Source organism: Agromyces litoreus (assembly GCF_040496015.1).
GTDB lineage: Bacteria > Actinomycetota > Actinomycetes > Actinomycetales > Microbacteriaceae > Agromyces > Agromyces litoreus.
The window spans coordinates 1-113,699 of sequence record NZ_JBEPKA010000001.1 but is presented as its reverse complement, the minus strand read 5'-3'; the positions used below and the strand labels follow the sequence as shown (position 1 = coordinate 113,699).

The window sequence follows — 113,699 nt, the reverse complement described above, 5'->3', positions numbered from 1 at the left end:
CCGGCACGGGCGCCCCGAAGTCGTAGATGCCGCCGTAGGACTGGCCGCCCGAGTAGCCGGGGCCGTGGATGGTGCCGAAGATCTCGTTCGGCAGGCGTCCGACGTACTCCATGATGTCGATCTCGCCGGTGTGCGGCCAGCCGACCTCGCGGAAGTCGGTGCCGAGCGACCACACCGCCGGCCAGATGCCGCTGCCCTCGGGCAGCTGCACGCGCGACTCGATGCGTCCGTACTCGAACTCCTGCTTCTGCTCGGTGATCAGGCGGGCCGACGTGTACTCGCACGGGCCGTACCAGCAGTCGAGGCCCTCCGCCTCGCCGTCGACCTCGCGGGCGGTGATGACGAGGTTGCCGTCGCCGTCCAGCGCCGCGTTGTCGGTGCTGTCCGTGTAGTACTGCAGCTCGTCGTTGCCCCAGCCCCAGCCGCCGGTCTCGTAGGTCCAGTTCTCGGGATCTGCGGGCGCGCCGGCCGGGCCGTCGAACTCGTCGCTCCACGCGAGCTCCCAGGTGTCGGGGCCGGCGTCGGGAGCCGGGTCGTCCTGGATGCCGACCGTGATGCGCGTCGGCTTCCCGGTGCCGTTGACCATGAAGCTGATGCCGTCGGCGTCGGACCAGTCCTGGCCGCCGGCGAACTCCCGCGTCATGGTGGCGGTGCCGCGGTGCGTGAAGTCGGCGACACCCTCGTACGCGCCCTGGCCCGGCACGGCGTCCGAGTCGCCTTCGGCGACCTCGCGAGTCGTGAGGGTCGCGTTCGCGGTGGTGTCGAACCGCCACGGCTCCGACTCGAAGTCGTCGATGAGCGCCGGGTCGATCGGGTCGTCGTCCTGGATGCTCACCGTCGCCACGCGCACGAAGCCGAACTCGGCACCCTGCGGGTCGGACAGGCGCACGATGAAGGTCTCGTCGACCTCGTGCTTGCCGTCCTCGATGGTCGGCAGCTCGATCGTGGCCTCGCGCTCGCCGGCCGGGATCACGACGGTCCCGCTCACGGGCGTGAAGTCGCGGTCGGCCGTCGCCGAGAGGTCCTCGGTCGCGGTACGCGCCTCGGTCGCCTCGGCGGCCCAGTCGACGCTGACGTCCGTCTCGGCCACTCGGTTCAGGCGGATGACGCCGGTCGCCGTCTCGCCCTCCTCGACCTCGTAGCCGGACCGGTCGAACCCGACCGCGAGCGCCGGCGGCTCGGCCTCGCCGTACACGAGGACGTCGTCGTAGAGGAAGGTCTGCGGCGTCGTGGTGCGCAGCGATCCGAACGCGTACCCGTGCATGTCGGTGAGCGTCAGCCCGTCGTTCGGGGCGCCGTTGCCGATGTTCTTGCGCGAGAACTCGTCGAAGTCGAACGTGAGGAACTTCCAGCCGCGCCAGTCGTCGGAGAACGAGACGACGAAGCGCTCGGCGTCGTCGGTCGTCGAGCCCGGGTTGCGGTTGTCGAGCAGGTCGAGGAACAGGTCGGTGCCCGATCCGTTGCCGTACATCCAGAACCCGATGCCCTCGTAGGTCGACCAGTCCTCGGTCGTCCACGCGTCGGCCGCGTCGTTGGTGAAGTTGCGCACGACCACGCCGAAGCTGGTCACGTCGAAGTCGGCCTGCAGGGCGTGGTTGCCCTCGGGGGCGCCGGGGACGGGTGCCGGAGGCGCGTCGGTGCGCTCGAAGCCGACCGTGCTGCTCGGGTCCTGCGCCTCGAACCAGCCGACGGGGATGCCCCCCGCGTCGCCGCGGACGAGCGGGTCCTCGTGGTCGTCGACGATCGCGGTGCGGCCGCTCGGCGGCCCGACGACCTCGCCGTCGTCGTCGAGGATCGTGACCTCGAGCGCGGTGAGCGATCCCAGCTGGGCGCCGGAGGGCGCGGTGAGCTGGAGCGTGAAGGTCTCGTCACCCTCGTCGGCGTCGTCGGCTCCGGTGGCGACCCGGATGGTCTGGAGCGTCTCGCCCGGCGCGAACTCGACGGTGGTCGACGGGTCCACGTAGTCGGCGTCCGCGAGCGTCGCGGTGCCGTCGACGGCGCCGAGTTCGACGGTCACCGGGGCCGCGGAGGCGAGGTCGAGCCGCACCTGCACGTCGATCGCGTCGCCTTCGATCGCCGAAGCCGCCGCGGTCGAGAACGACACCGACGGCGTCAGGTCCGCCTCGGAGTACACGACGATGTCGTCGACCCGGATGGTGTCGGCACCGTTGACCGCGGGGATCGCGTAGCCCCACAGCGAGGTCAGTCCCAGGCCGTCGTCGGGCGCGCCGCCGGGCTGGAAGTCGGTGGCGCGGGTGAACGCCGACCACGGCAGGTCGACCTGCTTCCAGCCGTCGGTGTCGTCGACGATGTCGACGTCGAAGCGCTCGGAGCCGTCGGCGTTGGGGCCGCCGTCGAAGAGCTCGAACTGGTAGACGGCGCCGCTGCCCGAGCCGTCGACGAGGAAGCTCACGCCCTCGAAGGCGCTGACGTCGCGCGCGGCCGCGAAGGTCTGGCCGACGCCGCCGAACGAGCCGGGCGCGGTGACGTCCCAGCCGTACGAGACGACCTTGGTCGGCTCGCTCTGGCCGGGCTTGGCGTCCGGTGCGTCGGCGGCGATGTCGACGATGCCGAAGCCCGCGGCGCCGTACGAGAAGAAGCCGTCCGGTGCGCCGCCCTCGAAGTCGGCGAGGACGGAGACGCTTCCCGCGGCAGACGCCGGGACGGAGGCGAGCAGCGGCACGGCGACGACGGCACTGGCGACCAGTGCCCCCGCACTTCGTGAGAGCGCTCTCATTTTCGAGTCCATTTCGTGCTCCATTGCAGTCGGGGAGGATCGACCGAGGTGGTCCGGGACAGGGTAGGCAGGTTCGGCCGCATTTGACAAGACCCCTGTGAACAAGCGGGAGAATCGACGCCCTGCGCGTCCGTTGCGGTATAGGGGTTGACGGGACGTCGTACGCGGCCGTAAGTTGAGAGCGCTCTCACCGTGCGTGAGCGGACTCGAGCCGGCCGCCCCGCCGTGCCCTGCGGACGGCCGCTCGGGTCGTCCGCTCCCGGGTGCCCGCGACGAGGCCGACCCGCGGTCGCGGAGTCGCTCCGCCCCTCCCGCCGACGCGCGGTCCGGGTCGAGCCGCCGACGGCATGTCCGGTCCCGCGCCGCCCTGCCCGCATCCGCTCACGTCGATCCCTCGCGGACGCCGTCGCGGCGCGCGCGAGAATGGCGGCATGCCGATCCTCAACAAGGACATGCAGGTCTGCATCTCGCTCTCGGGCCGCCCGTCGAACCTCGGGACCCGGTTCCACAACTTCCTCTACGACGAGCTCGGCCTGAACTTCCTCTACAAGGCGTTCACGACCGACGACCTGGAGGGCGCGGTCCGCGGCATCCGGGCGCTCGGGTTCCGCGGCTGCTCCGTCTCCATGCCGTTCAAGGAGGCCGTGATCCCCCTCGTCGACCGCATGGAGGACTCGGCTGCGGCGATCGAGTCCGTGAACACGATCGTGAACGACGGCCGCCGGCTCACGGCATCCAACACCGACTACGAGGCGGTGGCCCAGCTCATCGCCGAGCACGGGCTCGACCCCGCCGCCCGCGTGATCGTGCGCGGCTCGGGCGGGATGGCCAAGGCGGTCGTCGCGGCGTTCCGAGGCACCGGGTTCGACGACCTCACCGTGCTCGCCCGGAACCCCGAGGCGGGCCAGGCCCTCGCCGGGAAGTACGGCTACGCCTGGGTCGCCGATGAGCCCGAGGCGTCCTTCGACGTGATCGTCAACGTGACGCCGCTCGGCATGCAGGGCGCGGATGCCACGACGCAGGCCTTCGACGACGCGTTCATCGAGCGCGCCACGACCGTGTTCGACGTGGTCGCCTTCCCCGCTGAGACGCCGCTCATCGCCGCGGCGCGCGCCGCGGACACCGCGGTGATCACCGGCGCCGAGGTGGTGGCCCTGCAGGCCGCGCGCCAGTTCGAGCGCTACACCGGCGTCGCGCTCACGCGCGACCAGGTCGAGCGGGCGGCGGCGTTCTCGCGCGCCGAGCCCTGACCGGAACGCCGTTCACCTTTCTCAGGAGCGACCGCCCCGCGCCGCGTGTTTCTCAGGAGGACACGCCGCCGACGGACGCGACACGCCGGATGACTCCTGAGAAACGCGAGGGGGCCGGGGAGCCCGGCGACCGGCGTGCTCACGTGAGCACGCCGGGTAGACTCGGTGCGACCGGCATCCGCCCGCGGCATCCGTCTCGCCGCCGTTTCCAGGAGCTCGCCACCCGTGACTGACGCACCCGCCACGACCCCTGCGCCGACCACGGCTCCCTCGACGCCGGTGCTCGACACCGTCGAGGTCGCCGCCGCGACGCCCGAGAAGGAGCAGCCGTACGCGGCGCTGGGCGTGAAGCCCGACGAGTACGAGCGGATCCGCAACATCCTCGGCCGGCGCCCCACGAGCGCCGAGCTCGCCATGTACTCCGTCATGTGGAGCGAGCACGCGTCGTACAAGTCGAGCAAGGTGCACCTGCGCCAGTTCGGCAAGAAGGTCACGCCCGAGATGAAGCAGCACCTCATGGTGGGCATCGGCGAGAACGCCGGCGTGCTCGACATCGGCGAGGGCTGGGCGGTCACGTTCAAGATCGAGTCGCACAACCACCCGAGCTTCATCGAGCCCTTCCAGGGTGCCGCGACCGGCGTCGGCGGCATCGTGCGCGACATCATCTCTATGGGCGCGCGCCCGGTCGCGGTCATGGACGCCCTGCGGTTCGGCGCCATCGACGACCCCGACACCGCACGGGTCGTGCACGGCGTGGTCGCCGGCATCAGCTTCTACGGCAACTGCCTCGGCCTGCCGAACATCGGCGGCGAGACCTGGTTCGACCCGACGTACCAGAAGAACCCGCTCGTCAACGCGCTCGCCGTGGGCGTGCTGCGCCACGAGGACCTGCACCTCGCGAACGCGAAGGGCGTCGGCAACAAGGTCGTGCTCTTCGGCGCCCGCACCGGCGGCGACGGCATCGGCGGCACGTCGATCCTCGCGTCCGACACGTTCGCCGAGGGCGGCCCGACCAAGCGCCCCGCCGTGCAGGTCGGCGACCCGTTCGCCGAGAAGGTGCTCATCGAGTGCTGCCTCGAGCTGTTCCAGGGCGACCTCGTCGAGGGCATCCAGGACCTCGGTGCGGCCGGCATCTCGTGCGCCACGAGCGAGCTCGCGGCCAACGGCGACGGCGGCATGTCGATCGTCCTCGACGACGTGCTGCTGCGCGATCCCTCGCTCACGCCCGAGGAGATCCTCATGTCGGAGAGCCAGGAGCGCATGATGGCGATCGTGCGTCCCGAGAAGCTCGCCGGCTTCATGGAGGTCGTGCAGAAGTGGGACGTCGAGACCAGCGTGCTCGGCGAGGTCACCGACACGGGCCGACTCTCGATCACGTGGCGAGGCCAGGAGATCGTGAACGTCGACCCGCGCACGGTCGCGGTCGACGGCCCGGTGTACGAGCGGCCGATGCGGGTGCCGTCCTACCTGGAGGCGCTGCAGGCCGACACCGCCGCGGCGCTCGACCGCCCCGCCGACGACGCGGGCGACGAACTGCGCGCGCAGTTCCTGCGGCTGGTCGGCTCGCCGAACCAGGCGGATGCCGCGTGGATCACCAACCAGTACGACCACTACGTGCTCGGCAACACCGCCCTCGCCTCGCCCGACGACGCCGGCATGATCCGCGTCGACGAGGGATCGGGCCTCGGCGTCGCGGTCGCAACCGACGCGAACGGCCGGTACTGCCAGCTCGACCCGCGTGCGGGCGCGCAGCTCGCGCTCGCCGAGGCGTACCGCAACGTCGCCGCGACCGGTGCCACCCCGATGGGCATCTCGGACTGCCTGAACTTCGGCAGCCCCGAGAACCCCGAGGTCATGTGGCAGTTCGCCGAGGCGGTCACGGGCCTCGCCGACGGATGCCTCGAGCTCGGCATCCCCGTCACGGGCGGCAACGTCAGCTTCTACAACCAGACCGGCGACGTGCCGATCCACCCGACGCCCGTGGTCGCGGTGCTCGGCGTGATCGACGACGTGGCGCGCCGCATCCCGTCCGGCTGGCAGGACGACGGCCACAACATCTACCTGCTCGGCCAGACGTACGCCGAGCTCGACGGCTCGGCCTGGGCCGACGTCGTGCACGACCACCTCGGCGGCACTCCGCCGTTCGTCGACCTCGGCCGCGAGCAGCGGCTCGCCGAGCTCCTCCGCGCCGCGGCGCTCGAGGGCCTCGTCGACTCCGCCCACGACCTGTCGGACGGCGGCCTCGCGGTCGCGCTCGCCGAGGGCGTCGGCCGCTTCGGCGTCGGCGCACGCGTGTTCCTCGGCGAGGTCACCGAGGACGCCGGCATCGACCTCGCGACGGCGCTCTTCTCGGAGTCGACGGGCCGTGTGATCGTGACCGTGCCGCGCGAGGACGACGTGCGCTTCCGCGGGCTCTGCGAGGGCCGCGGGTACCCGGTGCGCCGCATCGGCGTGACGGATGCCGCGTCGGGCGCGCTCGAGGTGCAGGGCGCCTTCACGGTGCCGATCGACGAGCTGCGCTCGGTCAACCGCGCCCCGCTGGCCGACGCGTTCGGCCCGGTCGTCGGGTACTGAGCCGGTCGCGAGGACCCACCGGAACGGACGGATGCGGATGCCGGGCGGCGAGCGCCAGACGTACTCGGAGGAGTACGCCGCGGCTCACGGCACCTTCGCGCTGATCCCGGCCGCGTACGTGTTCCTCGTCGACGGTGATCGCGTACTGCTGCAGCGGCGCGCGAACACCGGCTACTACGACGGGTGGTGGGCCGCCTCGGCTGCGGGCCACGTCGACCCCGGCGAGTCGGTGCTCGCGGGCGCCGTCCGCGAGACGCGCGAGGAGACCGGCGTCGACGTCGCCGAGGCCGACCTCGAGCCGATCACCGCGATGCACCGGACGGCGCCGACCGGCCTGCCGATCGACCAGCGACTCGACGTGTTCTTCGTGACGCGGCGCTGGCATGGCGAGCCGGTGCTCGCGGAGCCGGACAGGGCGAGCGCGCTGGAGTGGTTTCCGATCGCGGCCCTCCCGGACGACGTCGTGCACCACGAGCGGTTCGCGCTCGAGGGCTGGCGCGACGGCGGACTGCCCGCCGTGACGGCGTTCGGGTTCTGATGCAGGCCGTGGCCGGGGCCGTCGGCAGGTTCGACGACCGACCGGACCGACCGGCCTGACCGATCTCAGGCGCCCTGCGGCGGATGCACGAGCAGGTCGACGCGTTCCGCGAGGTAGGCGTCGAGCGGCAGCATCGCGTCGGCGAACGCCGGGTTCCAGCGCACCCCGACGACCGGCGTGCCGTCCTCGCCCCGCACGAGTCGCAGCGGCCCCTCGCCTGCGGCGAGTGCGGCCGCGTCGAGCGGCAGCGGCTCGGCGTCGAAGACGACCGTCGCGCCCTCCGGGACGCCGCCCTTGATCGCGGCGGCCCGGTACGCGCGATGCTCGGCGACCGACTCGGCGGTGATGCTCTTGCGGACCGCCCGCTCGGCACGCACGACGCGGCCCGTCGCGAACAGGCCGCCCTCGGCGTCGAGCAGCAGCACGCCGAGCCGCCAGACCGGGCCGACGACGTGCATGCGCGGCGCACGGGGCACGCCGAGCACGCGCCGGCCGGGGACGAACTCGGCGAGGGTCTCGGTGCGGGCGGATGCCGCGCCGAGCGCCTGCACGGCCCGTGCGACGGCCTCGCGTGCCCGCTCGACCGCCGCCGCGGCATCCGCATCATCCACGTGCCCGAGCCTACGCACGCCGGGCCGGGCGCACCGCGTCACACCCGCACCGGGACGCCGAGTGTCCATGAAGTGCCGCTCGACCGAGCGGGTACCCGGCATCGGCTGGACACTCGACGCCCGGCGCCACGTGGGTGGAGGCACGGGTGGGCAGCGGGCGACGCTCAGCGGGTGCGCGCGATGAGGGCGAGCAGTGCGAGGCCGTAGGCCTCGGCGGCATCCGGGTGCTCGAACGCGAGGCGCTCGCCGCCGACCTCGATCTCGACCTCGAACGCGTCGGGCAGCCGCCGCAGCGCGCGGAAGGTCGCGCGGAGCAGCTCGCGCAGCTGGTCCTCGCGCGGCAGCCAGATCGCGTCGCCGAGCGCGACCGAGTCGAGCGCCCACTCGGTCGTGCCGTTGAAGCCGAGGATCGTGCCCGTGCCGTGCTCGTGCGTCTCGATCGTCATCTCGCTGACCGTGAAGGTGTCGGCCTCCGCCTCGGCCTCGACGTTGCTCGGCAGGTCGAGCTGGAAGCGATCGCCCGACTGCGGATGCCAGGCGAGGCCGGCGTCGCGCAGCTGCTGGGCGAGGTCCCTGCTGATCATGCGGCCACGCTACGCGGTCACCGCTCCTCGCGCCGCTTGCGGATGCGGGCCGGGCCCATCCCCGCGCCGAGCCCGACGATGATGATGCCGGCGAAGAGAAACCCGTAGCGTCCGCTCAACACGCCGAAGAGGCCCAGCACCACGCCGATCACGACGACGACTCGGGCGATCCGGATCCGCACGCCCGGACGCGACCACCATCGCGACATCGCGTCGCGGATCATGGTCGACCGGCCGGGATCTCGAAGACGCGCGCCGTCGCCTCCTCGGCCGCGGCCCAGGTGCGGGCGCCGATCCGCGCATCGCGGCTCGTGCGGGTCGTGCCGGCGAGCGCGGGTGGTCCCTTGACGAGGCCGCGCGGGCCCCAGTACTGGCCGCCCTCGACGTCGTCGGCCGTGACCGCGTGCACGATCGGCTCGGCCCCGCGGTGCTTGCCCTGCGCCCACGCCGCCTGCAGCGCGTCCGCGAAGCGGTCGGCGCGCCCGGGCTCGTTCACCCCCGGCACGCGAGGCGTCCGCCCCGAGATCGAGTAGCCGGGGTGCGCGACGATGCTGTGCACGCGGGGCGTCGCGGACGCCGCCCCGACGGCCTCGGCAGCGTCCGTCGCGGCACGGCGCAGCCGCCGGTCGAGCTCGAACGCGAGCGACGTCGCCGCGATCTTCGACTGGGCGTACGCACGCCACGCGTCGTACGACCGGGTGAGCTGCAGGTCGTCGACGCGGTACGTCGAGAGCCGCATCGACAGCGAGCCGAGCGTCACCACCCGGGCGGACCGCGCCAGGTCCGGCAGGATCCCCTCGAGCAGCGCGAAGTGGCCGAGCACGTTCGTCGCGAGCACGAGCTCGTTCCCGTCGACGGACTCCTCGCGTCGCGACGGCGTGTGCACCATCCCCGCGTTCAGCACGACCGCGTCCAACGGTGCCCGATCGAGCAGCCGGTCCACGCCCGCGCGCACGGAGTCGAGCGAGGCGGTGTCGATGACGAGGGTGTCGACGGCCGCGCGCGGCACCCGCTCCCGGATCGCGGCGACGGCGGCCGCGAGGCGCTCGGGGTTGCGACCGGAGAGCGTCACGCGGGCGCCCGCGCGGGCGAGGCGCGCCGACGTGAAGAAGCCGAGCCCGGCGTTCGCGCCCGTCACGAGCACCTCGCGTCCGTCCTGGGGCGGCACGGCCGTGGGATACCAGCTCACGCGCGCTCCGACCCGTCGGCGAGCTCCTCGTGGTGGCGGATGACCTCGGCGACGACGAAGTTGAACCACTTCTCGGCGAAGGCGGGATCGAGGTGCGCGTCTTCCGCGAGCGACCGGAGTCGCGCGATCTGGCGCCGCTCGCGGTCGGGATCGCTCGGCGGCAGCCCGTGGCGGGCCTTCAGCCGACCCACCTGCTGGGTGAACTTGAACCGTTCGGCGAGGAGGTGGATGAGCGCCGCGTCGATGTTGTCGATGCTGGAGCGGATGCCGAGCAGCTCGGCGATCGCGGCGTCGCGCTCGTCGACGTCGTCGGAGCCGGACGCGGCGGGGTCGCGGTCGGGGGTCGCGGCGGTCATGCTTCGACCCTAGGCGACGCGGGCGGCCGTGCCGACCGCCGGCGTCACGACCCGGGCGCCGACGGGCGGAACGTGCGCAGCCGCAGGCTGTTGCCGACGACGAACACGCTCGAGAACGCCATCGCCGCACCGGCGAGCATCGGGTTCAGCAGTCCGAGCGCGGCGAGCGGGATCGCCGCCACGTTGTACGCGAACGCCCAGAACAGGTTCCCCCGGATGGTGCCGAGCGTGCGCCGCGACAGGCGGATCGCGTCGACGGCGGCGAGGAGGTCGCCGCGCACGAGCGTGAGGTCGGCGGCCGCGATGGCGACGTCGCTGCCGGTGCCCATCGCGATGCCGAGGTCGGCCTGCGCGAGCGCGGCGGCGTCGTTCACCCCGTCGCCGACCATGGCGACGGTGCGCCCCTCGCCCTGCAGGCGCGCGACCACCGCGACCTTGTCGGCCGGGAGCACCTCCGCGACCACGCGGTCGATGCCGACCTCGTCGGCCACGCGGCGCGCGACGGTCTCGTGGTCGCCCGTGAGCAGGACCGGGTCGAGTCCGAGCCGGCGCAGCCGCGCGACCGCATCGGCGCTCGTGGGCTTCACGGCGTCGGCGACGCCGAGCGCGCCGCGGACCCGACCATCCCAGGCGACGACGACCACGGAGCGGCCGGCCTGCTCTGCCTCCGCGACGAAGGCCGCCACGCCCGCGTCGGGCTCGACGGCCCGGCCGGCGAGCATCGCGGGCCGACCGACGAGCACGACGCGCCCCTCGACCCGGCCCCGCACGCCGAGCCCCGGCACGTTCTCGAAGGACTCCGGGGCGGGCAGCGCACCGATCCGAGCGGCCGCGCCATCCGCGATCGCCCGGGCCACCGGATGCTCCGACGCGTGCTCGAGCGCCCCGGCGACCCGGAGGAGCTCGGTCTCGTCCACGCCGTCGGCGGGCCGCACGCCGACCAGCGACATCCGCCCGGTGGTCACGGTGCCGGTCTTGTCGAGCACGATCGTGTCGACGCGACGGGTCGACTCGAGCACCTCCGGGCCGGTGATGAGCACGCCGAGCTGCGCCGCGCGCCCGGTGCCGACGAGGAGCGCGGTCGGGGTCGCGAGCCCGAGCGCGCAGGGGCACGCGATGACGAGCACGGCGACCGCGGCGGTGAAGGCCGCCGTCGCGGGGGACCCGGTCGCGAGCCATGTCACCAGCGTGCCGGCCGCGATGGCCAGGACGATGGGCACGAACACGGCGGCGACGCGATCGGCCAGCCGCTGCACCTCGGCCTTCCCGGACTGCGCGGCCTCGACGAGGGCGGCCATCTGGGCGAGCTGCGTGTCGGCGCCGATGCGCGTCGCCCGCACGACCAGCCGCCCGCCGACGTTGACCGTCGCCCCGATCACGGCGTCGCCGACCTCGACCTCGACCGGCACCGACTCGCCGGTGACCAGCGAGGCGTCCACGGCGCTGCGACCGTCGACGACCTCGCCGTCCGTCGCGAGCTTCTCGCCGGGACGGACCACGAACACGTCGCCGACGACGAGTCGGTCGACCGGGATCCGGGTCTCGATGCCGTCCCGGAGCACCGCGACGTCCTTGGCGCCGAGCTCGAGCAGCCCGCGCAGGGCCGCGCCCGCCGCACGCTTCGAGCGCTTCTCGAGGTATCGGCCGAGGAGCACGAACATGGTCACGCCCGCCGCGACCTCCAGGTAGAGGTTCGCCGCGCCGTCGCCGCGGGCGACCGTGAGCTCGAAACCGTGCACCATGCCGGGCATCCCGGCGGTGCCGAGGAACAGGGCGTACAGCGACCAGCCGAACGCGGCCGCGACGCCGAGCGAGACGAGCGTGTCCATGGTGGCCGCGCCGTGACGGAGGTTCACGAGCGCGGCACGGTGGAACGGCCAGGCCGCCCACGTCGCGACCGGCGCCGCGAGCGCGAGCGAGGCCCACTGCCAGGAGGTGAACTGGAGCGCCGGGATCATCGCGAGGAGGATCACGGGGACCGAGAGCACGATCGAGCCGATCAGCCGGGTGCGCAGCGATCGGAGCTCGGCGTCGGCACGCGACCGGCCGCGGCCCTCCACCGCGGCCCCGTCCGACGCCGCGTCGTCCGACGCCGGCACCCGGGCGGGCGGCGGCGGGAGCTCGGCGCGATAGCCGGCCGCCTCGACGGTGGCGACGAGCTCGGCCGAGTCCATCGCGTCCGGTGCGGTGACGTGCGCCGTCTCGGTCGCGTAGTTCACGGTGGCGGTGACGCCGTCGAGCCGGTTGAGCCTCTTCTCGATCCGCATCGCGCACGACGCGCAGGTCATGCCGCCGATCTCGAGGTCGACGACGCGTTCGCCGGCGGCGGGTGGCACGAGCTCGGTCATGCGGTCAGGCCCGCACCGCGACGTAGCCCGCCTCGTCGACCGCGGCGATCACGGCGGCGTCGTCGAAGTCGGCGGGCGCGGAGAGCGCGAGCGTGCCGTCGGCGGCCGAGACGCGGATGTCGCCGACGCCCGCGAGCTGCTCGACCTCCTCGCGCACGGAGCGCTCGCAGTGCCCGCAGGTCATGCCCGTCACCTGGTATTCGCGCTGCGTCATGGGGGTGCTCCTCGTCTGGATCAGGTCGATGCGAGAGTACCCCAGCGGGGTACCGACTTCCTGAACAATATACCCCCTGGGGGTACTAGGCAAGCGGGCCGTCGGGCACGTCCGGCACCTCGGCCCCGGCCGGCCGTTCGCGCTCCCACCACGCGGCCAGCGCGAGCACCTCGCGGTCGGCGAACCGCGGACCTGCGACCTGCAGCGCGATCGCCCGCCCGTCGGCGGTCGTGCCCGCGTTCACGCTCGCGGCCGGCTGGCCCGACATGTTGTACGGCACGGTGAAGGCGATGTGCGCCATCCCGAGGTCGTCCTCCCCCCACGGCATCGGCCACTCGGCGGGGAAGGCCGCCATCGGCGCCACGGGCGAGAGCACCGCGTCGAATCCCGCGGTCGCGAGCACCGTGCGGTGACGCAGCTCGCCGATGTCGTCGTACGCGGCGAGCGCGTCGGTGCCGGACAGCGCGCCGCCCGGCGCGACCCAGCGCGCGATGTAGGGCAGCACGCGTGCGCGGGCCTCGGGTGCGAGTTCGTCGAACGTGCGACGGAACCGGATCCGCCAGAAGCGGTCGACCTGGGCGAGCAGCCGATCGTCCATGAACGGGGCGAGCTCGACGATGTCGGCACCCGCCGCGGCGAACCGCTCGGCCGCCGCACCGACGACGGCGGCGATCTCCGCATCCACCGGCATCCCCGCGCCCGCATCCAGCTGGAGCGCGATGCGCAGGCCCCGCACGTCGACCTCGAGGTCCGCCCAGTCGATCGCCTCGTACGGGAGCGACGTGTGGTCGCGCACGTCCGGGCGGCAGACCGCGGCCATCGCCGCCGCCAGGTCGGCGACCCGCCGCGCGATCGGACCACCGGCCCGTCCGAGGTAGGGCGGATCGACCGGCACGCGGCCCGCGCTCGGCTTGAGGGCGGCGAGGCCCAGCCACGCCGCCGGGAACCGCACGGAGCCCCCGATGTCGGTGCCGAGGTGGATGGGGCCGAGCCCCGCCGCGGCCGCCGCGCCGGCACCCGCACTCGACCCGCCGACCGTGAGCGACGCGTCGAGCGGGCTGCGCGTCACGCCGTGCAGGCTCGAGACCCCGGACGAGAGCATGCCCCAGTCGGGCATCGTGGTCGAGCCGAGGATCACGGCTCCGGCCTCGACCAGCCGCGCCGGGATCGGCGAGTCGACGTCGGGCACGACCGGCTCCGTCGCGGCGGAACCCGACCGGGCAGTCACGCCGGCACGCGTCATGTTCTCCTTGACCGTCACCGGCACCCCGTCGAGCGGACCGAGCGGGGCACCGCGGCGGAACCGCTCCGCGCTCGCCGCGGCATCCCGTCGCACCTGAGCGGGGTCGTGGTCCGAGAACGCGTTCACCACCGGCTCGAACCGGGCCAGGCGGGCGAGGGCGTCGTCGGCGACCTCGACCGGCGTGGTCCGGCCGTCGCGGTAGGCGGCGGCGAGGTCGGCCGCCGAGGCGGTCGCATCGATCGGGTCGCGCCCGAGGATCGGGGAGCTCGTCACGAGCCCACCCAAGCACATCGCGCCCGGAGCGCACCGGATGGGATCAGTCGGCGGCGTCGCGGACTCGGGGACGCGGCATCCGCACCCGGCCCTGGGCGAGCAGGATGCCGACCATCACGACGAGCGCGCCGAGCGGCTCGTTCCACGAGAGCGGCTCGCGCAGCACGAGCACGCCGAGCGCGACGCCGACCACCGGGGTCACGTAGGTGACGGTCGAGGCGTTCGTCGGACCCCAGTCGCGGATCACGCCGATGTTCCACACGTACGCCAGGCCCGTGCCGAGGACGCCCAGCGTCACCAGGCTCGCCACGATCGGCAGGTCGAGCGAGACGGGTCCGGCCGCGAGGAACGGCGTGAGCACCAGCATGACCGCGGCGCCCATGCCGACCTGCAGGAACGCGAACGTCGTCTGCGCGATCGGCCGGCCGCTCAGGAACCGCTTCGTGTAGCCGAACATCACGCCGTAGCATGCGGTCGCACCGAGGCAGGCCAGCTGGCCGGCGAGGCTCCCCGCGAGCTCGGAGCGCCACGGCGCGATGATCACGACGACGCCCACGATGCCGACGACGACGCCGAGCCAGCGCGACGCGTCGAGCCGCTCGACGCGGAACGCGAGCGTCGCGATGAGCGCCGTCATGATCGGCGTCGTGGCGTTCAGGATGCTCGTGAGCGTCGAGGTCACGCTCTGCTGCGCCCACGAGAACAGCAGGAACGGGATGACGCAGCCGACCGTGCCGATGACGAGGAAGTGCAGCCAGACGATCGGGTCGCGCGGCAGCACCGGCCCGCCCCCGACCCTCGGCCGGACCGCGAGCAGCACGAGCCCGAGCGTCAGGCCCCCGAGCACCGTTCGGGTCCAGGCGACCTGGGTGAACGAGACACCGCCGAGCGCGACGGTCATGAACAGGAAGCTCGCACCCCAGACGAGGCCGGCCGCGAGGAACTGGGCCCACGTGCGCAGGCCCGCCCGACGGCGTGCGACGGGGGCCGCGACGACCCCCGCGGCAGCACCCGCGGGGGCGGTCTCGCTCGACGGCGCGGACTCGGAGGGGATGGTCACGGCGGCTACGGTACGGCCGCCGCGACCCGGCCGCGAGGGGTGCGGAACGCGGTGTCCGGAACCCGCCGAAGGATGGCAGTGCCGCAGCGGACCCGGTGCCGATCGGCGCCCGCCCGCCTAGGCTTGCGCCATGACCACCCACTTCGACGTCATCGTCCTCGGCGCGGGACCGGGCGGCTACGTGGCCGCCATCCGCGCCGCCCAGCTCGGCCTGAAGGTCGCCGTCATCGAGGAGAAGTACTGGGGCGGCGTGTGCCTCAACGTCGGCTGCATCCCCTCGAAGGCGCTGCTGCGCAACGCCGAGCTCGCCCACATCTTCCACGCGCAGGGCAAGACCTTCGGCATCTCCGGCGACGTGCAGTTCGACTTCGGCGCCGCGTACGACCGCAGCCGCCAGGTCTCCGAGAAGCACGTCAAGGGCGTGCACTTCCTCATGAAGAAGAACGGGATCACCGAGTTCGACGGGCGCGGCTCGTTCACCGGCCCGAACGGCATCGACGTGGCCAAGGGCGACGGAACGATCGAGTCCCTGACCTTCGACCACGCGATCATCGCGACCGGCTCCAAGGTGCGCCTGCTGCCCGGCGTCGAGCTCTCCGACAACGTCGTCACCTACGAGACGCAGATCCTCACCCGCGACCTCCCCGGCTCGATCGCCATCGTCGGCGCCGGCGCCATCGGCATGGAGTTCGCCTACGTCCTGCGGAACTACGGCGTGGAGGTGACGGTCATCGAGTTCCTCGACCGCGCCCTGCCGAACGAGGACGCCGAGGTCTCGAAGGAGATCACCCGCCAGTACCGCAACCTCGGCATCCCGATCCTGACCTCGACGAAGGTCGAGTCGGTCAGCGACCAGGGAACGAAGGTCACCGTCAGCTACACCGGCGCCGACGGGCAGCCGGGCTCGCTCGAGGTCGACAAGGTGCTGATGGCCGTCGGGTTCGCCCCGAACGTCGAGGGCTTCGGCCTCGACGCCACGGGCGTGCAGCTCACCGAGCGCGGCGCCATCGCGATCGACGAGCGCATGCGCACCAACGTGCCCCACATCCACGCCATCGGCGACGCGACCGCGAAGCTCATGCTCGCGCACGTCGCCGAGGCGCAGGGCGTCGTCGCGGCCGAGACCATCGCCGACGCCGAGACGATGGAACTCGGCGACTACCGGATGATGCCCCGCGCCACGTTCTGCTCGCCGCAGGTCGCCTCGTTCGGCCTCACCGAGCAGCAGGCGCGCGACGAGGGCTACGACGTCATCACGGCCAAGTTCCCGTTCACCGCGAACGGCAAGGCGAACGGCCTCGGCGACCCGGTCGGCTTCGTGAAGCTCGTGGCCGACAAGACCCACTACGAGCTGCTCGGCGGCCACCTCATCGGCCCCGACGCCTCGGAGCTGCTGCCCGAGCTCACGCTCGCCCAGAAGTGGGACCTCGGCGCGCTCGAGCTCGCCCGCAACGTGCACACGCACCCGACGCTCTCGGAGGCGCTGCAGGAGGCGTTCCACGGCCTCACGGGGCACATGATCAACATGTGACCCGCACCCAGGTCGCCGCCGTCCTCAGCGCTCCGCGCCCACGACGGCGGCGGCGACCTGCTCCCGACGGGCGAACGCGAATCGGCCGACCGCAGCGACCTGACAGGCCGCGAGCAGCACGCCGGCACCGAGGTAGTACGGTCCCGCACCCGATGAGGCGAAGGGCGACACCGCGACGAGCATGCCGACGAGGATCCAGGTGGCGACCCACGCCCACGTCTCGGCGCGAGCGTATCCGGTGAGCAGCACCGTCACCGCGTAGACCCCGGTCGCGCCGAAGAGCAGGAACGCCAGGCCGACGTCGCCGGCGTAGAAGAAGTAGCCGACGATGGCGTTGAGCACGCCGGCCGCGGCGACGACCGTGAGGATGGCCAGTGCCGCGAGGAACGGGATCCGGCGTGCCGCCGACACGGACCGGGCGTCGGCGCGGACCGTCGCGGACCGTCCGTCGCGGAACCCGGACCAGGCGACCGCCTGCGCGATCGCGAGTCCCGCGGCGACGACCAGGTACCAGACGCCGACCTCGCGACGCGGGAGGAGCAGTCCGACCGCGGCGAAGCCGATCGGAAGCAGCCACGTGAGCACCCACGCCCATCGGAGACGCCGACGATACGGGGACACGAGCACCGCCGCACCGTAGAGGCTGAGCCCGATGAGGGTGACCAGCGTCAGCTCGGAACCCTGCGCCCCCACGACCACCCACAGCGTGACCATGCTGAGCGCCATGCCGAACGCGGACGCGGCGAGCAGCCCCCACGCGAGCCGGAACACGATCGACCGGGTCCGGACCCGACCACGTTCGTCGACCGTTCCGGGTCCGGAGTCCTGATGCGTCGACATGTGCCCCACCACCTTGTGTCACAGTTATGACATGGATAGCATAACTATGACATGACGACAAGAGACCGACACCTGGATGCCACCCGGAGCGCCATCCTCGAGGCCGCGCACGAGTTGCTCGTGGAACGAGCCGGCACGGACTTCTCGGTGCAGGCCGTCGCCGACCGTGCGGGGCTCACGCACCGAACGGTCTACCGCCACTTCCCGTCGCGCGAGGAACTGCTCATCACCGCCGCCGTCCGCAAGGTGTTCGCGACGCCATCGGGGCCGGCATCCCCGTTCACGAGCCTCGACGGATGGATCGACTCGCTCGCCACGCGGTTCGCGGAGGCCGAGGCGAATTTCCGGATGCTGCGGCAGGTGCTCGGCGCGGTCCTCGCCTCCGACCTGTATCGACCACGCGAGGGCGAACCCGCCGGCCGATTCGACCACGAGTTCGGGCTCTTCCGCCGCGAGTTCCCGATGCTGCCTCCCGACGAACTCCGCGAGGAGTTCGCGATCTTCCGCCAGCTCGGATCCACGATGACCTACATCGCCTTCCGCACCGACTTCGGGCTCTCCCCGGAACACGCCACGACCACGATCCAGGGCACCCTTCGCGCCATCGCCTCCCGGCTCGCCGCCGTCGCCCCTCCAGGCGGCCCCGACGGGAGCGCGGCGCGATGACCTCCGCGCGCACGATCCCGCTCGACGACCCTCGAGCCACGGATCGGCGCGTGGTCGGCCAGAAGGCGGCGACCCTCGCCGCGCTCCGACGCGGCGGGATGGAGGTTCCCCCGGGCTGGGTGGTGCCCGCCACGTCGAGTGCGCCGGATGCCGCGCTGGCGGCCGAGCTGCGCAGCGCGAGCGGGGATGGCCACGCGTGGGCGGTTCGCTCATCAGCCGAGGCGGAGGACCTCGACGAGGGGTCCGCCGCCGGACGGTTCCTGACGCTGCTCCACGTCGCCGACGCTGAGCTCGCCGACGCCGTCGCGCGCGTCCGACGCTCGTCGCCCGCCGGCACGCCCATCCCGGTGCTGATCCAGCCGATGGTCGCCGCCGCCGCCGCCGGGGTCGCCTACACGGCCGACCCTCTCACCGGCGACCCGCGCATCACCGTGATCGAGGCGACCCGCGGTCTCGGCGACCGGGTCACGGGCGGGAGCGCCGAACCCGAACGCTGGACGGTCGGCCCCGATGGGGCCGAGTGCCACACCGACGACCCCCGCGCCCTCGGGGCGGACGACGCGCGCGCCATCGCGCGAAGCGCGGCGCACGCCGCCGAGCACGCGGGCGCGCCGCAGGACGTGGAGTGGGCGCTCGAAGGCGGGAAGGTCGTCCTGCTCCAGGCGAGGCCGATCGCCGTCTCGGACCCGGCCGCGTCCGAACCCCGCTCCGCCGACGACGGGAGCACGTGGCTGCTGGACGGAGGTCACTTCCCGGAGCCGGTGTCGCCGATGGGGAGCGAGACCGCGCGGTGGGTCGAGCACGCGCTCCCCATCGCCTTCTCCGAGTTCGGCGTCCTGCTGAGCGGCATCCGTGCCCGGCCCATCGGATGGCGCATGTACATGCAACCGGTCCCGCTGGCTCCCGGCACCGACGTTCGGCGCCGTGCCGCCGCTGCGGCGCGCGCCCGCGCGACGAGACTGGACCGCCAGTACGTGGAGCGCTGGCACCGGGAGTGGCACACGTCGATCCGGGAGCGCATCACGCGGCATCGAGCGATCGACCTGTCCGACCTTTCCGACATGGAGCTGGTCGACGAGCTCGACGCACGGAACGAGCTCGGGGCTGAGCTCGCCGTCATCCATTTCCGCCTCTTCGTCCCGCATGCGCTGGCCGTGCACCGGTTCGTCCGCTTCTGCGGGCAGCACCTCGGCTGGAGCGACGAGGAGACCGCTCGACGCCTGGCGGGACTGTCGCCCGGCACCCGGACCCAGGTCGACGACCTGATGCCGGTCGTCGAAGCGATCCGCGAGGCACCGGAACTGCGTGCCCGCTTCGACGGCGGCCTCCCCGAACTGGCGGACCTGACCGCCGACGCGCGTCTCGGCGCGGCGATCGAGGCGTACCTCGATGTCTACGGCCTGCGCACGCCGGCGCTCGACATCCTCGAGCCGTCCCTCGACGAGACCCCGCACCTGCTCGTCGCCACGATGGGCCGGCTCCTGCGCGCCGATGCGACGCGGGAGACGTCGCGACGCGAGTTCGCGAGCGAGGCGGCGGATCGGCTGGATCGCGCCGCTCCACCCGGGCGACGCGGGGCAAGGTACCGCGAGCTCCTCGCCGACCTTCGTCGCGCGTACGCCGTCCGCGACGCGAACCTGCTGTGGACCATCGACCTCCCACTCGGACTCTGGCGGCGCGTCGCCCTCGAGATGGGCGCACGACTCCACGCCCGAGGTGCGCTCGAGCGGGCCGCAGACGTCGTGTTCCTGTTCACCGATGAGGCACGAGGTGCCCTCCTGGGGGACGCGGAGGTCTCTCGGGTCGCGAGGCGTCGACGGGCCGAGCATCGATGGGCCCGCACGCACCCCGCACGCCCGTTCCACGGCCCACCGCCGACCCCGCCGCCCAGCCTCCGCGGAGCGCCGCCGGCCGCGCGCGAGGTCACCGAGGCGATGCGCTGGATCACCCGGAACGACACGCAGGCCCGAACGGCCGGCGACGGCGTGAGCGGGGTCGGCGCGTCCGCCGGGGTGCACCGAGGGGCCGTGCGCATCGTCACGGGCGAGGGCGACTTCCGCCGGGTGGGCCCGGGCGACGTCATCGTCGCGCCCGTCGCGAATCCGGCCTGGTCGCCGCTGTTCACCATCGCCGGCGCGCTCGTCACCGACACCGGCGGCATCCTGTCGCACGCCGCCATCCTCGCGCGCGAGTTCGGGCTGCCGGCGGTCATGGGAACCGGGGATGCGACCCGGCGCCTCGCCGAGGGCGAGATCGTCACCGTCGACGGCGTCGCGGGCACCATCCGCGTCGAGGATGCGACATGATCGACCTGTCAGCCGACCCGGTGCTGCGGCACCGGCATGGAGAGGACGGTTCGATGAACCTGCTCATGATCATCGTCGGCGCGGTGCTGGCCGTCGCCGGCACCGTCTGGGCCCTCCAGGGCGTCGGGATCCTGCCCGGTTCGGTGATGTCCGGGGTCACGATGTGGGCCGTCATCGGCCCGATCGTGGCGATCGGCGGGATCGCCCTGCTGTGGGCGGGTCTCGCCCGCCGTCGCCGCGCGCGCTGAGCACGCGCCACGCCGTCGCCACGACCCCGCGCTCGAGCACGCGGACGCAGCGCAACGGGGGCGGATGCCGGGCCGTGGGCCCGGGGCATCCGCCCCCGTCGTGCCGGCGACGAGGCCAGGGCAGGCGTTCCCGCCCCGTCGCAGTCGTGTCCGGCGGCCGCCGCCTCCCCGTCGCGGGCGGCCGCCGGAGCTCCTAGTGGTTCACCGCCTTCTCGGCGCCCAGGCCGGTCAGCGAACGCACCTCCATCTCGGCCTGCTTCTCGGGGCTCTCGACCGTCCGGTCGAACACGCTCACGATCCAGCCGAGGAGGAAGGCGAGCGGGATCGAGATGATGCCCGGGTTCGACAGCGGGAAGATCGCGAAGTCGATCGCCTCGGTCTTCAGCATCGACGTCTCGGAGCCCGAGACGACCGGCGAGAAGGCGATGAGCACGATCGCCGAGATCAGGCCGCCGTACATGCTCCAGAGGGCGCCCTTCGTCGTGAAGCCCTTCCAGAACAGCGAGTAGACGATCGTCGGCAGGTTGGCGGACGCGGCGACCGCGAACGCCAGTGCGACGAGGAACGCCACGTTCTGCCCGTTCGCGCCGATTCCTCCGATGATCGCGACGATGCCGATGATGACGACCGTGCGACGCGCCACCTTCACCTCGGCGCCCGGCTCGGGCTCGCCCTTCTTCACGACCGACGCGTAGATGTCGTGCGCGAACGAGGCCGCCGCGGTGATCGTGAGGCCGGCGACGACCGCGAGGATCGTCGCGAACGCGATCGCCGAGATCAGGCCGAGCAGCACCGGACCGCCGAGCGCGAAGGCGAGCAGCAGGGCCGCCGAGTTCGGGCCGCCCGGAGCACCCGCGATGACGGACGGGCCGACGAGGGCCGCCGCGCCGTAGCCGAGCACGAGCGTGAAGACGTAGAAGATGCCGATGAGCCAGATCGCCCAGACCACCGACTTCCGAGCCTCCTTGGCCGTCGGCACGGTGTAGAACCGCATCAGCACGTGCGGCAGGGCCGCGGTGCCGAGCACGAGGGCGAGGCCCAGCGAGATGAAGTCGATCTTCGTGGTCTCGGATGCGCCGTACTTCAGGCCCGGGTCGAGGATCGCCGGGTTCTCGGCGACCGCCACGGCCTGGTCGAGCAGGGCCGAGAAGTCGAAGCCGTTCAGCGCGAGCACCCAGACCGTCATGACCCCGGCGCCGGCGATGAGGAGCACGGCCTTGATGATCTGCACCCAGGTGGTGCCCTTCATGCCGCCGACGAGCACGTAGAGGATCATGAGCGCGCCGACGACGGTGATGACGACCGCCTGGCCGACCTGGTCGCCCACGCCGAGCAGGAGCGAGACCAGGCCGCCCGCACCCGCCATCTGGGCCAGCAGGTAGAAGAAGCAGACGACGAGCGTGGTGGTGGCCGCCGCGATGCGGACCGGACGCTGCTTCAGGCGGAAGCTCAGCACGTCGGCCATCGTGAACTTGCCGGTGTTGCGCAGCAGCTCGGCGACGAGCAGCAGCGCGACGAGCCAGGCGACGAGGAACCCGATCGAGTAGAGGAACCCGTCGTAGCCGTTGATCGCGATCGCTCCGACGATGCCGAGGAACGACGCCGCCGAGAGGTAGTCGCCCGCGATCGCCGAGCCGTTCTGGCCGCCCGTGAAGGACCGGCCGGCCGCGTAGTAGTCGGCCGCCGTCTTGTTGTTCCGGCTCGCGCGGAAGACGATCACCATCGTGATCGCCACGAAGGCGCCGAAGATGCCGATGTTGAGCCAGGGGTTGCCCGGTGAGCTGGAGGCCGCTTCGAGGTGGAACATCAGCGCACCACCTCCTCGGTCTCGAAGTCGCCGGACTCGATCTCGGTGCGGATCTTCTCCGACCGCGGGTCGAGCCGCCGGTTCGCGTAGGAGACGTACCACATGGTCACGGCGAACGTGGTGACCACCTGTGCCAGGCCGAGCAGCATCGCCACGTTGATGTTGCCGAAGACCGGGGTCGACATGAAGTCGACCGCGTACACGGCGAGCAGCACGTAGGCGAAGTACCAGACCAGGCACGCGCCGAGGACGGGGAACACGAAGCTCCGGTGAGTCCGGCGGAGCTCCTGGAACTCCGGTGATTGCTGCACTGCGCGGTAGTCGACGTGACTCAGGTCGTGCTCCGCGCTCAGGGCGTCGTTGCCCATGGCGTCTCTCCTTCGAGGGGATGCGGCGGGGCCCGGGGGCCGCGTCGCTGCGGTCGCGATGCGTCCATGCTCGCCAGCCGGGCAGGTCGGCGGACGGCCCGGCCGCTCGTCGTCGGTGAACGGCGGCGACCGTGCGACGAACGGCGCGGGGCGGCGACGAACGACGGCTACAGTGACCTGCATGCCCGAGTCGATGCTGCTCGCCGCTGCCGCCGGCGTCGTCGCGGGCGTGCTCGCCGTCGGCGTCGTACTGCTGCTGCGCCGACTCGCGGTGCAGTCGCGGGAGCTCGGCACCGACGCCGAGCGCGCGACGTACGAGACCCTCCACCTGGCGTCGCGAGCCGCGAAGCACCTGCGCGGCGACATGACCGAGGCGGATGCCGCGCGCGCCGCGCGGCACCTGCGGGCGATGCTCGGCGCCGACACCCTCGCGCTCGTCATGACCGACGGGGCGGTCGCGGTCGACGGCGACGAGACGATGGTCGGGACCGCCGAGCGGCTCGCCGCCGAGGCGATCGGCTCGGGTCGGCCGAGGCTCGAGCGGCAGGTCGCGACGCCCTCGGGCGAGGCGGACGCGATCGCGGCGCCGATCCTCGCCGGCGATGCGCCGGTCGGCGCCGTCGTCGCCTTCAACGCCCGCGTCCGCGCCGGACTCATCCGGGCGACCGGGGAGGTCGCCGAATGGGTCGCGGCCCAGGTCGAGCTCGGCGAGCTCGACTCGTCGCGGGCGGCGCTCGCCGAACTGGAGGTGCGGGCGCTCCGCGCGCAGATCAGCCCGCACTTCATCTACAACTCGCTGAACGCGATCGCGTCGTTCATCAACACCGACCCCGCGAAGGCCCGCGAGCTCGTCCTCGAGTTCGCCGACTTCACCCGGTACTCCTTCCGCCGCCACGGCGACTTCACCACCGTGGCCGAGGAACTCCGCTCGATCGACTCGTACCTCGAGCTCGAACGCGCGCGCTTCGGCGACCGGCTCGCCGTCACGCTGCAGATCGCCCCGGAGGTGCTCTCCACGGTCGTGCCGTTCCTGTCCATCCAGCCGCTCGTCGAGAACGCGGTCCGGCACGGGCTCGAGGCGAAGGAGGGCGGCGGCCGGATCACGATCACCGCGGAGGATCGCGGCGCCGACGCCGAGATCACCGTCGAGGACGACGGCGTCGGGATCGACCCGGAGGTCGTGGCCGAGGTGCTCGCCGGCGGCACGCCGGGTGAGCACGTGGGGCTGCCCAACGTCGACGCCAGGCTGCGGCAGGTCTACGGCGACGAGCACGGTCTCGTCGTCGAGACGAACGTCGGTGCGGGCACGCTCGTGCGCATGCGGGTGCCGAAGTCGCAGCCCGGCCGCTCGGCGGCATCCGTCGACCCGGCCGGCCGAACGGGGAGGCTGGTCCAGTGATCACCGTGCTCATCGCGGACGACGAGCGGCCCGCCGTCGACGAACTCGCATTCCTGCTCGGCCAGGACCCGCGCGTCGGCCCGATCCACCGCGCGACCTCCGGCGCCGAGGCGATCCGGATCCTCACGCGGGAGCCGGTCGACGCCGCGTTCCTCGACATCCACATGCCGGGGCTGTCCGGCTTCGACCTCGCCCGGGCCCTCCAGCGCTTCGAGCGCCGACCGGCGTTCGTGTTCGTCACCGCCGACGAGGAGGGCGCGCTCGAGGCGTTCGACCTCGCCGCGGTCGACTACCTGCTGAAGCCCGTCCGCGCGGAGCGACTGCGTCGCTCGGTCACGCGGGTCGTCGACGCGATCGGCCAGGCCCAGGCGACGGATGCCGCGGCGGAGCGGCCCGAGATGATCGCCGTGACCCTCGGCGGCACGACGCGGATGATCCGGCGCGATGACGTGCGCTACGTGCAGGCCCAGGGCGACTACGCGCGACTGCACACCGACGAGGCCAGCTACCTCGTCCGGGTGCCGATGTCCGACCTCGAGCGGCAGTGGGCCGACGCGGGCTTCGTGCGGGTGCACCGGTCCTACCTCGTGGCGCTCGGGCACGTCACCCGGGCGCGACTCGGCGGCGAACGGCCCACCGTCGTCGTCGGGCAGGCCGAGCTCCCCGTCAGCCGCCGGCTGCTCCCGGGGCTTCGCGAACGGCTCGAGGCGGCGACCCCGCGGGCGCGCCCGTGAGCGACCGGCACGAGGGCGACCGGCACGCGGGCCTCGACGGCGCCGCGGGCGTCGGGGCGGGCGCCGACGGCACGCGACCGGCGCCCGCGCGCATCCGGGTCACCGCGCCGCGCGCCGGCTCCGCCGACCGCTCGGCGGGCGCCCGTCGCGGCACGGTGCTGCCAGGCCCGCCCGGAGCCGGCGTCGAGCCCGAGGGCGACGTCCGCGACACCTACGTGCGCTCGCTCATCCGGTCCCAGCTGCGCCTCGCGCTGACCTGCGCGGCCGGGTGCGCGCTCGCGACCGTCGCCTTCGTCCTCGCGATCACGCTCACCCCGGTGCTCGACGAGTCGTACGTGGCGGGCGTGCCGGCCTCGTGGCTGCTGCTCGGCTTCGGGATCTACCCGCTGGCGATCACGGTGGCCGTCCTGTTCGTCCGTGCGGCCGCCCGCAACGAGGCCCGGTACCGGTCGCTCGCGGAGGAGTCGTGAACCCGGTGGTCGGCTACGTCGCGATCGCCGTCGTCGCGCTCGTGTCGGTGCTCATCGGCGTCTACGGCCTGCGCATCTCGCGCACGACCGGCGACTTCTACGTCGCGAGCCGGACGGTGCGCCCCTGGTGGAACGCGTCGGCGATCGGCGGCGAGTACCTGTCGGCGGCCTCGTTCCTCGGCATCGCCGGGCTCATCCTGCTCACCGGCTCGAGCGCGATGTGGTTCCCGATCGGCTACACGGCCGGGTACCTCATGCTGCTGCTCTTCGTCGCGGCGCCGCTGCGCCGGTCGGGCGCCTACACGATCCCGGACTTCACCGAGGCCCGGCTGGAGTCGGCATCGGTCCGGCGGGTGACGAGCGTGCTCGTCGTCGTCATCGGATGGCTGTACATCGTGCCGCAGCTGCAGGGCGCCGCCCTGACCGTCCGGATCACGACCGGCCTGCCCAGCTGGGTCGGCTCGGTGGCCGTGGCGCTGCTGGTGGCCGTCGTGGTCGCCGCGGGCGGCATGCGCTCGATCACGTTCGTGCAGGCGTTCCAGTTCTGGCTGAAGCTGGCCGCGATCGCCGTGCCGGTGATCGCGCTCCTCCTCGTGACCGGCACGGTCGAGCCCGAACTCGCGCCGCCGCAGGCGTTCCCGATCGACCACGGCCCCGGCGCGCTCGACGCCTACCGGACGGTCTCGCTCATGGTGGCGCTGCTGCTCGGCACGCTCGGGCTCCCGCACGTGCTCGTGCGGTTCTACACGAACCCCGACGGGCCGACCGCGCGGCGCACGACGGTCATCGTGCTCGTGCTGCTGTCGGTCTTCTACGCCTTCCCGACGCTGTTCGGGCTCCTCGGGCGCGCCTTCGCGCCGGACCTGGCGGTCGCCGGCGACGCCGACGCGCTGGTGCTGGTCCTGCCCGACCGCCTCGTGCCCGGGGTGTGGGGCGACCTGCTCACGGCGCTGGTCATCGGCGGCGCGTTCGCGGCGTTCCTGTCGACCTCGTCGGGGCTCGTCGTCTCGGTCGCGGGCGTGATCTCGCAGGACCTCCTCGGCGGCAGCGTCCGCGGCTTCCGCATCGCAGCCTTCGCGTCGACCGCCGTGCCGCTCGCCGTGGCGTTCCTCACCGAGCCCGCGGGACTGGCCGGCAGCGTCGGGCTCGTCTTCGCCTTCACGGCGGCGACGCTGTGCCCCGTGCTGCTGCTGGGCATCTGGTGGCGGGGGCTGACGGCGCGCGGTGCGATCGCTGGCATGGCCGTCGGCGCCGTGCTCTCGGGCGCCGCCATCCTCGGCGGCCCGCTCGTGGCGGCCGCCGACGTCGCCCCCGCGGTGCGGGCGCTCGTGGAGCAGCCCGCCGCGTGGTCGGTCCCGATCGCCGTGCTCGTCACGGTCCTCGCCTCGCGCGCGGATCGACGCCGGATGCCGCGAGGCGCCGACGCGTTCCTCGCGAGGCTGCACCTGCCCGAACGGCACGACCGCGCGACGCGCGAGCGTCGCTGAGCGCGGCGGCGGATGCCGCGGTCAGGCCTCGGGCGGGCGGGCCGGGGCACCGAGCACGACCGGACGGTCGCCCCACGCGGCCAGCCGCGCCTCGAGCCCGGCCCGCACGTCGGGCCACTCGTCGACGAGGATCGAGTAGACCGCGGTGTCGCGCCAGGAGCCGTCGGGGCGACGCATCGCGCGTCGGTGGATGCCCTCGAACCTCGCGCCGAGCTTGGCGATGGCCGCGCGCGAGCGCGCGTTCACGGCATCCGACTGCAGCCTGACCCGGCCGAACCCGTGGTCGAACGCCAGCCCGAGCATGAGCAGCTTCACCTCCGGGTTCACCGCGGTGCCCCAGACGCGCGGGTCGAAGCCCGTCCAGCCGATGTGCGCCGCCTCGTTCGGCAGGTCGAGGTCGCCGAGCTTGCTCGCCCCGACGAGCGCGCCGTCGTCGGGGCCGCCGCGCAGCCGGACCGCGAACGGGATCGCGTCCGGCGCGGGCGTGTAGGAGGCCCGGGCGAACCGCGCGAACGCGGCCTCGTCGGCGGGCAGGCCCGACGGTCCCCCGCCGAATCCGCCGGCGAAGACCTCGGGTCGGCCGATCGCGGAGCGCAGCGCCGGCAGGTCCGCCTCGGCGAGCGGCGTCAGTGCGACGTGGCGCCCCTCGAGCGCGTGGACGAGCGGGCGGCGCGCAGGCATCCGCCAAGTCTGGCACGCACCGCGCGCCCCGACGCGTCAGTCGAGCAGGTCGTGCAGCTGCACGATCTCGTCGCGACCGGGGCCGACGCCGATCGCCGAGAACCGCGCACCCGACATCGCCTCGAGCTCGCGCACGTAGCTCTGCGCGTTGGCGGGCAGGTCCTCGAAGGAACGCGCGGCCGAGATGTCCTCGGTCCAGCCGGGGAACTCCTCGTACACGGGCCTGGCGTGGTGGAAGTCGGACTGCGAGACCGGCACCTCCTCCATGATCACGCCGTCGACGTCGTACGCGACCGCGACCGGGATGCGGTCGAGTCCGGTCAGCACGTCGAGCTTGGTGAGCACGAAGTCGGTGACGCCGTTGATCCGGGCGGTGTAGCGCGCGATGGGCGCGTCGTACCATCCGGTCCGGCGACGGCGGCCGGTGGTCGTGCCGAACTCGTGGCCCTTGTCGGCGAGGAACTCGCCCCACTCGTCGAACAGCTCGGTCGGGAACGGTCCCGAGCCGACGCGCGTCGTGTACGCCTTCACGATGCCGATCACGCGGTCGATCCGGTTCGGGGCGATGCCGGAGCCGGTCACGGCGCCGCCCGAGGTCGCGTTCGACGAGGTCACGAACGGGTAGGTGCCGTGGTCGACGTCGAGCATCGTGGCCTGGCCGCCCTCGAAGAGCACCGTGTCGCCCGCGTCGAGCGCGCGGTGCAGCAGCAGGGAGGTGTCGGTCACCATCGGCTGCAGGCGGTCGACGTAGCCGAGCAGCTCGTCGACGACCTCGTCGACCTCGATGGCGCGCCGGTTGTAGACCTTCAGCAGCAGGTGGTTCTTCTGGTCGAGCGCGCCCTCGACCTTCTGGCGCAGGATGTTCTCGTCGAAGAGGTCCTGCATCCGGATGCCGACCCGGTTGATCTTGTCGGCGTACGCCGGCCCGATGCCTCGGCCGGTCGTGCCGATCTGGCGCTTGCCGAGGAACCGCTCGGTGACCTTGTCGAGCGTGCGGTGGTACTGCGTGATCACGTGGGCGTTCGCCGAGATCTTCAGCTGCGAGGTGTCGACCCCGCGCGACTCGAGCCCCTCGATCTCCTCGAAGAGCACCTCGATGTCGACGACGACGCCGTTGGCGATGACCGGCGTGACGCCGGGGGTGAGGATGCCGGAGGGCAGCAGGTGCAGGGCGTACTTCTCGTCGCCGACGACGACGGTGTGCCCGGCGTTGTTGCCGCCGTTGAACTTGACGACGTAGTCCAGGCGCGAGGAGAGCAGGTCGGTGGCCTTGCCCTTGCCCTCGTCGCCCCACTGTGCTCCGATCAGCACGACCGCGGGCATGTCAGTCCTCTCGTGCCGCACCCGGCGCGGCGGAATCGTCGGACGGGTCGTCGGGGGTCGCCTCGGGCGAAGCCACCGGCGGCAGGGGATCCGTGATGACGCCGATGACCTGGGTGGGCGTGAACTCCGAGGCGATGCGCGCGGGCGCCTGCGCATCGGCCTGCTCCAGGTCGGCGGCCGCGCGGGCGGCCCGGGCGGCGAGCCCGAGTCGCGCGGCGGCCCGGCGCTCGGCGTCGAGCGCGCGAAGGTAGGCGCGGTTGGGCTCGTCGGTCCACGGAACGGGTGCACCGGGCTCCCAGCCCGCTCGCAGCAGCTCGTCGCGGGCGAGCCCGACGGCGGTGACGGCGTACGCGAAGGCATCGAGGTCGCGGCCCTCGGAGTCGGCCAGGTCGGCCAGTTCGGCCCAGGCGAGCGGCGACGACGGGTGGGTGCCCACGACGCCGGGCAGCGACGCGCGGTCGGCGGCATCGAGCGCGCGCCGGACCTCGGGTTCATCGGCGAGCAGCGCCTCGTTCCCGCTCGGGTTCTGCTCCTGAGTCACACTCAACCGTAACGCATGGGCATTCCGCCACCCCGGAGCGCTGGGCACCGGGTTCAGGACCGGCTCAACCGACGCGGACCGCGGGCACCACGCCGGCGAGCGCCGGCCCCAGCCCGAGGTCGACGAGCACCACGTCGCCCGCGAGCCGGGCCGCCGGCTCGAGGAGGAGCCCGGCCTTCACTGCGCCCATCGTGACGGTGACGTCGGCCGGCAGCACGACCGGATCCGGGACCGACCCGTCGTCGGGCGAGATGCCGCTCGGCAGGTCGACCGCGACGACGAGCGGATGCCGCGTGCCGCGCCCCGCACGCTCCACCCACTCGGTCCCGAGCAGCGCGCGCACCCGCTCCACGACCTCGCGGGCACGCCCGCGCAGCGCGGGGCTCGCGGCTGCCCCGATGCCGAGGATGCCGTCGACCAGCACGTCCGCCGCGCGGATCACCGCGTCGACGCCCGCGGGCGCGGTCTCGACGTCGAGGCCGGTCGCGCCCGCCTCGTGCGCCGCGGCGAGGCCGGCCTCGTGGATGCGCGAGCCGACGGCGACGATCCGCACGTCGGCGCCGCGCCTGGCCAGGTGCGCCCCCGCGAACAGCGCGTCGCCGCCGTTGTCGCCCGAGCCTGCGATCACGACGACGAGCGGACGTCGCGGCGCACGCGGGCCATCCGATTCGTCCGCGTCGTCCGGCCGGGCCGCTCGGCGCTCGAGCAGCCGCCCGATCTCGTCGGCCAGTGCCGCGGCGGCGCGCTGCATGAGCGCCTCCCCCGCCTCGAGCAGCGGACGTTCGGCCGCGCGCACCTGCGCGGCCGTGTACCCGTCTCGCGGCGACGGCGCGACCTGCCCGACTCCCCCGCTCACGCGCCCGAGCCTACGCCGTGGCATCCGCATCGCCCCGGCCCCGGCCCCGGCCCCGGTGCACGCCTCTCAGGAGGAGTCGCTCGAATCGACCCGCTTCTCAGGAAGACACGCCGGGCGCGGCATCGACACGCCGGATGACTCCTGAGAAGAGGGAGCACGGGGCCGCGCGGAGACGACGAAGGGGCCGGGCCCGCAGGCCCGACCCCTCACGGTCGATCGCTCAGCGCGTCACTGGACGACGTTGAACGCGTTGACGTTGCCGGCTCCGTAGAAGCCGTTGCGCTCGCCGCCCGTGCAGGTGGCGGTCCAGCCGGGACGCGGCTCGTAGACGCCGTCCGGGCACTCCAGCGGGGTCGCCGTGCGCTCCAGGTACGACGCGAGCTGGCCCGGCTTCATGCCCGGGTGGGCCGAGAGCGCGAGCGCCGCGACGCCGGCCGCGTGCGGGCCGGCCATCGAGGTGCCCTGCGAGAAGCCGTAGCCGCCGGGGACGGTCGACAGGACCGCGTCGGTGATGGTCGACGACGCGCCGCCGGTGCGGAAGCGCGTGTCGCCGCCGGGAGCCGTCACGTCGACGACGCCCTGCCCGTAGGAGGAGTAGTAGCTCTTCTGCTCGGTCGGGCCGACCGCCGACACCGTCACGACGCCGGGCGCCTCCGCCGGGAGGTCACGGCAGGCGCCGTTGATGGTGCGGTCCTCGACGGGGTAGCTGCCGTCGTTCGGGCTGCCGTCGTCGACGAACTTGTGCTGCAGGTCGACGTTGCTGTTGCCGGCCGACGCGATGGTCAGCGTGCCCTTCGACTGCGAGTAGTTCAGCGCGCGCTGCACGGCCAGCCACACGGGGCGCTGGCGTGGGTCGTTCACGCAGTTGAACTCCCACGGATCGATGTAGTAGCTGTTGTTCGTGACCGGCATGCCGTGGTCGGCCGCCCAGAGGTACGCGCAGACCGCGGCCTCGGGGTAGATGTAGCCGTCGTCGTTCACGACCTTGACCGACGCGACCTTCACGCCGGGCGCGACGCCGGCGATGCCGACCCCGTTGATCGCCGCGGCGATCGTGCCGGCGACGTGCGTGCCGTGCGACGAGGTGGTGTTCTTCCAGGCCGCCGGGTCGGTGTCGGCGACGCCGCCGAGGCACGAGGCGCTCTGGTCGAACGCCACCTGCGAGGCGAGGTCGGGGTGGGTCCAGTCGATGCCGGAGTCGAGCACGCCGACGACGACCGACGGGTCGCCCGTGGTGACCGCGTGCGCCTCGGGGACGTCGATCTGCTCCATGTCCCACTGGTATCCCCAGTAGGGCTCCGCGGTCGGGTCGCCCGACGCGTCGAGGGCCGACTCGTCGAGCACCTCGATCGCCTCGTCGTCGATCAGGGTCGTGCCGAGCCCGTCGGTCGACGCCACGGACTGCACGCCGCTGCCGACGACCGACGCCTCGAACGCCGTGTTCGTCGACGTCGCGACGAGCACGCCGATCTGGTCGTAGCTGGCGACGACGGTGCCGCCCGCGGACGCGACGCGCTTGGCCGCGGCCTTCGTGTTCGCGCCCTGCGGCGCGAGCACGAGGTAGGTGTGCTCCGGCCCGGTGGCCGCGGCGGGTGCCACGGCGGTGCCGACCAGGCCGACGGCGAGGGCGACGGCGGATGCCGCGCCGATCACCTTGTGGTTCCTCATCCTGTCTCCATTCGAATGGGTGGAGTCACCGCCGACCGTGTCGATCGGCGGCCGGCCCGTCCAATGGATGCGACGACGCGACAGGGTGTGCCGCGCTCAGGCCGGTCCGGCGAGCCTATCCACGACCCCCGTCCGGGGGATAGACCCTCCCGCTCACTCCGCTCCGGCATCCGTCCGTCGTCGCGCACGCGCACGCGCAAGTAGGCTTGAACGCATGTCCAAGGTCCTCACGAGCCTCCCCGTCGGCGAGCGCGTCGGCATCGCGTTCTCGGGAGGTCTCGACACCTCCGTGGCGGTCGCCTGGATGCGCGAGCAGGGCGCCGTGCCCTGCACGTACACCGCCGACCTCGGCCAGCCGGACGAGCCCGACGTCGAGGCCGTCCCGGGCCGCGCGCTCGAGTACGGCGCCGAGCTCAGCCGCCTGGTCGACGTGAAGTCCTCGCTCGTCGAGGAGGGCCTGGTCGCGCTGCAGTGCGGCGCGTTCCACATCCGCTCCGGCGGGAAGACCTACTTCAACACCACGCCCCTCGGCCGCGCGGTCACCGGCACGCTGCTCGTGCGCGCGATGCGGGAGGACGACGTCGACATCTGGGGCGACGGGTCCACCTACAAGGGCAACGACATCGAGCGGTTCTACCGCTACGGCCTCCTGGCGAACCCCCGGCTTCGCATCTACAAGCCGTGGCTCGACAGCGCGTTCGTGCGCGAGCTCGGCGGGCGCACCGAGATGAGCCAGTGGATGCAGGCGCGCGACCTGCCCTACCGCGCCTCGGTCGAGAAGGCGTACTCCACGGATGCCAACATCTGGGGCGCCACGCACGAGGCGAAGAAGCTCGAGGACCTCGATGCGGGCATCACGATCGTCGAGCCCATCATGGGCGTGCGGTTCTGGGACGAGTCGGTCGCGATCGAGGCCGAGGACGTCACGGTGCGCTTCGTCGAGGGGCGCCCGGTCGCGCTGAACGGCGTCGAGTTCGACGACCCGGTCGAGCTCGTGCTCGAGGCGAACCGCATCGGCGGCCGCCACGGCCTCGGCATGAGCGACCAGATCGAGAACCGCATCATCGAGGCGAAGTCGCGGGGCATCTACGAGGCCCCCGGCATGGCGCTGCTGCACATCACGTACGAGCGCCTGCTCAACGCGATCCACAACGAGGACACGGTCGCGAACTACCACAACGAGGGCCGCCGCCTCGGCCGCCTGATGTACGAGGGCCGCTGGCTCGACCCGCAGTCGCTCATGCTGCGCGAGTCGATCGTGAAGTGGGTCGCGTCGGCCGTGACCGGCGAGGTCACCCTCCGCCTCCGCCGCGGCGACGACTACACGATCCTGAACACGGACGGCCCCGCCCTCAGCTACCACCCCGACAAGCTGTCGATGGAGCGCGTCGGCGACCAGGCGTTCGGCCCCGAGGACCGCATCGGCCAGCTCACGATGCGCAACCTCGACATCGCCGACTCGCGCGCTCGCCTCGAGCAGTACGCGCAGCTCGGCATGGTGGGCGGCGCGACGGCGGAGCTGGTCGGCGAGATCGCCGCGGGCCAGGCGGCCCAGATCCTCGCGGGCGAGGCCGAGACCGACCTCGACGCGGCGACGGATGCGGCCAACGAGGCCGCGGCGTTCGACCTCGGCACCGACTGACCCGCGCCCGCCCTCGCGCCCGGATGCCGCGCGGTGCCATACTCGGCGTCATCCGCGCGCAGCGGTGACGCCGCGCGCCTCGCGACCGTTCGGGGAGGCGGCGATGGACGACCGGATCGACCGACAGGACGTGCAGCCGTGAGCGGCGGCGAGTGGGCGGCGATCGTCGGGGGCCTCGTGGTGCTCGTCGACCTCGCCATCCGGATCACCGCGCTCATCATCATCCCGCGCGACCGGAAGCCGACGGCGGCGATGGCGTGGCTGCTCGCGATCTTCCTGATCCCGTTCGTCGGGATCCTGCTGTACCTGCTCATCGGCAACATCCGGCTCCCGAAGCAGCGGATGGAGCGCCAGCGGGAGGCCGACCGGATGATCGCCGAGCGGGCCGACGCACTCGACCTCGTCGCCGACCACGGGGCGTGGCCGGCCTGGTTCGCGACGGCCGTGGCGCAGAACCGCCGCCTCACCGGGATGCCCGCGACCTCGGGCAACCGGGTGAGCCTGATCGACGACTACCAGGGCTCGATCGACGCGATGGCGGCGGACATCGCGGCCGCGACGCGCTTCGTGCACGTCGAGTTCTTCATCGTGGCGTTCGACGACACGACCCGCGGGTTCTTCTCGGCGATGGAGGACGCGGTCCGCCGCGGTGTGCGCGTCCGCCTCCTCATGGACCACATCGCGTCGTCGAAGGTGCCGCTGCACGCGGCGACGATCGAGGAGCTCGACCGCATCGGGGTCGAGTGGCGCTACCTGCTGCCGGTCCGGCCGTTCAAGGGCGAGTGGCAGCGACCCGACCTCCGCAACCACCGCAAGATCGTGGTCGTCGACGGGCTCGTCGCGCACACGGGCTCCCAGAACCTCATCGATCGCACCTACGACTCGCCGAAGAACGTCAAGCGCGGGCTCGAGTGGCAGGAGCTCGTCGCCCGGATCACCGGTCCTGCGGTCGCCGAGCTGAACGCGGTGTTCCGCTCCGACTGGTTCGCCGAGACGGGCGAGGTGCTGGGCGACGACGCCCACACGCCCGTGACCGAGATCCCGGTCGACACGTCGCCGTCGGCGCTCGACTGCCAGGTGGTGCCGAGCGGCCCGGCGTTCACGAGCGAGAACAACCTGCGGCAGTTCCTCACGATGGTCAACTCGGCGCAGGAACGGGTCATCATCACGAGCCCGTACTTCGTGCCCGACGAGGCGATGGTCTACGCGATCACGTCGGCGAAGCTCCGCGGCCTCGACGTGCAGCTGTTCGTGTCGGAGATCGGCGACCAGGGCGGCGTGTGGCACGCGCAGCGCTCGTACTACCGCGCGCTGCTGACCGCGGGCGTGCGCATCTGGCTCTACCCGGGCCCGTACATCCTGCACGCCAAGCACCTCTCGATCGACGACGACGTCGCGGTGATCGGCTCGAGCAACATGGACATCCGGTCGTTCGCGCTGAACTTCGAGGTGACGATGCTCGTGCGCGGCGCGTCGTTCGTCGCCGACATGCGCGAGGTCGAGGAGAAGTACCGGTCGCTCGGACGGGAGCTCACGCTGGAGGAGTGGAACCGCGAGCCCGCGTCGGCCACGTTCCTCGACGGGATCGCGAGGCTCACCTCGGCGCTGCAGTAGCGGGCGCCGACCCCGCGGCGCAGGGCCGCCCGCCTGTGCGTTCGCTCCGCATCGCCACGAACTTGCACATTGATGTGCACGTTAGCCGTACAGTGGTCCCATGCCGTCCGACACCGACGCGGGCCGCCGCTCCCCCCGACGGGATGCGGCGGAGAACCGCGAAGCCCTCCTCGCCGCCGCCGTGGCGACGCTCTCGACCACGCCCGACGCGCCCCTCGAGGCGATCGCGTCGGCCGCGGGGCTCAGCCGTCGCGCCCTCTACGGCCACTTCGCCGGGCGCGACGAGCTCATCGTCGCCCTGATCGAGCGCGGCGCCGAGCGCCTCGTCGGCGCCGCGGCGACCACCGACCACGACGATGCGCGCGCGGCGATCGCCCTGCTCGGGGCCCGTCTCTGGGACGCGGTGGAGCACGTGCGCCTGCTCGCGCAGGTGGCGCTGCAGCCGCCGTACGTCGAACGCGCCGCCTCGGCGCTGGCACCCGTGCGCGAGCGCCTGTCGGCCCTCGTGGCGCGCGGGATCGCCGACGGGACGGTGCGCGACGACATCCGCCCCTCCGTGCTCGCGCACCTGCTCGAGGAGTCGGCCCTCGCGGTGCTGGCCGAGGCGGCCCGGCACGGGCTGCCCGACGGCGAGGGACGCCGACTCGTCATGCTCGCCGCGCTCGGCACCGCCGGCCTGTCCTGGCGCGAGGCGGGCGCATTCATCTCCGACACCCCAGAGCTCACCGAGGAACCATGAGGATCGACCTCCACGGCGTCGCCAAGGGGCGCCGCGGCCGGGCGCTGCCCGCCACCACCGTCGGCTACGAGAGCGGGCGCGCGACGCTCGCGAGCGCCGAGACCGAGCAGCGTCCCACCGTGCTCGGCCTGCTCGCGTCCGGGCGCATGCGCCCCGACGCCGGCACGGTCTCGATCGACGGCCGGCCCGACCCCGCCGACATCCGCCGCCGCATCGCCCTGGTCGACGCGCCCGACGTGTCGGACCCCGCGCCCGACGTGACCGTCGCGGGGGTCGCCGCGGAGGAGCTCATGTTCGCCGGCGTCCCGTCGACCCCGGTCTCGGCGATCCGCTGGCTCGGCGACCTCGGCCTCGCGCACCTGGCACGGACGCCGATCGGCAACGTCGCGCCGCTCGACCGCCTGCGGCTGCTCACCGAACTGGCCCTGCTCCGCGACGGCGTCGAGGGCCTCGTGCTCGTCTCGCCCGACCGCCACGGCGGCGACCCGGTCGAGTGGTGGACGCTCGCCCGCCGCCTCGCCGACCGCGGGCTCGCGGTGCTCGTCATCGCCGGCGAGGCCTCCGCCTCGGCGATCGCGGCATCCGACCTGCTCGAGCGGATGCGCGACGGCGACGACGCGGCCGCCGCCCGATCCGATTCCGACCCCGACGAACCCGCCCGCGAATCGCTGCAGTCCATGGGAGCACGCGCATGAGGATCCCCCGGATGATCACCGCCGAACTGCGGCGCCTGACCTCGACCCGGATGTCGGTGCTCGCCCTCGTCGCCCTCATCGCGGTCCCCGTGCTCTACGGCGGGCTGTACCTGTGGGCGAACCAGGACCCGTACGCCCGCTTCCCCGACGTGCCCGTCGCGCTCGTGGTGGAGGACGAGGGCACGGCGGCGACAAAGGACGAGCCCGCGCGCAACGTCGGCGACGAGGTCGCGGAGGACCTGATCGCCGACGGCGCGTTCGACTGGCATCGCGTCGACGCCGCCGACGCGGCACGCGGCCTCGACGACTCCGCGTACGACTTCGCCATCACCCTGCCCGCCGACTTCTCCGACGCCCTGGCCTCCGTCGGCTCCGACGAGCCGCGCCGGGCCGAGATCCTGCTCTCCACGAACGACGCGACGAGCTACCTCGCCGGCACGATCGGCGCGCAGGCGGTGGAGCGCATCCGCGAGAGCGTCGCCGAGCAGGTCGGCCGCGAGGCCGCGTCGCTGCTGCTCGACTCGATCTCCGAGATCCGCGGCGGGATGGCCGACGCCGCCGACGGCGCGTCCCAGCTCGCCGACGGCGCCGCGAGCGCCGTGGACGGTGCCGCCCGCCTGGACTCGGGCGCCTCCGACCTCGCCGACGGCGCGCGGCAGGCGGCCGACGGCTCGGCCCGGCTCGCCGACGGCACGGCGCGGCTCGCGGACGGGTCCGCCGACCTCGCCGACGGCGCCGCACAGGTCGCGGACGGCAACGCCGAGCTCGCCGCATCCGCCGACCGGCTCGGCACCGCGGTCGACGAGGCCGCCGCGGCGGTGCCCGAGGCCCGCCGCGCGATCGCCGACGAACTCGCCGCGAACGGGGTCGACCAGGCCACGATCGACGCGGTGCTCGCCCGCCTCGACCCGCTCGACGAGCGCGTGACCGCGGGCAACGACCGCGTGCAGGCCGTCGTCGGCGACATCGACCGGCTCGCCGACGGCAGCCGGCAGGTCGCCGACGGCAGCGCCGAGCTCGCGGCCGGTGCGAGCGACGCCGCCGACGGCGCCGCCTCGCTCGCCGACGGCGCCGCGCGCGTGGCCGACGGCTCGGCGCAGCTGGCCGCCGGCATCGGGACCCTCGAGGAGGGACTCGGCGAGCTCGCCTCGGGTGCCGGCACCCTGCAGGACGGGCTGGCCGACGGCGTGGCGGAGATCCCCGACAGCGACCAGGCCACGCGCGACGCGCAATCGGATGCGATCGCCGACCCGGTCGCGCTCGAGACCGACGAGGTCACGCATGCCGGCACCTACGGCGCGGGCCTCGCGCCGTTCTTCGCCGCGCTCGCGGGCTGGATCGGCATCTACGCGCTCTTCCTCATCGTGAAGCCGATCTCGCGACGCGCGGTCACCGCACTGCATTCGCCGATCCGGATCACCATCGCGGGCTGGCTCACGCCGGCCGCCCTGGGCGCGGTGCAGATGGCCGCGCTGTACCTCGTGCTCGCCGTCACGCTCGGCTTCGCGGTGAGCGACCCGCTCGCGACCCTCGGCATCATGCTGCTCGCCTCGGCGACGTACGCGGCCGTCATCCTCGCCCTGAACGTGTGGCTCGGCTCGGTCGGCCAGTTCCTCGGCCTGGTGCTGATGGTGCTGCAGCTCGTGACCGCGGGCGGGACGTTCCCGTGGCAGACGCTGCCCGCGCCGCTCGCCGCGCTGCACCACGTGCTGCCCATGGGCTACGTGGTCGATGCGATGCGCCAGGCGATGTACGGCGGTGACCTCGCGCGCGCAGGAGCCGACGCCCTCGTGCTCGCCGGATGGCTCGTCGGCGCGTTCGCGATCGCCGCCATCGGCGTCACGCGGATGACGCACTTCCGCACGCTGCGCGACCTGCAGCCCAGCCTCATCGGCTGAGCCGGCCGGCCGGCGCTAGGCCGGCGTCTGCTGGTGGGCGGCCACGTGCCACGCACCGTCGTCGTAGACGTAGGTGGTCGACATCCGCAGGTCGGCGACGTCGTCACCGCGTCGCGCGACGGCGCGGTACGCGAGGATCCCGGCGCGGTCGCCGAGGCGCACCACGGCCGGCTCGTGGATCTCGTAGGCCTCCCACGGCGCGGTGCCGCGGAACGCCGCCATGACGTCGTCGCGCCCGAGCATCGCCCCCTCGACGATCATGAGCGCGTCGCGGGTCATGGCACGCGCGTAGTGCTCGCCGCCGTGGCCGGCGAGGATGGCGCGCCATCCCGCATGCTCCTCGTGCAGCAACCGGGCGGGAAGATCGTCGGTGATCTCGGTCATGCGGCAACGCTACGCTCCGCAGGGCCCGCGCACGAGGGCCGGTTCCGGATCGGCGGTCAGTGGGTCGTGGCCCAGCGGCTGCGCGCCGGGGTCTCGCGCTCCCTCGCGAGCGTCCCCGGCGCGAGGCCCAGCCGCGCCTCGGCCGTCCGGAACGCCATGGCGTCGGCCTCGGGCTCGTCGATGAGCCCGAGTGCATGGTGCTGCACCGCGAGTCCGTCGACGAGCGCGGTGAGCGCCCGCGCATCGGCGAGCGGGTCGGTGCTCTCGCCCAGCCCGGCGTCGGCGATGCGCTCGATGATGCCGGCGAGGCGACGGTCGTTCTCGCGGTGGTGCCGGGTGAGTGCGGCGTGCAGCTCCGCGTTGCGCGGCGCCTCGCTCCACGCGTCGATCCACACGAGGTAGTGGTCGCGCGGCGTCGTGCTCAGCCAGTCGGCGAGCGCGGCGATCGGCTCGAGGCGGTCGGCGAGCGCCTCGTCCTGCTCGTCCTCGGCGGTGACCGCCGCGTCGAAGGCCGCGGCCATCAGCTGCTCGCGCGTGGCGAAGTAGTGGCGGATGAGCCCGTGGACGACGCCCACCTCGGAGGCGACGTCCCGCAGCGTCACGCGGGCGAACCCGTCGCGCGCGACCAGGCGGAGCGTGGCCGCGATGATCTGCTCTCGCCGCTCGTTCGGATCGAGTCGGGTCGCCATCCGCCCATGGTAGGCGGCCTTGTCCGCGCGGCCAACAGCATCCGCGGCTCGGCGCGAGGGCCGGGTGATCACCCGCGCGCGTGCCGCCGGATCCACTCGTGCATCACGATCGCGGCCGCGGCGGCGGCGTTGATGGAGCGCGTCGAGCCGTACTGGGTGATCTCGACGGTGGCGTCGGCCGCCTCGAGCGCCTCGGGGCTGAGCCCGGGGCCCTCCTGCCCGAACAGCAGCACGCAGCGCTCGGGGAGCTCGACGAGGTCGACCGGCTCGGAGCCCTCGACGTTGTCGACGGCGACCACCGGCAGGTGCTGCTCGCGCGCCCAGGCCACGAAGTCGGCGACGTCCGGATGGTGCATCAGGTGCTGGTACCGATCGGTGACCATCGCCCCGCGGCGGTTCCATCGTCGGCGCCCGATGACGTGCACCGTCTCGGCGGCGAACGCGTTCGCGGTGCGCACGATCGAGCCGATGTTCAGGTCGTGCTGCCAGTTCTCGATCGCGACGTGGAACGGATGCCGCCGGGTGTCGAGGTCGGCGACGATCGCCTCGAGCCGCCAGTACCGATACCGGTCGACGACGTTCCGGCGGTCGCCCTGCTCGAGCAGCTCGGGGTCGTAGCGCGGATCGTCGGGCCATGCGTCCCGGCCGCCGGGCCACGGCCCGACGCCGTGCAGCGGCAGGTGGGCCTCGTCGGCGACGACGCCCGCGTGTCCCTCCGGACGGCGCCCGCCCGCGACGTCGCCATCCGCCCGATCGTCGCTCACGCCACCACGCTAGCCCGCACGCGCGTGGGGCCCGGCAGCGGCCGGGCCCCACGGGCTGAGCTCGGGTCGCTCACCCCTCGAACGCCGCGTTCCCGCGGCAGGCGATGCCGGGGCTCGGCGCGATCGGGTCGCCCTTGAGCCCGGCGCGGACGTACATGCCGTAGCTCTGGACGTGGCCGCCGGTGACCTCGTCGTCGTCGAAGCCGGGCGGGTTGCCCTCGATCTCGTCGGGCAGGTCCTGCCCCGAGTACGCGCAGGCCGAGTGGGCCTTGTGCGCGCCGGGGATGGGCTCGCCCTTGCCGTTCGTCTCGCCCGCGAACGCGGCGCCGGCGGTGCCGCCGACCACGAGTCCGAGTCCGAGGATGCAGCCGATGACTGCGCGATTCATCTCACACCTCCGTGTGCGTGACGACCGCGGTCTCTGGGGTCGCGCGCTCCGGGCGTGGGGTGATCCGGTCGTCGTACCCGGGGAAACCTACTCCTCGCACACCCCGCGGCAATGCCCCCGTGCGGGGGACGGTCGTCGCACGGAATCCCAGTTTTCGGTGTGCCGAAAACCCTGTACGATTTCGGCATGCCGAAAACACAGCTGGACGCCGACGCCGCCCCGCGGACCGGGGGCCGCGGCTCCGCCCGGGGCACGACCGGCGGACGGGCGGGCCAACCCGCCTCCGTCGCCCGACTCGCCTGGCTGCTGGGCCCGGCCCTCGTCGCCGGCGTCGCCTACCTCGACCCCGGCAACGTCGCGAGCAACATGACGGCGGGTGCACGGTACGGGTACCTGCTCGTGTGGGTCGTGGTCCTCGCGAACGTCATGGCCTGGCTCATCCAGTACCTCTCGGCCAAGCTCGGCATCGTCACCGGCGAGAGCCTGCCCGAGGTGCTCGGCCGCCGGATGCGCAACCGATGGGGTCGCCGCGCCTACTGGCTGCAGGCGGAGCTCGTCGCGATGGCCACCGACCTCGCCGAGGTCATCGGCGGGGCGGTCGCGCTCAATCTCCTGTTCGGCATCCCCCTGATCTGGGGCGGCCTCATCACCGGCGCGGTCTCGCTCGTGCTCCTGGTGGTGCAGTCGCGCCGGGGCCCGCGCACGTTCGAGTTCGTGATCATCGGACTGCTCGTGATCATCGCCGTCGGGTTCTCGGTGGGCGTGTTCATCGCCCCGCCCGACCCCGGCGGCCTCACCGCCGGCCTGGTCCCGCGGTTCGAGGACGCGAACTCCGTGCTCCTCGCCGCATCCATCCTCGGCGCCACGATCATGCCGCACGCGATCTACGCCCACTCCGCCCTCAGCCGCGACCGGTTCGTCGAGGGTCGCGGACCCGGGCGCCACGAGCGGCCGGTGACCGGCGCGACCCGGCTGCCGCTCGAGCCCGGCACGGCGACGAGCCTGCCCACCGACCGCCTCCTGCGCGCCACCCGCTGGGACGTGACGATCGCCATGGCGATCGCCGGCACCGTCAACCTCTGCATCCTGCTGCTCGCCGCCGTGAACCTCGCCGGCGTCGAGGGCACCGACAGCCTCGAGGGCGCCTACGCGGCACTCCAGACGACCCTGGGGCCGGCGATCGCGACGCTCTTCGCCGTGGGACTGCTCGCGTCCGGCCTCGCCTCGACCTCGGTGGGCGCCTACGCGGGCGCCGAGATCATGCACGGGCTGCTGCACGTGCGCATCCCCATCGTCACGCGGCGGCTCATCACCCTCGTGCCGGCGCTCGCGATCCTCGCCCTCGGCTTCGACCCGACCCTCTCCCTGATCCTCAGCCAGGTCGTGCTCTCGTTCGGCATCCCCTTCGCCCTCGTCCCCCTCGTGGCGATCACGGCGCGCCGCGGTGTGCTCGGCCGCTGGCGCAACCACTGGGCGACGACGGCGGCCGGGATCGGCGCATCCGCGTTCCTGATCACCCTGAACGGCGTGCTGCTCTGGCTGGTGTTCACCGGGGCGTGACCGGGCGGCCGGTATCCTGAGGGCGATGCCCGCCGCCAGCAGCCCCGCGATCGAGGACTACCTCAAGACGGTCTACGCCCACACCGAGTGGCAGCCCGAGCCCATCACTCCGTCGGTGCTCGCCGGCGCGCTCGGCGTCGCGCCGTCGTCGGTGACCGAGATGGTGAAGAAGATGGCCGCGCAGGGCCTCGTCCAGCACGTGCCGTACGGCGCCGTGCGACTCACCGACGCGGGCCGCGCCCGGGCGCTCGCGGTCGTGCGCCGGCACCGGCTGATCGAGACCTGGCTCGTCCACGAGATGGGCTACGCATGGGACGAGGTGCACGACGAGGCGGAGGTGCTCGAGCACGCCGTCTCCGACCGGCTCCTGGAGGGGATCGACGCCCGGCTCGGGCGGCCCGAACGCGACCCGCACGGCGACGCGATCCCGCGTGCCGACGGGTCCGTGCCCACCGAGCCGTCCGTCCGGCTCGACGAGGCGGCCGAGGGCCACGTGGGCCGCGTCATCCGCATCAGCGACCGCGATCCGGCGCTCCTGCGCGACCTCGACTCGGTCGGCGTCGGGCCGGGAAGCGAGGTCCGCGTCGCGGTCTCGCCACCGGCGGCGACGACGGGACCGGACGGGATCGAGCCGGCCGACGTCGGGATCACCGTCGACGGCGCGCACCACGCCCTCCCCGCCTCAGCCGCCGCCGTGATCTGGATCACCGCCTGAACCTTCGCTGAACCCCCTCCCGCCGGAGCCGATCGTCGGCGAGGATGAGGGGATGGGCAGTGCGGCCGCGAAGATCACTCCCGAACTCACGGATGCGCAGTGGGAGCGCCTCCGGCGGTACGGCACGCCCGAGGACGTCACCGAGGGCGACGTCCTCTTCCGCGCCGGCGACCGCAGCTACGACCTCTTCCTCATCGAGTCGGGCGAGGTCGAGATCGTGCGCGAGGCGCTCTGGTGGACCGAGGAGACGACGATCGCGCGACTCGGCCCGCGCACGTTCGCCGGCGAGCTCGGCCTGCTCAACGGCCAGAAGGCGTTCCTCACCGGCCGGGTGACGACGCCGGGCACCGTCGCGAGGATCGACCACCCGGCGCTGCAGCGGATGATGGCCGAGGACGACGAGCTCTGCGACCTCATGCTGCGCACGCTCTGGGCGCGCCGCGAGCTGCTCCGGGAGGGCCCGGCGGCGTGGACCCTGAAGATCGTCGGCTCGTCGAACGACGCCGCATCGATGGCGGTGCGCCGCTACGCCCAGCGCCTGGAGCTCGTGCACACCTGGATCGACGTGGAGGACCCGGAGCTCACCCACGACATCTGGTCGCACGGCTACAGGCGCGACGACCTGCCGGTCGCGATCGTGCAGGGCGAGATCGTCCGCAACGCCACCCCGGGGCAGCTCGCCGAGATGCTCGGCCTCGCCTACGCGGCCGAGGACGACATCGAGTTCGACCTCGCGGTGGTCGGGGCCGGCCCGGCCGGCCTCGCGGCCGCGATCTACGGCGCCTCGGAGGGGCTGCACACGGTCCTGCTGGACGCCGTCGCCCCCGGCGGGCAGTCGGCGACGACCTCGCGGATCGAGAACTACCTGGGCTTCCCGTTCGGCGTGAGCGGTGATGCGCTGACCTCGCAGGCCTCGCTGCAGGCGTTCAAGTTCGGCGTGCGGATCGCGGCGCCCTGCCCGGTGATCCGGCTCGACGCCGACGCCGGAGTGCACCGTCTGCTGCTCGCCGACGGCGCAATCGTGCGCGCCCGCGCCGTGGTCGTCACGACCGGGGTGGCCTACCGCACGCTCCCGATCGACCGGTGGGACGAGTTCGAGGGCGCGGGCATCCACCACGCGGCGTCCGCGCTCGAGCTCCGCCAGGTCGCCGGATCGGACGTCGTCGTGATCGGCGGTGCCAACTCGGCGGGCCAGGCCGCGCTCGCGCTCGCCGCGAACGACTGCAACGTGCGCCTCGTGGTGCGATCGGGCGATCTCTCGGACCGGATGTCGAGCTACCTGGTCGACCGCATCCGCGAGGACCCCCGCATCGACGTGCGCACCGGCGCCCAGGTCGTCGCGCTCGACGGCGACGACCACCTCGAGCGCGTCACGCTCCGCGGGCCCGACGGCGACGAGGTCGTCGACAGCGCCGCCCTCTTCTGCTTCATCGGCGCGGTGCCGGCGACGGACTGGCTCGGTCACCTCGACCACGACGACTCCGGGTACGTTCGCACCGGCGCCGACGTCGCCGCACTCGACGACGGATGGCGCGACCTCGGCCGCACGCCGCTGCCGTTCGAGACGTCGGTGCCCCGCGTCTTCGCCGCCGGCGACGTCCGGCGCGGATCGATGAAGCGCGTCGCGGCGGCGGTCGGCGAGGGGTCGAGCGCGGTCGCGTCGGTCCACCGAGCACTCTCGAACACGGAGGTCACGGCATGAGCGATGAGGCGACGACGATGGGGCCGGCCCCGTCCGGGACGGGGTGCGTGGAGTGCCTCGAAGCCGGCGGATGGTGGTGGCACCTTCGGCGATGCATCGAGTGCGGCCACGTCGGATGCTGCGACTCGTCGCCGGAGCAGCACGCGAGCCGGCACGCCGCCGAGTCGGGCCATCCGATCGCCGCGTCGTTCGAACCCGGCGAGCCGTGGTTCTGGAACTACGCCGAGGGCGCGGGCGCCAAGCGCATCCCCCTCGCCCCGCCGCGGTGGCGTCCGGAGGACCAGGCCTGCCCCGGCCCGGAGGGCAAGGTGCCGGAGAACTGGCGGCAGCTGCTCCACGAGTGAGCATGCCGACCGGCGGCCCGCTGCCGGGGCCCGCGCGCCCGTGCGGCGTCGCGCCCGCGGCATCCGCCGTTCATCCGGCCGTGACGTGGGCGGCCTAGGCTTGGGCCATGGCGAAGCGCGAAGAGGTCGAAGCCTGGCTCACCGACATGGACGGCGTGCTGGTGCACGAGAACCACGCCCTCCCGGGCGCGGCCGAGCTCCTGCAGCAGTGGGAGGACACGGGCACGCCCTACCTCGTGCTCACGAACAACTCGATCTTCACGGCTCGCGACCTCTCGGCGCGCCTGCGATCGTCGGGACTGAACGTGCCGGAGCAGCGCATCTGGACCTCTGCGCTCGCGACCGCCGACTTCCTGAAGCAGCAGGTGCCCGACGGATCGGCGTTCGTCATCGGCGAGGCCGGGATCCTCACCGCGCTGCACGAGGCGGGCTTCATCATGACCGAGACGAACCCCGACTTCGTGGTCGTCGGCGAGACCCGCAACTACTCGTTCGACGCCATCACCAAGGCGATCCGCCTCATCGGGGCGGGCGCGCGGTTCATCGTCACCAACCCCGACGCGACCGGACCCTCGTCGGAGGGCCCGCTGCCCGCGACCGGCGCGATCGCCGCGCTGATCACGAAGGCGACCGGCAAGGAGCCGTACGTCGTCGGCAAGCCGAACCCGATGATGTTCCGGTCGGCGCTGAACAAGATCGGCGCGCACTCCGAGCACACCGCGATGATCGGCGACCGGATGGACACCGACATCGTCGCGGGCATCGAAGCGGGCCTGCACACCGTACTGGTGCTCTCGGGCATCAGCGACCGCTCGCAGATCGAGTCGTTCCCGTTCCGGCCCGACGAGGTCATCGACGGCGTCGCCGAGCTGCTCGCGGACGGCCCGATCGAGACCGAGCTCTAGCCGCCCGGGCTCTCGCGGCGCACGTCGCGTGCCACGACGCGACGCGGCGGTCCCGCCCTGCTCAGCCCAGCTCGAGCTCGCGGCGCTCGTCCCACGGCTCGGTCCAGCGGAGGGCGCCGAACAGCACGTCGAGCACCATCGCCGTGAACCCCCAGACGAGTCGCTCGGAGCCGGCGCCGTCGACGAGGAAACCGGGACCGCGCCATTCCTCCCCGTCGCGCCGGAGGACGGTCGTGCACCGGTTCGCCGGGTCGAGCAGGTCGGCCACGGGCGTGCGGAACACGGCCGACGACTCCGCCACGTCCACGGGCCGGACCGGCGACGGCGCCTGCCACCACCCGAGCACGGGCGTGACGAGGTGGCGCGAGTACGCGAGCGGGATGGGGTCGAGCTCGCCCAGCACGTCGACGCCCGCGGGATCGAGCCCGGTCTCCTCGTGCGCCTCGCGCAGCGCGGCCGCGACGAGACCGGCATCGCCCGGTTCCACCCGCCCGCCGGGAAAGGCCACCTGCCCGGCGTGCGATCGGAGCGTGTCGGCGCGCGCGAGCAGCAGCACGTCGAGGTCGCGCGAGACGGCCGCCGCCCGCGCATGGTGATCGCTCGGCAGGCCGTCGAGCACGCCGAACAGGACGAGGACGGCCGCCTCCCGCGTCGCCTCGGGGTCCAGGGGCGGCCTCGCGTCGCGCCACACCGCGCGCAGGGCGTCGTCGCCGACCAGGGCGGCGAGCTGGGTGCGTGCCGATCGGGCGCGATCGTCGCGTGAGGTCACCCGTCGAGGGTAGCGCGCCGGACGATCAGCGATCCGGGCGCTCGTCGCCGTGATCGTCCCGATCGTCGTCGGGCCGCCGCTCCGCGTCGACCTCGCCCGGCCCGGTCTCCGGGTCCCGTCCCGGCTCCGCATCCCGGCCCGGCTCGTCGTCCCGCTGCCGGCGCGACCACCGGCTCTCGTGCAGGAAGACCTGGGTCACGAGCACGAGCACCGCGATGACGATCGCGCCGACCCAGAACGTCCAATCCATGCCGCCTCCTCAGGCCAGTCGCGCGATCGCGGTCTCGACGCCCGCCCAGAACCGCTCGACGTCGAGGCCGGTGGCGACGTGCGCGTTGGGTTCGCGTCGCAGCATCGCGTCGAGGTCCACGCTGGTCGCGCCGACCGTCTCGGCACCGGCGAGCTCGACGTCGAGGCGGACGTGCCGGAGCTCGGCCACGCCGGGATCGGCGAGCACGGCCGCCGCGACCGGGTCGTGCAGCGGACCGTCGGGCAACCCGAACACCTCGGCGTTCGTGCGGCAGAAGAACTCGAGCAGCTCGTCGCCGAACGCCGCCGTCCGCGTGCCCGCACGCGCGAGCCGATTCCGCACCTCGCGCGTGACGAGCGCCCGGTGCGTGACGTTCAGCCCGACCATGGTGAAGCGGATGCCGCTGCACAGCACCGCGTGAAGCGCCTCCGGGTCGACCCACGCGTTGAACTCCGCGTACGGGGTGACGTTGCCGCGTTCGGTGGAGCCGCCCATCCACACCACCTCGCGGATCCGCCCGACCAGGTCGGCCCGGTCGCGCAGCAGGGCCGCGACGTTCGTGATCGGGCCCGTCGCGAGGATCGCCACCGGCTCGGACGCCGCCTCGAGCGTGTCCGCCATGAGCTCGGTCGCGCTCCGCGGGTCGAGCGGGACCGCCGCCGGACCCGCGTCGGGATCCGGCAGCTCCGGGCCGCCGAGCCCGTTCTCGCCGTGGATCCACTCGGCGGTCGAGAGCGCCCGGACGAGCGGTTCGCGAGCCCCCGCCGCGACGGGCACGTCGGTGATCCCGGCCACCGCGAGCGCGACCCGCGCGTTGCGGCTGGTGTGCTCGAGCGGCACGTTGCCGCCGACGGTCGTCACCGCGAGCAGGTCCAGCCCGGGATGCCCCGCCGCGGTCCAGAGCGCGAACACGTCGTCGTGGCCCGGGTCGCAGTCGACGATGACGGGAACGCTCATGACGGACCTTCCGCATCGGCCGCCAGCGCGAGCACGGCGTCGCGATCCCCGTACGAGTCGATCGTCCCCCGGCCCTGCACGGCGATCGCCCCCGCCGCCACGGCCACCCGGACCGCCTCCCGGAGCGTCCGGCCCTCGGCGAGCATCGCGGCGAGCGCTCCGGCGGCGGCATCGCCGGCGCCGGTCGTGTCGACCGCCTCGACCCGCGGGGCGGGCACCGACCAGGCCCCGCTCGCGTCGGCCGCCACCGCACCGGCCGCGCCGAGCGTCACCACGATCGAGCGCGCGAGCGCGCCGGTCGCGGATGCGGCGGCAGCACGCCAGTCGTCGAGCGGGGCGGCATCCGGGAGGTCGCGGCCCACACCGGCGTCACGCGCCTCGTGCGCGTTGACGACGAGCGGGTCGGCGACGGCGAGGGCACCGGCGTCGAGCGGCACCGGCGGCGCGAGGTTCAGCACGAGGCGCGGGCCCTCCTCGACGCAGGCCGAGGCGAGGGCCTCGATGGCCGGCGCCGGCAGCTCACCCTGGGTGAGCACCACGTCCGCGTCGGCGAGGCGGTGCCGTTCGGCGGTGATCGCGGCGGCGTCGAGCGCCGCGTTGGCGCCTGCCGTGGTGACGATCGTGTTCTCCCCAGATGCGGCGACGGTGATCTGCGCGACACCGGTGGGCGTGCCGGGCACCGTCTCCACGGCGTCGTCGGCGAGGCCGGATCGCGAGAGCGTCGCGCGCGCGACGTCCGCCGCGGCATCCTCGCCGACCCGCCCGACGAACACGACCTGCGCGCCGCAGCGATGCGCCGCGATCGCCTGGTTCGCGCCCTTCCCTCCGAGCGCGACGAGGTGGCCGGTCGACCGGACCGTCTCCCCGGGCCGCGGGAAGGCGTCGACGTAGCTGGTCGTGTCGACGTTCAGCGAGCCGACGACGACGACGCGGCTCACGACGCGGCCGGTCCGGCCCCCGCGACGCTCACGGCGAGCGGCTCACCGCTCGCACGGTCGACGAAGCAGTACACGTCGCGCACGCCGGCGTCCCACTGCTCGGCCGTGACGGGATACGCGGTGCTCAGCTGCAGGTCCGTCACGTCGCCGACCGCGGCCGGGTCGATGACGCCATCGGCGGAGCAGACCTCTGCGGCCTGCGCGGCCAGGGCCTCCTCGCCGGGGAACTCGGCGGCCTCGTCGGCCGAGAGCGCGCCGCGGTGCACGAGCTGGGCCGCGTGCGGCTGCCCGCAGTCGACCACCGTGAACTCCTCGGCCCACGCCGACTCGAACGGCTGCAGGCACTCGCTGCCGTACAGCGTGTCCCAGGCGTGCACGCCGGCGGCCTGCGGCTCGGTCGGGGCGGCGACCGGCTCGGCGGGAGCCGGCTCCTCCGCGACCGGCGCCTCGGCGGTGCCGAGGAACCGCGAGGACAGGGCGACCACGAGTGCGACCACCACGATGGCCGCGAGCGCGCCCGCCACCCACGCGAGGATCTTCATCGTCGGGCGGTCGCCGCCCTCGTCGTCGTCCGCCATCTGAGGCCGGATCGACCGGCCTCCTCGGTCGGCTCCGCGCGGCGCCTCGTCTCGGCCGTACCCGGCGAACGGGTCCCGGCTGCCGTAGGGGTCGTCGAGATCGCCGGTCCGCCCGCGGCCGCCCCGACCGTCGTCGTCGGGCACGACCGTCATCGGTCCGGTCGCGCCGAAGCCGGCGCCGCCGAACAGGTCGGCCAGGCCGTCGTCGCCGCCAGGGCCACGTCCGGCCGGAGGCGCATCGGCGACGCCACGCCGGTCGTACCCGCCCGCGTCGTACTCGTCGGCCGGCGCCCCGCCGAAGCCGAACGGCTCGGCGTCCTGCCGCCGGGTCGGCATGCGCTCGCCGGGCTGCGGATCACGGTCCCCGGGCGCGGCGCCGCCGCGCCGGGGCCCCGGCGCGGCGTCCTCATCGGCATCCGGAACCCGCGGGTCGCCCGCGGTGGGGTCCGGGGTCAGGTTCCAGAGGTACCCCGCCTGCTCGAACTCGCGCGCCCGCGAGGACTCCTCGTCGCGCCACGACGGGCCCCGGTCGGCGACCTCGTCGCGGCGCGGGCGCTCGTCGGCGTGCCCGGCGACCTCGTCGCCATACCAGATGACGTCGTCGGCGGTCTCGGGCTCGGGCTCGGGCCGTCCTGCGGAGTCGCGCCAGTCATCGGCCTCTCGGCCCCAGGCGTCGGCACCGTGCGCGTCGGCGGCAGCACCCTCCCAGAGTTCGCGAGGGTCGTACTGGTCCCACGCGTCCGCTTCGGTGCCGGATCCGCGGAACGCGTCGTCGTCGAAGCGGCCCGTGTCGGCGTAGGCGTCCGGGCCGAATCCGCCGCGGTCGTCGGCGTACCCGGGCGCGGCGTCTTCGAACGTCCCGCCCTCGAACAGCCGGCGCGGGTCGGCGGCCGGATCGCCGTAGCCGACGCCGTCCTGGTAGCCGTCGTCGTCGCCGTCCTCGTAGCCGGCGCCGCCGTCATAGCTCGCGCCCTCCCCGTTCCGGCCTCCGTAGGCGTCGTACCCGCCCTCGCCGGCGCCGTCGCCGTCGCCGTATCCTCCGGCGGCGTCGTACCCGCCGCCGTGTGTGCCGTCGTGGTAGCCGTCGCCCTGCGGGTCGTGGTAGCCGTCGCCCTGCGCGTCGTGGCCGTGCGCGCCGTCGTCGGCGGAGCCGTCGCGACCCTCGCCGCGCGCGTCGTAGGCGTCGTACCCGCCCTCTCCGCGCGAACCGTAGCCGTCGTCGTACGCGGCCTCGCCGTAACCGGGACCGTCGCGGTCGGCGGCCGCGGACTCGACGTCCTCGTTGAGCGCCGACCACAGCTCGTCGGCGAAGTCGACGGTCTGGGCGCTCTGCGCCGCGGCCGGCGCGAAGGAGCTCCGGGCGACCGGCGGCGCCGCGTAGGCGTCCGGTCGCGACGGCGGTGCGCCGCGGCCGTCGGCCGGCGAGGAACCGGCGGGCGCGGACGGGTCGGAGAGCTGGCGGAACGCCGCCCGAAGCCCCTCCTCCGTGTCCATCGACTGCTGGTCGCCCCACGTCAGCGCCATGCTGCCCGGCGGGGTCACCGGGCCCGGGGGCGGCGTCGGCTCGGCCGGCCCTCCGAAGGCCGGCGGCACCTGAGGCCCGTTGGCCGGCGGCTCGACGGACGACAGTCGCTCGGGCGCGGCGCGCCGGCGGTCCGGTTCGTGCGCCGGCGGAGTCCAGGCCGGACGCTCCCACCCCGTCCGGCTCCAGTCCTGCTGGTCGACGACCGGGAGCGCGCGCGTCGGCGCCTCCTCGGCGGGCGTCGGCTCGGCGACGGAGAACCAGTCGAGGGATTCCTCCGCTCGGCGGCGCGGCCGCTCCGCCGGGGGCTGCGGCGCGACGGGCGGCTGCGGAGCCTCGCGGCCCTCGAGGTCGGGTCGCCGGCCACTGCCGAGCTGGCTCAGCAGCCAGTCGGTCTCATCGAACCCGCCCGAGTCGTAGCGTCCGTCGCGATCACTCATGCCAATCCCAGATCCTTCAAGCCGATGGCCGCGAGGTAGGGAACCCCCGCCGCTTCGATGACCTCGCGCGCACCGGTGTCCCGGTCGACGACCACCGCGACCGCGGCGATCTCGGCGCCCGCGGCGCGCAGCGCCTCGATCGCCTTGAGGGGGGACCCCCCGGTGGTCGAGGTGTCCTCGAGCACGATGACGCGGCGACCGGCGACGTCCGGACCCTCGACCTGCTTGCCGCGGCCGTGGTCCTTGGGCTCCTTGCGCACGACGAACGCGTCGATCGCGAGCCCGCGCGCGGCGCCCTGGTGCAGGACGGCGGTGGCGATGGGGTCGGCGCCCATCGTCATGCCGCCGACTGCGGCGACATCCGGAACCTCGGAGATCAGGTCGAGCATGACCTGGCCGATGAGCGGCGCGACGCGGTGGTCGAGGCTCACCTTGCGGAGGTCGACGTAGTAGGTCGCCTTCTTGCCGCTGGTCAGGGTGAAGTCGCCGTGGAACACCGCCTCGTTCGAGATGTGCTCGATGAGCTGTCGGCGGGCCTCGGCGGACTGGGGGTTCCGGGAAGTCACCCGAATACTCTACGTCGTGCTTCCTGAGAGCCGAGGGCCGATTCCGCCGCGGTCGGGCTCGCGCGCGGAGGCCTCAGCCGCCGCCTCGACGGCGGCGCCCGGATCGCGACGCCGTCGCCTCGGCGATCCGCGTGAGCACCGGCTCGTCCGATCCCGCCAGCACCGACGGCACGTCGACGTGGAACTCGGCGATACCCGACGCGCTGCGCCGCACGAACCGGTACAGCGCCGATCCGATGAGCACGCCGAGCGCGATCGACATGACGGTCACGAACGCCGCGGTCACGTCGTCGATGCCCGCGGACTCCTCCACGGCGCCCTCGGTCACCCCGATCAGGCCCGCGGCACCGGGCACGAGCACCCAGAACGCCGGGAGGAACACGATCTGGGAGGGCACGGCTCCTCGCCGCAGGTCCTCGATCCACAGCACCACCGGGGTGACGACGAGCGCGCCGATGAGGCCGCTGATCGTCGGGCCGACCACGACGGAGCCCAGCTGCTGGGCGCCGTACGCGACGGCCAGCGCGAGCACGACCCACCAGTACGACCGGCCGGGCGCGGCGAAGTGCAGGTAGACGCCGAGGCCGTAGAGCACGAGGCCGATCCCGGCGATCCACCACGGGAGCGTCTCCTGCACCTCGCGCGGCACGTACCCGTCGTCGCCGATGCCCACGACCGTCCCCGCCGCGAGGATGCCGAACGCGAGCAGCGCGAGCTGCACGATGCCGGCGCCGAGGCGGGAGGTCCCGGACACCATCTGCCCGGCCGCCAGCTCGCGGACGCCCGTGGTGAGCAGCGCCCCCGGCAGGAAGGTCGCGAGCGGCGCGATCAGCACCCGCAGCGGATCGCCGAGCTGCACGACGGGCGCGAGCAGGAAGACGGCGACCGCGCAGACGAACGCGGCCACGATCGGCAGGACCATGGAGAGGGTCTGCGAGCGCCAGAGCTTGCCCGCACCGATCAGCGCGCCGAGGCCGAACGCGACCACCGCCGCCTGCCAGCTCGGCGCGAGCAGCAGCACGAGGCCCATGGTGAGGATCGCGTGGCCGAGGATCCGCATGACCCAGTGGCGCGACGGGGGCATCGCGCCGATCTCGTTCAGCCGGCGGATGCCCTCCTCCGGGCGGACGCTCGCGTCCCTGGCATCGCGGATGAGGCGGCCGAGCGCGGCGATCTGGTCGAACCGGAAGGTCGCCTGGACCGACTTCAACGCGATGCGGGCGCGGTCGGCGCGACCCGTCTGGATGAGCGTGATGGTCGGCAGGACGACGACGTCGACGTCGTCGATGCCGTACGCGCGGGCGATGTCGAGGATCTCCGTGCGGATGCGGTCCGTCGACTCCGCCGACGCCGTCATCCCCTCGGCGAGTCCGAGGAGGAAGGTGCGGACGATGTCGGGATCGTCCGGGGGAGCGTCCGCCCCGCCGGCGCGCTCGTCGCCCTCGGCGATCGGATCCTCGTCGGCGATCGCCGGCTCGGTCGCGTCGGGCTCGACGGCGGCGTCCGCACCGTCGGGCGGGGTCGGGGTTCCGGGCATCGCGCTCCTCGTCCGCACCGGGTCGACGGCCGTCGGGCCCGCCCGGGTGGTGGTCACGCTATCCGCTCGCGACCGCCGAGTCGAGGCGTCCCGGAGACGACGAAGGGCCGCCCAGCGGGGTGTCCCTCCCCCGCACGGCGGCCCTGCAGCGGAGCACGCGGCTCCGCGGTCGCGCGACCTCAGACGGTGCGCGCGAAGGTCTCCCGCGGCAGGCGACGGTATCCGTCGCGGGCGGTGACGACGACCGAGCCGGCGACGCCGGCGATCGAGGCGAGGGAGATCAGAGCGAGAACGGTGAACACGGCGGTTCCTTTCGAGGAAATCGGTGGAAGTCGGGCGATTCGGTGCGCCCTTGCACGTGTCCGACTCCTCAATTGTGCACGTCGAAACCCTTCAGCACAATCTTACAGAACTACACGAACCATGTAGCCTTGCTACATGGATGTGCGGCGACTCGACCTGCTCAGGGAACTCGCGGAGCGCGGCAGCGTGACCGCGGTGGCAGAGGCCACCGGGCGCACCCCGTCCGCCGTCTCGCAGCAGCTCAAGGTGCTCGAGCGGGAGGCCGGCATGCCGCTCACGGAGCGGAGCGGTCGCGGGGTCGTCCTCACCAGCGCGGGCCACGCGCTCGCGCACAGCGCGGCCGAGGTCGCGATCGCCCTCGAGCGCGCGTCATCGCTCTGGGACCAGTTCCGCAACCACCCGAGCGGGCAGGTCTCGCTGCTCACCTTCCCCACGATCGGCGCGACCCTGCTGCCGCAGGTGCTCAACGACCTGCGCTCGGTCGCCGGGCTGGTCGTGCGCGCCACCGACCTCGACCCGGAGCTGGCCGAGTTCCCGGACCTCACCAACGACTACGACATCGTGCTCGCGCACACCATGCCGGGGGAACTGCCGTGGGGCGGTCGCGGCCTGCGCGCGCTGCCACTGCTCACCGAACCGCTCGACATCGGCCTGCCCGCCGACCACCGGCTCGCGGGACGGTCGCACGTCACCCCCGCCGACCTCGTCGACGAGACCTGGCTCGGCGTGCCGCCGGGGTTCCCGTTCGAGCGCATCCTCCACGCGATCGAGCAGGCGGGCGGCAAGCGGGTCGATGTGGGCCAGCGCTTCAGCGACATGCGGATCATCGAGGCCTTCATCGGAGCCGGGCTCGGCATCGCGTTCGTACCCCGGTACACCGCGGGCGTGCTGCCGGAGAACCTCGTCCTGAAGCCGCTGCGCGGCGTGCCGTCGACGCGGCAGATCTTCGCGCTCGTGCGGCCCGACGTCGCCGAGCGGCTGGCCGTGCGCACGGTGCTCGACGTGCTCGTCGACCGGGCGACCCGCCTGCAGCAGGCGTACGAGCACCCCTCGCGCGGCAGCGGCACCGGCGGCAGCGGCAGCGGCACCGGCACCGGCAGCGGCAGCACCGTGACTGCGGGCGACGAGGATGACGCGGCCGACGACGCCTAGCCGCCCCCTCGGTTCCGCGGCGCCAGGCCCACGGCGAGGTCGGTGCGCGCGTGGACGTTGACCGCGCGGAGCGCGCCGCCCTCGGCCCGGTACTCGAACAGGCTCATGCCCGCGACGTCGGCGAACGCGATGCCGCCGTCGGAGTAGGTCCCGCTCGTGAAGAACAGCGCGCGGCGGCCGTCGTGGGCCGCGACGCCCGCGAGCTCGCGGATCTGCGCGACGGGCACGGAGGTGCGCTCCGACAGGTTCTTCACCTGCGCGATGCAGTGCGCGCTCATCACGTCGACCCCGCCGTCGCCCGTGAAGCGCGTCGCCTCGGCGTCGACGGCGCCGAGGTGGCGCATCCAGTCGGCGACGAGCACCTCGGCCCCGCGATGCGAGACGCCGTACGGCTGCGCACCGGGACGTGGCCAGCGCAACGGCAGCGGATCGGCCGGGGCGGCACGACCCGGTCTCCTCGCCTCCTCCGACGCCGCGGCCGAGGCCGCCGCCGCGACCTCCGCGGTGAGTCTCCCGACCGCCTCGTCGTGCCGGTCGCGGACCCACCGGCGGACGACGACGAGCAGCCCCGCCCCCCACGCGAGCAGCGCCACGGCCCAGCCCGACCCGATCGCCGGCACGATCGGGTCGCCGGCCTGCTGCACGAGCAGGAGCACGGCCGCGACCGCGACGAGCCACGACGCCGCGTAGGCGCCCCACCACCAGCGCGTGGGCATCGGGTCGGGGGCGTGCGCTCGGGCCAGGCCCCGCGCGCCTCCGGCGCAGGCCTCGGCCAGGGTCTCCTCGACGACGGGGGCCGGCGCGTCGAGGGGCGCCCGCGCCCCGACCGCTCGGCCGAGCGCGGCGGCGGCCTCGGCGACCTGGGGGGTGAGCACGATCGGATACTAGGAGCGGCATACGACATCGGCAGCCGCCGTCGGATCTCGGAGCGCCTCCGGCGTCGGGGCACGGGCCGCCCGCCCGACGGGCCGCGAGGTAGCATCCGAGGATGCCCGACGACGTGATCCTCTTCGACGTGCGCGACGGCCTCGCGCACCTCACGCTCAACCGGCCCGCCCGGCTCAACGCGGTCGACCCCGAGGCGATCGGGCGATGGCGCGACCTCGCCCACGAGATCGCCGAGCGCGACGACATCGGGGCGGTGCTCTTCGACGCCGTCGGTCGTGCGTTCTGCGCCGGGGGCGACGTGGTGGCGATGTCCGGACTCGCGAACGCGACGGGCGGCGCACGTCCGGCCGAGGTCGTGCAGGGGCTCGCCGACCGCATCCACGAGGGCCACCGGGTGCTGCGCGAGAGCACGAAGCCGATCGTCGCCGCGGTGCAGGGCCCGGTCGCGGGCGGCGGCCTCGGCTTCATGCTCGTCGCCGACGTCATCGTGGCCTCCGATCGCGCGAGCTTCGCGAGCCGCTACAGCGACATCGGCCTCACCCCGGACTGCGGCGTCAGCACGCTCCTGCCGGAGGCGGTCGGCACCCGCCGCGCCCTCGAGCTCACGCTCACGTCCCGCACCCTCACCGCGGCCGAGGCACTCGACTGGGGCCTGGTCTCGGAGGTCGTGCCGGCCGAGGCGCTCGAAGCGCGGGCCCGCGAGATCGCGGACGGATGGCTCGCGGGCGCCACGCACGCCTTCGGGCAGGCCAAGCGCCTGGTGCGGTCGGGGCTCTCCCGGTCGTTCCAGGAGGCGCTCGACGACGAGGCGGCCACGATCGGCGCGGCGATCGAGACCGACGACGCCCGCGCCGCGATCGCGCGGTTCACAGCGGGATCCCGCTCGCACTGACCGCGCGACCGCCGAGCGCGACGGCGGCCGCGCTCACTCGTGCTGCGGGAACCCCAGGTTCAGTCCGCCGTGGCTCGGGTCGAGCCACCGCGAGGTGATCGCCTTCTCCTGCGTGAAGAAGTCGAAGCCCCGCGGTCCGTACGCCTTGGCGTTGCCGAACAGCGACGCCTTCCAGCCGCCGAACGAGTGGTAGGCGACCGGCACCGGGATCGGCACGTTGATGCCGACCATCCCGACCGTCACCTCGCGCTGGAAGCGCCGCGCGGCGCCGCCGTCGTTGGTGAAGATCGCGGTGCCGTTCCCGTACGGCGACGCGTTGATCAGCTCGACGCCGTCCTCGTAGCCGTCGACGCGCACGACCGAGAGCACCGGGCCGAAGATCTCGTCGCGGTAGACGTCCGAGGTGGTCGGGACCTTGTCGATCAGGGTCGGCCCCATCCAGAACCCGTCGGCCTCGCCGTCGACCTCCGGGTCGCGTCCGTCGACGACGACGCTCGCCCCGTCGCTCGAGGCGACCTCGACGTAGCCGGCCACCTTGTCGCGGTGCTCGCCCGTGATGAGCGGCCCCATGTCGGTGCCGCGGGTACCGTCGCCGGTGGTGAGGCGTCCCATCCGCTCGCCGATCTTCGCGACGAGCTCGTCGGCGATCGAGTCGACCGCCACGACGGCCGAGATGGCCATGCAGCGCTCGCCCGCCGAGCCGAAGCCCGCGTTCACGGCCGCGTCGGCGGCCAGGTCGAGGTCGGCGTCGGGCAGCACCAGCATGTGGTTCTTGGCGCCGCCGAGGGCCTGCACGCGCTTGCCGTTCGCGGTGGCGGTCGTGTAGATGTACCGCGCGATCGGCGTCGACCCGACGAAGGAGATCGCGCGCACCGTCGGGTGCTCGAGCAGCGCGTCGACCGCGACCTTGTCGCCGTGCACGACGTTCAGGACGCCGTCGGGCAGGCCCGCCTCCTGGAAGACGCGGGCGAGCCACACGGCCGCGGACGGGTCCTTCTCCGACGGCTTCAGCACGACCGTGTTGCCGGTCGCGATCGCGAGCGGGAAGAACCACAGCGGCACCATCGCCGGGAAGTTGAACGGGCTGATGATGCCGACCACCCCGAGCGGCTGCCGCACGGTGTAGACGTCGATGCCCGACGAGGCGTTCTCGGAGTACTCGCCCTTCGTGTACGCCGAGAGCCCGCACGCCAGCTCGACGACCTCGAGGCCGCGCGCGATCTCGCCGCGGGCGTCGGCCGTGACCTTGCCGTGCTCGCTGGTGAGGATGGCCGCGAGCTCGTCGGTGCGCGAGGCGAGCAGTTCGCGGAAGCGGAACATGATCTGCTGCCGCTTCGCGATCGAGGTCTCCCGCCAGGCCGGGAAGGCACGCGCGGCGGCCTCGACGGCGGTGTCGACGTCGTCGGTCGTGGCGAAGCGCACGCGGCGCTGCACGACGCCGCGCGCAGGGTCGTACACGGGCCCGGTGCGGTCGGACGCGCCCGAGGCGGGCGCGCCGTCGATCCAGTGCTCGATGGTCTCGGCGGTGTCGGTGCCCTCGGCGCCGGGGGCGGTCTGGGTGTCGGTCATGGTCTCGTTCCTCTCGAATCGAGGTGTCCGGGTCGTTCGGGATGGTGGTGGCGCCGCGGCGCCCGGACGGATGCCGCGGCAGCCGGGTCACACGGCGACGGTGCCGAGCACCTCGTCGTAGATCTCGGTCGCCTGCTCGACCTCTTCGGCGGTGACCACGCACGGCGGCACCACGTGGATGCGGTTCTCGGCGACGAACGGGAGCAGGCCGCGCTCGATGAGCGCGCCCTTCACGCGCCCGACCTCGGCGGCGGGCAGCGGCTCCCGGGTATCGGGGTCGGCGACGAGGTCGAGCGCCCAGAAGACGCCCTCGCCCCGGACCTCGCCGATCACGGCGTGCTTCTCGGCGAGCTCGGTCAGCGCGGGCGCGATCGACTCGGCGCCGACGCGGCGGGCGTGGTCGACGATGCCCTCGGACTCCATGGCGTCGAGGGCCCCGACGATCGACGCCATCGCGAGCGGGTGCCCCGAGTAGGTCAGCCCGCCCGGGAAGACGCGCTCGTCGAAGTCGGCGGCGATCTCGTCGCTGATCACGACGCCGCCGACGGGCACGTAGCCCGAGTTCACGCCCTTGGCGAAGCTGATGAGGTCGGGGCGCACGTCGTAGCCGTCGAACGCGAACCAGCGGCCCGTCCGCCCGAAGCCGCACATGACCTCGTCGAGGATCAGCACGATGCCGTGGCGGTCGCAGAGCTCGCGGACGCCCGCGAGGTAGCCGGGGGGCGGCACGAGGACGCCGGCGGTGCCGGGCACGGTCTCCAGCAGCACGGCCGCGACCGACGCGGGCCCCTCCGCCTCGATCACGCGGCGCAGGTGCCGCAGGGCGCGCTCCGACTCCTCCTCGGGCGTCGACGCCCAGAACTCCGAGCGGTAGAGGAACGGGCCGAAGAAGTGCACGTGCCCGCGTGCGAACTCGTTCGGGATGCGCCGCCAGTCGCCCGTCGACACGATCGCCGCTCCGGTGTTGCCGTGGTACGAGCGGTAGGTCGAGAGCACCTTGTCGCGCCCGGTGTGCAGTCGCGCCATGCGGATCGCGTTCTCGTTCGCGTCGGCGCCTCCGTTGGTGAAGAACACCTTCGACATGCCCTCGGGGGCGCGCGCCGTGATCCGCTTCGCCGCCTCCCCGCGCGCGAGGTTCACGGTCGGCGGCCCGATGGTGGTCAGCAGCTCGGCCTGCTCGCGGATCGCCGAGACGACCGCGGGATGCTGGTGGCCGATGTTGACGTTGACGAGCTGGCTCGAGAAGTCCAGGTACTCGCGGCCGGAGTGGTCCCACACCTTCGTGCCGCGGCCGCTCGCGACGACCTGCTGCGGCGGCGAGCCCTGCGCCGACCAGGAGTGGAAGACGTGTGCGGCGTCGAGCTCGCGCGCGAGCGCGTCGAGGTCGGCGGTGAGGTTCTCGGTCATGGGCGTCGTCGCCTTTCGTGGGATGGATGCCGCGGGGCCGACCGTGCGGGGCCGACCCCGCGGCATCCGGCTGCTAGTTGCCGCCCTCGTTGAGGGTGACCTCGATGGGTTCGTACGAGTCGCCGGTCAGGTCGACGCCGTCGGCCTCGAGGTTCGCGATGGCCTCGTCGACGTACTCGTTCGTGTAGGCGGTGTCCGGCGGGTCGGTCGTGATGACCTGCGCGCCGTCCTGGTTCTTCGTCATGAGGGCCATCTCGACGGTCGCGTCCCACTGGTCCTCGTTGATGTGCCCGATGCCGCTCGTGGAGGGCCAGATCAGCTTGTTGATCTCATTGGCCATCCACAGCTGGTGGCTGACGCCGAGCGTCGAACCGGCCGCGGTGACCGCGTCGGCCGCCGCCTGCGGGTCGTCGCGCTGGTCGATCCAGCCGAGGATCGCGCCCTGGATCAGCTTGACCGCGGTCTCGGCGTACTCCGGGTCGGACTCGAGCCGCTCGGTGTTGGCCCAGATCGCGTCCTGGAGCATGGCCGTGCCGACCTCGTTCCAGTCGATCACCGAGAAGTCCTCGGGCTGGTAGAGCTCGCCCGTGTCCGGGTTCGTCGCCTCGAGCAGCTGCGCGTACTCGTTGTACGTCATCGCCTGCGCGGCGTCGATCTCCTTGTTCAGCAGCGCATTCATGTCGAAGTTCTGCTGCACGATCGTGTAGTCCGACGCGTCGGCCTCGGTGAGGCCCGCGAAGAGCTCCCACTCGTTGCCGAAGCCCCAGCTGCCGATCTGCTTGCCCGAGAGGTCCTCGGGCCCCTCGATGCCGCTGTCGGCCCATGAGACCTGCAGCGTCGCCGACCGCTCGAAGATCTGGGCGATGTCGGTGATGCCGGCGCCGGCCTCGATCGACGCGAGCGCCTTCGGCACCCAGGCGATCGCGAAGTCGACGTCGCCGGCGGCGAGCACGTCCTGCGGGACGATGTCGACGGCGCCCGGGATGATCTCGACGTCGAGGCCGAGGTCCTCCCAGTGGCCGTTCGCCTGTGCGAGGTAGTAGCCGCCGAACTGCGCCTGCGTCAGCCACTGCAGCTGCAGGGTGACCGGCGTGAGCTCGCCGTCGGCACTGCCGCCGCCGTCGCCGTCGCCGGAATCGCTGCTCCCACTGGAACAGCCGGCGAGCACGAGCGCGGTGGCGGCTGCTGCGGCCGCGCCCGCGAGGATCCTGTTGCGCTTCATGTGCATTCCTCTCTCGGTGGTGGTGCTCTGGTGCGGGATCCGACCGGCGGTGCCGGTGGCGTGGGCCGGGCGTCGTCGGCCGGCGGGTCAGGTGGTCATCGGTGGCGCGAGGCGATCCTCTCGATCAGGGTGGTGAGCGCGAAGAAGACGAGGCCGAGCACGATGGCGCCGATCACGAACGCCCAGGCGCGGGCGTATGCGCTCGACGCGGCGGCGGTCGTGATCGCCGAGCCGAGGCCCGCGCGGGGACCGCCGAAGTACTCGGCGACGAGCGCGGAGATCACGGCCAGCGACGAGGCGATCCGCAGGCCGGTGAAGAAGTGCGGGAGCGCCGACGGGATGGTCACGAACCGGGTCTGCTGGCCGGGGCTCGCGGCGTACGCGCGCATGAGGTCGCGGTGCACGGGGCGCACCTGTCGCAGGCCCCGGAGCGTGTTCAGGAAGATCGGCACGAACGCGGCGATCGAGGCGATCAGGATGCGCGCCACCTCGGAGGTCGAGCCGTACATCGTGTACAGCACCGGCGCGAGTGCGACGATCGGGACGACCGCGACCGCGGCCACGATCGGCGCGAGCATGCCGTCGATCCACCGCAGCGACGATGCCGCGATCGCGAGCAGCACCCCGAGGACGGCGCCGATCACGAGACCGATGAGCGCGTTCAGACCCGTCGCGAGGGTCGCGGCGAGCACCTGCGGCGCGTACCGGACGAGCTCGTCGAGGACGGCCGACGGGCTCGCGAGGACGAACGGCGGGATGCCGGTCGACACGACGACGACCTCGACCAGCAGGACGAGCACGACGAAGAGCGCGAGCGGCGGCAGCACGAGCGCGGCGAAGCTCGACAGCCGGCCGCCGGCCAGGCGTCCGCGACGGGCGGGCGGCACGGCGCCGCCCGGCGCCCCGGGGGCGCCCGCATCGCCGGTCACGGCGGCGACGCCGTCGGCGCGGGGCGCCGTGGGCTGGGTCGCCACCGCCGAGTCGGGCAGGCCGCTCATCGCACGTCCACCCCCCTCGCCGAGCCCGTCGCCGGGGCCGTCTCGTGGCCGTGGAGCGCCTCGCGCACGGCGGTCACGCCGGCGAAGAAGGCCGCGTCCTCGCGGAGGTCCTCGCCGCGCTCGGCGGCCTCCCCGAGCCGGACGTCGACCTCGGCCGTGATCCGCCCGGGTCGCGGCGACATGACGACGACGCGATCGGAGAGGTAGACGGCCTCGGGGATCGAGTGCGTGACGAAGACGACGGCGGCGCCGGTCTCGGCGCGGATCCGCAGCAGCTCGGTCTGCATGCGCTCACGGGTCATCTCGTCGAGGGCGCCGAACGGCTCGTCCATGAGCAGCAGCCGGGGCTGCTCGGCGAGCGAGCGCGCGATCGCGACCCGCTGCTGCATCCCGCCGGAGAGCTGGTCGGGGTAGTGGCCGGAGAAGTCGGAGAGCCCGACGAGTCCGAGCAGCTCGGCGACGCGCGACCGGCGCGCGGGCCCCGCCATGCCGTGCAGCTGCAGCGGGAGCTCGACGTTCGCGGCGACCGAACGCCACGGCAGGAGACCCGCCTGCTGGAAGGCGATGCCGTAGGCCTGGTCGACGCGGGCCTGTCGCGCCGTCTTCCCGAACACCCGGATCTCCCCGGCGGTCGGCTCGTCGAGGTCGGCGATCAGGCGCAGCAGCGTGGACTTGCCGCAGCCCGAGGGCCCGATGAGGGAGACGAACTCGCCGTCCCGCACGGTCAGCTCGATGCCGGTGAGCGCGGTCACCTCGGCGCCCTTCGCACCGGTGAAGATCCGCTCGACCCCGCGCGCGACGACGGCCTCGGTCCGCTCGGCCGGGTCGGGCGACGACGTCGCCGCGGCGGACGGCCGTGCGGCGGATGCGGGCTCGGGGGCCGTGCTCGGGGACGGGCTGCTCATGCGACGGTCTCCTGTCGACGGAAGGGGCTGAGGAAGGCGGCGACGAGGGCGACGAACCCGGCGGCGACGAGGCCGAGCAGGACCGCGCCGAGGATCGGCGCCCAGGGCTTGGACGGGTCGCTCGAGGCCGCGACGGCGGTCTCGAGGATGAGCCGGCCGATCCCCCCGGTGAAGCCGACGGAGATCTCGGCGACCACGGTGCCGACGACCGCGTTCGCGGCGGCCAGTCGCAGCGCCGGGATCAGGAACGGCACGCTCGCGGGCAGCCTGAGCCGGAACAGCGTGGTCCACCACCCGGCCGCGTAGCTGCGCATGAGGTCGAGGTGGGCGGCCTCCGGGCTCTGCAGGCCCCGGAGGGCGCCGACCGCGACCGGGAAGAACGCGAGGTAGCTCGCGATGACCACGACCGACATCCAGCTCTCCCACGAGAACGCGCCGAACTCCAGGCGCGAGCCCCAGTTGCGGATGAGCGGGGCGAGCGCGATGAGCGGCACCGTCTGGCTCAGGATGACGAACGGGAGCACGGCGCGCTCGGCGATGCGGAACCCGAGCATGAGCAGCGCGAGCGCGAACCCGACGACGACGCCGAGCAGCCAGCCGAGCGCCGCGACGCCGAGGCTCACCAGCGCCGCGAGCAGCACGACCAGCCCGAGCGGCAGCGCGCCCGGCGCGCGCGTCACCGGGTCGACGATCCGGGCGAGCATGTCCCAGACGTGCGGCATCGCCTGGTCGCTCGTGCGCGGCAGCAGGCGGATGCCGCTGCCGGTCACGCCCTCCTGTGCCCCCACGAGCCACCCGTTCGCGGGACCGGCGAACTTGTAGGCCTCCCACAGCACGGCGAGCGCGACGACCCCGAGCACGCCCCAGAGCACCGCCTGCCGGCGTCGCGCTCCGCGAGCGGCCCCGGCCGCGCGCCGGGCGTCGCCACCGCGCGTGCCGGGCTCGCCCGATCGGGTCGTCGCCGCCGTCATGCCTTCGCCGTGAGGTGCTCGGTCATGGCGGGGATGACGGTCTCGCCGTACACCCGCATCGTCTCCTCCTTGTTGTCGTGCTGGAGGTAGCCGGCGAACTGGTCGACGCCGAGCTCGGCGAGCTGCTTGAGCTTCTCGATGTGCTCCTCGGCGGTGCCGAGGATGCAGAACCGCTCGACGATCTCGTCGGGCACGAAGTCGACGTGGTCGTTGTCGGCCTTGCCGTGGGTGTTGTAGTCGTAGCCCTCGCGACCGCGGATGTACTCGGTGAGCGCGTCCGGCACGCTGCCGTGCTCGCCGTACTTGGCGACGATGTCGGCGACGTGGTTGCCGACCATGCCGCCGAACCAGCGGGTCTGCTCGAGCATGTGGGCGCGGTCCTCGCCGATGTAGAACGGCGCGGCGACGCAGAACTTGATCGACATGGGGTCGCGGCCGGCGGCCTCCGCGGCGTCCCGCACGGTCTTGATCATCCAGGCGGCGATGTCGACGTCGGCGAGCTGCAGGATGAAGCCGTCCCCGACCTCGCCCGTGAGCTTCAGGGCCATCGGGCCGTAGGCGGCGACCCACACCTCGAGCTCCGAGCCCGTCGACCACGGGAAGCGCAGGGTCGAGCCCTTGTACTCCACCGAGCGCGAGTTCGCGAGCTCGCGGATGACGTGGATCGACTCGCGCAGCTCCTTCATCGTGACCGGCTTGCCGTTGGTGACCCGCACCGCCGAGTCGCCGCGGCCGATCCCGCACACGGTGCGGTTGCCGTACATCTCGTTGAGCGTCGCGAAGGTCGAGGCGGTGACGGTCCAGTCGCGCGTGGCCGGGTTGGTCACGAACGGGCCGACCGTCACGCGACGGGTCTGCGCGAGGATCTGCGAGTGGATGACGTACGGCTCCTCCCACAGCAGGTGCGAGTCGAAGGTCCAGACGTGGCTGAACCCGTACTGCTCGGCGAGCGTGGCGAGGTGGACCGCACGCGAGGCGGGCGGATTGGTCTGGAGCACGACTCCGAAGTCCATGGCGGGGATCCTCTCGTTCAGATGAGGTACTGGCTCAGGCCGCGCTTCAGGAAGCGCCCGTCGCCCTTGGCGCCGACGTAGGCGTCGTCCTCGACGACGACCCTGCCCCGGCTCATGACCGTGTCGACCCTGCCGTCGATCTCGTAGCCCTCCCACGCCGAGTAGTCCATGTTCATGTGGTGGGCCCGGCCCGTAGGGTTCCCGGATGGATCCAGATCGAGGCCGATCGACGTGTGGCCGTTCGGGTCGTAGACGACGATGTCGGCGTCGGCGCCGGGCTGGATGACGCCCTTCGTGCCGTACAGGCCGAACATCCGGGCGGGCGTCGTGGAGGTGAGCTCGACCCAGCGCTCGAGCGTGATCTCGCCCGTGACGACGCCCTGGTACATGAGGTCCATGCGGTGCTCGATCGACCCGATGCCGTTCGGGATCTTCCGGAAGTCGCCGAGGCCGAGTTCCTTCTGGTCCTTCATGCAGAACGGGCAGTGGTCGGTCGAGACCATCTGCAGGTCGTTCGTGCGCAGCGCCTGCCACATCGAGTCCTGGTGGCCCTCCGCCCGGGAGCGCAGGGGAGTGGAGCACACCCACTTCGCGCCCTCGAACGCGCCCCACTGGTCGCTCTTCGCGCCGAGCTGGTCCTCGAGCGAGAGGTAGAGGTACTGGGGACAGGTCTCGCCGTAGACGTTCTGGCCCTTGTCGCGGGCCCACGCGAGCTGCTCGACGGCCTGCTTGGCCGAGACGTGCACGACGTACAGCGGCGCGCCCGTGAGCTTGGCGAGCATGATGGCGCGGTGCGTCGCCTCCTCCTCCATCTCCCAGGCGCGGGCGATGCCGTGATAGTACGGGTCGGTCTTCCCCTGGTCGACGAGCTGCTGGGCGAGCACGTCGATCGCGGGCCCGTTCTCGGCGTGCATCATCGTGAGCATGCCGGTGTCGCGCGAGACCTGCATGGCCTTCAGGATCTGCGCGTCGTCGGAGTAGAAGACGCCCGGGTAGGCCATGAACATCTTGAAGCTCGTGACGCCCTCGTCGGGCAGCTTCTTCATCGCCTCGAGGGAGGCCTCGTTCACGTCGCCGACGATCTGGTGGAACCCGTAGTCGATGGCGCAGTTGCCGCCGGCCTTCTCGTGCCAGGCCGCGAGGCCGTCCTCGAGCCGCTGGCCGTAGGTCTGCACGGCGAAGTCGATGATCGAGGTCGTGCCGCCGTGCGCGGCGGCGACGGTGCCCGACTCGAACGTGTCGGACGCCTCGGTGCCGCCGAACGGCAGCTGCATGTGGGTGTGGGCGTCGATGCCGCCCGGGATGACGTACTTGCCGGTGGCGTCGACGACGCGGTCGACGGATGCCGCGACATCCGTGCCGAGCAGCTCGCTGCCGGGCTGCAGGACGGCGACGATCTTCTCGCCGTCGACGAGCACGTCGGCCGCGGACCGGCCGGTGGCGCTGACGACGGTGCCGCCGGAGATGAGGGTGGTGGCCATGCGCTTCGCTCCTTCGCGCTCGTCGGGTTACGGCTTGGGGATGGACGTGTACGACTCCGGTCGGCGATCGCGGTAGAACTGCCAGGCGTTGCGCACCTGACGGATCATGTCCATGTCGAGGTCGCGCACCACGACCTCCTCGTCGGTCTCCGAGCCGTAGTCGCCGACGATGTTGCCCTGCGGGTCGACGAACTGGCTCTTGCCGTAGAAGTCCACGGCGAGGTCGCCGTACTCGTTGTCCTCGAGTCCCACGCGGTTCGCGGCGCCGATGAAGTAGCCGTTCGCGGCCGCCGCGGCCGGCTGCTCGATCTCCCACAGCCGGTTCGACAGCCCGGGCTTGGTCGCGTTCGGGTTGAACACGATCTGCGCGCCGTTCAGGCCCAGTTCGCGCCAGCCCTCCGGGAAGTGGCGGTCGTAGCAGATGTAGACGCCGATCGGGCCGACGGCCGTCTGGAAGACCGGGTAGCCGAGGTTGCCGGGACGGAAGTAGAACTTCTCCCAGAACTTGTCGAGGTTCGGGATGTGGTGCTTGCGGTACGAGCCGAGGATCGTGCCGTCGGCGTCGACGACGACCGCGGTGTTGTAGTAGACGCCCGGCTGCTCCTCCTCGTAGATGGGCAGCACCATGACCATCTCGAGCTCCTTCGCGAGCGCGGCGAAGCGCTGCACGATCGGGCCGTCGGCGGGTTCGGCGAAGTCGTAGTACTTCACGTCCTCGGTGATGCCGAAGTAGGGGCCGTAGAACAGCTCCTGGAAGCAGATCACCTGCGCGCCCTGCTCCTTGGCCTGGCGCGCGAACTGCTCGTGCTTGTCGAGCATCGACTCCTTGTCACCCGTCCACGTGGTCTGGGTGATGGCCGCTCGAACGATCGTCATGGTGCCTCCTGGGTCGGTCGGCGTCGTTGCCGTCCGCGGTGCAGGCGTGGAGCTCTAGTGCCTGCCGTGCGTGCGGTGACGCCGAGCAGTGGTGCCGAAGGCCGCCGTGGGCGGGGACCCCGCAGCGGTGGTCGAACGGGGCGTGCGACCCGTTCTGTTATTCTTCGGCTTGAACATTTCCCTTTTGTTTCGGTCTGTGACGCGGTGGTTAAACATCCTGTCCCTTGCTGCGTGAGGAGGCAATGGTGCGATCAGGTATTCGGGTGGATGTCTCCGAGCTGACCTCGCTCGCGCCCTTCGCCGACACGACCCCCCGCGGCATCGCGGCCGACCTCGCGCGGCTCGTCAACGGCGGCGAGCTCGAGGCGGGCGTGCGCCTGCCGACGGTGCGCGAGCTCGCGTCCTCGCTGGGGGTGAGCCCGGCGACGGTGAGCCAGGCCTGGCAGGCCCTGGCGAAGGCCGGCCTGATCGAGTCGCGCGGCCGGGCGGGCAGCTTCGTGCGGCGGGACGGCGCGGGCGGACCGGCCGTGCGCATGCGCGGGATGGCCCCGCCCGACGACCCGGTCCGGCTCGACCTCTCGCGCGGCACGCCCGACCCGCTGCTGCTGCCGCCGCTCGGGCCCGCGCTCTCGCGCGTGTCCGCCCGTGCCGACGTCGGGAGCTACCAGGCCGAACCCGTGCTCCCGGCGCTCGCCGCGGTCCTCCGCGGCTCGTGGCCGAGCGAGGCGGAGTCGATCGTCGTCGTCGACGGGGCCCTCGACGCCATCTCGCGCACCCTCGACCAGGTCGTCCGCTTCGGCGACCGCGTCGTGGTCGAGCACCCGGGCTTCCCGCCCTTCCTCGACCTGCTCGACCTGCTCGGCGCCGAGGCGGTGCCGGTCGCGATCGACGAGCACGGCCTCGTGCCCGACGGGCTGGCCGCGGCGCTGCGGCGCAGGCCGACCGCCGTGCTGCTGCAGCCGCGCGCCCAGAACCCCACCGGCGCGTCGATGACGCCGGCCCGGGCCGCCGCGCTCGCCGAGGTGCTCCGGAGCGGCATCGCGGAGCACGGGCTCGAGCTCGTCGTGATCGAGGACGACCATTCCGGCCTCATCTCGACGGAGGGCGACGTGACGCTCGGGACGCACCTGCCCGACCGCGTCGTGCACGTGCGGAGCTTCTCGAAGTCGCACGGGCCCGACCTGCGCATCGCCGCCGTCGGCGGCCCGCGCGACCTCGTCGGCCGCATCATGGCGCGGCGCATGCTCGGCCCCGGGTGGACCAGCCGGATGCTGCAGACGATCCTGCTCGACCTGCTGACGGACGGCGCGGCCATCGACGCGGTCGCCGAGGCGCGCCGTGCCTACTACACGCGGCAGCGCGCGCTCGGCGAGGCGCTTCGCGCGCGCGGCATGCCGGTGATGCACGCGGACGGCATCAACCTGTGGATGCCCGTCGTCTCCGAGCGCTCGACGCTCGTGCAGCTCGCGGCCGCCGGCATCCGGGTCGCGGGCGGCACGCCGTTCCTGGCCGCGGCTGCCAACGGGACGCCCGTCGCCGGGTCGCCACGAGGACGCGGGAACGGGCAGGGGAACGAGTTCGTGCGGGTGACCGTCGGCGCCGTGCGCGAGGACGCCGCAGCGGTGGCCGATGCGCTCGCGGTCGCCGGGCAGCACCTCGCGGCCGGCGGGTACTGACCGCACGGACCCTCCGGACGCGCACCGCCGGACGGGCGTCGACCCCGGACCCTCGACCGCCGGCTCGCCGGCGATGCCATCGCTCCCGCGACATCCCGGTACTTCGGTACTCCGGTACCGCGACCGGCCGAGGGACGGCATGCCGGGAACGGTGGCGGGATGCGGCGGAGCTCGCGGCAACGGTGCGGCGCGCGGGAGTTCAGGCGCGCGCGGTGCTCGGCGCCTTCGCGTAGTGGTCCGGGGTGATGGTGAGTTCGGCCTGGCCCGCGGTGATCGACCGCAGGTCGAGGACGTAGCGGGCGAGCTCGGCCTCGGGCACCTGGGCGACGACGCGGGCGCGCCCGTCGCTCGCGGCCTCGGTGGCGCTGACCCGGCCGCGTCGTCCGGAGAGGTCGGTGAGCACGGCGCCCTGCAGGTCGTTCGGCACCGTGACGGTGACGCTCGACACGGGCTCGAGCAGCACGGTTCCGGCCTCGGCGAGCGCGGCCTTCACGCCGATCGACGCCGCGGTGCGGAACGCCATGTCGGAGGAGTCGACCGAGTGCGACTTGCCGTCGGTGAGCTCGACCCGCACGTCGACCACCGGGTGGCCCTGGGGGCCGCCCGTGGCCAGCGCGTCCCGTGCGCCCTTCTCGACGGCGCTGATGTACTGCCGGGGCACCGCGCCGCCGGTGACCGAGTCGACGAACTCGAACTCCTCGCCGGACGGCAGCGGCGAGACCGTGAGCTGCACGACCGCGAACTGGCCGTGGCCGCCGGACTGCTTCTTCAGCTTGCCCTCGACCGACGCGGAGCCCGCGATCGTCTCGCGGTACGCGACCGGCGCCGGACCGGTCTCGACGTGCACGCCGAACACCCGCGCGAGCCGTTCGACGGCGACCGCGATGTGGGTGTCGCCGAGCCCGCGGAGCACGGTCAGCTCGCCCGCCCGGTCGATCACGAGCGTCGGATCCTCCGACGTGAGCCGTGCGAGCGCGGCGGGGAGCTTCTCGTCATCGGACTGCGACGCCGGTTCCAGCGAGACCGCGTACACGGGTGGCCGTGACGGCGTGGGCGCGGGCCGGGCGGTGCCGCTCGAGCGCGACCAGAGGAGCGAGCCCGAGGGCGACCCCGTGAGCTTCGCGACCGCGCCGACCTCGCCGGCGGCGAGCGTGCCGGCCGTGAGGTGCTCGCTGCCCCGGAGCCGGAACAGCCCGTGGATGCGCTCGTCGGTGCCGGTCGTGGCATTGCGCAGCTTGTCCCCGGTGCGGAGCGTGCCCGAGAGCACCTTGAGCATCGACACCTGCCCGACGAACGGGTCCGCGACGGTGCGGAACACGTGGACGAGGGTGTCGCCGTCCTCCTTCGGGGCGACCTGCAGCTCGCTGCCGCCCGTGCCCTCGCCGACCCTGATCCGGCCGTCGCGCTCGGTCGAGCACGGGGTCAGCTCGCACACCAGGTCGAGCACGCGATCGACCCCGGTCTCGGTGAGCCCGGAGCAGACGAGGACCGGGACCGCCTCGCCGTCGGCGACCTCGCGCCGGAAGGTGCGTTCGAGCTCCTCGGGCGAGGGCTCCTCGCCCTCGAGGTACGCCTCCAGCTGCGCGTCGTCGTGGGAGACGATGTCCTCCGTCACCTCGACATGCATCGCATGCTCCTCGGCCTCCGCCTCCGGCGGCAGCGGCTCGTCGTGATGCCGCCCGTCCGCGTCGTAGACGTGGGCCTCCTCGCTCAGCACGTCGGCGACGGCGGTGAACGAGGCCTCCTCGCCGATCGGCAGCTCGAGGGCCCAGAGGCCGTCGCCGAACGCCGCCCGCAGGTCGGCGAGCACCGCGCGGAAGTCGGCGCGGGCCTTGTCCTCCTGCGTCACGACCACCACGCGCGGCAGGCCGGCCGCGCCCGCGGCGTCCCACGCCGAGATCGTGCCGCCGACCACGCCGTCCACCGCGCTCACGACGATGAGCGCGACATCCGCGACCGCGAGCGCCGCATCGCTCGAGCCGACGAAGTCCGGATGGCCCGGGGTGTCGGCGAGCGTGACCGTGTACGGCGTGCCGTCCGGCCCGGTCCAGTCGAGGTGGGCGAGCGAGAGCCCGAGGCTCGTGTGCCGCGCGATCTCCTCGGGCTCGTGGTCGCAGACGGTGTTGCCCTGCTCGACCGATCCGGCCCGGGGGATCGCGCCGGAGCGATGCAGCATCGCCTCCGCGAGGGTGGTCTTTCCCGAGCCGGATGCGCCGACGAGCGCGAACGTCCGGTGGGTCTGGGGCGATGCCGAGTTCATGGGGCCTCCCGCGGCGGTGCGGTTCCGTGCGTCCATCGTCGCGCGGACGGGCCGCGAGGTCCAGAGGCGGAGCGCCCCGGATCGTGTCAGTCGGCCGGAATCCCCGCCGCCGACCGACGCTCGGCGACGATCGCGCGCGTCTCGGGGGCGATCCTCGCGGCGAGCTCCGCGAGCACCTGCTCGTCGTCGCCGGCGACGATGAACGTGTCGACGCCGTGTCGGGTCGCGAGGTCGGCCAGCCGCTCGGGCTCCGCGTCCCGCGGCCCGATGTTGAGCAGGCGCCGGATGCTGCCCGGGTCGCGACCGGCCAGGCGCGCCGCCTCGTCGATCACCGCGTGCCCGGCATCGAGGGAGTCCGCCCCGTGCTCGAGCCGACCGAGCGAGGGGAGCCAGCCGTCGGCGACCCGCCCGACGAGCCGGAGCCCCTTCGGCCTGACGACGCCGAGCCAGATCGGCATGGGCCGCTGCACGGGAGCCGGTCCCCGCTTGGCGCCGCGGATGGGGTAGTACTCGTGGTGCAGGAAGACGCCGCCCGTGGCATCCGCGTCCTGCAGCTCGCGGATGACGACGATCGCCTCGGCGAGTGCGCCGGCCTGCTCGGAGGGCCTGCGATTCGGGGCGCCCATCGCGACGGCGGCCGGCGCGAACCCTCCGGCGCCGAGCGCGAGGACCGCGCGGCCGCCCGTGAGCAGGTCGAGCGACGCCGCCGCGCGGGCGAGCACGGCCGGCGGGCGCAGGAGCAGGTTGTGCACGTTCGCCGAGATGCGGATCCGGCTCGTGCGCGCGCCCACCCAGGTCATCAGGGTCCACGTGTCGAGGAACCGCGGCTGGTACGGGTGGTCCTGGAAGGTCACGAACTCGAGGCCGGCGCGTTCGCTCGCGAGCGCGAGATCGACGGTGCGCGCCGGATCGAGCGCCGAGGGCGTGATGAAGGAACCGAACTCGATCGGGCGGCCGTAGTCGGGCATACGGCCACGCTACGCCCGGCGCGGCATGAGAGCGCTCTCTGCCATCCGTCGCAAGGGCATTGCGGTTCGCGCAGACGATGGTTACCGTCTCGTCAGTAACCGGCAGCGGAGCCGGGCACGACAGCTCCACCAACGCCTCGAAGGAGAGGACCCGGATGAGCACCAACGCCCCACCCACCCGTCACCCCCGGCGCAGCCTGATCGCGGCGATCGTCGGGACGACGCTCGTCGCCGGCGCACTGGCCGCCGGCCCCGCCCAGGCGGCGCCGCCGCCCGCGGTGGACCCGACGAACCCGGACTTCGGGCCGAACGTCACGATCTTCGACCCGTCGATGCCGCTCGCCGACATCGACGCCCAGCTCGACGCGCTCGCCGACCAGCAGCGCGACGCCGAGATGAGCGAGGTGCGCCGCGCGGTCTACTTCATGCCGGGCACCTACGGCGACGCCGAGCATCCCCTGCAGTTCGAGGTCGGGTACTACACCGAGGTCGCCGGCCTCGGCGCCTCGCCCACCGACGTCACCGTCGAGGGCGCGATCGAGGTCTACAACCGCTGCCTCACCGAGGACAACTGCATCGCGCTCGTGAACTTCTGGCGCACGCTCTCGAACCTCTCGGTGCACGTCAACGGGGCCGGCCAGGACGGCTGCCGTGCCAGCGCGAACTTCTGGGCGGTCTCGCAGGCGGTCTCGATGCGCCGCCTCGACATGTCCGGCGCGAACCTCTCGCTCATGGACTACTGCACGGCCGGTCCGCAGTACGCCAGCGGCGGCTACATCGCCGACTCGCGCCTGCCGTTCACGATCAACGGCTCGCAGCAGCAGTGGCTCGTGCGCAACAGCGACATCTCCGCCGGCTGGAGCAACGCCGTGTGGAACCAGGTGTTCGCGGGCGCGGTCGGCGCACCCGACGACTCGACCTTCCCGGACCCGCCCTACACGACGCTCGACACCACGCCCGTGAGCCGCGAGAAGCCGTACCTGTTCGTCGACGAGTCGGGCGCCTTCAACGTGCGCGTCCCATCGGCCGCGACCGACACCCGCGGCATCAGCTGGGGTGAGGAGATGACGCCCGGCACGACCGTGTCGCTCGCCGACTTCTTCATCGCGCGGCCGGACGACTCCGTCAAGGACATCAACTCGGCGCTCGCGAGCGGCAAGCACCTGCTGCTCACGCCCGGGGTCTACGACATCGACCGCACGATCAAGGTCAAGCGCCCCGGCACCGTGGTGCTCGGCATGGGCCACGCCACGCTCACCGCGACCGGCGGCGCCGTCGCGATGGAGGTCGCGGACGCACCCGGGATCGTCGTGGCGGGCGTCACGTTCGACGCCGGCGAGGAGCTCTCGCCCGCGCTGCTGCGCGTCGGCAAGGCCCAGAGCGGCTCGAGCGGCTCGGCCCGTGGCGCCGCGTCCGACCCGATCACGCTGAACGACGTGTACGTGCGCGTCGGCGGGCCCCACATCGGCAAGGTCGACACCGCGATCGAGATCAACGCCGACCACGTGCTGATCGACCACGCCTGGGTGTGGCGGGCCGACCACGGCATCGAGGGCTTCACCGAGGGCGTGAACGGCGACACCGACCGCTGGAACACGAACATCGGGCGCAACGGCATCGTCGTGAACGGCGACGACGTCACCGCGACCGGACTGTTCGTCGAGCACTTCCAGCAGTTCAACACCACCTGGAACGGTGACGGCGGCACGGTCGTGCTCTACCAGAACGAGCTGCCGTACGACCCGCCCACGCAGGCCGACTGGACGCAACCGGACGGCACGCTCGGGTACCCGGGCTACGTGGTCGCGGACGACGTGGCGACGCACGACCTGTACGGCGCCGGCGTCTACGTGTTCAACCAGAACAACCCGACCATCCACACCGCGAACGGCTTCACGGCTCCCGAGGGGGACGGCATCCGCCTGTTCCACATCATGACCGTGAACCTCTCGGCGGGCACGATCGACCACGTGGTCGACGGCATCGGCGGAACCGCCGACACGACCGTCATCGGCCTGCCGCGGTTCATCGTGGAGTACCCGGCGCCCTGACCCCCGGGCGTCGCTCGATCCCGGGAGCGCCCGGTGCCGCGGCACCGGGCGCTCCCTCGTGCGGGCACGTCAGCCGGCCCCCGACCCCGCACCGCCGACGCGCCGACGCGCCGCGTCGAGGAGCGCCAGCACCTCGTCGTCGGTCGTCTGCCGGAAGTCGGCGTAGGCCTGTCCGACGGCCATGAACCAGTCGGGCACGTCGACCGCGATCACCTCGTCCGCCGACGGCACGCGGGAGGCGGCGTCCCTCGGCGCGACGGGCACGGCGAGCACGACGCGCGCGGCGCCGCGGGCGCGGGCCACGCGGCAGGCGGCCTCGGCGGTGGCGCCGGTCGCGAGCCCGTCGTCGACGACGAGTGCCGTGCGTCCGGCGAGCGGCTCGGGCGCCCCGCCCCGGCGCAACTGCGCGACCCGCCGGTCGAGCGTCTCGTGCTCGCGTCGCTCGACCTCGGCGAACCGGTCGTCCGAGACCCCGGTCCGGCGGACGAGGTCGTCGTCGACGACCTCGACGCCGCCCTCGCCGATCGCACCCATGGCGACCTCGGACTGCGAGGGCAGCCCGAGCTTGCGCACGACGATCACGTCGAGCGGCGCACGGAGCCCCTCGGCGACCACCGCGGCGACCGGCACGCCGCCCCGCGGCAGTCCGAGGACGACGACGTCCGCGTCGCGCATCGCCTCGAGGCGGCCGAGCAGCTCGGTCGCCGCGTCGGTGCGGTCGCGGAACACGCCTCCAGCGTCCGGCGGCGACGGCGGTCGTCGCGAGGCCGATGGTCCCGCGACACCCGTCGGGACGGTGTCGGAGGACCCACGACACCGTCCGGTGCGGTTCCATTCGTCCCGCTAGCGTGGAACGGTGAAGATCACGGTGCTCGCGGGCGGGGTCGGTGGCGCGCGGTTCGTGCGCGGCGTGCGCGAGGAGGCGGCCCGGCGATGGCCCGCCGCCGCGGGCGCGGCGGCCGCATCCGACGGCACGTCCGCGACGACGGCCGAGCTCACCGTGGTCGTGAACACGGGCGACGACCTGTGGCTGTCGGGCGTGCGGCTCATGCCCGACTTCGACTCCCTCCTCTACGCCCTCGCCGGCGTCAACGACGCCGAACGCGGGTGGGGCCGTGCGGGCGAGACGGAGCGGGTCGCCGCCGAGCTGCGCGAATGGGGCGTGGGCTGGCCGTGGTTCACCCTCGGCGACCTCGACCTCGGCACCCACCTCGCGCGGACCTCGTGGCTGCGCGAGGGGTTCACGCCGTCCGAGGTCGCCGTGCGGCTGCAGCGACGGTGGCGCCTCGGCGTGCGGCTGGTTCCGGCGACCGATGCCGAGGTCGACACGCACGTGCGCATCGACCCGGCGCACCCGGATGCCGCCGGGCGCGACGATCTGCACTTCCAGGAGTGGTGGACGAGGTATCGGGCCGCCGTCCCCGCGCTCGGCTTCGTGCAGCGGAACCTCGCCGACGCACGCCCGGCGCCCGGCGTCGAGGCCGCGCTCACCGACGCCGACGTCGTGCTCATCGCGCCGTCGAACCCCGTCGTCTCGATCGGCACGATCCTCGCCGTCCCCGGCGTGCGCGAGGCGCTCGCGGGCACTCCCGCCCCCGTCGTCGGGGTCTCGCCGATCATCGGAGGACGGGTCGTGCGCGGCATGGCCGACGCCTGCCTGTCGGCGATCGGCGTCGAGACGGATGCCGCGGCCGTCGCGCGGCACTACGGCGCGCGATCGGAAGGCGGGGTCCTCGACGGCTGGCTCGTCGACGACGACGACGCGGCCTCGGTCGCGGGCCTCGCGGCCGACGGGTTCGCCGCGGCATCCGCCCCGCTCTGGATGCGCGACCTCGACACCTCCGCCACCCTCGCGGGCGCCGCGCTCGACCTCGCCGCCGACACGCGAGCGCGCGACCGGGACTGACCCGTCGGGCCGCCCGGCCGCGCGCTCGCGACCGCCTGCGATCAGCCGTTGCGCGGCAGCGGGATCACCGGGCATTCGAAGTAGCGCAGGACCTCCCCCACGACGAGGTCGCCCTCGGCGGCCGCCGCCCAGAGCTCCTCGTCGGAGTCGAGCACGCCGTCGTGGTCGAGGTCGCCGGAGTCGAGCGCGGCCTGGTAGCCGTTCGGCAGCAGCACCTCGGTGACGGCCCAGCGTCCGCCGCGGTAGCCGGGGTCGCCGGGCGCCGAGTCGGTGACGTTCGCCTGCGTCCCATCGGGGAAGGCGTAGAGCGGCTGGAACGACGACGCGGGCGCCCCGGTCGTCGAGAAGTCGGTCGTGGTGCCGACGGTGCGGTACTGCTGGCCGTCGACCCAGAACGCCGGGCCGCTGACGCCCGCCGCGTTCGCGGCCGGAGCGCCGACGAGCACGGCGCCGGCCGCGAGGGCGAAGGTGGCGGCCGCGCCGAGCAGCGGGCGGATCCGGGTGGTGTGCATGGGGTTCCCCTTCCGTTCGGCCGCCGGTTCCGACGGCCCTCCAGCAGTCAATGCCGGGAGGGTCCCGGCGGCGATGGGGCAGCCGTGACGGTGCGCTTACCGTTCCCTTACGCACCGCTTACGTCCCTGACGCAGCGCTTCCGCCGGTCGTCCCCAGCCGCGTGCACTCCCCCTCGCGGCGTGCGTAGACTGGCGGACGACCGCCGGTTCGGATTGACCGGTCGGGCCGGCCCGGGATTGGGCCGCGAGTCGCCGACGCACGTCGGACCACGCACGCGCACACGTCCCGGAGGCCCCATGCCCGTCTTCCCCCGCTCGACCCGTCCCATGCGTCCGGCCGCGCTCGTCGCCGCTGCGGCATCCGTCGCCCTGCTGTCCGGCTGCGCCGCCGGCGCGTCGGCCGACGTCGACACCGGGTCCGACCCCGACACCGCGGCATCCGGGTTCCCGGTCACGATCGACAACTGCGGCACCGAGGTCACCTTCGACGAAGCGCCGGAGCGCGTCGTCACGGTGAAGTCGTCGACGCTCGAGCTCCTGCTCGCCCTCGGGCTCGGCGACCGCGTGGCGGGCGCCGCCTTCACCGACGGGCCGGTCCCCGACCGCTACGCCGCCGACGCCGCGGACATCGACCTCCTCTCCGACAAGGTGCCCTCGCAGGAGGTGGTGCTCGAGGCCGAGCCCGACCTGGTCTTCGCCGGCTGGGAGTCCAACCTCTCGGCGGAGGGCGCCGGCGAGCGGAGCACCCTCGAGCAGCTCGGCGTGCACACGTACGTCGCCCCCGCCGCCTGCAAGGAGGAGGGCTACATGCCCGACCCGCTCACCTTCGACGGCGTCTTCGCCGACTTCGAGGAGGCCGGCGACATCTTCGGCGTACCCGAGGCCGCGGACGAGCTCGTCGCCGAGCAGCGCGCCGCGCTCGACGCGATCCGGCCGAACGACGACGGGCTCACGGCGCTCTGGTACTCCTCCGGCGACGACCAGCCGTTCGTCGGCGCGGGCATCGGGGCACCGCAGATGATCATGGCGGCCGCGGGGCTGACCAACGTCGTCGCCGACGTGCACGACACGTGGACCTCGCTGTCGTGGGAGGCCGTGGTCGACGCCGACCCCGACGTGATCGTGCTCGTCGACGCGGCATGGAACACGGCCGAGTCGAAGATCGAGAAGCTCGAGGCGAACCCGGCGACCGCGGTGATGCCGGCCGTGCAGCAGGGTCGCTACGTGATCGTCGACTTCCCGTCGACCGAGGCCGGCGTGCGCAACGTCGACGCGGTCGGCTCGATCGTGGAGCAGCTCGAGGCCCGCTGATGGCGGTCGAGGCGGGCAGGGCAGCGGATGCCGCGGGGCGGCCGTCCGCCGCTCCTGCGCGCACGCCGCGGCCCGTCGACGGGTCGCGGGCGCCGCGCCGGTCGGGCGCGGCCACCACGATCGGTGCCGCCGCCGTGCTCGTGGCGCTGCTCGCGGCCTCCGTCGTGCTCGCCGTGACGATCGGACCGGCGGGACTGGCGCCCGGCGACGTGCTCGCGTCGGTCGCGGCGCACCTCGGGCTCGGCGAGCCGACGCTCGCCCCGCTCCGGGACGCGATCGTGTGGGAGCTGCGCATGCCGCGCGTGCTCACCGCCGGCGCGGTCGGCGCGGGCCTGGCCACCTGCGGCGTCGTGATGCAGGCGCTCACGCGCAACCCGCTCGCCGACCCGTACCTGCTCGGCCTCTCGTCGGGGGCCTCGGTCGGCGCGGTGGTGGTGCTCGTGCTCGGCCTCTCGCTCGCGCTGCCCGTCGCGGCGTTCGCCGGTGCGCTCGCCGCGCTCGGCGCCACCCTGGCGCTCGCGCGCGCCGCGGGCGGGCTCAGCCCCACGACGACCGTGCTCGCCGGACTCGCGGTCTCGGCCGTCTTCGGCGCCGTGACGAGCCTCGTCATCTTCTGGAGCGCGACCACCGACAGCTACCGCGAGATCCTGAACTGGCTGCTCGGCTCGCTCGCCGGTGCGGGGTGGCCGGCCGCCGCTCTCGCGGGCGTCGCACTCGGCCTGGTCGGCCTGCCGCTGCTGGCCACCGGCCGCACCCTCGACGCGTTCGCGTTCGGCGACACGGCGGCCGCCGCGCTCGGCGTGCACGTGCCCCGCACCCGCGCCCTGCTGCTCGTCGCGACGGCCCTGCTGACGGGCGCGCTGGTCGCGGTCAGCGGCGCCATCGGGTTCGTCGGGCTCATCCTGCCGCACGCGGTGCGGCTCGTCGTCGGCTCCCGCCACCGCGCGCTGCTGCCGCTGTCGGCGCTGGCGGGCGCCGTGTTCCTCATCTGGGTCGACACGGGCGCGCGCACGCTCTTCGACCCGCGCGAGCTGCCGGTCGGGATCCTCACCGCGCTCGTCGGCGGGCCCGTGTTCGCCGCCCTCCTGCTGCGCACGAGGAGGAGGTCGTGAACGAGCGGACGAAGCCCGGCGCGGGCCTCGAGGCGTCGCGCGTCTCCTTCGCTCGCGGCGACCGGCTGGTCGTCGACGGCGTCGACGTGACCGTGCCGCGCGGCGCCGTGGCCGCCCTCCTCGGGCCGAACGGCGCCGGCAAGTCGACGTTCCTCCACCTCGTCGCGGGCGTCCTGCCGGCGGAGGTCGCGGCGCTGACGCTCGGCGGCGACGACCTCGTCGGCCTCCGCAGGCGTGAGCGCGCCCGGCGCATCGCGCTCGTCGAGCAGGACGCCCAGGTGCCCGACGCCCTCCGCGTGGACCACGTCGTCGGGCTCGGCCGCATCCCCCACCAGTCCGCCTGGGGCGGGGAATCCGCGCACGACCGCGACGTCGTCGCCCGCGCCCTGGCCGCCGCCGACGCCGACCGGTTCGCGGAGCGACGCTACGACGAGCTCTCCGGCGGCGAGCGCCAGCGAGTGAACCTCGCCCGCGCCCTCGCGCAGGAACCCGAACTGCTGCTGCTCGACGAGCCGACCAACCACCTCGACATCCGCGCGCAGCTCGCGACGCTCGGGCTGCTCCGCCGCCTCGCGGACGACGGGCTCAGCGTGCTCGCCGCCCTCCACGACCTCTCGCTCGCCGCGGCCTACGCCGACCACGTCGTGGTGCTCGCCGACGGCCGGGTCGCGGCCGCGGGCGACCCGGCCGACGTGCTCACCCCGCCGCTGATCCGCGCGGTGTGGGGCGTCGAGGCCACGGTCCTGCGGCATCCGTCGACCGGGCGCCCGCTCATCGCCTTCGCCCCGGCCGATGCCGGGGCGGAGCCCGACCGATCGGCGGACGCGCACCCCGTCGACGCGGTGACGGGCCCGGCGTAGCCTTGCCCGCATGACCGACGCGACCGGAGCGCGACGCGACCTGCTCGAGTCCATCGCCGACGAGTTCCTCCACAACGCGCGGAACGGGCGCCGCCTGCTCGCCGTCGAGGCGGCTGACGACGGCCTCGCGACGCGGTTCGCCGCGGACCTCGCCGATGTCCTCCGCGACCGCGGCCGGCACGTGCTGCACCGCTCGGTCGGCGACGTGTCCGAGGGTCGACTGCGCGGCGACACGGTCGAGCCGTTCCGTTCGGGCGACCTCGCCGGCGCGGAGGATCCCGACACGATCCTCGTCGTCGACGGTCGCCGGCTGCTGAACGAGTCCGTCCTCGGGATCTGGCACTTCTCGGTGTGGGCGCTCGTCGGCGACGAGCTGCCCCACTCGGGCGCGAACGTCATCGTGGACGCGACCGACGAGGCCGCGCCGACGCGGTTCTTCTACGACTACTGCCGCATCCCGCCGAGCATCGGCGAGCGCCGCGCCGCGGGCTGAGCGCCCGCGCTACGAGAGGATGTCGCGCGTGGCCAGGCGCGAGCCGGCCGCCGCGCCGAACACGGCGATCCATCCCGCCTGCAGCAGCAGGTTCTCGCGGAACGAGTCCCATGACGGCGGCGATCGCAGCAGGTCGGCGAAGTCGAACCAGCGGTCCGTGAACAGCCACGGATGGATCCACTCGAGCTGCGGGATGGCGCCGACGATCTGCGCCACGACGGCGAGGATGGCGGTGGCGGCCATCGCGCCGACCGGCACGACCGTGAGCGTCGAGGCGAACAGGCCGATGGCCGAGAGCCCCAGCATCGACACCGCGACGTACCCGCCGATCGCGAGCAGGCGCAGCAGGCCCTCCCCGACCGAGACCTCCCCGCCGGAGAGCAGGGTGATCGGGCCGACCGGGAAGAGCGTCCAGCCGATGAGGGACCCGACGACGATCACGGTGAGGGCGGCCGCGACGCAGAACGTCGCGGCGACGGCGTACTTCACGAGCAGCAGGCGGATGCGTCCGGCGGGGGCGATCAGCAGGTAGCGGAGCGTCCCGAGGCTCGCCTCGCCGGCGATCGTGTCGCCCGCGACCACGGCGACCGTGAGCGGGAGGAACAGCGGGGTCGCGACGACGAGGGCCGTGACGCCGACGAAGAGCCCGTTGCCGGCCACCTGGTCGAGGAATGCCGGACCGCGACCGGGGCCGGCGGGCCCGGCGATGCGGATGGCGATCGCGATGAGGATCGGGATGAGCGCGAGCGCCGCGATCATCGCCCAGGTGCGCCGGCGCCGGAACAGCGTGACGACCTCGGAGCCGAGGAGCGACCCGAGCCCGCCGCCGCGGGGCGGCATCCGGCCACCGCGACCGGCAGCCGCGGCGGCCTCGGGCTCGGCGACGGCCGGCTCGCCGGCGGCCGCGGCAGCATCAGGCGACGACATCGAACCCCTCCCCGGTGAGCTCGACGAACCGCTGCTCGAGGCTCGTGCGACGCACCTCGAACCCGCGTACCCGCACGCCGTCGGCGACCAGCGCCGCGACGAGGGCCTCCGGCTCCGGCGGATCGTCGCCGAGCGGAGCGCTGACGACCGGGTCGCCGGCCGCGGCGGGGGTCGGCGCGAGGTCGACGGTGCGCTCGGGCCGGAGTCCGAAGCGCTCCAGCACCGCGCGCGCCAGGCCCGGATCCGGCGTGACGACCTCCACACTCGATCGCCCCGAGCGACGGAGCTCCTCGAGCGTGCCCTGCGCGACGAGCCGGCCGGCGCTCATGACCCCCACATGCGTGCAGAGCTGCTCCACCTCGGCCAGCAGGTGGCTCGAGACGAACACGGTCGTGCCGTCGGCGGCGAAGGAGCGGATGAGGCTGCGCACCTCGCGCGTGCCCTGCGGGTCGAGGCCGTTCGTCGGCTCGTCGAGGACGAGCAGCTCGCGCGGCATCAGGAGGGCGTTCGCGAGGCCGAGGCGCTGCTTCATGCCGAGCGAGTAGGCGCCCGCCTTCTTGCGCGCCGCGTGCTCCAGCCCGACCCGGTCGAGCGCGGACGCGACGCGCGCCGAGCGGGTCGCGGGCGGCGCGTGCCGGTCGGCGGCGTCGAAGCGCGCGAGGTTCGCGGCTCCGGAGAGGAAGGGCGCGAATGCGGGGCCTTCGACGAGCGCGCCCACGCGCGGCAGCACCTGATCGAGCCCGCGCGGCATGTCGCTGCCGAGCACCTGCGCCGAGCCCGCGCTCGCCCCGACCAGCCCGAGGAGCATCCGGATCGTGGTCGTCTTGCCCGAGCCGTTCGGCCCGAGGAACCCGAAGACCGACCCGGCGGGGACCTGCAGGTCGATGCCGTCGACCGCGGTCTGCGCGCGGAAGCGCTTCGTGAGCCCGTCGGTCCGGATCGCGAGATCGGTCACCGGCGGCCCGTCAGCGACCCGACCCGGCGTACGCCACCAGGGTGTCGACGGGAACCGACCCGGCGAGCACGCGACCGTCGTCGGTGAACAGCACGGACAGCAGCGAGGTCGCCACGGCGCGCCCGCCGTCGACCGGGGTGGTCAGGCCGTCGAGCCGGAGGTCCGCCTCGTCGTCGCCGAACGGCGGCTCGGTCGCCGGCGCGACGTCCTCGCCGCCCTCGCCCGCATCCCGGGCACGCGCCTCGGCGAGCGCGGCGAGGTCGACCTCCACGACGGTCGCCCAGCCCTCGCCGTGCACGATCGGGCGCGGCGCGTCGGTCTCGTGCTCGGCGTCGCCGTCGTGGCCCTCGGCCGCCCACGCCTCGAGCTCCGCCACGGTCGGCAGCGGCAGCTCCTCCTCGACGACCGTGAACGCCGAGCCGGGCTCGAAGGCGAACACCGAGGGATCCGGCGCCTCGAACGAGATGTCGGTGAAGCGGGTGGAGAACGCGGGGCCGCTCGCACCGCGTGCCGTGACCGACGCGGCGAGCGCGGCACCGTTCTCGCCGTCGATCGCGATGCGGATCTCGCCGACGAGGGTCTCGTCGGTCGCAGGCCGAAGCACGAGCTCGTAGGCGTCGCGACCCGCGACTCGCCCGTCGGACCCGACGGAGACCTCGGTGGTCTCGTCGAGGCGGTCGAGCGCACGCTCGAGCACCTGCTGGGCGGTCGGCAGCTGCTCGCCGTCCGGCAGTCGGGCCTCCGCCTCGGCCCTCGCCTCGTCGGCCATCCGCTCGACCTCGGCCTCCAGGGCGTCGACGTCGGCGTCGTCGGCGAGCGTGAGCCGCGTCGCCGTCCGCGTCTCGGAGTCGACGAACCAGGTCTCGCCGGGGCCCGCGTACACGTTGCGTTCCGCGAGCGCGTCCAGCACCTGCAGCCGGGCGTGCTCCTCGTCGAGGTACACGGCGGCGTCGAAGCTGCCCGTGGCCAGCGCGATCAGGTCGTCGACGGTCGCCGGGGCTCCCTCCGCGCCGTCGCCGGCGCCGCCCGAACCGGGCGCGGCGCCCGTGAGCCCGCCCAGGTCGGGGAGCCCGAGCTCCGAGCGCTGCTCGATGCTGCCCGAGAGCGCGTCGACCTCGCTCGCCTCGGCGAACGCGATGAGCTCCTCGGCCGTCTTGTCGGGCAGGTCGACCGTGGCGTTCGCCTGCATCGGCACCAGGACGGCGATCGCGACCGCGACCGGCACCCCGACCGCCGGGATGGCGATGCGGGCGCCTCGTCGGGTCGCCCCGTGGCTGCGTGGGCCCATGCCCTCAGGCTACGCCCGACCGCGCACGGGGGCGCCGGTGCGGAGCGAACTGACAGGCGGGCGACGCGGTCGGCGTCAGGCGGCGGGCAGGGTCCGCAGCCGCGGCGCGAGGTCGCGCTCGAACAGCTCCAGGAACCGGCGCTGGTCGTGACCGGGGGCATGGAACACGAGGTGGTTGAAGCCCCAGTCGACGTACTGCGCGACCTGTGCGACCACCTCGTCGGGGTCGGTGCCCACGATCCAGCGCTTCGCGATCTGCTCGATCGGGAGCGCGTCGGCGGCCCGCTCCATCTCGACCGGGTCGGTGATGTCGTGCTTCTGCTCCTTGGAGAGCGAGAGCGGCGACCAGAACCGGGTGTTGTCGAGCGCGGCCTCCTCGGTCTCCTCGTAGGAGAGCTTGATCTCGATCATCCGGTCGAGCGCGTCGAAGGTGCGACCGTCGGACCGCGCCGCGAGTCCGTCCTTGACCGCCGGGACGAGCTGGTCGACGTAGAGCTCGGCGCCCTTGCCCGACGTGCAGATGAAGCCGTCGCCGGCCCGGCCGGCGTACTTCGCGACGGTCGGCCCCCCGGCGGCGATGTAGACGGGCACGGGCGAGTCGGGCCGGTCGTAGATCGACGCGTCGTGCGTGGAGTAGTACTCGCCCTCGAAGCTCACCTGGCCCTCCTTCGTCCACAGCGCGCGCATGAGCCGCACGGCCTCGCGCAGCCGGGCGAAGCGCTCGCGGAACTCGGGCCAGTCCTGCTCGCCCGCACCGCGGAACCCGGTCGCGATCTCGTTCAGCGCCTCGCCCGTGCCGAAGCCGGCGATGATGCGCCCGGGGTGCATCGCGCCGAGCGAGGCGAACGCCTGGGCGAGCACGGCCGGGTTGTACCGGAACGTCGGGGTCATGACGCTCGTGCCGATCTTCACCGACGAGGTGCGCTCGCCGACGGCGGCCATCCAGGTCAGCGAGAACGGCGCGTGCCCTCCCGTGTGCCGCCACGGCTGGAAGTGGTCGCTCGTCCACACCGACTCCATGCCGTGCGCCTCCGCGGCGACCGCGATCTCGACGAGCTCGCGCGGATCGAACTGCTCGGCGCTGGCCTTGTATCCGAGGGTGAGGGTCACGAGACTGCCTTCCTGTCTGCGCCGTGCGGCGCGGTTGCGGCGCCCGCGGGCGCGGTCGATGGGTCGAGCGGATGCCACGGGGCGCGGCCCGATCGCACGGGATGCGGGCCGTCCAGCGCGCCGACGACCTCCGCGGTGCGCGCCCCGACGCCGAGCGCGACGGCCTCCGCGAGCTCGGCGGCCGTGTCCACGTCGCGGCGGAGCGCTGCGGCGACGGAGCCGGGGCCCGCCGCCGCGCGGACGGTCAGGTCGGCGTACCCGGCCGCCCGGTGCCGGGCCGCGGAGTCACGACCGAAGTGCGGCACGAAGGCGACGCCGGGCGACGCGGTCGCGAGGGTGGTACCCGTGCCCTCGGCATCCGGGACGAAGGCGCGCGGGTGGCGCGCGGCCCCCTCGAGCGCCGCGTCGAGGTGCTCCGGCCGGAGCGCGGGCAGGTCGCCGAGCAGCACGGCCGTGCCGCGAACGGTCGCCGCCGGCGGTCGCCGCTCCCGCTCGACGGTTCGCGCGGGTCGCGACGGTCCGGCGGACCCTCCCGGTCCCGCCGCCGCGGACGCGTCGGAGGCCGCGTCCGCGCGGGCGACGGCGATGCCCTGCGCGATGGCGGCCGTCAGCCCCCGGGGGGCGGACTCGGGTACGACGTCGACGCCCGGCACGCCGCCGAGCGCCGCGGCGATCGCGGGCTCGTCCGACACGACCACGACGCGGGCGACCGCCTGCGCGGCGCGCGCCGCGTCGACGGTGTCGAGCGCGAAGGCGCGGGCGAGCGAGGCCCGCTCCGCGGGGGACAGCTCGGGCGCGAGCCGGGTCTTCGCGCCGGTGAGGGACTTCACCGGGATCACGACGGTCCACGCCGCGGCCCGCATGCCGGTGCTCATGCGCGCAGTCCCGGCAGCACGTCCCGTCCGAACACCTCGAGGAAGCGGGCCTGGTCGCGCCCGGCGTTGTGCAGGTAGATGCGGCTGAACCCGAGGTCGAGGTGGCGCTGGATGTTCGCGCGGTGCGCGTCGGGGTCCGCGGAGACGAGCATCCGCCCGGCGAAGTCCTCGGGCCGCACCGTGCGGGCGAGCTGCTCGACCTCGAACGGCGAGCGGATGTCGCCCCGAGGGAATCGCAGCGCCCCGATCGGCCACTCGGCGAGCGCGTCCGCCATCGCCTCCTCCTCGGTCGGCGCCCACGCGAGGTTCAGCTGCAGCACGCGGGGCATGCGCGTCGCATCGCGTCCGGCGTCGCGGGCACCGTCGGCGAACCGGGCGAGCAGCGCCGCGAGCCGGTCCGCCGGCGCGTTCGTGGTGATGAGCCCGTCGACGCTGCGTCCGGCGCGGCGCGCCGTCACCGGACCCTGCGTGGCCACGAGGATCTCCGGCGCCCGTTCCGGCATCGTCCACAGGCGCGTCGACTCGAGCTTGAAGTGCTCCCCCGCGTGCCGCACGTCCCGCCCGGCGGCCGAGGCCGCGAAGAGCTTCCGGATCACCTCGACCGCCTCGAACATCCGCGCGATGCGCTCGGCGGGCTCGGGCCAGTACGTGCCGGTGACGTGTTCGTTGATCGCCTCGCCCGAGCCGATGCCGAGCCAGTGCCGGCCCGGGTGCATGGCGGCCAGCGTCGCGGACGCCTGCGCGACGACCGCGGGGTGCATGCGGAAGGAGGGCGTCGTCACGCCCGGGCCGAAGTCGCCGGACGTGGCGGCGCCGATCCCGGCGAGCACGCTCCACACGAACCCGGACTGGCCGTGGGCGGGCAGCCACGGCTGGAAGTGGTCGCTGGCCATCGCGCCGCGGAAGCCGTGGCGCTCGGCGAGCGCGCTGAGCGACACCGCCTCGGCGGGCGGGAACCGCTCGAGCATCACGGCGTATCCGATGTGGGCGCTCACCCCTCCATCCTGCCCCCCATCGGCGCCGCGACGGCGCGGGGAGGGCCGATGGCTCACTCCGCGCGCAGCACGCCCTCGGCCTGCGCCTCGTCGAACCCGGCGCGGTAGCCCTCGTCGTACGCCTCCTCTGCGCCCTGGCGGAACATGTCGCGGTCGGCGGGGCGCACGATCGATCGCGCGCCGGGCAGGTCGAGGTCGCCGACCAGGCGGTCGAGCCCGCGGACCACGGCCACGGGCACCCCGGTCGTCTTGCCCTTGACCAGCTCGGCGGCGGCGGCGAGCTCGTCGGCGACGCACGGCATCGTCACGGCCAGCGGCTTGCCCGCGGCATCCGTCTGCCCTCGGAGGTCGTCGAAGACGTGCACGCCGGCGGCGCCGATGGCGATGTCGGTCTGACCCTCACGCCACGGGCGGCCGAGCGTGTCGGAGACGAGCACCCCGACCCGTGCGCCCGAGAGCGAGCGGATGCCGGTGGCCAGCGCCCGCGCGGACGCGTCCGGATCGACCGGCAGCAGCAGCACCGTCCCCTCGGGGGCGTTCGACGCGTCGACGCCGGCGGCCGCACCGACGACGCCGAGCCGGTTCTCGACGATCCGGGTCACCGAGTCCCCGGTCTGCCGGGTCGCGACCACCCGCACCGTCTCATCGGTGATCGCCTGCTCCCGGTCGTCGGCGCGCACCACGCGGCCCTCGGCCTTCGAGATGACCTTCGACGTGACGACGAGGATGTCGCCGTCGGCGAGGGGCTCGCCGAGCGCGCCCACGATGAGCGCCGGCAGGTCGGCGCCCGCGCCGATCTCCGGAAGTCCCTCGACACCCTCGATGCTGTACCGCACGCGCCACCCCTCCGCTCGGACCTCCTCACATCTTGGCAGCATGGCCCGGCGCTGCCAGACTTCGGGTGGGGCGCGGCCCGCGCGCCGGGGGAGGCATCCATGTCCGAGCAGGCCACCGCACCCGCCAGGCGCCCGGTCGTCGTGTGGGACCTCGTGCTCACCATCGTGCTGCTCGTCGTGCTCGCGGGAGCGGGCTTCGTGCTGTTCTTCGCCGCCGTGTTCCTCGCGCTCGCGAGCGATTCGTGCGGGGCGTCGTCGGTGTGCGACACCGACCAGATCGCGACGGGCATGCTCGTGGCGATGAGCGGCGTCGTGGTCTTCGCGGTGATCGCGATCGTCGCGGCGATCATCATGCTGGTGCTGCGGCGCATCGCGTTCTGGATCCCGCTCGCCGGGATCGTCCTGATGATCGCATCGGTCGCGGTCGGCGCCGCGATCACGTTCTCCGCGGTCCGGCCGATCAGCGGGTGAACCCGGACGGAGCGATGACCATGGGCCCGCGAGCGGACGGCGGCGGCCCCGGCCTGGAGCGCAACGAGACCGAGGCCGAGCGCCAGGACCGGAAGTTCAACGACATCCTGCAGGAGCTCCGGGTGGTGATGACCGGCACGCAGCTCATCACCGGCTTCCTGCTCGCGGTCGCCTTCCAGCCGAAGTTCGCCGATCTCGAGCGGCATGAGGTCGTGCTCTACCTGATCCTCGTCGTGCTGGCGACGACGGCGACCATCCTCGGCCTCGCGCCCGTGATCCTGCACCGCCAGCTCAGCGGTCGCAAGGAGAAGGACCGCGTGGTCCGGATCGCCAACACCCTGCTGCTCGTCCTCCTCGTCGTCGTGTCGCTGGTCGCCTCCGGCGTCGCGATGCTCATCTTCGACGTGACCGTCTCGCAGGAGGCGGGATGGATCGCCGGCAGCGTCGCACTCGCCCTCCTGCTCGTGTTCTGGACGGTGGTCCCGCGCATCGGCGGCCGCGCCACCGACGGCGATGCGGACCGGGCCCGGGGCCGCGACGGCTGACGTCCCCAGGGGCACGATGGGGTGGGCGGCCGACCCTAGGCTGGAGCGCATGCGCATCGCCACCTGGAACGTCAACTCCATCCGCACCCGCGTCGGTCGCGTCGTCGACTGGATGGTGCGCGAGGACGTCGACGTACTGGCGATGCAGGAGATCAAGTGCAAGCCGGAGCAGTTCCCGCACGACGCGTTCGAGCAGGCGGGGTACGAGCTCGCGGTCCACGGCCTCAACCAGTGGAACGGCGTGGCGATCGCGAGCCGCCTGCCGATCGATGACGTCGTCACCGAGTTCCCCGGCATGCCCGGCTTCCTGAAGGGCCACGAGGGGCCCGACCTGCCGAAGGAGGCGCGCGCGATCGGCGCGACGGTCGAGGGCGTGCGCCTGTGGAGCCTGTACGTGCCGAACGGCCGCTCGCTCGGCGACCCGCACTACACCTACAAGCTCGACTGGCTCGCCGCGCTCACCGACCTCGCGCGCGCCGAGACGAGCGACCGTCCCGAGCGCCCGTTCGCCCTCATGGGCGACTTCAACATCGCCCCGCTCGACGAGGACAACGGCGACCCGACCGTCGTCGAGGGCGTCACCACGCACGTCTCCCCCGCCGAGCGCACGGCCTTCCGGGCGCTCGAGGAGGCGGGCATGCGGGACGTGGTCCGCCCGATCGTGCCGACCGGGTACACGTACTGGGACTACAAGCAGCTCCGCTTCCCCCGCAACGAGGGCCTGCGCATCGACTTCGTCCTGGGCTCGGCGGCGTTCGCCGACCTCGTGTCGGATGCCGCGATCCACCGGAACGAGCGGAAGGGCGATGCGCCGAGCGACCACGTGCCCGTGCTGGTGCAGCTCGACCGCGAGACGGGCGGCGACGACGACCTGCCGATGATCTTCGGCTGACGCGTCGAGCCCTACGGCGGCACGAGCCGTCCGCGCAACCCCGTCGGAACGTCCAGACCGAGGCGCTACCCTTCGTGGAATGGACTCCCCCACGGAACAGGTCCCGCCGCCGGCGGAGACCGATCCGGTCCTCGGATCGACCCTCGACGAGCGGTACCGTATCGAGGGCCTCATCGGTCGCGGCGGCATGGCGACCGTGTACCGCGCCGACGACCTGGTCCTCGGGCGACGCGTCGCGGTGAAGCTGTTCACGCCCGCCGCCGAGGGCATCGACGACGTCGACCGCCGGCGCTCCGAGACGGCGCTGCTGGCGAGCCTGACCCATCCGGCCCTCGTCACGCTCTACGACGCGGCGAAGGACCCGGCCTCGAACCGCGAGTTCCTGGTCATGGAGCTGGTCGACGGTCGCGACCTGCGCGCCGTGCTCCAGCGCGGCGCCATCCCGCGGCGCGACGCCGCGCGCATGCTCGCCGACCTCGCCGAGGGGCTCCACGTCATCCACTCCCGCGGCATCGTGCACCGCGACGTGAAGCCCGCGAACGTGCTGCTCGCGCCCGCCCACCTGCCCACGCGGCGATGGAACGCCAAGCTCGCCGACTTCGGCATCGCGAGGCTCCTCGACGAGTCGCGGCTCACCGCGACCGGGCGCATCATCGGCACGCCCGGCTACCTCAGCCCTGAGCAGGTGCGCGGCGAGTCCGTCGGCAGCGCCGCGGACATCTACTCCCTCGGCCTGCTGGTGCTCGAGTCGCTCACCGGACACCAGCCGTTCCCCGGTCCCGCGCTCGAATCGGCCAGTGCGCGACTCGTCCGAGACCCCGAGATCCCCGACGACCTGCCCGCCGTCTGGCGCGAGCTGCTCGCGGGGATGACGGCACGCGACGCCGCCGATCGCCCGAGCGCGCTCGACGTCGCCCTCGCCTCCGAGTCGCTCCTCGGCGACCGATCCGAGGCCGCGACCGACGATGCCACCGGCGCGACGGCCGTCTTCACGCATCCCCCGGTCGGCGCCGACGACACGCGCATCATGCCGGCGACGCGAACGGACCGCACCGCACCGGTCGCCGACGACGACGCGACCGCCGCCACCCGGGTGCTCACGGGCGTCGGCGCGCCGCGCGCTGCGGCCGCGGCGGCGCCTGCGCCGGTCGTCGACGACGGCGCGCACTCGGGGCGACGACTCCCCCGCCGGGTCCTCGCGCTCCTCGCGGCGGCGGCGGTCCTGGTCGGCGCGGCGGTCGTGATCCCGATCAGCCTCAGCGCGCTCGGCGGCGGCGGCTCGTCCACGCCGACGCCGACCGAGGCGCCGCTGCCGAGCGTCGGGGGCGACCTCGGCACCCACCTCGAACAACTGGAGGAGGCGGTGACGCCATGATCACGCGCCTGCGCCGCGGGCTCGCCGCGGCATCCGCGACCATCGCGCTCGTGGGCGGCCTGGCCGCCTGCGCCACCCAGGAGAGCACGGGATCCGACGCCGTCATGTCGGGATACCGCACGCAGGTGGTCTCGATCGCCGACTCGTCCGCGGCCGGGGACTACGCCGAGGCACTCGGCCGGCTCGACGCGCTCGAGGAGGAGGTGCAGGCCGCGGTCGACGACGGCTCGCTCGACCCGGACCGCGCCGGCGCCATCACCGACGCGATCGCGCTGGTGCGGGCGGACCTCGATGCGGCGATCGCCGCGGCGACGCCCGAGCCCGCACCCGCGCCTGAGCCGGAGCCCGACGACGACGAGGACAACAGCGGACCGGGCAACAGCGACGACTCCGGGAACAACGGGTCCGGCAACAGCGGATCCGGCAACAGCGACGACAAGCCCGGGAAGGGCAAGGGCCGCGACAAGGGCGACGACTGAGCCGATCCGCTCAGCCGCGGCCGCGGAACCGCTCCATCGAGCGGTAGACCCCGAAGCCCTCGCCGATCACGCGGTCGAAGACCCGGGTCGGCAGCACGGCGCGGAGGATCCGCGAGAGCCGCACGCTTCCGGGGAGCTCGACGAGCGGGTCGCCGGCCAGCATCGCCCGCCAGATCCGGTCGACGGCGACCTCCGGCGCGAGCACCGGCGCCAGGATCGGTCCGCGCGCCCCGGCGAACATGCCGGTCGAGATGTACGACGGCGTCACGGTGGTGACCTTCACGTCGCGATGCCCCGCCTGTTCGAGCTCCAGGCGGAGCGAATCGCTCCAGCCGTTCAGCGCCGCCTTCGACGCCGCGTAGACCGCCATGCGCGGATTGGCCAGCGTGCCGGCGGCGCTGCCGATGTTGAGGATGCGCGCCGGGCGACCCGCTGCGATCATCGCGGGCAGGAACTCGCGCGTCACGTACATGGGCGCGAGTGCGTTCACGAGCATCGTCGGGCGCACGTCGTCCCCGCTGTCGGTCTCCCAGAAGTACCGGTTGCCTCGAACGATCCCGGCGTTGTTCACGAGGATGTCGGGTGTGCCGACGTCGCGCCGCACCTTGTGCGCGGCCTTCGCGATCGCGCCCGGCTCGGCGACGTCGACGACGTACGAGCGCACGACGGTGCGGCCGCCCGCGGCGCGGCCGAGCTGGTCGGCCGTGCGGGCCAGCGCCGAGGCGTCGCGATCCCAGAGCACGACGGATGCCGCGCCCTCCGCGATCGCGCGCGCGGCGTACATGCGGCCCATGCCGCCGGCGGCTCCGGTGATGAGGAGGTTCGCGCCCTGCGCGGTTCTGGTCATGCGAGTCATTCTGGCAAGGCCGGGTCCCGCCCCGCGACGCCGCCGCGGGTCCGCGGTCAGCGCATCGCGCGGAATCGCGCGCGGTCCTCGGGCGCGAGGTGCTCGGTCGCGTACGACAGCATGGTCCGCGGCATCCGGGCCGCGTGCTCCTCGAGGAACTGCTCGAGCGGCGCACGTCCGACCCGTTCGCCGAGCTCGCGCAGCATCCACCCGGTGGCCTTGTGGATGAGGTCGTGCGGATCCTCGAGCAGGCGCGGCGCGAGGCGGAGCGTCGGGCCGCCGTCGCCGCGCTTCAGGAACGCGTACGTGGCGATGATGGCGACGCGCCGCTGCCAGAGGTCGTCCGCGGCGACCAGCGCGTCGAGATCGCGCATCGTCGGCGCCGCACCGACTGACGCCGGAGGGGCATCCGTCCCGGTCGGCGGGTCGGCGAGCCAGGCGCCGAGGATCCGGTCCGCCGAGGCGTCCACGAGGTCCCAGTTGTCGACCCGGCCCCGGCGCACGGCGTCGAGGTAGAAGGTCGCGACGCGGGCTCGCACGGCGTGGTCCCGCATGCGGGGACGACCTGCCCGCTCGAATCGGCTCACGAGGATGACGAGGGCGCAGAGCCGCACCTCGTGCACCGCGCTGGAGAGGAGCTCGCCCGCACCCGCCAGCGGCAGGTCGGCGTACCTGCGGGCCACCTCGCGGACCTGCGGCATGGTGACGCCGAGGAAGACATCGCCCTCGGCGTACCCGCCAGGACCGGTCTTGAAGAAGCGCACGGATCCGGCGGCGCGCGCGGGATCGGCGACGTCGGCCAGTGCCGAGCGCACCGCCTCGGGCGTGGCATCCGTCGACCCCGTCATGCTCGCATGATGGCACCCTCGACCGACCTCGGGCAGACTTGCCCGCATGAGCGAGCCCGACGTGCGCCTCGTGCCGATGGACGACGACGCCGTCGCGACGTGGCTGCCGGAGGCGATGGCCGCCTACGAGCGGGCGCGCATCGAGGCCGGCGACACCCCGGACGCCGCGGCCGCCGCGCGTCGCGCGAGCGAGGACCGCTTCTTCCCCGACGGGCGCGTCGTCGAGGGGCAGCTCCTGCACACCGTCCGCCTCGGCGACGACGACGCCGGCTGGCTCTGGATCGGCCCGATGTCGGGGGAGCGCTCGGAGACGTGGTGGGTCTGGGACCTCGCGGTGCGGCCGGAGTTCCGACGCCGCGGCGTCGCCCGACGAGCGATGCTCCTGGGGGAGGACGTCGCGCGTTCGCACGGCGCCACCAGCCTGATGCTCAACGTCTTCGGAGGCAACGACGGCGCGATCGCCCTGTACGGGTCGCTCGGCTACGACGTCGCCGCGATGCACATGCGCAAGCCGCTCTGAGTGCCGCGAGACCGCCTCACTCGACCAGCGGCACCACGTCGACGCGCTCGCCCGGACCCGCCAGCACCAGCACGCGGCGCGCGGCGGCGTCCTCCAGGGCCGCCACGACCCGGGCCGGGTCGACCGGCGCACCGTCCTCGCCGTCGACCGGCACCCTCGGCCACGTCGTCACGGCGGCGCCCGTCGCGTCGGCGATCGCCCGTGCGAGCGGGGCTGCGTCTCCGGCCGCGACGAGCACGACGCGACCGATCCGCCGCACGGTCCCCGGCTCGGCGCTCGCGGCCGCCGCGCGGTCGCGCCGCCAGGTCGCGAAGTGGACGCCGAAGACGAGGGCGGTCGCGACGAGCAGGCCGATCGGCGCCCGCACCCGATCCAGGAGCTCCGAGCCCGGGACGGGGTCGAGCGCAGACTCGAACAGGCGGTAGCCGATCACGATGAGCGTCACGATCGCGACGATCGCGCTCGCGCCGAAGACCGCGACGAGGTAGACGCGGCGGCCCACGTCCGCGGCCTCAGACGGGTCGACGGCGCGCATCGGTCGCCACGCGAGCCACCACGTGGGGCCGCCGACCACGAGTGCGCTGATCCCGCCGAGCAGCAGCGCGCGCGTCCCGGTCGCGGCGATCGGATCGGCCAGCGCGGCGAGCGCGGCGTTCACGACCACGCCGATGCCGGAGGCCGCGAACGCGAGCCCGAGTCCGGAGACCACGAGCCGGGCGGCACGGCGCACGCCCCCGTCGCGCCCGGCGGCGACGCCCGCGTGCAGGCGCCACACGATCCCGCCGACGGCGGCGATCGCCAGCGCCCCGCCGAGCGGCTCGACCAGCACGGCCGGGCCGTCGCCCGCATCGAACGCGAGGCGGAGCACCACGAGCAGCGCGGCGGTGAGCCCCGCGAGCGTCGCCGCGGCCCCGCCGAGGATCCCGACGACCACGAGCACGACTCCCGCGAAGGCCGTGCGGTCGTCGCGGACGCGGTCGCGCACCCAGTGCCACCACCAGACCGCGGCGCCGACCGCGGCCCACGCGAGGCCGCCCGCCGCGGCACGCCACCAGGTCGCGCCGACGATCGCGGTGTCGGACCACGCGCGCAGGGCCGCGTCGAACAGCCCCGTGAGCGCGCCCGCGGTGCCGACCGCGGTCACGACGAGCCCGTACGCGGCCCCGAGGACCGGGGCGACGCCGGCGAGCCGCGTCGGACCCTTCGCCGCATGGGCGAGCATCCATCGATGCCAGAGCCACACGAGCAGCCAGGCGACGCCGGTCGCGAGGCTGCTCGGCTCCCACCGGCCGACCGCGAGGCCCGCGAGCGCCCCGGCGATGCCCGCGGTCGCGACGATGAGCGAGACCGTCAGCATCGCCGCGAGGTAGAGCCCCCACGAGACGGCCCCGCGCTCGTCGGGATCGCCGAGGCGTCGCCAGGTCGCCCACCACAGCAGGGCCGCGAGCGGCCCGCCGATGAGCGCGAACGCGAGCGACAGCGCCAGGTCGGCGGCGCCCCCGGAGACGAGCTCGGGATCCGTGTCGAGGAGCCGGTCCAGGAGGCCGCCGATGCCGATCGCGGCGATCGCGACCAGCACGAACAGCAGGACGAAGACGATGATGCGGCGCACCGAGGACTGCGCGGAGCCGCGCCCGGCGCTCATCGGCCCACCGTCGACGGGTCGCAGACCGCGAGCGGCCACGGTGCGGTCTCGATGCGCCAGTCGCCGTCGACGCGCACCAGGTCGAACGTGCCCCGCTCCTCGTACTCCGACGCCCCGAAGGGACCGTCGGCGTACGTCGTCACGATCCGCACCTCGACGTCGGCCGTCTCACCGCGGTCCGTCGTGCCGACGAGCGTCACCCGGACGCCGTCGTCGCCCGTCCGCGGCATCCGGACGCAGTCGTCGGCGACCTCGTCGGTGAGCAGCGCGGTCGCTGCGGCCTCGTCGCCCTCGAGCACGGCCTCGGCGTACCGCTGCACGACGCCCTCGGGCGTCTCGGGATCGAGCAGCTCGGGCGCGCCACGGGTGAAGACGATCAGCAGGGCGGCGATCACCAGCACGACCAGGGCGACCAGGATGGCCAGGAGCGTGCGGTCGGGACCCGAGCGGGCGTCATCCATGCCACGCATCATCCCGCGGCCGGGGCGGTGGGGTCCGGACCTAAGTCTCCCGGCGCGCCGACCTCATCGCGGGCCGTGGCCGACGAGCTCGCCCGGCCCCGGCAGGCGACCGTCGAACTGGCCCGACACGGTCGCGAGCTCGAACCCGCGCGCACGCAGCCCGTCGATCACGTCGGGCACGGCGGCGACGGTGTCGCCGTGCGTGTCGTGCATGAGGATGACGCTGCCGCGCGCGGCCTGTCCGACCGCGCGTTCGACGACCACGTCGACGCCCGGGTCCTGCCAGTCGCGGGTGTCGACATCCCACACGACGAAGGGCAGGTCGACGAGCTCCCGGACCCGCTGGTCCGAGGCGCCGTACGGCGGCCGGATGCTCGCCGCCCGGACGCCGGTCGCGTCGGCGATCGCCTGCTGCGTGCTCACCACCTCCCGGCGCACCTCGTCATCGGTGAGCTTCGTGAGGTCGGGATGGCCCCAGGTGTGGTTGCCCAGCTCGTGCCCGGCGGCCACGGCGCGCGCCGCGGTGCCGGGGTTCCGCGAGACGTACGCGCCCTGCACGTAGAACGTCGCGGGGACCCGCTCGTCGTCGAGCAGGTCGAGCAGTCCCGCCGTGAGCGAGGACGGGCCGTCGTCGAACGTGATGGAGGCGCAGGCCGTGAGGGTGCAGTCGATCGGGTCGGCGCCGGCCGGTGCGTCCGGCGGCGCGTAGGGATCGCCGGACGCCGCCGCCGTGAGCACGGTGCGACCGGCGTCCGAGAGGAACGGGGCGAGCAGCCGCGCGGGGAGGTGCACCGAGGTGGGGCCCGCCCGTGCGGCGCCGGGGACGGCGAGCGTGACGACGACGCCCGCCCCGGTCGCGGCCGAGTCGGCGAGCAGCGCGCGCGCCGAGGCGGCGTCGAGTCCGGAGAACGGGTCGTCGGCGGCCGCGACCCTGCCGGCCTCGCGGAGGCCCTCCGTGACGAGGCCGAGCACCCGGCGCTCGGTGCCCGCGTCGTAGAGGTCGGTGCCCGTCAGCACGGCCCCGCCGGCGGCGTCCGAGTACCAGACCTCGCGCTGCACCGTCGCGGACGCCCCCGGCTCGGTCGAGGTCACGACCATCCGCTCCCCGACGACCGGTCCGGACGCCACCACCACCGAGCACGTGATGGTGAGCCGGGTCGTCGACGGCGCGAACGCCGCACCGCCGGCGCAGGGCGTCGCGACCCCGCCCGCGACGAGGTCGACGCCCGGCGACCAGGTCGTTCCGTGCGCCGCGGCGAACCCGCGGACGGCCTCGGAGACCCGCGCGGTCAGTGCGTCGCCGAGCGCACTCGACCCGGGTGGGATCGCCCAGCGAGCCGTGACGCCGATGGCGTCGGTCCGCATCGCGGCCAGGCGAGGCACGAGCGCGCGAGACTGCGTCGCACTCGCCCGGGGTGGTCCCGGAACCACGCGGGGGCCGGTCGCGGGTGCCGGGACGTCATCGGTCTCGGGCGGTTCGGACGCGGACGTGGCGGACGAGGCGGGTGTCGCTCCGGGCTCGGCTCCCGCGCCCGGCGGGCCGAGTGCCGGGTCGCACGCGCTCAGCGCGAGGACCCCGACCGCCATCGCACCGACGGCGAGCATCGCCCGCAGCCGTGGGCGTCGCGCCGCCACCCCCATGCCCCCAAGCGTACGCGCGAGCCACGGGCCTTCCCAGTGACGACGCGGCGGCCGCGACGCGGCGATGGGCGCGGCGGTCGAAGCGACCTGCCGCGCCCATCGCGGATGCTCCGGCTGGACGACCTCATCGGCCGCTCCGCAACGGGGAGAGGTCGTCGTCGGCTCCGCCGTCCGAATCCGCGTGCTGCTGCATCGACTCGGCGTAGGCGGCCAGCCGCTGGCCCTGGCGTTCGGCGCCGGACGCCGCGTCGGCGGTCATGCCGTGCAGCGCGCGACGCTCGTCGGCCGTCCACGTGCGCGGCGTCGAGACGGTCGCACCGTGCAGTTCGCGTCGGACGTCCGCGGTGAACAGCGACGGCGACTCCGAGACGGGCCGGACGGCGTCGACCAGGGGTCCGACCCCGGTGAGCGGCGAGAGGTCGTCGAGGACGACGACGTGACCGCGCGCGAGACCGAACACGGACGGCGTGAGGCTGTCGCGGGATGGGCCGCCCCACGCGGCGGTGGCGGTGCCGCCCCCGATCAGCAGGGCCAGGGACCCGGCGATGATGAGTGCTGCGGACTTGGTGGTGCGCATGGTTCCGTTCCTTCCCAGTTCCGACCGGGTGCCGGTCGGTTTCGGGTCGTTGCCGACGCTACGGAGCACGCGCCGCGACGGGATCCGGGTCGTCCCGCCTCCTCGGCGAGGGCACCCCGGAACCCGCGTCAGGGGTGAGCGGCGGGCGCCCGGAGCACGCCCTCAGGGGTGGACTCGGTGCAGGCACGCAGGGCGGTCGAGCGTGTGCACGCCCCCCATCGACCTCTGCCGCAGGATGCCCGCGCGCCGAGCGAGTTCCACGCAAGATTCCCGCGCCGGGCTGCAAGCAATCGCGAAGGCTGCGAACGTAGCCTTGGACTGCACGCGGATGTCGCGCGCCCACACGCCGCCGATGCGGCCCGACCGATGAGAACGGAGGTTCCGATGTCACAGACCACCATGGCGACGATCGTTGGCGAACCCGAGGTCCTCGAGGACGGCGCCGGCATCGAGATCACGCCCGAGCTCATCGCCCTGGCCGACGGGGTCGAGCACGACGCCGCCTGGCTGCGGCTCAAGGAGTCCGCCACCGCGCTCCAGTCGCTGCAGGTCAAGGACGGCTCCGTCCCCGAGGCGTCCGACGTCGCCGCAGCCGGCGAGCTCGTCGACGCCATCGTCGCGTCGATCACGGAGCTCGCTCCCCGCTTCCCCCACGAGGCCGCGTACCTCGAGGCGCTCCAGGCCGACTTCCGCCGGTGGAAGGCCGAGGGGCTCGGCGTGCCGGACTTCCTCGACTCGCTCGTCGAGTTCCAGCCGCAGCTGCACCGCGTCGACGGGATCCGCCACCTGGTGGTCTTCCCGATGTACACGCAGAACGGCTCGTCGGACCGCCACGTCGAGGCGCTCGTCGTCGAGACCATCTGGCCGGAGTTCATCGCGCACCTGGAGGCCGGCGACTACGGCAACAAGCTGTTCGTGAGCCTGCGGCTGGTCGACTTCACCCCGGGGTACGACACCAACTCGGCGGTGCTGTTCCCCGAGACCGTGGCGATGCGCGAGATCCCGGCCTTCACGTGGGGCGCGATCTTCCAGGACCGCGAGGCCGCCCGGTACCGCAGGGTGGTCCGCGCGGCGTCGGAGATCACGAAGCTCGAGCTCCCGGAGGACGCGGCGAGCCTGCTCGACGACCAGGACCTGGCCGAGCGCACCTTCGTGATGTGGGACATCATCCACGACCGCACGCACATGCGCGGCGACCTGCCGTTCGATCCGTTCATGATCAAGCAGCGGATGCCGTTCTTCCTCTACTCGCTCGAGGAGCTGCGCTGCGACCTGACCGCGTTCCGCGAGTCGGTGAAGATCGAGCGCGGACTGCGCGCGCGGGTCGAGCAGGGCGAGGAGCTCGACGCCACCGGCGGACAGCTGCTCGAGCACGCGAAGCTCGTGCAGTACGCGGTCATCTTCGATCGGATCTTCCGCTTCGCGATCACCGGCTCGCGCGTGCGCAACTACGACGGGCTCGGCGGCCAGCTGCTGTTCGCGTGGCTGCACCAGAAGCACGTGCTCGACTGGACCGACGTGAAGCTCACGTTCGACTGGGAGGCCGTGCCGGACGCGGTGGTCGAGCTGGGCGACGCCATCGACGAGCTGTACTGGAAGTCGATCGACCGACCCAAGACGTCGCACTGGCTCGCGGCCTACGAACTGGTGCGCGGCGTGCTCACGCCCAACCCGGCCTCGGTGTGGGCCGACGGCCTGCCGCGCGAGGTGCTCGCCGGGCCGCCGAAGGGCTACACCGACCTCGTGATGGACGACGAGTTCCCGTTGTCGATGTTCTACGAGGCGCTCGACAAGAAGATGAAGCCGGTGATCGAGTCGACGGTCGGCATCACCGCCGCCGACGCCTGACGCCGGCCCGCACCACCCCTGCGAGCCACCCGGGACGACCCCTCGGCATCCGCCGATCGCCCCGGGTGGCTCGCGCCATGAGAGGATCCCCTACCGTGAACACCCTGCAGGACAAGGTCATCGTCATCGCCGGCGCCACGAGCGCCTCGGGTCGCGCCGTCGCGGGCGCCCTGGTCGACGCCGGTGCGAAGGTGGTCGTCGTGGGCACCCACCAGGGCCGCCTCGACGAGCTCGAGGTCGACCTCCCGGGCGTCGTCGGCGAGCGCGCGGACCTGACCGACGGCGACGACGTGCTCGAACTCGCGATGCGCGTGCACGCCCACGTCGGCGACGTCGACGGGATCGTGCACCTGGTCGGCGGCTGGCGCGGCGGCGGCGGCATCCCGGGCCAGACCGAGGAGGACTACCGCGTCCTGGAGCGCTCGTTCACCGCGCTCCGCTACGTCAGCCGCGTGTTCTGGGACGACCTGCTCGGATCCGAGGCCGGCCGCATCGCGATCGTGTCGTCGACGACGGTCGAGAAGCCGACCGCCGGCGGCGCGAACTACACCTCGGTCAAGGCGGCGAGCGAGTCGTGGATGCGCTCACTCGCCGACGGCATCGCCAAGGCCGAGTCGCCGGCCGCGGCCGTCACGTTCCGCGTGAAGTCGCTCGCCGGCCTCGAGCAGCGCCTGGCCGACGAGGTCGTCGCGCTGTGGTCGACGGATGCCGATGGGGCCGACCTGAACGGGCGGGTCACGACCCTCGAGGGCTGACCGGCCCGGGCCGCTCGGACGGGAGGCGGCACGCCGATGCATCGGCTGCGCGCCTCGGCTGAGCCCGACCAGCGCGATGCCGAACGCGATTCGGGATTCGGGTGAACGGCGGGTACGATCCCGAACGACCCGATCCGCCCGAACGAGAGCCCCCACTCCCATGCGCAAGCGCACCGTCGCGCTCATCACCGTGTCCGCCGTCGTCCTCGCCGCCGCTGGAGCGGCCTACTGGGCGGGCCGCGACCTCTTCCACGAGCCCGCAGCCAGGGGCGTCGATTCCGTCGTCGCCGAACTCGACGGCGAGCGCGTGCTCGGCGTCTTCGCCCACCCCGACGACGAGCAGACGGTCAACGGACTGTTCTGGCGCGCCCACCAGGGCGGCGCCGAGACCGCCATGATCACCGCGACGCGCGGCGAGGCGGGCCACCAGGTGCCGGTGGTCGCGAGACCGGACGACCTCGGCGACGTCCGCAAGGCCGAGGCCCTCAAGAACAGCTTCAACCTCGGCGTCGACGAGCACGAGGTGTGGGAGTACCCGGACGGCCGCGTGCTCGAGCGCTACGAGGACGAGCTCGTCGAGCGCGTCGCCGACGAGCTGCGGCGGTTCCGTCCCGACGTCGTCGTCGCCTTCTGGCCGGAGAGCGGCGCCACGGGACACCCCGACCACATGGCGATGGGGCGGGCCACCGAGCGCGCGATCGCCGAGCTCGCCGCCTCGGGCGGCTCCTACGCCGGCCCCGACCACCTCGTCTACACGATCAGCCCGACGAAGGCGCTCACGACGTTCGGCGGCGAGACCGGTGCGTTCGTCGCCGCGAACCAGCCCGAGCCCGACTACGCCATGCCGGCCGAGGTCGGCAAGAAGTTCGAGGGATGGCAGATCCACGCCTCCCAGCGCGACTTCATGCCGGCCTCGTACATCCTCCCCACCTGGGCGATCTACGCGCTCTGGGACCACGAGTTCTACCACGTGCGCGATCTCGGGGCCGACCCGATCGCCTGACCGCCCCGGCACGCGCGCCCGACGACCCGGGATCAGGACGTCTCGGTCGGCTCCGCGGCGTCGGCGGACTCGTCGGAGGGAGCGCCCGGCGTGACCGAGACGGCCGTGTCGGCCGGGTCGCGCTCCGAACGGCTGAGCAGGATGAACGGCAGCGCGAGGACCTGCACGCCGGAGGTGAAGAGCAGCGACGTCCCGTACCCGCCGAGGTCGGCGGCGCGGCCGAGCCCGGGCTGGATCGCCGCGGCGCCGGCGCTGCCGAGCAGTGAGTCGAACGAGAGCACGGTCGCACGCTGCTTCGACGGGATCATGTCGTTCAGGTACGACCGGTGGACCGGATCGTCGATCGACGACGCCACGCCCCAGACCGCGATGAGCACGACCGCCACCCAGAACTCGGTCGTGAACCCGAGCGCGACGAGCACGCCGGTGCTCGTGGCCGCGGAGAGGAGGATCACCGACGTGCGCTTGCGGAACCACCGCCGCACGAGCGGAGCGCAGAGCCCGCCGACGATGCCCGCACCCGACAGCAGGGCGGCCGCGAGACCGGCGATCGAGTAGGCGCCCTCGTCGCCCCAGAGCTCCAGCAGGTACGGCTGGAGTGCGTAGAACGCGAAGAAGCCGACGGCGGTGGTGAACGGCGTCGCGAGCATGAGCCAGCGCACCGGGCGGCGGCCGAGGCCGTACTTCAGCGACGCCCGGAGCACCTCGCGCGACGCGCGGACCGGGCCGAGGCCGCGCTCGGGCGTGAACCCGATGTCGTGCATGAGCACGGCGGCGACGACGAACATCAGCACGAGCACGCCGCCGCGCAGCAGGAACGGCACGCCGAGGTTCGTCGCCTGCGCGACCACGCCGCCGAGCACGGAGCCGCCGAGCATCGCGGCGCTCGAGACCACCATCGCCCGCCCGAACACCGTCTCGAGGCTGCCGCGATACGACGTCGCGGTGAGCGCGTCGACCAGCCACGCGTCGACGGCACCCGAGAAGAACGTGAACCCGAGCCCGAGCAGCACCGACACCAGCGCCCACGCCCAGAACGGCGACTCCCAGAGCCAGAGCAGCCAGTACAGGACCGTCGTCGCCGCGAGCGTGACCGTGCCGAGCAGGTACGAGGCCCGGCGCCCGACGGTGTCCGCCACCACCCCCGTGGGGATCTCGAACAGGAACATGCCGAGGCTGAAGAAGGCGTTCGCCGCGAACGCCTCGAGGTTGTTCAGGCCCGCGTCGAGCAGGAACAACGTGTTGATGCCCCAGATGAAGCTCGCCGCGAGCGTGTTGCCGAGCGTCAGCGTGTAGAACGTGCCCTGCACGCGCCGCGCCGCGCGCCCGCCGTCGTCGCCCGCGCCGGCGGTCACGAACCCGATCCCGTCGGTGCGGCCACGGGTGCCATCCTGCACCCGGCGCGCGCCGTCCGCCACCGGGGTCCATCCGGCCCTGTCGGCGGCGGCTCCGGCGGCGCTACGCTTCGCCCATGGTGCGGTTCCTGATCAATGTCGCGATCTCGCTCGTGACGGCGGCCGTCGGCCTGCTCGTCACCGCGTGGATCCTGCCGGACTTCCACCTCGACGCGGCGGGGTTCATCGTCGCCGTGATCGTGTTCACCGTCGCCCAGGCGATCCTGGCGCCGTTCATCTTCAACGTGGCACGCCAGTACGCCTCCGCGATCCTCGGCGGCATCGGCCTGGTCTCGACGTTCGTGGCGCTGCTGATCGCGTCGCTGTTCCCGAACGGCATCCGCGTCGACGGCATCGTGACGTGGATCCTCGCCACGCTGATCATGTGGATCATCACGGCGCTCGGCACCTGGCTGCTCGGCCTGTGGTGGCTGAAGGGTCGCGTGGACGACCGCCGCGCCCGGACCTGACGCCGGCGGCCCTAGGCGGGCTCGGGCCGGTAGGCGAGCACCGGGCCGGCGATCGAGACGCGCACCTCGGCGCCCCGGGCCACCAGCCCGGATGCGGTGACCCGCGCCCGCAGCCCGCGTCCGTCGGCGAGCGCCACGTGCAGCATGGCGTCGTGCCCCGTGTACTCGACGTCGGCGACGACGCCGTCGAGCTCGTCGCCCGTCCCGTCGCCGACGACCGTGGGGCCGTCGACCCGGCGGACCCGGACCTCCTCGGGGCGGACGAGCACGGTCACCTCGGCGCCGTCGTCCGGCGCGAGGCCCGCGGCGTCCGGCACCGGGAGCGCCCGCAGGCGACCGAGCCCGGTGACGACCTCGTCGCCGTGGAGCACGCCCGGCAGGAAGACCGCGTCGCCGACGAACCCGGCGACCCACGGGGTGGAGGGGGTCCGGTACACCTCCTCGGGCGTGCCGAGCTGGAGCACCTCGCCGCCGCGCATCACGGCGACGTGGTCGGCGATCGAGAGTGCCTCGGCCTGGTCGTGGGTGACGAGGATGCCCGTGACGCCCTCGGCGCGCAGCAGCTCGCGCACCGCGACGCGCAGGTCGGCGCGAAGCATCGGGTCGAGCGCGCCGAACGGCTCGTCGAGCAGCACGAGCTCCGGCCCGGAGGCGAGCGCACGGGCCAGCGCCACGCGCTGCGCCTGCCCGCCCGAGAGCTGGCCAGGGAGGCGGTCGGCCAGCGGCGCGAGGTCGACGAGGTCGAGCAGGCGGCGCACCTCGTCGGATCGTGCCGCGCGCCGTGCCGCGCGCGATGAGGCGCGACCGGCGAGCATGCCGAAGGCCACGTTCTCGCCGACCGTGAGGTGCGGGAAGAGCGCTGCGTCCTGCGGCACCCAGCCGATCCGCCGCTTCTCGGGTGCGAGGTGGATGCCGTGAGTGGTCACCATGCGCTGCCCGATCCGGATCTCGCCGGACTGCGCGCGCAGGAGCCCCGCGATCGTGCGCAGGAGCGTCGTCTTGCCGCATCCGCTCGGCCCCACGATCGCGAGCAGCTCGCCGTGGGGCACCTCGACGCCGACGCCGTGGAGCACGGCCGCCGACTCGTAGCCGACCGTCAGGTCGCGGACCTCGAGCCGGCTCACGCGATCGCCTCCCTGGTGGCGACGCGTCCCGCGCGCGCGTTGGAGAGGAGGAAGGCGGGAACCGCGGCGACCAGCAGCAGTGCGACCGCGTACGGGGCCGCCGCGCCGTACGCGGAGATGTCGGTGCGCTGCCAGAGCTCGGTCGCGAGCGTGTCGGTGCCCGTGGGGCGGAGCATGAGCGTCGCGGGCAGCTCCTTCATCGCCGACACGGCGGCGAGCAGGGCCGCGGCGAAGATCCCCGGCCGCGCGAGGCGCGCGGTCACCGCCCACCAGGTGCGGGCGCGGGAATTGCCGAGCGTGCGCGAGAGGTCCTCGAGCGAGGTCGGCACCTGCGCGGTGGCCGAGCGGATGGAGCCGATCGCCTTGGGCATGAACAGCACGCCGTACCCGAACGCCAGCACCAGCGCGGTCTGGTACAGCGCGGGCACGACGCTGAGCGAGAAGAAGACGAGCGAGAGCCCGACGACGATGCCCGGCAGGCCGAGCGCGAGGTACCCGGCGGACTCGACGGCGCGCACGAGGCGGCCCCGGTACCGCGCGGCGAGCACGCCGATCGGCAGCGCGAGCAGCACGGCCACGACGGCCCCGCCGGCCGAGAGCATCACCGTGTTCGCGAGCGCACGGCCGAGGTTCGCGGCGTCGAACGCCTGCACCGTCTCGGCGGTGAGCACCCGGCCGAGCAGCACCGCGACCGGGACGACCACCCCGACCGCGGGGACGAGCACGAGCAGGCCCATCGCGGGCGCCGTCCATCGGCCGAGTCGCACCATCCGCCGCCGCCCGACCGCGGGCGCGGACTGGATGCGCCGGGCCGCCCGCCCGCGCGCGACCTGCTCGCCGAGCACGACGAGCAGGGCCAGGGTCACCAGGAGCACCGCGAGCACGGCCGCCTCGTCGCGGCTGAAGCTCGCCGAGTAGGCCTGCTGGATGGCGGTCGTGAGCACGGGGAACCGGAACAGGGCGACGCCGCCGAAGTCGCTGAGCGTGTACAGGCACACGAGCAGCGCGCCGGCCAGCACCGCCGGCCGGATCTGCGGCCAGGTGCCCAGCATGAACGACCCGAGGGGCCCGCGGCCGAGCGTGCGGGCCACGTCGTCGAGGCCGGTGCTGCCGATGCGCAGGGCGGCCGCGACCGGGAGGGTGACGTACGGCACGGAGACGAAGCTCAGCACGAGCCACGCGGCCCAGAAGCCCTTCATCGACGGCTGCCAGGCGAGCCATCCGTAGGCGGCGAGGTAGGACGGCATCGCGAGCGGCAGCGCGGCGAGCACCGCCCACATCCCGCGCCAGCGCAGCCGCGCGCGGGCGAGGAGGAACGCGCTCGGCACGCCGAGCACCACGGCCGTCGCGGTCACCGACCCGGCCAGGAGCACCGAGTTGCCCACCAGCAAGGGGATCCGGGGCCGGTCGAAGACGGCGGCGAGCTCCGCGGGGTCGGCCGAGGCGACGCGCACGACCAGGTGGATGATCGGGATTGCCGCGAGCGCCACCGCCGCGACGGAGGCCGCGACGAGCCCCCACGGGCGGCGGGCGCGAGGCGACGCGCCCGACCCGGTCGGGCCGGGCCCGACGGTCGGTCGGGTCGCCGCCTCCGGCGCGATCCCCGCGACATCCATGGCCGTCGTCCGGTCAGATCAGGCCGTTGTCGGCGAGCAGGCGCTGCGACTCGCCCACGGAGTCGAGGTCGCTGAGGTCGAGGCCCGGGTTCAGCAGGGTCTCGATGGCCGGAAGGCCCTCGGGTGCGTCGACGCCGGGCAGCAGGGGGTACTCGAACGTCTCCTCGACGAAGTACCGCTGCGCCTGCTCGGAGACGAGGAACTCCACGAACGCGAGGGCGGCGGGGTCGTCGGCGGCGCCGTCCATGATGGCGGCGCCGGTGACGTTGACGATGCCGCCGGGGTCGCCGGGGAGGAACTTCAGCTGGGCGCGCATGTTGTCGGCGCCGACCTCGGCGGCCTGCCGGAACCAGTAGTAGTGGTTGATGAGCCCGATCTGCGCCTGCCCGGTGTTCACCAGGTCGAGGGACGCGAGGTTGTTCTCGGTCAGCTCGGGGTCGTTCGCCGCCATGCCCTCCACCCACTCGGCCGCGGCGTCCTCGCCCTCGAGCACGCGCAGCGCGGTTATGAACGACTGGAAGCTCGCGTTCCCGGGTGCGAAGGCCACCTCTCCGGACCACTCGTCGCCGGTGAGGTCGTCCACGGTGTCCGGCACCTCGTCCTCGGCGAGCTGCTCGCCGTCGTAGGCCAGGACACGGGCGCGACCGGTGACCCCGATCCACGAGTCGTCCTGCGAGGTGAAGCCGTCGGGGATCAGGTCGGCGAGGTCGGCCGGGATCGGCGCGACGAGGTCGGCGTCGGCGAGCGCGCCGAGCGCGCCCGCATCCTGCGAGAGGAACACCTCGGCCGGGGTCCGGTCCCCCTCCTCCAGGACGAGCGCGGCGAGCTCGGGCGTCGCGGCGTAGCGCGCCTCGACGCGGATGCCGGACTCCTCCTCGAACTGCTCGATGAGCGGGCCGACCAGGGATTCGGCCCGGCCCACGTAGACGGTGAGCGTCTCCTCGTCGTCGGCCGGGGCGGTGCACCCGGTCAGGGCGAGCGTGGCGGCGGCGGCGAGGCCGCCGGCGAGGACGAGTCCGCGGCGTGCGCGCATGGGCGTACTGGCTCCATCATCGTTCGGGGAACATGAGCGCCCGTCGGATGCGGGCCCAGGTTAGCTTAGCCTAACCTCCCGGGCCGGTCGCCCCGAGCGCGCCCCGGCCACGGCGGCCGGCGGACGCGCCGCGAGCGGGTCAGTGCGCGCCGAGCACCTCGACGGCGGCCGCGCCGGCGGCCCGGCCCTCCCCCTCCGTGCCCGTCGTGCAGGCCGCGAGGCCGAGCACGCTGCCGACGCACAGGGTGAAGCCGATGAGATAGGGGGCCATGGTTCGATCGATCACGCGGCCACGCTCCCCGGTCGGCACCTCCGCCGTCAACGGGTTGCGCCGGGGTTCATGGAACGTTCATCGCGATGCTCGGGGCCGGCATGGGCGCGCCCCCCGGCGCACCGCCCGGCTCGGCAGGTGCTCGCCGGTCTGGGAGAATCATCCGGTGACCCACGAGTTCCAGCCCCTGCACGACCCCGCCTTCCGCGGCTTCGCCTCCGACAACTACTCCGGCGTGCACCCCGAGGTGCTCGCCGCGATCGCGGGCGCCAACGGCGGGCACCAGGTCGCCTACGGCGACGACGACTACACCGGGCACCTGCACGAGGTGTTCGCACGGCACTTCGGCGACCCGGTCGAGGTCTATCCCGTCTTCAACGGCACCGGCGCGAACGTCACCGCGCTGCAGTCGATGCTGCCCCGCTGGGGCGCCGTGATCTCGGCCTCGACCGCCCACATCAACGTCGACGAGGGCGGCGCGCCCGAGCGGGTCGGCGGCATCAAGCTGCTCACCGTGCCGACCGAGGACGGCAAGCTCACCCCCGACCTCGTCGACCGCGAGGCCTGGGGCTGGGGCGACGAGCACCGAGCACAGCCGCTGGTCGTCTCGATCACCCAGACCACCGAGCTCGGCACGGCGTACTCGGTCGACGAGATCCGGGCGCTGGCCGACCACGCGCACGAGCGCGGGATGACGCTGCACATGGACGGTGCGCGCATCTCGAACGCCGCGGCATCCCTGGGGCTGCCCCTGCACGCGTTCACGCGCGATGCCGGCGTCGACGTGCTGAGCTTCGGCGGCACGAAGAACGGTGCGCTGCTCGGCGAGGCCATCGTCGTGCTGAACCCCTCGGCGTCCGAGGGCCTGAAGTACCTGCGCAAGCTCAACATGCAGCTCTCGTCGAAGATGCGCTTCGTCTCGGCGCAGCTCATCGCGCTGCTCGACGGCGACCTGTACCTGCGCAACGCCGCGCACTCCAACGCGATGGCGCGACGCCTCCGCGACGCGCTCGACGCCGGCATCGCCGCCGGCGAGCTGCCCGGGCTCTCGTTCACGCAGGAGACCCAGTCGAACGGCGTCTTCGCGACGCTGCCCGCCGGCGTCGCCGACCGACTCCGCGAGCGCGGATTCAAGTTCTACGACTGGGACGCCGCCCGCGACGAGGTGCGCTGGATGTGCTCGTTCGACACGACCGAGGCCGACATCGACGCGTTCGTGGCCGGCATCCGCGAGGAGCTCGCGCTCGCGGCGGCCTGAGTCGCGAGATGCACGCTCCGCGGACCCGTCCCGGAATACCGCGCGGCTCCATGCGTTGCAATACACCGGGCCGACGGTGTCCCGGCAGATCCGCCAGCGACATCGGAAGGCACCGTCAGCAATGACCCTCATCGACATCACCTCTCGCCACGTCCCCACCGACGCCCCGCTCATCGCGCCCCTCATCGAGCGCTGGAGCCCGCGCGCCTACGACCCCACCGCCGAGCTGTCCGACCGCGACGTCTCGACGCTGCTCGAGGCCGCCCGGTGGGCGCCGTCGGCGATGAACCACCAGCCCTGGCGGTTCATCGTCGCCCGCCGCGGATCCGCGGCCTTCGCGACCGTCCACGACGCGCTCATGGGGTTCAACCAGGCTTGGGCCGACTCGGCCGCCGCCCTCGTCGTCAACATCGCCGAGACGGTGGACGAGGCCGGCGAGGCACGCCCGTGGGCGAGCTACGACCTGGGCCAGGCGGTCGCGCACATGACCGTGCAGGCCCAGCACGACGGACTGCACACCCACCAGATGGGCGGATTCGACGCCGCTCGCCTCGCCGCGGCGTTCGGCCTGCGCGAGGGCCTGCAGGTCGTTTCGATCACGGCGATCGGCAAGGTGGGGGACGCCGCGGCGCTTCCCGAGCCGTTGCGCGAGCGCGAGGCCGCTCCGCGCAGCCGCAAGCCGCTCGACGAGATCGTCATCGCCGCGGCCTGACCCGCCTGCGCTCCCGGACGGGTCGGAGGTCGCGAGCCGCGGCGTCCGCCCCGTCCTCGGGGCCGGCCCGTATCGTCCCGCCTACGGCCGGAGCAGCACCTTGGTCGCGCGCCGCTCGTCCATCGCCGCATAGGCCTCGGCGGCCTCCGACAGCGGCAGCTCGAGGTCGAAGACGAGCCCCGGCCGGATCGCGCCGGAGCGGACGTCGGGCAGCAGTTCCCCGATGTAGCCGCGCACCGGCGCCACGCCGCCGTTCACGCCGACGTTGCGGCTGAACATCGGCCGCACCGGCAGCTCGGGTCCGCCGTTCGGGACGCCGACGTAGCCGACCGAACCGCCGGGGCGCGTCGAGCGCAGGGCCTGGTCCATCGACTCCTTCGTGCCCACGCATTCGAGGACCCGGTCCGCGCCGATGCCGTCGGTGAGCTCCATGATCCGCGAGACCCCCTCGTCGCCGCGCTCCTCGACGACGTGGGTCGCACCGAACTCGCGAGCGAGCGCCTGGCGGTCGGCGTGGCGCGACATCGCGATGATCGTCGTCGCACCGAGCCGCTTCGCCGCGATCACGGCGCACAGCCCCACCGCGCCGTCGCCGACCACGACGACGGAATCGCCCTCGCCCACGCCGGCCGAGACCGCGGCGTGGTGACCGGTGCCCATCACGTCGGAGAGCGCGAGCAGCCCGGGCACCTCGTCGTCGGCCACGGGGCCCGGGACCACGAACAGGGTCCCGTCGGCCAGCGGCACGCGCACGCGCTCGCCCTGGCCGCCGTCGGCGACGCCGCCGACCCGGTCCTCGCCGCCCCACCAGCTGCCCGACTCGCACGAGGTGCTCACGCCGTTCCGGCAGTGCGTGCACGTGCCGTCGCACACGTAGAACGGGGCGATCACGAAGTCGCCCGGCCTGACCTCGACCACCTCCGGTCCGACCTCCTCCACGACGCCGACGAACTCGTGCCCGATCCGGTGGGGTTCCTTCGTCGGGGTCACGCCCCGGTACGGCCACAGGTCGGACCCGCAGACGCAGGCGGCGACGACCCGCACGATCGCGTCGCCTCCGGTGGAGAGCTCGGGGTCGGGCACCTCCTCGACGCGGATGTCACGGGCAGCGTGGATCATGGTTGCGAGCATGAGGGCGAGCCTACGTGCCCCGCCCGACCGTTCCCTCAGACGTGGGGCACGAACTCCTGCCACGCCCGGCGCTTCTTCCGGCGCGGGTCGGCGACGACCCGATCCGCGCGGTCGAAGACGAGCGTGCGGCGGTCCACCTCGTCGTAGCGCGGCCAGTCGACGCCCGGTGCGCCGGATGCCGCGAAGCCCGCCCAATGGCCCCGCATGCGCCGCCCCACCGCCTGGAACATCCGGCGACCGCCGAGCAGGGTGAGCCCGGCGCCGACAGGGGTGTCGAACTTGTCGAACAGCGCGAACAGCTCGAGCCCGTGCGTGGCGTCGAGCCCGAGCAGGCGCGCCGTGCGCGGGGCCGCGTCGAACCGGTAGCACCAGGTCGGAGCCCACCTCGAGTGCCGCTCCGCGACCTTGATCGTCGGGAACCAGAACGTGAAGTCGCCGGCGAAGTCGGCCGCGGGGCGACGCTCGGGCAGGCCCGGGTAGCGCGCCTTGATCGCCTTCCGCGCCTTCTTGGGCGTGTTCGCGAAGATCGCGCGGATGCGCGGCTTCGTCGTGGGCAGGATGCCGATGCGGCCCTCGAACAGCGATCCCTCCCGATCGTTGGTGCCCACGATGAGCGGGACACGGTGGGCGCGCCCGTCGCGGAACGCGTCGAGCGGACGCTCGGGCAGGAACGCGCCGTCGATCACCGGCGCCAGCGCGATCGTGCCGGGGTTCTCGTCCGGCGTGCGGACGCAGAGCGCGGTCGTCGCGTCGGCGAGGCGCATCCCGTCGGCGCCGACGAGCATCGCCGCGGCATCCTCGGTCGATTCGCTCTGGAGGTCGTCGTCGTCGACGAGCCGGGCGAGGATCCGCACGTACTCCGCCGCCCATCGCTGCGCGACCTCGGCCGGGTAGACGGCGTTCGCCGGCGAGCTCTGGGCGATCGCCCGCGCGAACAGGCCCCCGGCCGCCGGGACGGCGAGGAGGGTCGTGACCGAGTTCGCCCCCGAGGACTCGCCGAACAGCGTCACCCTGCCGGGGTCTCCGCCGAAGGCGCGCACGCTGCGGCGCACCCACTCGAGGGCGGCGACCTGGTCGCGGAGCCCGAGGTTCGCCTCGATCGGGCGATCCGGCCGCGAGTAGGCCCGCAGGTCGAGCCATCCGAGCGCCCCGAGCCGGTAGTTGAGGCTCACGTAGACGATGCCGTGCTCCCGGACCAGCCGCTCGCCCTGGCGCGGGTACTCGCCGGACGAGCCGACGCTGTACGCGCCGCCGTGCACGAAGACCATGACCGGCCTGCCGTCGCCGGGACGTGCGTCGTCGGGCGCGATGACGTTGAGGCTCAGGCAGTCCTCGCTGCGGGCGAGGTGCTCCGCGGCGCCCAGGAACTGCCCTCGGCGATGCTGCGGCGCCACCGGCCCGTAGGCGGCCGCGTCGCGGACCCCGTCCCAGTCCGGGTGCGGCCGCGGTGCACGGAAGCGCAGGTCGCCCGCGGGGGCGGCCGCGTACGGGATGCCGCGCCACTGCCGCGTGCCGCGCCGTCGTCGCCCCCGCACCGCGCCCGAGCCGGTCTCGACGACGAGCGGATCCTCGCCCTGCGCTCCGCCCGCCACGGGACCGAACCTAGGTCGGGAGGGTGAACGGCGGGTGACCGGGACGTCCGGCGGATGTCGGCGGGATCGGGCAGAATGCGCTGGTGACGACGATGCGGGGCTTCTGGGGCGCCCTCCCCACCGAGGGTCGCTGGCTGCTCTCGACGGTCGCGATCCAGACCCTCGGGCGCGGGCTCACGCTGCCGTTCACGATCATCTACCTCACCGAGGTGCGCGGCTTCGACCTCGGGCTCTCGGGCGTCCTCATGAGCCTGATCGCGATCACGGCGCTCGCCGTCACGGGGCCCGGCGGCACCCTCATCGACCGGTTCGGGGCCCGTGCGGTGCTGCTCACCGGGTTCTCCTCGATGATCCTCGGCGCGAGCCTGCTGGCGTTCGCGACGCATCCCGCGGTCGCCGCCGTCGCCCTCGTGCTGATCGGGGTCAATTTCGGCATCTCGTGGCCGGGCTTCAACGCGCTCGTCGCGAGCGTGGTCGGCGGCGAGCTGCGCCAGCAGTACTTCGGCATCAACTTCGCCCTCGTGAACCTGGGCATCGGCGTCGGCGGCATCGTCGGCGGGTTCCTCGTCGACGTGCAGAACCCCATCACCTTCAGCGCCGCCTTCCTCGCCAACGCGGCATGCGGGCTCATCCCGATCGTGCTGCTGCTCGGCCCCCTGCGGCACGTCCGCACCCAGGGCGACCCGGGCGACGACGACGCCGGCACGACCGCCAGTTACCGTCAGATCCTGCGGATGCCGGCGGTGGTCTGGCTCACGCTCATCACCTTCATCTCGGTGTTCATCGGGTACGGGCAGCTCGAGGCGGGGTTCCCGGCGTTCGCCCGCCAGGTCGCCGAGGTGTCCACGCGCGTGGTCGGCCTGTCGTTCGCGGTCAACACGGGCGTGATCGTCCTCCTGCAGTTCGCCGTGCTGAAGCTGATCTCCGGTCGCCGCCGGACCCGCGTCATGCAGGTGATGGCGCTCGTCTGGGCGACCGCGTGGGTGGTGCTCGGCCTCGCCGGGCTGGTGCCGGGCAGCGTCGCCGCCGCGATCGGCGTCCTCGCGTACATGGGCGTCTTCGCGTTCGGCGAGACCATGCTGCAGCCGACCGTGCCGGCGATGTACAACGACCTCGCCACCGATCGCAATCGCGGGCGCGTCAACGCCGTCAACGCGGCCGCGTTCCAGGGCGGGGCGATCGCGGGCCCGATCGCGGCGGGGCTGCTCCTCGACCGCGGATGGGATGCCGCCTACGTCACCACCATGCTCGTCGGCTGCGCGCTCATCATGGTGCTCGCCCTCGCACTCGAACGTCGGATCCCGTCGTCGGCGAACGGCGTCGCCGACGAACCCCCGGTCGCCGCCCCGTCGTCGCAGGGGGAGGCGGCCGGGGCACCGCCCGAGGAAGCTCGGTGACCCGGCGCCGGCCGACCTTCGGGCGGGCCGGCGCCGATCACGGCTCCTCGATGATCTCGGCGTCGATCACGTCGTGGTCGCCACCCTCGGGTGCATCGCCCGGGGCGTCGGCCCTGGTGACCGACAGGTGGTCCCCGCCGTCGGCGAGGCCCACCACGACCGTGTCGCCGTCGCGGATCTCGCCCGCGAGCAGCGAGCGAGCGAGCCGGTCGGCCACCTCGGTCTGGATGAGCCGGCGCAGCGGACGCGCACCGAACAGCGGGTCGTAGCCGCGCTCCGACAGCCAGGTGCGCGCGTCGGGAGTGACCCCGAGCTCGAGCCGGCGCTCGTGCAGCCGAGCGGTGAGCCGGTCGATCTGCAGGTTCACGATCTCGCCGAGCTCCTGCTCGCTGAGGGTCGAGAACACCACGAGGTCGTCGAGGCGGTTCACGAACTCGGGCTTGAACGACTGCCGCACGGCGGCCATCACGGCGCCCTCCTTCTC

At 73.5% G+C, this 113,699-nt stretch carries 107 protein-coding genes and 1 pseudogene (1 of these 108 running past the window's edge); 43 read left to right on the top strand and 65 right to left on the bottom strand.

Annotated features, from left to right (window positions below):
* On the bottom strand, positions 1-2,737 hold the 5' portion of the coding sequence (locus ABME01_RS00540) for a carbohydrate binding domain-containing protein (protein WP_353826389.1). Its footprint begins 446 nt before the window's first position; 2,737 of the gene's 3,183 nt are visible here — the first part of the coding sequence; the start codon lies at positions 2,735-2,737; the stop codon falls past the left edge of the window.
* Positions 2,738-3,168: 431 nt separating this feature from the next.
* Here ABME01_RS00540 and ABME01_RS00535 point away from each other — a divergent pair, with 431 nt between their 5' ends.
* From ABME01_RS00535 to ABME01_RS00525, 3 genes are all read left to right on the top strand, one after another.
* Positions 3,169-3,987 (top strand): shikimate 5-dehydrogenase, encoded by an 819-nt coding sequence (locus ABME01_RS00535; protein ID WP_353826388.1) that lies wholly within the window; start codon positions 3,169-3,171, stop codon positions 3,985-3,987.
* A gap of 225 nt (positions 3,988-4,212) precedes the next feature.
* Positions 4,213-6,561, top strand: a complete 2,349-nt coding sequence (purL, locus tag ABME01_RS00530; protein WP_353826387.1) for a phosphoribosylformylglycinamidine synthase subunit PurL — start codon at positions 4,213-4,215, stop codon at positions 6,559-6,561.
* Between the two features lie 37 nt (positions 6,562-6,598).
* Positions 6,599-7,099, top strand: coding sequence for an NUDIX hydrolase (locus ABME01_RS00525; RefSeq protein WP_353826386.1), 501 nt, complete (start codon positions 6,599-6,601; stop codon positions 7,097-7,099).
* A 65-nt stretch (positions 7,100-7,164) separates the two neighbouring features.
* Here ABME01_RS00525 and ABME01_RS00520 read toward each other — a convergent pair whose 3' ends face one another.
* From ABME01_RS00520 to ABME01_RS00480, 9 genes are all read right to left on the bottom strand, one after another.
* Positions 7,165-7,710, bottom strand: coding sequence for a hypothetical protein (locus ABME01_RS00520; RefSeq protein WP_353826385.1), 546 nt, complete (start codon positions 7,708-7,710; stop codon positions 7,165-7,167).
* A 164-nt stretch (positions 7,711-7,874) separates the two neighbouring features.
* Entirely contained in the window at positions 7,875-8,294 is a 420-nt protein-coding gene (locus ABME01_RS00515; RefSeq protein ID WP_353826384.1) for a pilus assembly protein CpaE, read from the bottom strand.
* Positions 8,295-8,311: 17 nt separating this feature from the next.
* Positions 8,312-8,476 (bottom strand): hypothetical protein, encoded by a 165-nt coding sequence (locus ABME01_RS00510; RefSeq protein WP_353826383.1) that lies wholly within the window; start codon positions 8,474-8,476, stop codon positions 8,312-8,314.
* A gap of 38 nt (positions 8,477-8,514) precedes the next feature.
* Positions 8,515-9,483 carry an SDR family NAD(P)-dependent oxidoreductase gene (locus ABME01_RS00505; RefSeq protein ID WP_353826382.1) on the bottom strand — a complete coding sequence of 323 codons (969 nt, stop codon included), beginning with the start codon at positions 9,481-9,483 and terminating at the stop codon, positions 8,515-8,517.
* Positions 9,480-9,839 (bottom strand): chorismate mutase, encoded by a 360-nt coding sequence (locus ABME01_RS00500; RefSeq protein ID WP_353826380.1) that lies wholly within the window; start codon positions 9,837-9,839, stop codon positions 9,480-9,482. Before ABME01_RS00500 ends, ABME01_RS00505 begins: the two co-directional genes overlap by 4 nt.
* Before the next feature lie 44 nt (positions 9,840-9,883).
* Positions 9,884-12,187: a heavy metal translocating P-type ATPase gene (locus ABME01_RS00495; RefSeq protein WP_353826379.1), complete on the bottom strand. Its 2,304-nt coding sequence runs from the start codon at positions 12,185-12,187 to the stop codon at positions 9,884-9,886.
* A gap of 4 nt (positions 12,188-12,191) precedes the next feature.
* Positions 12,192-12,401 (bottom strand): heavy-metal-associated domain-containing protein, encoded by a 210-nt coding sequence (locus ABME01_RS00490; protein WP_353826378.1) that lies wholly within the window; start codon positions 12,399-12,401, stop codon positions 12,192-12,194.
* 85 nt (positions 12,402-12,486) lie between these two features.
* Positions 12,487-13,917, bottom strand: coding sequence for an amidase (locus ABME01_RS00485; protein ID WP_353826377.1), 1,431 nt, complete (start codon positions 13,915-13,917; stop codon positions 12,487-12,489).
* A gap of 43 nt (positions 13,918-13,960) precedes the next feature.
* On the bottom strand, positions 13,961-14,977 hold the full coding sequence (locus tag ABME01_RS00480; protein WP_353826376.1) for a DMT family transporter: 1,017 nt from the start codon (positions 14,975-14,977) through the stop codon (positions 13,961-13,963).
* A 130-nt stretch (positions 14,978-15,107) separates the two neighbouring features.
* Between ABME01_RS00480 and lpdA the strand changes: the two genes are divergently transcribed.
* The gene (gene lpdA, locus ABME01_RS00475; RefSeq protein ID WP_353826375.1) at positions 15,108-16,508 is read left to right on the top strand and encodes a dihydrolipoyl dehydrogenase; all 1,401 of its coding nucleotides are present in this window, start codon (positions 15,108-15,110) and stop codon (positions 16,506-16,508) included.
* A 24-nt stretch (positions 16,509-16,532) separates the two neighbouring features.
* Here the strand turns inward: lpdA and ABME01_RS00470 are convergent, their stop codons facing one another.
* Positions 16,533-17,348, bottom strand: coding sequence for a hypothetical protein (locus tag ABME01_RS00470; RefSeq protein ID WP_353826374.1), 816 nt, complete (start codon positions 17,346-17,348; stop codon positions 16,533-16,535).
* A gap of 51 nt (positions 17,349-17,399) precedes the next feature.
* Between ABME01_RS00470 and ABME01_RS00465 the strand changes: the two genes are divergently transcribed.
* From ABME01_RS00465 to ABME01_RS00455, 3 genes are read left to right on the top strand one after another with little or no spacing between them, the layout of a single operon-like run.
* Positions 17,400-18,014, top strand: coding sequence for a TetR/AcrR family transcriptional regulator (locus ABME01_RS00465; protein ID WP_353826373.1), 615 nt, complete (start codon positions 17,400-17,402; stop codon positions 18,012-18,014).
* Positions 18,011-20,320: a PEP/pyruvate-binding domain-containing protein gene (locus tag ABME01_RS00460; protein WP_353826372.1), complete on the top strand. Its 2,310-nt coding sequence runs from the start codon at positions 18,011-18,013 to the stop codon at positions 20,318-20,320. Before ABME01_RS00465 ends, ABME01_RS00460 begins: the two co-directional genes overlap by 4 nt.
* On the top strand, positions 20,317-20,568 hold the full coding sequence (locus tag ABME01_RS00455) for a hypothetical protein (RefSeq protein WP_353826371.1): 252 nt from the start codon (positions 20,317-20,319) through the stop codon (positions 20,566-20,568). The genes ABME01_RS00460 and ABME01_RS00455 overlap by 4 nt, the downstream gene beginning before the upstream one ends.
* Before the next feature lie 193 nt (positions 20,569-20,761).
* Here ABME01_RS00455 and ABME01_RS00450 read toward each other — a convergent pair whose 3' ends face one another.
* Positions 20,762-22,375 (bottom strand): monocarboxylic acid transporter, encoded by a 1,614-nt coding sequence (locus ABME01_RS00450; protein WP_353826370.1) that lies wholly within the window; start codon positions 22,373-22,375, stop codon positions 20,762-20,764.
* The gene (locus ABME01_RS00445; protein ID WP_353826369.1) at positions 22,375-22,743 is read right to left on the bottom strand and encodes a DUF485 domain-containing protein; all 369 of its coding nucleotides are present in this window, start codon (positions 22,741-22,743) and stop codon (positions 22,375-22,377) included. Before ABME01_RS00445 ends, ABME01_RS00450 begins: the two co-directional genes overlap by 1 nt.
* A gap of 181 nt (positions 22,744-22,924) precedes the next feature.
* On the opposite strand from ABME01_RS00445, the gene ABME01_RS00440 reads away from it, so the two are divergent.
* From ABME01_RS00440 to ABME01_RS00425, 4 genes are read left to right on the top strand one after another with little or no spacing between them, the layout of a single operon-like run.
* The gene (locus ABME01_RS00440; RefSeq protein ID WP_353826368.1) at positions 22,925-24,142 is read left to right on the top strand and encodes a sensor histidine kinase; all 1,218 of its coding nucleotides are present in this window, start codon (positions 22,925-22,927) and stop codon (positions 24,140-24,142) included.
* The gene (locus ABME01_RS00435; protein ID WP_353826367.1) at positions 24,139-24,876 is read left to right on the top strand and encodes a LytR/AlgR family response regulator transcription factor; all 738 of its coding nucleotides are present in this window, start codon (positions 24,139-24,141) and stop codon (positions 24,874-24,876) included. Before ABME01_RS00440 ends, ABME01_RS00435 begins: the two co-directional genes overlap by 4 nt.
* Positions 24,873-25,346: a DUF485 domain-containing protein gene (locus ABME01_RS00430; RefSeq protein WP_353826366.1), complete on the top strand. Its 474-nt coding sequence runs from the start codon at positions 24,873-24,875 to the stop codon at positions 25,344-25,346. Before ABME01_RS00435 ends, ABME01_RS00430 begins: the two co-directional genes overlap by 4 nt.
* On the top strand, positions 25,343-26,833 hold the full coding sequence (locus ABME01_RS00425) for a sodium/solute symporter (protein WP_353826365.1): 1,491 nt from the start codon (positions 25,343-25,345) through the stop codon (positions 26,831-26,833). The genes ABME01_RS00430 and ABME01_RS00425 overlap by 4 nt, the downstream gene beginning before the upstream one ends.
* Positions 26,834-26,854: 21 nt before the next feature.
* Here the strand turns inward: ABME01_RS00425 and ABME01_RS00420 are convergent, their stop codons facing one another.
* The 5 genes from ABME01_RS00420 to ABME01_RS00400 form a co-directional block, all read right to left on the bottom strand.
* Complete coding sequence (locus ABME01_RS00420) at positions 26,855-27,514, bottom strand: GNAT family N-acetyltransferase (protein ID WP_353826364.1); 660 nt, start codon at positions 27,512-27,514, stop codon at positions 26,855-26,857.
* A gap of 36 nt (positions 27,515-27,550) precedes the next feature.
* The gene (locus ABME01_RS00415; protein ID WP_353826363.1) at positions 27,551-28,837 is read right to left on the bottom strand and encodes an adenylosuccinate synthase; all 1,287 of its coding nucleotides are present in this window, start codon (positions 28,835-28,837) and stop codon (positions 27,551-27,553) included.
* 1 nt (position 28,838) lies between these two features.
* Positions 28,839-29,378, bottom strand: a complete 540-nt coding sequence (locus tag ABME01_RS00410) for a DUF3151 family protein (protein ID WP_353826362.1) — start codon at positions 29,376-29,378, stop codon at positions 28,839-28,841.
* A 64-nt stretch (positions 29,379-29,442) separates the two neighbouring features.
* Complete coding sequence (locus ABME01_RS00405; protein ID WP_353826361.1) at positions 29,443-30,234, bottom strand: NAD(P)H-hydrate epimerase; 792 nt, start codon at positions 30,232-30,234, stop codon at positions 29,443-29,445.
* 228 nt (positions 30,235-30,462) lie between these two features.
* Positions 30,463-31,902 (bottom strand): S8 family peptidase, encoded by a 1,440-nt coding sequence (locus tag ABME01_RS00400; RefSeq protein WP_353826360.1) that lies wholly within the window; start codon positions 31,900-31,902, stop codon positions 30,463-30,465.
* Between the two features lie 214 nt (positions 31,903-32,116).
* Between ABME01_RS00400 and argG the strand changes: the two genes are divergently transcribed.
* The 5 genes from argG to ABME01_RS00375 all read left to right on the top strand — a co-directional run bounded on the left by argG (position 32,117) and on the right by ABME01_RS00375 (position 38,490).
* Positions 32,117-33,544, top strand: a complete 1,428-nt coding sequence (gene argG / locus ABME01_RS00395; RefSeq protein ID WP_353826359.1) for an argininosuccinate synthase — start codon at positions 32,117-32,119, stop codon at positions 33,542-33,544.
* A 138-nt stretch (positions 33,545-33,682) separates the two neighbouring features.
* Positions 33,683-35,158, top strand: coding sequence for a cardiolipin synthase (cls, locus tag ABME01_RS00390; RefSeq protein WP_353826358.1), 1,476 nt, complete (start codon positions 33,683-33,685; stop codon positions 35,156-35,158).
* A gap of 100 nt (positions 35,159-35,258) precedes the next feature.
* Positions 35,259-35,897 carry a TetR/AcrR family transcriptional regulator gene (locus tag ABME01_RS00385; protein WP_353826357.1) on the top strand — a complete coding sequence of 213 codons (639 nt, stop codon included), beginning with the start codon at positions 35,259-35,261 and terminating at the stop codon, positions 35,895-35,897.
* Complete coding sequence (locus tag ABME01_RS00380; protein ID WP_353826356.1) at positions 35,894-36,592, top strand: P-loop NTPase family protein; 699 nt, start codon at positions 35,894-35,896, stop codon at positions 36,590-36,592. Before ABME01_RS00385 ends, ABME01_RS00380 begins: the two co-directional genes overlap by 4 nt.
* Entirely contained in the window at positions 36,589-38,490 is a 1,902-nt protein-coding gene (locus ABME01_RS00375; protein ID WP_353826355.1) for a YhgE/Pip family protein, read from the top strand. Before ABME01_RS00380 ends, ABME01_RS00375 begins: the two co-directional genes overlap by 4 nt.
* Before the next feature lie 15 nt (positions 38,491-38,505).
* Here ABME01_RS00375 and ABME01_RS00370 read toward each other — a convergent pair whose 3' ends face one another.
* The 4 genes from ABME01_RS00370 to ABME01_RS00355 all read right to left on the bottom strand — a co-directional run bounded on the left by ABME01_RS00370 (position 38,506) and on the right by ABME01_RS00355 (position 40,715).
* Positions 38,506-38,874, bottom strand: coding sequence for a nuclear transport factor 2 family protein (locus ABME01_RS00370; protein ID WP_353826354.1), 369 nt, complete (start codon positions 38,872-38,874; stop codon positions 38,506-38,508).
* A gap of 56 nt (positions 38,875-38,930) precedes the next feature.
* The gene (locus ABME01_RS00365) at positions 38,931-39,563 is read right to left on the bottom strand and encodes a TetR/AcrR family transcriptional regulator (protein WP_353826353.1); all 633 of its coding nucleotides are present in this window, start codon (positions 39,561-39,563) and stop codon (positions 38,931-38,933) included.
* 68 nt (positions 39,564-39,631) lie between these two features.
* Positions 39,632-40,243 (bottom strand): TrmH family RNA methyltransferase, encoded by a 612-nt coding sequence (locus ABME01_RS00360; RefSeq protein WP_353826593.1) that lies wholly within the window; start codon positions 40,241-40,243, stop codon positions 39,632-39,634.
* Between the two features lie 154 nt (positions 40,244-40,397).
* Entirely contained in the window at positions 40,398-40,715 is a 318-nt protein-coding gene (locus ABME01_RS00355; protein WP_353826352.1) for a hypothetical protein, read from the bottom strand.
* 186 nt (positions 40,716-40,901) lie between these two features.
* Between ABME01_RS00355 and ABME01_RS00350 the strand changes: the two genes are divergently transcribed.
* From ABME01_RS00350 to ABME01_RS00330, 5 genes are all read left to right on the top strand, one after another.
* Positions 40,902-42,275 (top strand): Nramp family divalent metal transporter, encoded by a 1,374-nt coding sequence (locus tag ABME01_RS00350; protein WP_353826351.1) that lies wholly within the window; start codon positions 40,902-40,904, stop codon positions 42,273-42,275.
* A gap of 25 nt (positions 42,276-42,300) precedes the next feature.
* A complete protein-coding gene (locus tag ABME01_RS00345) occupies positions 42,301-42,990 on the top strand; it encodes a metal-dependent transcriptional regulator (protein ID WP_353826350.1) in 690 nt (229 codons plus the stop codon).
* A 52-nt stretch (positions 42,991-43,042) separates the two neighbouring features.
* Positions 43,043-44,692, top strand: coding sequence for an FAD-dependent oxidoreductase (locus ABME01_RS00340; protein ID WP_353826349.1), 1,650 nt, complete (start codon positions 43,043-43,045; stop codon positions 44,690-44,692).
* On the top strand, positions 44,689-45,036 hold the full coding sequence (locus tag ABME01_RS00335; protein ID WP_353826348.1) for a UBP-type zinc finger domain-containing protein: 348 nt from the start codon (positions 44,689-44,691) through the stop codon (positions 45,034-45,036). Before ABME01_RS00340 ends, ABME01_RS00335 begins: the two co-directional genes overlap by 4 nt.
* Positions 45,037-45,143: 107 nt before the next feature.
* Entirely contained in the window at positions 45,144-45,941 is a 798-nt protein-coding gene (locus ABME01_RS00330; RefSeq protein ID WP_353826347.1) for an HAD-IIA family hydrolase, read from the top strand.
* Between the two features lie 61 nt (positions 45,942-46,002).
* Here the strand turns inward: ABME01_RS00330 and ABME01_RS00325 are convergent, their stop codons facing one another.
* The 8 genes from ABME01_RS00325 to ABME01_RS00290 all read right to left on the bottom strand — a co-directional run bounded on the left by ABME01_RS00325 (position 46,003) and on the right by ABME01_RS00290 (position 53,800).
* Complete coding sequence (locus tag ABME01_RS00325; protein ID WP_436407378.1) at positions 46,003-46,710, bottom strand: NUDIX hydrolase; 708 nt, start codon at positions 46,708-46,710, stop codon at positions 46,003-46,005.
* 25 nt (positions 46,711-46,735) lie between these two features.
* Positions 46,736-46,960, bottom strand: coding sequence for a hypothetical protein (locus ABME01_RS00320; RefSeq protein ID WP_353826346.1), 225 nt, complete (start codon positions 46,958-46,960; stop codon positions 46,736-46,738).
* A 9-nt stretch (positions 46,961-46,969) separates the two neighbouring features.
* The gene (locus ABME01_RS00315) at positions 46,970-47,917 is read right to left on the bottom strand and encodes a nucleoside hydrolase (RefSeq protein WP_353826345.1); all 948 of its coding nucleotides are present in this window, start codon (positions 47,915-47,917) and stop codon (positions 46,970-46,972) included.
* Positions 47,914-48,855: a PfkB family carbohydrate kinase gene (locus ABME01_RS00310; protein ID WP_353826343.1), complete on the bottom strand. Its 942-nt coding sequence runs from the start codon at positions 48,853-48,855 to the stop codon at positions 47,914-47,916. The genes ABME01_RS00315 and ABME01_RS00310 overlap by 4 nt, the downstream gene beginning before the upstream one ends.
* The gene (locus tag ABME01_RS00305) at positions 48,852-51,395 is read right to left on the bottom strand and encodes a septum formation family protein (RefSeq protein WP_353826342.1); all 2,544 of its coding nucleotides are present in this window, start codon (positions 51,393-51,395) and stop codon (positions 48,852-48,854) included. The genes ABME01_RS00310 and ABME01_RS00305 overlap by 4 nt, the downstream gene beginning before the upstream one ends.
* Entirely contained in the window at positions 51,392-51,961 is a 570-nt protein-coding gene (gene pyrE / locus ABME01_RS00300) for an orotate phosphoribosyltransferase (protein ID WP_353826341.1), read from the bottom strand. Before pyrE ends, ABME01_RS00305 begins: the two co-directional genes overlap by 4 nt.
* Before the next feature lie 73 nt (positions 51,962-52,034).
* Positions 52,035-53,498: a threonine/serine exporter family protein gene (locus tag ABME01_RS00295; RefSeq protein ID WP_353826340.1), complete on the bottom strand. Its 1,464-nt coding sequence runs from the start codon at positions 53,496-53,498 to the stop codon at positions 52,035-52,037.
* A 179-nt stretch (positions 53,499-53,677) separates the two neighbouring features.
* Entirely contained in the window at positions 53,678-53,800 is a 123-nt protein-coding gene (locus tag ABME01_RS00290) for a hypothetical protein (protein ID WP_353826339.1), read from the bottom strand.
* A 136-nt stretch (positions 53,801-53,936) separates the two neighbouring features.
* Between ABME01_RS00290 and ABME01_RS00285 the strand changes: the two genes are divergently transcribed.
* Positions 53,937-54,953, top strand: a complete 1,017-nt coding sequence (locus ABME01_RS00285) for a LysR family transcriptional regulator (RefSeq protein WP_353826338.1) — start codon at positions 53,937-53,939, stop codon at positions 54,951-54,953.
* On the opposite strand, the gene ABME01_RS00280 is transcribed toward ABME01_RS00285, so the two are convergent.
* Positions 54,950-55,828 (bottom strand): restriction endonuclease, encoded by an 879-nt coding sequence (locus tag ABME01_RS00280; RefSeq protein ID WP_353826337.1) that lies wholly within the window; start codon positions 55,826-55,828, stop codon positions 54,950-54,952. The two genes, ABME01_RS00285 and ABME01_RS00280, sit on opposite strands and share 4 nt — an antisense overlap.
* Before the next feature lie 113 nt (positions 55,829-55,941).
* Here ABME01_RS00280 and ABME01_RS00275 point away from each other — a divergent pair, with 113 nt between their 5' ends.
* Positions 55,942-56,733: an enoyl-CoA hydratase/isomerase family protein gene (locus ABME01_RS00275; protein WP_353826336.1), complete on the top strand. Its 792-nt coding sequence runs from the start codon at positions 55,942-55,944 to the stop codon at positions 56,731-56,733.
* Positions 56,734-56,766: 33 nt separating this feature from the next.
* On the opposite strand, the gene ABME01_RS00270 is transcribed toward ABME01_RS00275, so the two are convergent.
* The 9 genes from ABME01_RS00270 to ABME01_RS00230 form a co-directional block, all read right to left on the bottom strand.
* A complete protein-coding gene (locus ABME01_RS00270; protein WP_353826335.1) occupies positions 56,767-58,302 on the bottom strand; it encodes a CoA-acylating methylmalonate-semialdehyde dehydrogenase in 1,536 nt (511 codons plus the stop codon).
* Positions 58,303-58,389: 87 nt separating this feature from the next.
* Positions 58,390-59,709: an aspartate aminotransferase family protein gene (locus ABME01_RS00265; protein ID WP_353826333.1), complete on the bottom strand. Its 1,320-nt coding sequence runs from the start codon at positions 59,707-59,709 to the stop codon at positions 58,390-58,392.
* A gap of 73 nt (positions 59,710-59,782) precedes the next feature.
* On the bottom strand, positions 59,783-60,931 hold the full coding sequence (locus ABME01_RS00260) for an ABC transporter substrate-binding protein (protein WP_353826332.1): 1,149 nt from the start codon (positions 60,929-60,931) through the stop codon (positions 59,783-59,785).
* Positions 60,932-61,026: 95 nt separating this feature from the next.
* The gene (locus ABME01_RS00255) at positions 61,027-61,929 is read right to left on the bottom strand and encodes an ABC transporter permease (RefSeq protein ID WP_353826331.1); all 903 of its coding nucleotides are present in this window, start codon (positions 61,927-61,929) and stop codon (positions 61,027-61,029) included.
* Complete coding sequence (locus ABME01_RS00250) at positions 61,926-62,834, bottom strand: ABC transporter ATP-binding protein (RefSeq protein ID WP_353826330.1); 909 nt, start codon at positions 62,832-62,834, stop codon at positions 61,926-61,928. The genes ABME01_RS00255 and ABME01_RS00250 overlap by 4 nt, the downstream gene beginning before the upstream one ends.
* Positions 62,831-63,805, bottom strand: a complete 975-nt coding sequence (locus tag ABME01_RS00245) for an ABC transporter permease (protein WP_353826329.1) — start codon at positions 63,803-63,805, stop codon at positions 62,831-62,833. Before ABME01_RS00245 ends, ABME01_RS00250 begins: the two co-directional genes overlap by 4 nt.
* The gene (locus ABME01_RS00240; protein ID WP_353826327.1) at positions 63,802-64,818 is read right to left on the bottom strand and encodes a TIGR03842 family LLM class F420-dependent oxidoreductase; all 1,017 of its coding nucleotides are present in this window, start codon (positions 64,816-64,818) and stop codon (positions 63,802-63,804) included. The genes ABME01_RS00245 and ABME01_RS00240 overlap by 4 nt, the downstream gene beginning before the upstream one ends.
* Positions 64,819-64,835: 17 nt before the next feature.
* On the bottom strand, positions 64,836-66,299 hold the full coding sequence (gene hydA / locus ABME01_RS00235) for a dihydropyrimidinase (RefSeq protein ID WP_353826326.1): 1,464 nt from the start codon (positions 66,297-66,299) through the stop codon (positions 64,836-64,838).
* Positions 66,300-66,326: 27 nt separating this feature from the next.
* Positions 66,327-67,175 (bottom strand): nitrilase-related carbon-nitrogen hydrolase, encoded by an 849-nt coding sequence (locus ABME01_RS00230; protein WP_353826325.1) that lies wholly within the window; start codon positions 67,173-67,175, stop codon positions 66,327-66,329.
* A gap of 263 nt (positions 67,176-67,438) precedes the next feature.
* On the opposite strand from ABME01_RS00230, the gene ABME01_RS00225 reads away from it, so the two are divergent.
* Positions 67,439-68,851 carry an aminotransferase-like domain-containing protein gene (locus ABME01_RS00225; RefSeq protein ID WP_353826324.1) on the top strand — a complete coding sequence of 471 codons (1,413 nt, stop codon included), beginning with the start codon at positions 67,439-67,441 and terminating at the stop codon, positions 68,849-68,851.
* Between the two features lie 199 nt (positions 68,852-69,050).
* Here ABME01_RS00225 and ABME01_RS00220 read toward each other — a convergent pair whose 3' ends face one another.
* Both ABME01_RS00220 and ABME01_RS00215 read right to left on the bottom strand, forming a co-directional pair.
* Positions 69,051-71,111 carry an elongation factor G gene (locus tag ABME01_RS00220; protein WP_353826323.1) on the bottom strand — a complete coding sequence of 687 codons (2,061 nt, stop codon included), beginning with the start codon at positions 71,109-71,111 and terminating at the stop codon, positions 69,051-69,053.
* 86 nt (positions 71,112-71,197) lie between these two features.
* Positions 71,198-72,079 (bottom strand): LLM class flavin-dependent oxidoreductase, encoded by an 882-nt coding sequence (locus tag ABME01_RS00215; RefSeq protein ID WP_353826322.1) that lies wholly within the window; start codon positions 72,077-72,079, stop codon positions 71,198-71,200.
* A gap of 155 nt (positions 72,080-72,234) precedes the next feature.
* Between ABME01_RS00215 and ABME01_RS00210 the strand changes: the two genes are divergently transcribed.
* On the top strand, positions 72,235-74,130 hold the full coding sequence (locus ABME01_RS00210) for a pectate lyase-like domain-containing protein (protein WP_353826321.1): 1,896 nt from the start codon (positions 72,235-72,237) through the stop codon (positions 74,128-74,130).
* 69 nt (positions 74,131-74,199) lie between these two features.
* On the opposite strand, the gene ABME01_RS00205 is transcribed toward ABME01_RS00210, so the two are convergent.
* Entirely contained in the window at positions 74,200-74,859 is a 660-nt protein-coding gene (locus tag ABME01_RS00205; protein WP_353826320.1) for a phosphoribosyltransferase, read from the bottom strand.
* A gap of 127 nt (positions 74,860-74,986) precedes the next feature.
* On the opposite strand from ABME01_RS00205, the gene cofD reads away from it, so the two are divergent.
* Entirely contained in the window at positions 74,987-76,036 is a 1,050-nt protein-coding gene (cofD, locus tag ABME01_RS00200) for a 2-phospho-L-lactate transferase (RefSeq protein ID WP_353826319.1), read from the top strand.
* 41 nt (positions 76,037-76,077) lie between these two features.
* On the opposite strand, the gene ABME01_RS00195 is transcribed toward cofD, so the two are convergent.
* The gene (locus tag ABME01_RS00195; protein ID WP_353826318.1) at positions 76,078-76,548 is read right to left on the bottom strand and encodes a hypothetical protein; all 471 of its coding nucleotides are present in this window, start codon (positions 76,546-76,548) and stop codon (positions 76,078-76,080) included.
* Positions 76,549-76,845: 297 nt separating this feature from the next.
* Here ABME01_RS00195 and ABME01_RS00190 point away from each other — a divergent pair, with 297 nt between their 5' ends.
* Genes ABME01_RS00190 through ABME01_RS00175 form a run of 4 tightly spaced genes read left to right on the top strand, consistent with a single transcriptional unit; the run spans position 76,846 to position 80,324 of the window.
* Positions 76,846-77,859 carry a putative F420-0 ABC transporter substrate-binding protein gene (locus ABME01_RS00190; RefSeq protein WP_353826317.1) on the top strand — a complete coding sequence of 338 codons (1,014 nt, stop codon included), beginning with the start codon at positions 76,846-76,848 and terminating at the stop codon, positions 77,857-77,859.
* A complete protein-coding gene (locus ABME01_RS00185) occupies positions 77,859-78,971 on the top strand; it encodes a putative F420-0 ABC transporter permease subunit (protein ID WP_353826316.1) in 1,113 nt (370 codons plus the stop codon). Before ABME01_RS00190 ends, ABME01_RS00185 begins: the two co-directional genes overlap by 1 nt.
* Entirely contained in the window at positions 78,968-79,831 is an 864-nt protein-coding gene (locus ABME01_RS00180) for an ATP-binding cassette domain-containing protein (RefSeq protein ID WP_353826315.1), read from the top strand. The genes ABME01_RS00185 and ABME01_RS00180 overlap by 4 nt, the downstream gene beginning before the upstream one ends.
* A gap of 10 nt (positions 79,832-79,841) precedes the next feature.
* Positions 79,842-80,324: a nucleoside/nucleotide kinase family protein gene (locus ABME01_RS00175; protein WP_353826314.1), complete on the top strand. Its 483-nt coding sequence runs from the start codon at positions 79,842-79,844 to the stop codon at positions 80,322-80,324.
* A gap of 9 nt (positions 80,325-80,333) precedes the next feature.
* Here the strand turns inward: ABME01_RS00175 and ABME01_RS00170 are convergent, their stop codons facing one another.
* From ABME01_RS00170 to cofE, 7 genes are all read right to left on the bottom strand, one after another.
* Complete coding sequence (locus tag ABME01_RS00170) at positions 80,334-81,251, bottom strand: ABC transporter permease (protein ID WP_436407377.1); 918 nt, start codon at positions 81,249-81,251, stop codon at positions 80,334-80,336.
* Entirely contained in the window at positions 81,238-82,206 is a 969-nt protein-coding gene (locus tag ABME01_RS00165; protein WP_353826313.1) for an ABC transporter ATP-binding protein, read from the bottom strand. Before ABME01_RS00165 ends, ABME01_RS00170 begins: the two co-directional genes overlap by 14 nt.
* A gap of 10 nt (positions 82,207-82,216) precedes the next feature.
* Positions 82,217-83,494 carry a LolA family protein gene (locus ABME01_RS00160; RefSeq protein ID WP_353826312.1) on the bottom strand — a complete coding sequence of 426 codons (1,278 nt, stop codon included), beginning with the start codon at positions 83,492-83,494 and terminating at the stop codon, positions 82,217-82,219.
* Positions 83,495-83,569: 75 nt separating this feature from the next.
* Positions 83,570-84,604, bottom strand: coding sequence for a glucose-6-phosphate dehydrogenase (coenzyme-F420) (fgd, locus tag ABME01_RS00155; protein WP_353826311.1), 1,035 nt, complete (start codon positions 84,602-84,604; stop codon positions 83,570-83,572).
* Positions 84,601-85,479: a CofC family guanylyltransferase gene (locus tag ABME01_RS00150; protein ID WP_353826310.1), complete on the bottom strand. Its 879-nt coding sequence runs from the start codon at positions 85,477-85,479 to the stop codon at positions 84,601-84,603. The genes fgd and ABME01_RS00150 overlap by 4 nt, the downstream gene beginning before the upstream one ends.
* On the bottom strand, positions 85,476-86,474 hold the full coding sequence (locus tag ABME01_RS00145; protein WP_353826309.1) for a TIGR03557 family F420-dependent LLM class oxidoreductase: 999 nt from the start codon (positions 86,472-86,474) through the stop codon (positions 85,476-85,478). The genes ABME01_RS00150 and ABME01_RS00145 overlap by 4 nt, the downstream gene beginning before the upstream one ends.
* 53 nt (positions 86,475-86,527) lie before the next feature.
* Positions 86,528-87,310, bottom strand: coding sequence for a coenzyme F420-0:L-glutamate ligase (gene cofE / locus ABME01_RS00140; protein ID WP_353826307.1), 783 nt, complete (start codon positions 87,308-87,310; stop codon positions 86,528-86,530).
* A 39-nt stretch (positions 87,311-87,349) separates the two neighbouring features.
* Here cofE and ABME01_RS00135 point away from each other — a divergent pair.
* The 5 genes and pseudogenes from ABME01_RS00135 to ABME01_RS00115 all read left to right on the top strand — a co-directional run.
* Positions 87,350-87,781, top strand: a pseudogene (locus tag ABME01_RS00135) (DUF6264 family protein); the annotation flags it as partial.
* 20 nt (positions 87,782-87,801) lie between these two features.
* Entirely contained in the window at positions 87,802-88,326 is a 525-nt protein-coding gene (locus tag ABME01_RS00130; RefSeq protein ID WP_353826306.1) for a DUF6328 family protein, read from the top strand.
* A gap of 49 nt (positions 88,327-88,375) precedes the next feature.
* A complete protein-coding gene (locus ABME01_RS00125; protein ID WP_353826305.1) occupies positions 88,376-89,218 on the top strand; it encodes an exodeoxyribonuclease III in 843 nt (280 codons plus the stop codon).
* Positions 89,219-89,297: 79 nt separating this feature from the next.
* The gene (locus tag ABME01_RS00120) at positions 89,298-90,593 is read left to right on the top strand and encodes a serine/threonine-protein kinase (RefSeq protein ID WP_353826304.1); all 1,296 of its coding nucleotides are present in this window, start codon (positions 89,298-89,300) and stop codon (positions 90,591-90,593) included.
* A complete protein-coding gene (locus ABME01_RS00115) occupies positions 90,590-91,072 on the top strand; it encodes a hypothetical protein (protein ID WP_353826303.1) in 483 nt (160 codons plus the stop codon). Before ABME01_RS00120 ends, ABME01_RS00115 begins: the two co-directional genes overlap by 4 nt.
* A gap of 10 nt (positions 91,073-91,082) precedes the next feature.
* Here the strand turns inward: ABME01_RS00115 and ABME01_RS00110 are convergent, their stop codons facing one another.
* Both ABME01_RS00110 and ABME01_RS00105 read right to left on the bottom strand, forming a co-directional pair.
* Complete coding sequence (locus ABME01_RS00110; RefSeq protein ID WP_353826302.1) at positions 91,083-91,919, bottom strand: SDR family NAD(P)-dependent oxidoreductase; 837 nt, start codon at positions 91,917-91,919, stop codon at positions 91,083-91,085.
* A 56-nt stretch (positions 91,920-91,975) separates the two neighbouring features.
* Entirely contained in the window at positions 91,976-92,767 is a 792-nt protein-coding gene (locus ABME01_RS00105; protein WP_353826301.1) for a DNA alkylation repair protein, read from the bottom strand.
* A 46-nt stretch (positions 92,768-92,813) separates the two neighbouring features.
* Here ABME01_RS00105 and ABME01_RS00100 point away from each other — a divergent pair, with 46 nt between their 5' ends.
* Positions 92,814-93,287 carry a GNAT family N-acetyltransferase gene (locus ABME01_RS00100; RefSeq protein ID WP_353826300.1) on the top strand — a complete coding sequence of 158 codons (474 nt, stop codon included), beginning with the start codon at positions 92,814-92,816 and terminating at the stop codon, positions 93,285-93,287.
* 16 nt (positions 93,288-93,303) lie between these two features.
* Here the strand turns inward: ABME01_RS00100 and ABME01_RS00095 are convergent, their stop codons facing one another.
* The 4 genes from ABME01_RS00095 to ABME01_RS00080 form a co-directional block, all read right to left on the bottom strand.
* Positions 93,304-94,932: a DUF5671 domain-containing protein gene (locus ABME01_RS00095; RefSeq protein WP_353826299.1), complete on the bottom strand. Its 1,629-nt coding sequence runs from the start codon at positions 94,930-94,932 to the stop codon at positions 93,304-93,306.
* Positions 94,929-95,393 (bottom strand): LpqB family beta-propeller domain-containing protein, encoded by a 465-nt coding sequence (locus ABME01_RS00090; protein ID WP_353826298.1) that lies wholly within the window; start codon positions 95,391-95,393, stop codon positions 94,929-94,931. The genes ABME01_RS00095 and ABME01_RS00090 overlap by 4 nt, the downstream gene beginning before the upstream one ends.
* Positions 95,394-95,456: 63 nt before the next feature.
* Positions 95,457-96,758 carry a polysaccharide deacetylase family protein gene (locus ABME01_RS00085; RefSeq protein ID WP_353826297.1) on the bottom strand — a complete coding sequence of 434 codons (1,302 nt, stop codon included), beginning with the start codon at positions 96,756-96,758 and terminating at the stop codon, positions 95,457-95,459.
* A gap of 400 nt (positions 96,759-97,158) precedes the next feature.
* Positions 97,159-97,611 (bottom strand): hypothetical protein, encoded by a 453-nt coding sequence (locus ABME01_RS00080; RefSeq protein WP_353826296.1) that lies wholly within the window; start codon positions 97,609-97,611, stop codon positions 97,159-97,161.
* A 384-nt stretch (positions 97,612-97,995) separates the two neighbouring features.
* Here ABME01_RS00080 and ABME01_RS00075 point away from each other — a divergent pair, with 384 nt between their 5' ends.
* The 3 genes from ABME01_RS00075 (at position 97,996) to ABME01_RS00065 (ending at position 101,217) form a co-directional block, all read left to right on the top strand.
* On the top strand, positions 97,996-99,459 hold the full coding sequence (locus tag ABME01_RS00075) for a DUF6421 family protein (protein ID WP_353826295.1): 1,464 nt from the start codon (positions 97,996-97,998) through the stop codon (positions 99,457-99,459).
* A 95-nt stretch (positions 99,460-99,554) separates the two neighbouring features.
* Positions 99,555-100,214, top strand: coding sequence for an SDR family NAD(P)-dependent oxidoreductase (locus tag ABME01_RS00070; protein ID WP_353826294.1), 660 nt, complete (start codon positions 99,555-99,557; stop codon positions 100,212-100,214).
* Positions 100,215-100,374: 160 nt separating this feature from the next.
* Positions 100,375-101,217 (top strand): PIG-L deacetylase family protein, encoded by an 843-nt coding sequence (locus tag ABME01_RS00065; protein ID WP_353826293.1) that lies wholly within the window; start codon positions 100,375-100,377, stop codon positions 101,215-101,217.
* Positions 101,218-101,249: 32 nt separating this feature from the next.
* Here ABME01_RS00065 and ABME01_RS00060 read toward each other — a convergent pair whose 3' ends face one another.
* Complete coding sequence (locus ABME01_RS00060; RefSeq protein ID WP_353826589.1) at positions 101,250-102,527, bottom strand: MFS transporter; 1,278 nt, start codon at positions 102,525-102,527, stop codon at positions 101,250-101,252.
* 161 nt (positions 102,528-102,688) lie between these two features.
* On the opposite strand from ABME01_RS00060, the gene ABME01_RS00055 reads away from it, so the two are divergent.
* Positions 102,689-103,081: a phage holin family protein gene (locus ABME01_RS00055; protein ID WP_353826292.1), complete on the top strand. Its 393-nt coding sequence runs from the start codon at positions 102,689-102,691 to the stop codon at positions 103,079-103,081.
* An 11-nt stretch (positions 103,082-103,092) separates the two neighbouring features.
* On the opposite strand, the gene ABME01_RS00050 is transcribed toward ABME01_RS00055, so the two are convergent.
* The 4 genes from ABME01_RS00050 to ABME01_RS00035 all read right to left on the bottom strand — a co-directional run bounded on the left by ABME01_RS00050 (position 103,093) and on the right by ABME01_RS00035 (position 107,140).
* Complete coding sequence (locus ABME01_RS00050) at positions 103,093-104,205, bottom strand: ABC transporter ATP-binding protein (RefSeq protein WP_353826291.1); 1,113 nt, start codon at positions 104,203-104,205, stop codon at positions 103,093-103,095.
* Positions 104,202-105,821, bottom strand: a complete 1,620-nt coding sequence (locus ABME01_RS00045) for an ABC transporter permease (protein ID WP_353826290.1) — start codon at positions 105,819-105,821, stop codon at positions 104,202-104,204. The genes ABME01_RS00050 and ABME01_RS00045 overlap by 4 nt, the downstream gene beginning before the upstream one ends.
* A 13-nt stretch (positions 105,822-105,834) precedes the next feature.
* A complete protein-coding gene (locus ABME01_RS00040; protein WP_353826289.1) occupies positions 105,835-106,854 on the bottom strand; it encodes an extracellular solute-binding protein in 1,020 nt (339 codons plus the stop codon).
* Positions 106,855-106,993: 139 nt separating this feature from the next.
* Positions 106,994-107,140, bottom strand: coding sequence for a hypothetical protein (locus ABME01_RS00035; RefSeq protein WP_353826288.1), 147 nt, complete (start codon positions 107,138-107,140; stop codon positions 106,994-106,996).
* Between the two features lie 151 nt (positions 107,141-107,291).
* On the opposite strand from ABME01_RS00035, the gene ABME01_RS00030 reads away from it, so the two are divergent.
* Together ABME01_RS00030 and ABME01_RS00025 are read left to right on the top strand one after the other, a co-directional pair.
* Positions 107,292-108,383: a threonine aldolase family protein gene (locus ABME01_RS00030; protein WP_353826287.1), complete on the top strand. Its 1,092-nt coding sequence runs from the start codon at positions 107,292-107,294 to the stop codon at positions 108,381-108,383.
* 121 nt (positions 108,384-108,504) lie between these two features.
* Complete coding sequence (locus ABME01_RS00025; protein ID WP_353826286.1) at positions 108,505-109,095, top strand: nitroreductase family protein; 591 nt, start codon at positions 108,505-108,507, stop codon at positions 109,093-109,095.
* Positions 109,096-109,176: 81 nt separating this feature from the next.
* Here ABME01_RS00025 and ABME01_RS00020 read toward each other — a convergent pair whose 3' ends face one another.
* Positions 109,177-110,226: a zinc-dependent alcohol dehydrogenase family protein gene (locus ABME01_RS00020; RefSeq protein WP_353826285.1), complete on the bottom strand. Its 1,050-nt coding sequence runs from the start codon at positions 110,224-110,226 to the stop codon at positions 109,177-109,179.
* Between the two features lie 35 nt (positions 110,227-110,261).
* Entirely contained in the window at positions 110,262-111,818 is a 1,557-nt protein-coding gene (locus ABME01_RS00015) for a carboxylesterase/lipase family protein (RefSeq protein ID WP_353826284.1), read from the bottom strand.
* A gap of 92 nt (positions 111,819-111,910) precedes the next feature.
* Here ABME01_RS00015 and ABME01_RS00010 point away from each other — a divergent pair, with 92 nt between their 5' ends.
* Entirely contained in the window at positions 111,911-113,215 is a 1,305-nt protein-coding gene (locus ABME01_RS00010; protein ID WP_353826588.1) for an MFS transporter, read from the top strand.
* Between the two features lie 37 nt (positions 113,216-113,252).
* On the opposite strand, the gene ABME01_RS00005 is transcribed toward ABME01_RS00010, so the two are convergent.
* A partial coding sequence (locus tag ABME01_RS00005; RefSeq protein ID WP_495532339.1) for a ClpB D2-like domain containing protein occupies positions 113,253-113,699 on the bottom strand: 447 nt, incomplete at its 5' end.

Bases quoted from the DNA above. Each gene is read 5' to 3' on its own strand.
- ABME01_RS00535 (WP_353826388.1), top strand. From the start codon at position 3,169: ATGCCGATCCTCAACAAGGACATGCAGGTCTGCATCTCGCTCTCGGGC.
- ABME01_RS00525 (WP_353826386.1), top strand. From the start codon at position 6,599: ATGCCGGGCGGCGAGCGCCAGACGTACTCGGAGGAGTACGCCGCGGCT.
- ABME01_RS00515 (WP_353826384.1), bottom strand. From the start codon at position 8,294: ATGATCAGCAGGGACCTCGCCCAGCAGCTGCGCGACGCCGGCCTCGCC.
- ABME01_RS00500 (WP_353826380.1), bottom strand. From the start codon at position 9,839: ATGACCGCCGCGACCCCCGACCGCGACCCCGCCGCGTCCGGCTCCGAC.
- ABME01_RS00495 (WP_353826379.1), bottom strand. From the start codon at position 12,187: ATGACCGAGCTCGTGCCACCCGCCGCCGGCGAACGCGTCGTCGACCTC.
- ABME01_RS00490 (WP_353826378.1), bottom strand. From the start codon at position 12,401: ATGACGCAGCGCGAATACCAGGTGACGGGCATGACCTGCGGGCACTGC.
- lpdA (WP_353826375.1), top strand. From the start codon at position 15,108: ATGACCACCCACTTCGACGTCATCGTCCTCGGCGCGGGACCGGGCGGC.
- ABME01_RS00470 (WP_353826374.1), bottom strand. From the start codon at position 17,348: ATGTCGACGCATCAGGACTCCGGACCCGGAACGGTCGACGAACGTGGT.
- ABME01_RS00465 (WP_353826373.1), top strand. From the start codon at position 17,400: ATGACGACAAGAGACCGACACCTGGATGCCACCCGGAGCGCCATCCTC.
- ABME01_RS00460 (WP_353826372.1), top strand. From the start codon at position 18,011: ATGACCTCCGCGCGCACGATCCCGCTCGACGACCCTCGAGCCACGGAT.
- ABME01_RS00455 (WP_353826371.1), top strand. From the start codon at position 20,317: ATGATCGACCTGTCAGCCGACCCGGTGCTGCGGCACCGGCATGGAGAG.
- ABME01_RS00450 (WP_353826370.1), bottom strand. From the start codon at position 22,375: ATGTTCCACCTCGAAGCGGCCTCCAGCTCACCGGGCAACCCCTGGCTC.
- ABME01_RS00445 (WP_353826369.1), bottom strand. From the start codon at position 22,743: ATGGGCAACGACGCCCTGAGCGCGGAGCACGACCTGAGTCACGTCGAC.
- ABME01_RS00440 (WP_353826368.1), top strand. From the start codon at position 22,925: ATGCCCGAGTCGATGCTGCTCGCCGCTGCCGCCGGCGTCGTCGCGGGC.
- ABME01_RS00420 (WP_353826364.1), bottom strand. From the start codon at position 27,514: ATGCCTGCGCGCCGCCCGCTCGTCCACGCGCTCGAGGGGCGCCACGTC.
- ABME01_RS00415 (WP_353826363.1), bottom strand. From the start codon at position 28,837: ATGCCCGCGGTCGTGCTGATCGGAGCACAGTGGGGCGACGAGGGCAAG.
- ABME01_RS00400 (WP_353826360.1), bottom strand. From the start codon at position 31,902: ATGAGGAACCACAAGGTGATCGGCGCGGCATCCGCCGTCGCCCTCGCC.
- argG (WP_353826359.1), top strand. From the start codon at position 32,117: ATGTCCAAGGTCCTCACGAGCCTCCCCGTCGGCGAGCGCGTCGGCATC.
- ABME01_RS00385 (WP_353826357.1), top strand. From the start codon at position 35,259: ATGCCGTCCGACACCGACGCGGGCCGCCGCTCCCCCCGACGGGATGCG.
- ABME01_RS00380 (WP_353826356.1), top strand. From the start codon at position 35,894: ATGAGGATCGACCTCCACGGCGTCGCCAAGGGGCGCCGCGGCCGGGCG.
- ABME01_RS00375 (WP_353826355.1), top strand. From the start codon at position 36,589: ATGAGGATCCCCCGGATGATCACCGCCGAACTGCGGCGCCTGACCTCG.
- ABME01_RS00370 (WP_353826354.1), bottom strand. From the start codon at position 38,874: ATGACCGAGATCACCGACGATCTTCCCGCCCGGTTGCTGCACGAGGAG.
- ABME01_RS00365 (WP_353826353.1), bottom strand. From the start codon at position 39,563: ATGGCGACCCGACTCGATCCGAACGAGCGGCGAGAGCAGATCATCGCG.
- ABME01_RS00355 (WP_353826352.1), bottom strand. From the start codon at position 40,715: ATGAATCGCGCAGTCATCGGCTGCATCCTCGGACTCGGACTCGTGGTC.
- ABME01_RS00350 (WP_353826351.1), top strand. From the start codon at position 40,902: ATGCCGAAAACACAGCTGGACGCCGACGCCGCCCCGCGGACCGGGGGC.
- ABME01_RS00345 (WP_353826350.1), top strand. From the start codon at position 42,301: ATGCCCGCCGCCAGCAGCCCCGCGATCGAGGACTACCTCAAGACGGTC.
- ABME01_RS00340 (WP_353826349.1), top strand. From the start codon at position 43,043: ATGGGCAGTGCGGCCGCGAAGATCACTCCCGAACTCACGGATGCGCAG.
- ABME01_RS00335 (WP_353826348.1), top strand. From the start codon at position 44,689: ATGAGCGATGAGGCGACGACGATGGGGCCGGCCCCGTCCGGGACGGGG.
- ABME01_RS00330 (WP_353826347.1), top strand. From the start codon at position 45,144: ATGGCGAAGCGCGAAGAGGTCGAAGCCTGGCTCACCGACATGGACGGC.
- ABME01_RS00320 (WP_353826346.1), bottom strand. From the start codon at position 46,960: ATGGATTGGACGTTCTGGGTCGGCGCGATCGTCATCGCGGTGCTCGTG.
- ABME01_RS00315 (WP_353826345.1), bottom strand. From the start codon at position 47,917: ATGAGCGTTCCCGTCATCGTCGACTGCGACCCGGGCCACGACGACGTG.
- ABME01_RS00305 (WP_353826342.1), bottom strand. From the start codon at position 51,395: ATGAGTGATCGCGACGGACGCTACGACTCGGGCGGGTTCGATGAGACC.
- ABME01_RS00295 (WP_353826340.1), bottom strand. From the start codon at position 53,498: ATGCCCGGAACCCCGACCCCGCCCGACGGTGCGGACGCCGCCGTCGAG.
- ABME01_RS00285 (WP_353826338.1), top strand. From the start codon at position 53,937: ATGGATGTGCGGCGACTCGACCTGCTCAGGGAACTCGCGGAGCGCGGC.
- ABME01_RS00275 (WP_353826336.1), top strand. From the start codon at position 55,942: ATGCCCGACGACGTGATCCTCTTCGACGTGCGCGACGGCCTCGCGCAC.
- ABME01_RS00270 (WP_353826335.1), bottom strand. From the start codon at position 58,302: ATGACCGACACCCAGACCGCCCCCGGCGCCGAGGGCACCGACACCGCC.
- ABME01_RS00265 (WP_353826333.1), bottom strand. From the start codon at position 59,709: ATGACCGAGAACCTCACCGCCGACCTCGACGCGCTCGCGCGCGAGCTC.
- ABME01_RS00260 (WP_353826332.1), bottom strand. From the start codon at position 60,931: ATGAAGCGCAACAGGATCCTCGCGGGCGCGGCCGCAGCAGCCGCCACC.
- ABME01_RS00255 (WP_353826331.1), bottom strand. From the start codon at position 61,929: ATGAGCGGCCTGCCCGACTCGGCGGTGGCGACCCAGCCCACGGCGCCC.
- ABME01_RS00250 (WP_353826330.1), bottom strand. From the start codon at position 62,834: ATGAGCAGCCCGTCCCCGAGCACGGCCCCCGAGCCCGCATCCGCCGCA.
- ABME01_RS00245 (WP_353826329.1), bottom strand. From the start codon at position 63,805: ATGACGGCGGCGACGACCCGATCGGGCGAGCCCGGCACGCGCGGTGGC.
- ABME01_RS00240 (WP_353826327.1), bottom strand. From the start codon at position 64,818: ATGGACTTCGGAGTCGTGCTCCAGACCAATCCGCCCGCCTCGCGTGCG.
- hydA (WP_353826326.1), bottom strand. From the start codon at position 66,299: ATGGCCACCACCCTCATCTCCGGCGGCACCGTCGTCAGCGCCACCGGC.
- ABME01_RS00230 (WP_353826325.1), bottom strand. From the start codon at position 67,175: ATGACGATCGTTCGAGCGGCCATCACCCAGACCACGTGGACGGGTGAC.
- ABME01_RS00220 (WP_353826323.1), bottom strand. From the start codon at position 71,111: ATGAACTCGGCATCGCCCCAGACCCACCGGACGTTCGCGCTCGTCGGC.
- ABME01_RS00215 (WP_353826322.1), bottom strand. From the start codon at position 72,079: ATGCCCGACTACGGCCGCCCGATCGAGTTCGGTTCCTTCATCACGCCC.
- ABME01_RS00210 (WP_353826321.1), top strand. From the start codon at position 72,235: ATGAGCACCAACGCCCCACCCACCCGTCACCCCCGGCGCAGCCTGATC.
- ABME01_RS00195 (WP_353826318.1), bottom strand. From the start codon at position 76,548: ATGCACACCACCCGGATCCGCCCGCTGCTCGGCGCGGCCGCCACCTTC.
- ABME01_RS00190 (WP_353826317.1), top strand. From the start codon at position 76,846: ATGCCCGTCTTCCCCCGCTCGACCCGTCCCATGCGTCCGGCCGCGCTC.
- ABME01_RS00185 (WP_353826316.1), top strand. From the start codon at position 77,859: ATGGCGGTCGAGGCGGGCAGGGCAGCGGATGCCGCGGGGCGGCCGTCC.
- ABME01_RS00175 (WP_353826314.1), top strand. From the start codon at position 79,842: ATGACCGACGCGACCGGAGCGCGACGCGACCTGCTCGAGTCCATCGCC.
- ABME01_RS00170 (WP_436407377.1), bottom strand. From the start codon at position 81,251: ATGTCGTCGCCTGATGCTGCCGCGGCCGCCGGCGAGCCGGCCGTCGCC.
- ABME01_RS00160 (WP_353826312.1), bottom strand. From the start codon at position 83,494: ATGGGCCCACGCAGCCACGGGGCGACCCGACGAGGCGCCCGCATCGCC.
- ABME01_RS00150 (WP_353826310.1), bottom strand. From the start codon at position 85,479: ATGAGCACCGGCATGCGGGCCGCGGCGTGGACCGTCGTGATCCCGGTG.
- ABME01_RS00130 (WP_353826306.1), top strand. From the start codon at position 87,802: ATGGGCCCGCGAGCGGACGGCGGCGGCCCCGGCCTGGAGCGCAACGAG.
- ABME01_RS00125 (WP_353826305.1), top strand. From the start codon at position 88,376: ATGCGCATCGCCACCTGGAACGTCAACTCCATCCGCACCCGCGTCGGT.
- ABME01_RS00120 (WP_353826304.1), top strand. From the start codon at position 89,298: ATGGACTCCCCCACGGAACAGGTCCCGCCGCCGGCGGAGACCGATCCG.
- ABME01_RS00115 (WP_353826303.1), top strand. From the start codon at position 90,590: ATGATCACGCGCCTGCGCCGCGGGCTCGCCGCGGCATCCGCGACCATC.
- ABME01_RS00110 (WP_353826302.1), bottom strand. From the start codon at position 91,919: ATGACCAGAACCGCGCAGGGCGCGAACCTCCTCATCACCGGAGCCGCC.
- ABME01_RS00105 (WP_353826301.1), bottom strand. From the start codon at position 92,767: ATGACGGGGTCGACGGATGCCACGCCCGAGGCGGTGCGCTCGGCACTG.
- ABME01_RS00100 (WP_353826300.1), top strand. From the start codon at position 92,814: ATGAGCGAGCCCGACGTGCGCCTCGTGCCGATGGACGACGACGCCGTC.
- ABME01_RS00095 (WP_353826299.1), bottom strand. From the start codon at position 94,932: ATGAGCGCCGGGCGCGGCTCCGCGCAGTCCTCGGTGCGCCGCATCATC.
- ABME01_RS00090 (WP_353826298.1), bottom strand. From the start codon at position 95,393: ATGGATGACGCCCGCTCGGGTCCCGACCGCACGCTCCTGGCCATCCTG.
- ABME01_RS00085 (WP_353826297.1), bottom strand. From the start codon at position 96,758: ATGCGGACCGACGCCATCGGCGTCACGGCTCGCTGGGCGATCCCACCC.
- ABME01_RS00080 (WP_353826296.1), bottom strand. From the start codon at position 97,611: ATGCGCACCACCAAGTCCGCAGCACTCATCATCGCCGGGTCCCTGGCC.
- ABME01_RS00075 (WP_353826295.1), top strand. From the start codon at position 97,996: ATGTCACAGACCACCATGGCGACGATCGTTGGCGAACCCGAGGTCCTC.
- ABME01_RS00065 (WP_353826293.1), top strand. From the start codon at position 100,375: ATGCGCAAGCGCACCGTCGCGCTCATCACCGTGTCCGCCGTCGTCCTC.
- ABME01_RS00055 (WP_353826292.1), top strand. From the start codon at position 102,689: ATGGTGCGGTTCCTGATCAATGTCGCGATCTCGCTCGTGACGGCGGCC.
- ABME01_RS00045 (WP_353826290.1), bottom strand. From the start codon at position 105,821: ATGGATGTCGCGGGGATCGCGCCGGAGGCGGCGACCCGACCGACCGTC.
- ABME01_RS00040 (WP_353826289.1), bottom strand. From the start codon at position 106,854: ATGCGCGCACGCCGCGGACTCGTCCTCGCCGGCGGCCTCGCCGCCGCC.
- ABME01_RS00025 (WP_353826286.1), top strand. From the start codon at position 108,505: ATGACCCTCATCGACATCACCTCTCGCCACGTCCCCACCGACGCCCCG.
- ABME01_RS00020 (WP_353826285.1), bottom strand. From the start codon at position 110,226: ATGCTCGCAACCATGATCCACGCTGCCCGTGACATCCGCGTCGAGGAG.
- ABME01_RS00010 (WP_353826588.1), top strand. From the start codon at position 111,911: ATGCGGGGCTTCTGGGGCGCCCTCCCCACCGAGGGTCGCTGGCTGCTC.